The sequence below is a fragment of the Spirosoma harenae genome (assembly GCF_054776975.1).
This window is the reverse complement of the sequence record NZ_BAAHBD010000014.1, coordinates 173,015-286,087: the sequence shown is the minus strand read 5'-3', so window position 1 is coordinate 286,087 and position 113,073 is coordinate 173,015. Positions and strand designations below refer to the sequence as shown.

Genomic DNA, 113,073 nt, shown 5'->3' with positions numbered 1-113,073 from the left:
GAGAGGGTGCTGCCCACTTCATCGTGGAGGTCGTGGGCGATCTGTTTGCGGAGTTGTTGAGCTTCTTCGAGTCGGCGCAGCTTGGCCCGGTTCAGCAGCCAGGCGCTGGCCACTGTGCCCAGTAGTAGTAATAGAACACTGCCAATAAGGAGGAGCCGGGTACGTTCGCTTTGCTGTTGATGAAGTTGGGTTTCTTGTTGGAGCAATCGGATCTGGGCTTCCTTCTTTTCCGCTTCGTATTTTGCAATCAATCGCTGCACTTCGCTGCTCGTGCGGATGGTTGTAGAGGAGTCAATCTGCTGATTTCGTTCGAGTTGAAATGCATAAGCCTGCTGGAAGTTTTTCATACCACCGTACAGATCTGCCAATCCCTGTGTATAGGTGGCTATCTGCTCTTTATCGTTTCGTTCGTTGGCCAATTGAAGTGCCTTCTTCAGATTTTCTTCTGCTGGTTTATACTCTTTTAGGGCTTCATAAATCTGTCCCAGATTAAAGTAGGCGGTTGCTATAGTCGCCTTGTTCTGCTGATTAACGCCAATTTTCAGTGACTGTCTGACATAAGGGATGCCTACTGCGGGATGTCCGGAAAGATTCAACGCTAAACCAATGTTTACCAGAACATCAGCCTGTAACAAGGCGAATTGGGTTTCTTTCGCATGTTTTAAGGCCAGTTTGTAGTACGTCAGCGATTGATCATATTGTTTCAGACCATCATAGCAAATGCCTATATTATTTTCTATGATAGCCATGCCGTTTGTATTTTTCTCAAGCTGATTCAAGGCTAACGCTTGTCGGTAATACGAGATGGCTTCCTTGAATTTTTTGAGTTCTTTCAGGGCACTACCAAGACCACCGTATGTAGCAGGAATGCGTGGTTGAATCTTATATGTCTCCTGAAGCTGTAGCGAATGCAGTTGCATAGAAACCACTTTCTCGTATTGTTGCAGCTTACTCAGGGCGGCCGCAACGTTCGAAATGGCTCCGCAAATGAACCGTGGAGGGAGTTTGTAATTTTCGGCGGTTGTGAGGGCCTTCTGAAAATAATCTGCTGCCAGCTGCGGTCGGTCAGTCAGGTAATAGATTGATCCTCGATTCGTATAGGCTTTAGCTAACCCCATCCCATACTGAAGTTGGCTGGCTAACCGCTCCGACACCTGAAGTACAGAATCGGCCTGAGCATAATCGGGATGAGTGCCGGAATGAAGTTCCCGCCCCAGGACATTCAATGCCCGGACGTAATTTGTGTCGCGGGCAGTATGTGTTTTTATATATACTTTAACAGAATCGAGCGAATTCGGTACCTGAGCATCAGCTATTTGTGTAGTTACTATAAATAAACCAATACTAAACAGAAGTAGATAAGAGCGATTCGTCATATGAGTGGGTAGCCTGTAAGAATATAAAGATCAATGAATTACCCTTCAATTGATAATTGTTTTAGGAAACGGTTAATGAACGCCCTATTCTTATTATTGACCAACACACACTGCCTTATCCTTAACGATCTAATTCTATTGCAGTTAGAACAAATGAATACATTACTGTATGAGGTGAAATTAAAATGCCATTAAATAGTAATCTGAGAAGTAGTCTTTCGTGTTTAAACAAAGGTCTTAAGTAATAGTACGTATGTATATAGCTTGATTTATGCGAAATAAAATTCTTCACTATTTATTTCCAACCCTTTGTATATTGTCTATTATCCTGTTGATTATCAGCGTGAAGTTTATTTACGATTTCGCCTATCTATACGCACTTGTAGCTTTTTCTCTATCGATTATTTCGACAATCCTGGCCGTATTCGCCACCTGGCTTGCTGCCAAATAAGTGTTAACATATTTGAGTTTCATCTTCAACAGCTATTTTCAGACTATATATTGCCGTAGCCCACTACCAGAACAATGTCAAACTTAAGCGGGCGAAAAATGGAGTTCCGGGCGTAAAGTGAATTTCATTGACCGACATGGCTTCGCCCTGTAGACGGCTTTCCGTCGCAAACTGAGTTTCTTTCCAGCGTGTATTGAACAGATTCTGAACCGATAGGCCAACTGTATAAGCTCGCTTGGCATAATTGGCCTGCATGTCGGTTACGAAATAGCCATTGGCTACAATCGAATTATCTTCATTCGCTGGTCGGTTGGCTATGTATCGATATCGAATTGAGCCATTCAGGCCATAGTTTGTTTGTAACGACAGGCCACCCGTTGAGGTAAATGTAGGGGCAAGCGGTAAGTAATTTTGTCCGGCTTCGGCATCAATTGCGCGTGGTTTCGCTGTGTTCAAATCCAGATCGGCATATAATGATTTGGTAAGTTGATAGCGTACTGATAAATCGATTCCTTGTCGGCGAGATCGTCCGCTGGGTTCAACCACACCTTCGTCGCCCACATAAACAAATTCCTGCTGGAGCCACAAATACCAGGCGGCTGCATTAATAAGCAGTTTTGGGAAGGGTTTGAAAATTACGCCAAGATCAGATCCATATGCGGCTGGAAGGATCTGGCGGCCATCCTGAGCCGTAACAACCCGAACGTCGTTGGAATGGAAACCTTTGCCTGTATTCAGATAGAGTTGCACACGTGGATTAGCAGTATAATACAGGTTCAGTTTTGGCGATACAATTGCCTGCGTTACGCGCTTGGTACTGATTGGCGTTGCCAATAAATCTTCGTACTGACTGCGAAAATAATCGACCCGTATACCTGCATTCACCGTAAAGCGAGCCGATAACTGAATTAGTTCGTCGGCATAAGCAGCGGCATTGATCTCATTGATATTCCCAAATTTGAGTTGATTCAGTGTCTCAACCCGGTTTTTTGTGTGCGACAGCTCGGTATGATGCGTAATATCCTGACGATACTGGGTCCCTACTGTAGTTGTCCAGGTTGTTTTGCCGATGGTATGTTGCGTAGAATAACTACCGTTGTAGCCAACTAGATTTCGGTGCTCTTTCTGCCGAATCTGATCGCCATTGATAGAATCTTCCTTGAAAAACGTGAAGTTTGAATACAGTTCGAAATTGTAGTTACTGTAAAAAAACTGGTTCTTGATAACGTGGTTGCGGGGAGTTACCGTGACCAATTGGAGGTTGGCATTTGTCCGGCTGGTTTCACCCCCCTCGGTCGGGTCGATTGATCCAAAGAACCCCGTTAACCCTGATTCAACGGCCCGGTCAGGAATCTGGCCCGAATGATTCCATTTGCTCCAGAACGTCGATCCGGTGAGTATCAGATTGGTGTTGGGGGCAATATGTTCGTGGTATTTTCCCATGACATTAACCCGCTTGAAATTCTGAGGATTATCGAAATAGGAATTGGTGTAAGAATATTCCGAAGCCAGGTACGCGGATTGGTTTTTATTACGTGCGGTCTGGCTTAATAAATTCAACCCAGCTACAGCTCGATAGGTATCAAATTGCCCCGCTTCCAGTTTCACGAAATTCTTGTCCAGCGCCGTTTTGGTTCGGAAATCAACCCAGCCAGCGGTGGTCAGATTGCCTTTCTCGGCGTTATAAGTCCCTTTTTTGAAATCAACACTTTCTACTAATTCAGGAATAACAAAATGCAGATCGGCATATCCTTGTCCGTGTGCGTGCGAGACCATATTGACCGGCATACCATCAACCGTCAGGCGGATATCGGTGCCGTGGTCGAGATCGAAACCGCGTAGAAAAATCTGTTCGGCTTTTCCACCTCCGGCATGTTGACCAATGAACAGTCCCGGCACCATTCGCAGAATTTCCTGGGAGTTTGTGATAGGACGTAACTTAATATCTAGACTACTGATCAACTGCTGATCGTGCGCCCGTTGAGATGACACCACCACTTCGCTCAGTTCGACGGAGGTAGTCGTCAGAATCGTTTTGACGAAGGTTGTACGATCATCCTGAACGACAACGTCAATGACCACCGATTTGAAACCAACGTGCGATAACTCAACCTTGTATGGAGCTGGAACCAAACCATCAAAGCGATATTGCCCTAACTCATTTGTCAAAGCTGCCTTCCCCAGGCCAGTCAATTGAACCGTAACATTCCGTAAAGGGAGATTTGTTGTTTGATCATACACGGTACCGTACAGATTTCCCAAATGCGCATGGACCTGAACGCTTATCAGTACGAAAAGTATCGATAAGATGTGTTTCATTTTGAAATCGAAAGGAAAGTCAAAACATAAAGAAAGGCTCAACGTTAGCTGAGCCTTTCTTTATGGTATAAAATTGAAGCTATTTGAACAGGTTCATTATCTATTTCTATTGACCGATCATTTCAGCGTCGGCTAAAATGTAGTTCAGCTCGTAGATATTGTCGGCATTGAGTTTGAGCGTTCCCCGGAATGTCCGACGCTCATCCGTTTTAAATTTCTTGTCAGACTTTTTGAACTTCAGCGATACGACTGATTCAGGACCGGCACCTCCGCAGAAGAAGCAAGCGCTGTATGGGAAAGCTGATAGCACATAGATATTCGATTCGAGGTCAACGGGTAATACGTAGCCAGTTAAATCAACCACTTTGCCGTTTAGTTTCTGGATACTTTGGCCAAATGTTGGATAAAGCATATAAACGGATTCCTCAGCGTACCATTTTTTCTTAAACGTAACATCGCGCAGGATTTCCCATGATAGCTTTACTGGCTCGGCAGATACACTAGGAGCGACTTTTGACGTCGGCCGCTCAACGGGCAAAACCGCGGGACGAAAAGCCGAAGCGACGAGCGATACGCATAAGAAAGCAATTACGATACGGTTCATGGCGATGAAAGACTTTAACGATAGAAAATATTGGTAAAACTACGAAAAGATTATATCTAATGATAGCCTAAATGACGCAAAAACAAGGTTATTCGCCTTTTTAACGTTAAACAGCGAGTTTGATAAAAACATTCACTTCTTCCAACCATGGACTGTGTCCTCACAGTCAGCGCTGCCGGATGGCTAACGTTCGCTGACCACAATGGGCTGTGAGGGCACAGCCCTAGGACAACAGACAAAAAATACCTATCCTTTCATTTTATCCCATAATCGGCGCATTGGCTCAATCCATTCGGGGGTATCTAATCGGGATGGATCTCGAATAGCTTCTACTACTTGTTGCGCCGTAAGCCGTCGTTCAGGCGAAACGATTAGTAGTTTTTTGATTAGTCGTTCGCTGGCGCGGGACAGATTAGGTTGTAGTTTAAGGGGAGAGAGGTAATCCGCTTTCTGAATCAGGCGACCAATTTCCGATTCCGTACTTCCACCAAACGGCGAATAGCCTGTCAGCATTTCATAAAATAAAACGCCCAGTGCCCAGCAGTCGGAAGCGGCACTACTTTCACCCGCAAATTGCTCGGGTGCCATAGATGACACCGTTCCAACCAGATGTCCCTGGCGCGTTAGGCGGGGAGCATTCGTTTGGCGGGCCAGGCCAAAATCAAGTAGTTTGGGGTTGCCTTCACGGGTTAACTTAATATTTCCAGCTTTTAAGTCCCGGTGTACAATGTTTCGTTGGTGCATGTAGGCTAACGCTTCCGCGATTTGTCCAATCAATTTCCAGGCTTTTTCTTCAGAGAGAGAGCCATTTTTGCGAATAACCTGCTGAATAGTTGGTCCTTCTAAATACTCCATCACCAGACAAGGCAGATTCTTCTCCACGAAAAAATCATAGATTAAGGCAATGTTGGCATGTCGCAACGATGCCTGTAGAGCTGCTTCGTTGCGGAACCGTTCGGCCTGCTCTAACTGGCTCAATAATTTAATGGCTACCGTTCGTTGGGTTGAATCGTGAATGGCCTGATAAACTTCACCCATACCACCCGAACCCAGCCATTGCGTAAGCGTATATCCTCGAATCGTCTGATTCATACTAGTTTTGTGTTTGCGGTGTTGGTAAAGCGAAGATGGTTTTAGCCTAATACCGTTGCCGCTAATCGGCTGATGTTCAATGTTCGGGCATTTGAGTCGATAATGTCCCGATAGAGGCCACCTTCCTGATATAAGGATTCGTGCGTTCCCTGACCAATTACTTCGCCTTCCTGAAGCACGTAAATTTTATCGGCATCCATAATCTGGCTGATGTTGTGAGAAATGATCAATACCGTACGGTTTTGCTTGATGGCGTCCAGACTTTCTTTGATTTGCTCGGTCGTGATGGCATCCAGACTAGCAGTGGGTTCGTCGAGTAATAAAACGGGTGGATTTTTTAGAAATAATCGGGCAATGGCAATGCGCTGTTGCTGCCCACCCGACAGGGACCGCGCTTCAGTTTTATAGCCTTCTGGCAAACGAAGTACCTGTTCGTGAAGACAGGCTTTTCGAGCCGCTTCGATCACCTCTTCGTCAGTAGCTTCAAGTCGACCATAGCGGATGTTTTCTTCAATGGTTCCAGCGAAAATGTGGTTTTTCTGAAGCACCAACCCAACGTTTTCGCGTACAAAATCGCTCTTATAATCAGCCAATGGCTGGCCATCCAGTAATACACTTCCTTGCGTTGGATCGTAAAAACCAGCCAATAAATTAAGGGCTGAACTTTTTCCCGCTCCTGATAATCCCACCAGTGCCGTGACTTTGCCCGGCTCTACATCCAGCGTGACCTTGCTTAAGGCCTGTTTGCCATTCGGGTAGGTGAAATCCACATTGCGAAGCGAGAAATGCCCTTTCCAATCGGTTGTGGTCAACGAACCACGTTGTTGTAGATAGGCACTATTTTCGATCATATCGAAGAAACCTTCAGCGTAGACCAGCGCTTCGGTATATTCGTCGTAGATGCGGTGCAGGTGGCGAACGGGAGCAGATACGTTATTGAACAACATGATGTGAAGCAGAATAGCCCCAACACTCATTTGTCGATTGAGTACGAAGTAAATCGTTACGACAAACACCAGAACTATACCCATTTGCTCAGCCACGCTTTTCAGCCCATCGAACAGGTAATTGGTACGGTGGTGACGAATCTCATTTTCGCACAAACGGCGATTTATTTCCTGTTGACGGCCTTGCTCGTAATTTTCCCGGACGAACGATTTGACCACGAAAATGGACTCCAGCAACCCAAACAGCGAATTGGCTTTGTTCTCCCGTACTTCCTGAATATTCCGACGGATTTGTTTCTGGCGATTCGTCTGTTCGCGGCTAATGTAGGCGTATAGCGGCAGCACTAGCGTAGCGACGATACCAACTCCCCAGTTCTTATTATAAATCAGGACCAGCGCGAAAACCGCATTCGCCATCATCGGAATAATATCGACAAAGAGATTCTTGACGGTTTTGGTTAAATTCTCGATTCCTTTATCAATCCGTTTTTCGAGCTTACCCGTCTGATTTTGATTCAGCGCGAAGAACGATAAATGGTAGCTGACAATTCGGCGGATGGTGTAGTCGTACAAATCCGCAGCCATCCGAAACCGAATTCGATCACTCAGAAATTTCTGACCCAATTGAATGAGCAGGCTCAGTATTTCTTTGGTCAGTAAAATCGCTACCAAACTGCCTACCACCCAGGTTACTTCGCCTTTGTCAATCGGTCGTTTGAGCAATCCCTGAACGGTATTGACGGTGTACTCCATGACTAACGGCGTAACCTGTGCCAGCAAAGCTCCGATCATGGTCAATAGCAGGGCTAGTGCCAGACTGCCTCGGTACTTTTGGACAAACGGCCAGAGTTTTCGGATGAGTAGTAAGGTAGACATGAGCGGTCGATTAGTAGTAAAGGGAGCGGATTAAATCATTTGCCGAATGAATTCCTGCGTATTCATTTTGCCGTCGGTCTGATAATCGTAGAAGAGTTCCGTCATGGAGGCTATGATGTGTGGATCTTCGGTCAGGAAGGCCGTTAATTTCGTGGCCCGACCGCTTGCACTTGATCCGCTACCGAGGATACACACGCAAAGTCCACGGAAGATGCCTGGTTTGTTTTCGCGGGGAGCGCTGATGAACAGTTGCACAGGCAGAGTTTTATTTACTTTCGAAACCCGGATACCTAATTCCTGCATTTCCTGAATGGCATTGGAGTGATCCTTGTATAATTGATTTACCAGCAGTGATTTAGGGTCTGTATTATCCGTTGAAGACGGTACCAGGAATCGGTTGTGGTGTGGAGTATCTTCGCGCTGATTCAGAACCGAATTACTGCCTGGTCGGTACGTTTCGACCGATACGTGTTCGTTCACCACTTTGCCGAGGTATTTCAGGAATGCGTGGGTAGCGCCTTCGTTCTGATCGTTGAGCGTTACGAATTCGACGTGTGCGTCGCTCCCCATTTTCTGGAGATAAAGCGCAGCTCCTTTCAGCTTATTTTCGATGTCGGTACGGTCGCGCTGAAGGGCTTCGGCTTTGCGGGCGTAATCGAACTGGGTCGCATTTTTTAGTTCGTGCGGTTTCAGATTGGCGTGCTTGGCTACGTATTCCATTCGGAAAGGAGCGATGCCTTCAATACGAGCTGTATTTGATAATACCAGCAGATCGTTTCCCTGCGTTTGCGCCGATTCTACGACTTTGCCAATGCCTTCCAAAAGTTCGTCAGCGCCTTCCATCAGTTGCACTTTTTCGTTCACTTTGCCGCTCACATCCACCATCAGCGTATTGAGCGATTGCGTAGCCTGCACCAGCAGATTGGTTTGCGTTTTGATATGCTCCATTTCCTGCTGATTGAGTTTCTCTTTCTGGCGATTCGCTTTTTCGGTCGAAACCGTAACGAATAAACCAATGAAAATCCCGACGATACCCCCCAGCAGACCGGCAATATCCAGTTCACGAATGTAGCGGTCGATGCCTGGGCTAAAGTAAATGTTCTGATCAGACCAGACGCCGGTTTTAGGATCTATCTGGAAGTTTGACAGGTAATGAGCCGAATCGTTGAAGACGTAGAACCATTTGAAACCCAGCGAAATCAACAAGGCCACGAAGGGAATCATAAATAAGACGGTGAACAAAACCGGGTGGCGACGGATGATTTCGTAGAGTACGGTGAAGAAGCCTTCATCGTCAGTTTTATGGTCGGCGCTGGTGAGCGCGTGGGTAGCGGAGGTAGGCAGTGCTGTTTGCATAAGTAGTTGATTGTTAAAGCATGACAAAGGTCTTGGGTTATTTGCTGGTGTACCATCCACAAAGACCTACATTCGGTCTATAGGAAAACCTATAATTTGCGTCTGGCGAGTTGCAGCATAATGGGTTTACTTACCAGCGGCCATTGAAACGGGTAGTGCGTCTGGAGTGGTGAATACGTAATAGGAGATGAAGGCAAGAAGAATTGCGCTGAATGACATAGCAATCCAGGGTACGATCGTACCTAGAAAATCGCCACGTTCGCGAGCTGCATTTGGCTGAGCTGGATTGTACAACAAAGGATAGGAAGCTCCTACCTGTGGCGCTTTGGTAAACAGGCCGTGATACGAATAGTATTTGTACGTGATCCCATTCAGCACGTATTCTACAGTAAGTCTTCTTCTCAGTTTACCCCAAACGATTCGAACTCGACGGTCAATAATTTGCCCGGAAGTTTTGCTGGCTGTATTGAACCAATTACGCTCTCGCTGGTATGTTTTGGCGAGTAGAAAGACAGGTACTAAGACCATGATCAGCAGTACTAAAGGATGTTGCCATACATTCATCGTATAGCTGGCAAACAGCACAATTTGTAAAAAGCAGACGCCCATCAGTAGGGCTGTGTGTTTTAAAACATTCGTAGTAGACATGATTCGGTTTGTTTAGAAAATTGAGTTGTTTAAGAACATGACAAAGGTCAGGCTCCGTCGTTTCCCGAATTCTCTACAAACACCTACATTCTGCCTACAGGAAAACCTATAATTTGTCGTTATTCAGAAGATTCTTCGTTAAGACCTGGCGTGGAAGTGACGTAAAAGGGAGTTTGAAGGTCTGAAGAGCCAGGATTTATAGGCGGCAATTTGCATCCGAGAACTTTCTGCCGTAATCTTGCATTACTTAAACTGAATCTAAATAAGTTTAATAGTACCCACCTATGCAAAAACGAAGTGTTGCTGATTTGAAAATTGGTGAACGAGCCACAATTCAGTCATTTAGTAACCAGACAATGTCACTTAAGTTGCTGGAAATGGGGTGTTTACCAGGTTCTGAAGTTTGCTTATGCGGCAAAGCGCCCTTAGGGGATCCTATTTGTCTGGATGTATCAGGATACTGTCTGGCCCTGCGTAAATCAGAGGCTGCTACTATTTTTATTGACTAGTTTATGGATTATTGTCTGTAGTCATCAGATCGCAATAAGCCATAAACCACAAATTGTAAACAGTTGAGTTCCCCCGTAATCGCCCTTGTTGGCAATCCGAACGCTGGTAAATCGTCTCTGTTCAACCAACTGACAGGTCTGCGTCAGAAAACAGGCAACTTTCCCGGGGTTACAGTCGATAAAAAATCTGGAACTTGGCTTATTGACTCCCAAACAACAGCCACAGTTGTTGATCTTCCTGGCGTATATTCTATTTATCCGAAATCGCTGGACGAACAAATCGTTACGGATATTCTAGCCAATCCGGCTCACTCCGATTACCCAGATGTGGCTATTGTTGTGGTAGATGCATCTAATCTGCACCGGAATTTACTGCTCTTCACGCAAGTCGCTGATCTAAGTGTTCCTGTTATCCTGGCCCTGAATATGCTGGATGTGGCGCATCAGCAGGCTAAAGAGGTGAATGCCGTAAAGTTAGCGATGCTCTTAGGGGTACCGGTTGTCCGTATTAATGCCCGAACGGGAGAAGGGACAGATCAACTCAAGAAAGCGGTTCTGGCGCAAATCAATGAACCAACTTTGCCGGGTAAACTTTTTTTCGATCCCCTGGACGAGGCCGAGGGATTAATTACGGATACGAAGGCTCAATATGGTCTTGATAATAATTACCTGGCGCTACAATATATCATTCAGCATGATGGATTTACGTTTCTGAATCGAGAGCAACAGCTTGGTTTAGATGCTATTATCGATAAATATCAGTTTAGCGAACATACCTTTCAGGCAGCCGAAACGATCACACGCTATAAACGAATAGCCAGTGTTGTGGCTGAAACGACAACAAATAAGCGGCCAGTTGGTCAACCTACCTGGAGTCAGAAACTGGATAAGATTCTCCTGCATCCTATTTGGGGTTACGCAATTTTCGCCCTGGTTCTGCTGCTGATTTTTCAGGCCATTTTTGCCTGGGCTCAACCATTTATGGATAGTATCGATAATGGTGTTGCCTGGTTGAATGGTTGGCTGAAAGAACAGCTTCCCGCTGGTCCGCTTACCGATTTACTAACCGATGGCGTTTTGGCGGGTATTGGTGGTGTTTTAGTGTTCATTCCGCAGATTGCGTTTCTGTTCCTGCTAGTAGCTTTGCTCGAAGAATCGGGTTATATGTCGCGGGTGATGGTCATTATGGATCGGATTATGCGCAAATTCGGGCTGAATGGCCGTAGTGTCGTACCGCTGATTTCAGGCGTTGCCTGCGCCGTACCGGCCATTATGGCAGCGCGTAGCATCGGGACCCGCCGTGACCGATTAATTACGATTTTGGTAACACCACTGATGAGTTGTTCGGCCCGGTTACCGATCTATACAATTCTGATTGCGTTGGTTGTCCCAAACCAGCGTGTGCTGGGCGTTTTTAACGTACAGGGGTTAGCGTTGATGGGCTTATATTTGCTAGGTCTGGTGAGTGCACTACTAGCTGCTTATATACTAAAACTGGTTCTTAAGACAAAAGAACGTAGCTATTTCATTATGGAATTGCCAACGTTTAAACTCCCCCGTTGGAACCACGTCGGACTAACCGTTTGGGAAAGCGTTCGGGCGTTTGTTTGGGAAGCGGGTCGGGTTATTCTCGCGATTTCAATTGTGTTGTGGGTACTAGCCAGCTATGGTCCTGGCGATGCGATGGAGCAGGCAGAAACTCGGGCAAGGCAACAAAATTCAACAATGGCAGCGGATGAACTAGAAAATCACATTGCCTCTGAACGGCTTGAGGCCTCTTATGCGGGGCTATTTGGCCATTTTATCGAACCCGTAATTCGACCGCTCGGCTACGACTGGAAAATTGGTATTGCGCTACTCAGTTCCTTTGCTGCCCGCGAGGTATTTGTCGGCACTATGTCTACGATCTACAGCATCGGCAGCAGCGACGATGAAACAGGCGTTACCATTCGCGAGCGACTTCGCCAGGAACGTAATCCCAAAACGGGTGGACCCATGTACACACCTGCGTTAGCCTGGTCGCTGCTGATTTTCTATGTATTTGCGATGATGTGTATGAGCACATTAGCCGCTACACAACGCGAAACAAAAAGCTGGAAATGGCCTACTGTGCAATTAGTCTATATGATGAGCCTTGCATATGTAGCCGCCCTATTTACGTATCAGGTTATGAAATAACTATTTTGTCATGCTGCCGCAGGAAGCATCTTACAAACACCTTTTATACAAATAAGGACAATTTAAGATACTTCCTGCATCAGCATGGCCAATGCGCTCATTTTTACTAAGTCTTGAAACTTGAAATGCTTACCAAAGCACCCCTTTAGATACGAGCGGATAAATGTGGTAAAGGATATAGCCCAGTAGGGCAACCGTCAGGCTTCCTAAAGCAGTCGTTATATCAATGGCCGGTTTCGTTTTTCGGGCTGGTTGGTCAAATTGCCAGCTTCGCTGGGCGGTGGATTTCATTTGTTCGTCAGTATAAGTTGTTTACGGGGCAAAATTGGCTATTTGTTCAATGCCGCAATAGCGCAAAAACCCCGTAAATTTTCATTACGTATAACTACCTGATCTGACGTTGATCTAAAGTGCAAGCGGCTGAACGTGTAGTTTGAAATAAGACGGAGCAGGTTTAAAGAAGTAACCGCTCCGTATATACGTAACACAAGTCAATACGGGGTCAATCCCAGCGAAGGGCATCAACAATATCTGAAGCAGTCATGCCGATTTGTCCGCGTTGGTCAGCAACTCTGTCACCCGCTAATCCATGCATAAACACACCCAGTACAGCAGCTTCGACAGAATCGTAATCTTGAGCTAGTAAAGCCGTCACGACACCTGTCAGGACATCACCCGTACCACCCGTGCTTAGGCCAGGGTTGCCTGTAGAGTTGAAATGAACATCTCCATCCGGCGTAGCAATCGCTGAGTAAGCCCCTTTTAAGACGACAATGACCCGGTGCTTTTTTGCAAAATCCCGCAGAATATTTAGTTTTTCATAATCATCCTGCCAGGCTTTTGTTAGCCGTTGGAACTCTTTAGGATGAGGGGTTAAAATGCTATTGGCAGGAATAAGTTTCAGTAATTCAGTGTTTTCAGCAATCAGATTTAGCGCATCAGCGTCTATGACCATTGGCTTTTTCACCGATTTCAATACGCCTTTCAGCATATCCAGTGTTTCATGCGATTTCCCGATTCCCGGACCGACGCCAACGGTCGTGTAATCGGCTGGGCCGAGATCGCCTATTTCACTGATACCCCGATCCAGCGTTCCGGTTAATACATTGGTTCCTCCATCGGGTCGACACATGGCTTCGGGAACGGCAGTCTGTAAGATATTGTAGCCGCACTTAGGAGTCTGAACTGTAAGTAAACCAACTCCCGACCGCAAACAGGCTTTTGCTGCCAGAACCGCTGCGCCAATTTTTCCGTAGCTGCCTACCAATAACAAGGCATGGCCAAACGAGCCTTTATGCGAATAGCGTTTTCGCTTTCGAAGTAGTAAACGGGCGTCCTGCGGTTGCGTAAAATAGTAAGGCGTAGGAGCCAGATCAATAAATCGTTTGCGCAAACGAATATCGACAATATGCCAATCGCCCACATAGGGGCCATTGTTAGGGAGCATAAACGCCAGTTTTGGCAACTGAAACGTAACGGTATAATCAGGTTCGACGATCACATCGGTCGGATCATTGGGTTGATCCGTGTAAAGACCACTAGCAATATCGACCGAAATGACTGTGGCTGGCGACCGGTTGATGCTTTCAACTACACTCTTCACAATGCCTTCCGTTGGCCGAGTTAGTCCCGTTCCAAGAATTGCGTCGATAACGACCTCGTTGTGGCGAAGTGCCGGAATCGCCTGCGCTGACTCGATGTAATGTATGGTTTCGGTGAGCAGTTTGAGCCGCCGATGATTATGCATAAAATCATCCGACTCGCGCGGGGCGTAGCGGACAACATTGACTTCAATTGGATAATTGCGTTCTAAAAGCAGGCGAGCGATGGCTAATCCATCTCCTCCGTTGTTACCAAGTCCGCAGAATAATTTAGTAGGTGTTGTATCAGGAAACCGATTTACATACCAATCAACAAATGCCAGCGCAGCGCGCTCCATCAGATTTATTGGGGCAATGGGTTCATGTTCAATAGTAGATTGATCAAGAGCTCTAATTTGGTCAACATTCAGTATTTTCATAAGGTCGGTGTCAGTGTACTCCGCATATTCGCCGTAATTTTACAAAAGTATTTTCTTTCGTACGGAGAAAATTACTATCTTTGCGGCTCATTTCGCAAATACTTATCTGGCGATTATATACGGTCATGAGCGAGTTAATCAAATTAGTGGAGGCAGACAACGCGCAGCGTCGCACCGAGTTGCCCACATTCCGGGCGGGTGATACGGTAAACGTACACGTTAAAATCCGCGAAGGCAATAAAGAACGCATTCAGATATTTACCGGTACGGTAATTCAACGCCGTAACCCAAGCAGCGGTGGCGAAACATTCACCGTGCGCAAAGTATCGAACGGTGTGGGTGTTGAGCGGATTTTCCCACTGCTGTCGCCCAATATCGACAAAATTGAAGTTGTTCGTCTGGGTAAAGTTCGCCGGGCTCGGTTGTTCTATCTACGCGGCCGCCAAGGTAAGGCAGCACGTCTGAAAGAGCGCAAGCCAAAGGCAGTTGCAGCAGCTTAATTGCCTGTTCTGTTTTCTCCAAGAATCAAAAGCTGCCTGAAAGGGTGGCTTTTTTATTTTAGAATCGACTTTCATGAACTTCAACTTTTTTAAATACCAGGGTACCGGAAATGATTTTGTGCTGATTGACGACCGCGATCAGACGTTTCCAGCTTCAGATCAGGCATTGGTTGAACGCCTTTGCCACCGTCGGTTTGGCATTGGCGCTGATGGACTAATTCTACTTCAGAATGATCCGGAATACGATTTTCGGATGGTTTATTTCAACGCCGATGGGGCTGAAGGGAGTATGTGCGGTAATGGTGGCCGATGTATTGTCCGCTTTGCGCATGACCTGGGCCTGTTCGAGAGCGAAACTCGTTTTCGGGCCGTCGATGGCGAACATATTGCGGTTGTTTGCGAAGAAGATATATTCTTGAAAATGAGCGATGTATCCGATATTGAAAATCGTGAAGGTCTTACATTTCTGAATACGGGTTCACCGCACGTAGTTCGTTTTGAAGATGACCTGGAAATGCTTGAAGTCGTTGAAGAAGGTCGTTCTGTTCGATACGATACCCGCTTCCAACCCGGCGGTACGAATGCTAATTTTGCCCAGGTGATCGATGGGAATACGCTGTTTGTCAGAACCTACGAGCGGGGTGTCGAAGATGAAACCTACTCCTGCGGAACAGGAGTAACAGCTGTTGCTCTAGTGGCTCATCAGCAACTGGACATGGCTGATCCGGTATTTATTCGAACATTGGGTGGTAATCTTCGTGTGTCATTCAATCCGTTGGGCAATGGACAGTTTGATAATATTTATCTGATTGGGCCAGCCAAACGTGTTTTTTCTGGTATGATAACTGTTTAGGGTAATTAGCAGTTAACAAAACTGTACTACACTATTCATTATCATCGCACTGAATGATTCTTTATAAAAACAAAGGACTTCTTTCCTCAATCTGGCATTTTCATACGGGACCAACGGCTAAGGCTTTGGTACGTCGTTTGGTCGTTGTGTTTCTCTACGTAATGGTGGTTACGATTGGCGAAATGTACTACGTTGATTTACGCCTGAAAGATACACCGGCGCCATTTCTTGGGGCAATGGGTATTCTGTTGAGCTTATTATTACTTTTTCGGACCAATACCGCCTATGACCGATTTTATGAAGGTCGGCAGGCTTGGGGCGTATTAGTCAATAATTGCCGAAATCTGGCCATCTTTTTCAACGCTGTTTTACCGCAGGGCGATGAAGAGAGCCGACTTTTCTTTGCCAAAGCGATTTCTAATTTTCCATTTGCGCTTAAGAATCACCTGCGCGAAATGCCTGGAATGCACGAACTCGATGTAGTTGAAGAAGGTGAAAAGCGTGACCTGAGTAACTTTGATCACAAACCGGCGGGCGTATCCAATCAGCTTTGGGTAAAAACAGAAGCATTGTATCGGGAAGGTCAGATTTCAGAATCGCAGCATATCAACCTGAATCAGTATTTAACGTCATTGATGGATGTTTGTGGCATTTGTGAGCGGATCAAAAGTACGCCGATTCCATTCTCCTATATGCTGTTTATCAAGCTATTCATAATGCTCTATGTGATCCTACTGCCTTTTACGGTTGTGTCAGTTTATGGGTATATGACAATTCCGGCTGTAATGCTCACGTCGTATATACTAGTGGGTTTGGAAATGATTGGTGAAGAAATTGAAGAGCCTTTCGGACTAGAGCGTAATGACTTGCCTTTGAATCAATTAAGTCAATTAATACGGGTGAATGTGCACGATATTCTTCAGATAAACTTACCCCATGTCGAAAAACAGGCAGCCAAACCCGGCTTCACGATTGTAACGTAGGTAAGTGTGATGTATGCTATAAGATGTGTGAAGTAGAGAGACAATCAGTTCACACATCTTACTTACTCTACATCCTCAACAATGCCGCCGTGGAGGTGATAAATAGATTTGTCCTGAAATTCAGGTTGACGAAGAAAATCTTTAGCGGCTACTCGACTTCGAGCGCCATTTGTGCACAGAACAATCAGAGAATGGTAGGGGAGTAGCTCAGTTTTTCGGGCTCGAATATCAGGTAAAGGAATATTGATACCGCCAATATTAAACTCGTCAAACTCCCATTCGTCGCGTACATCAATAACAGCCGTATTAGGCTGCTGACGGAGCATTTCAAGTTCAGTTAAGTTGATGTCGGTGTACGTTTGCGTAGTCATACGCAGGTGTAACAATCAATGTCGGATGCCTGTTCAATCTATGTGAACAGATCTTATCGAGGTTTGATCTCCAGAATGTCAATCTCACCTACTTTGGGTTTATGGCCCCAGCCACATAATAATTCTACTTGTTGCCCTGTCTCAAGAAATCGGACTGTAACGGCTCGTTCAAGTGTATTTGTGGAAGAAGGAATATCACTCAGCGCTTTTCGGTAAATGGATAGCGTAGCGGCAGTTGGTTTATAGATGATTTGGTTGCCAGTTGAATCCGTTTTCGCCAGACGGACGTTGTCTTCGCATCCATCGGCAATTAGTTGACTATCCGAAATAAAGGCGGCCTCCACACGTCCGGGCCCGTTCATAGCTTCTTGCTTACAACTCAGCAATAAGATTAATAGGCAACAGAAAGCAGTTTTCATTGGGCTGTTGTTTACGGAAATTATACTTTTCAACGCTTACTAATTTCCAGAACCTTAATTTCTGTAACAGTAGGACTTACCCAGCCACAATGTATTACACTTCGGTTAGCCGTTTCCATAAAACGAATTTTAATGGGTATACGGACGGAATCTTTAGCGGCTAGGGCGCTTATGGCTCGTTCGACAAGGGGTAATGTCGCAGCTGTTGGTTTATACTGTGATCCTGTATTTGGTAACGTTCCCGAATCTAATTGAATATTTACTTCACAACCATCAGCGTAAATAGTACTATTATCAATGAAAGCCAGTGCAGTCCGCTCTGGACCTACAATAGTTTCATTGTTAGATTGGCAACTTAATAAGACAACAAGCAGTAAATAGCAAACAGCTCTCATGGCGACAACAATTTTGCTAAGATAGACCCTGAGTAGTCAGAAAGGGTTGTATAGTCTATCAATAGTATGAGAACTGTCAATCTGTCAGAGTTGAATAGGTTGGAACAGGATTTGAAGAGCGGGCAGATATACCATACTCAATATTTATAGCTAATCATACTTTATGGAAGCCGTACAAAACGAGAAAGGGCAGATTTCGATCCATACAGAGAATATCTTCCCAATTATCAAGAAATTCCTTTATTCCGACCACGAAATTTTCCTTCGCGAGCTTGTTTCGAATGCCGTCGATGCGACTCAGAAACTCCGTCAACTTTCGTCATTTGGCGAATTCGGTGGCGAATTAGGCGATCTGAAAGTTACTGTTTCGCTGGACGAAGAAGCCAAAACGATTACAGTCAGTGATAACGGAATCGGCATGACTGCCGATGAAGTGAAGAAATATATCAACCAGATTGCTTTTTCTGGCGCAACTGATTTCCTGGAAAAATACAAAGATAAGACCGATGATAAAGGCCAAATTATCGGTCATTTCGGGCTTGGTTTCTACTCGGCGTTCATGGTAGCTTCAACGGTTGAAATCGTTACGAAATCGTATCGTGATGGTGCTGAAGCCGTACGCTGGGTGTGCGATGGCTCGACTGAATTTGAATTGACTACTGCGGAGCGTGCCGAACGAGGTACTGACATCATTCTGCATATCGCTTCTGATTCGGAAGAATTTCTTAACAAAGGTCGCTTACAGGGTATTCTGGATAAATACGCCCGATTCCTGCCCGTGACAGTTGAGTTCGATGGAAAGGCCGTGAACAACACCGCGCCGATCTGGACCAAAGCTCCATCGGAATTGACGGATGAAGACTATAAAACGTTCTATCGCGAACTATACCCAATGAGCGAAGAACCGTTGTTCTGGATTCATTTGAATGTCGATTATCCATTCAATCTGACTGGGATTCTGTACTTTCCACGTATCAAAAACGAACTGCGTTTCCAGCGCGAAAAAATTCAACTCTATAGCCGTCAGGTATTTATAACCGATGAGGTAAAGGATGTTGTTCCTGACTTTTTGATGATGCTGCACGGCGTAATCGACTCGCCCGATATTCCGCTCAACGTATCACGGAGTTTCCTGCAAGCCGACGCGAATGTCAAGAAAATCAATGGCTATATCACCCGTAAAGTAGCCGATAAACTCAACGACCTGTTCAATGCCGATCGAAAAGCATTTGAAGAAAAATTCGATGATATCGGCTTGTTTATCAAGTATGGTATTCTGAGCGATGAGAAATTCTGGGATAAGGCGAAAAACTTTGTATTGCTCAAAAATACGGATGGCAAATACGCTACGCTGGATGAATACCGCGAGAAAATTCAGGCCAACCAGACCGATAAAAACGAAACGCTGGTAATTCTGTATACGACCGACTCGAAACAGCAACATGCATATATAGAATCGGCAACGCGCCGTGGGTACGATGTTCTGCTGATGGATAATATCATTGATGCACACTTCATTAATGCCCTGGAGCAGAAACTTGAAAAAGTACACTTCCAACGCGTTGATGCCGATACGCTTGATAAGATCATTGACAAAGGTCTGAATAACGAAAGCGTGCTGTCGGAAGATGATAAGACAAAACTGAAAGGAGTTTTCGAAGAGGTTCTGAACAACAAAATGCTCAATGTAAGCATTGAAGCTCAGCCAACAGATGAATTGCCTGTAACGATCACGTTGCCAGAGTTTATGCGTCGGATGAAAGATATGTCAGCGCTTTCGGGCGAGCAATCATTCTACGGAAATTTACCTGTGACGTACAATGTGGTCGTTAACGCCAACCACCCGCTAATCAGCAAAATCTTGGCTGAAACGGATGCCGATTCACAAAAATCGCTGGTGAAGCAGGTTTATGATCTGGCGCTCCTGTCGCAAAATATGCTTACTGGTGCCGACTTGACAGCCTTCGTTCGTCGGACGGTGGAGAAGTTATAAAAGCAGGTGATTATTTCAGGGTAAACGTTGAAGGTTGGCTAACGCAGCACTGCTGCGTTAGCCAACCTTCAACGTTTAATTCTTAATGCCGCCCATTATTGCTGCGTGGAATTTGGCTAATCGATCCACCCGCTTGCTTTTTGGGACGGCTAAACCAGATTTTTCGCTTAGCAATCAGTCGCCCAAGAACGAAAATCAGTACCACACCTATTACGACGATCGCAATTAATGGCAGAAAAATCGTGAATAATGATAGACCAAAAGAGGCAACGTTTTCGCCCGTTGCCACAACAGGGTTAGCGACTCCCCCGGTTGTAGCGGTCGAGCCAAGCCGTATTAAACTAGTGCCTGCCTGAATAATTCCTGCTGAACTTCCACCAAACATCAGCCCCAATCCCCATTTCAGGACAGGATCGTCGATCTGCAAAAATGATGTACTGAGCAGTGTTCCGGCAATAATCGAGACGGGTGTAGCTACCGCATCCAGTGCGTTATCGAGCCAGGGAATATAATAAGCACCTACTTCAACTATAGTTGCTATGGTTAACCCCAACAGGGCTGGCCATTGACCGAGCCAGGCAAAATCTGGGGAAATATTGATGATCCCAAACTTAGTTGCAAGACTGGCAATCAACAATGGCACAAATATCCGGAACCCACAACAGGCAGCCAGACCAACGCCAATGCAGGCACTCATGATCCATTGAAGAGTCATAATCCAGTTTACGTAAAAAACTGCGAATTAAAGTTCATGAGAAACGCTTCGTCGGTGGATCGGGTCAGAGCCGTGTACAGCCATCGTACAAACTCATCGTTCACCTGGCCATCCGGTAAAAAACCCTGATCGATAAACACCGCACTCCATTGCCCCCCCTGCGCTTTGTGACAGGTAAGGGCATAGGCAAATTTCACTTGTAACGCATTCAGGTACGGATCGCGCTTAATGGCTTCGGCCCGCTCTTTTTTACTCTTTATATAAAAGTAATCCTTCATCACGCTTTCATACAACGCTTTATATTGGTCAGATGTTAGCGAAGGGACTGGCGAATGAAGCGTATCGAGCATAATTTTCGCGTCGAAATCGGGCTGGTCTTCATAATCGACCAATCGTAGCGTCACGGTTGCGAACCGAAAACCATGCATTTCTTCCTTATTCCGAATTTTCTGGACTTCCACGAATTCGCCATTCGCTAAAAATCCTGCCGAGGAGTCTTCATCGAGAATCGTATAATTATTTCGGGCAATCATGAGCATATCACCCGCATCAAGTTCTTCTTCACACTGGTCGATCATGCGCCGAACAAACTGGTTGTATTGAACGGCCGTTTTGTTCGAACGACAGATAATTGCCGTGTTTTCGCGCCCGTACTTGTCATAGGCATACCGAATACCATCTTCCAGTTTGGTTAGGGGCATTTTGTATATATCACTGAAAGAACGGACATTTAATTGAATGTCAGGGATTTCTGTTGACGTTGCTGCTGGTTTGTCACTGAGGAGCGTCTCGAAACTAACCGTTTTGGGCTTAGATGATGGAGCATCGTTGAGGAGCAGTCGCAAGCCGGTTGCATTGTACAAAATGCCCGATTCTTCATCCTGACGCATCACTTCGGTCAATTCCTGCTCATAAACCGTCATATCGAACGAACTGGCCAGAAACCCACGATCCAGCGCCGGACTTAGCTCTTTACCGATGGGAGGGAGCTGAGCTGTATCGCCAACGAGCATCAATTTATTCCCCGGATTTTCAAAGACAAAGTCGATTAGATCAGTCAACAATCCTTTGCCACCAAAATCGGCTTCGTCGGAAATCATCGAGGCTTCATCGACAATAAACAGCGTGTCTTCGTGGTAATTTTTTTGCCGTTGAAAAGCCAGCGTTCCCGATCCCGGATCAGCTACCTGACGGTAAATTTTCCGGTGGATAGTCTGCGCTGGTTTCTTTGCATAATTAGTCATCACTTTGGCGGCCCGACCGGTTGGGGCCAGCAACACCGATTTATACCCGAATCGGGGAAGAACTTTGATGAGTGTACCGACGAGGGTTGTCTTACCTGTACCGGCATATCCACGCAGTAGAAAACAATCGCGATAGTGCTCGTAATCTTCGTGGGTTATAAAAGCTCCAATCTGTTTGAAAAATTGTAACTGGCCCGGAGTGGGCTTAAAAGGGAAACGTTTAGCCAGCAAATGAGCGGCTGTTTGGGTTTCGTTCATGCTTCTAAGTTACAAAAAAACAGCATGCTAAAAAAGGCAAAATGGGCTAACAAGCCGCAAAAGAACAGCAATTTTTTACTACTTTTTTAATCTTTCCATGGGCTTCCTTTGCTTCTGTAGCCTTTTTTATTATTTTCACACACCACTAAATCCTTCTGACTCAAATGAAAATACGTCAAATTCTTCAGGGTAAATCCATTAATGCCCTGTACTCCGTTTCGTCGGAGGATACTGTTCTGGATGCCCTCAGGCTCATGGCCGATAAGAATATCGGGGCCGTACTAGTTGTCGACAATGGAGAACTTTCAGGGATTTTCTCCGAACGGGACTATGCCCGTAAGATCGTTTTGAAAGACCGGCATTCCGATGATACACGGGTTGCTGATGTTATGACAAGCAAAGTAATTACGATTGAACCTGATCAATCGTTGGACGAATGCATGGTAATTATGTCGGATAAGCATATTCGACATTTGCCAGTGATGGATAAAGGAGAGTTGATTGGCATTATTTCGATTAATGACGTTGTAACAGCCATCATTCGGGATCAGAAAACCCGGATCGACTCACTCGAAAGCTATATTACTGGAACGTATTAAGGCGTGATAAGAGATGAACGATGAGTGATAAACAGTACCAGCGTCAGCTCACTCAGCGTTCATCTCTTATAATTCATCACTAAAACCCTACCTTTGCGTCCCCTACAAGTAGATCATCGCATGACGCAGAAATTAGAGTTGCCTGGTGTAGACTCGTCCCGCCAGGAGGTGCAGAAGTTATATGGAAATCGACTCCGGCTTCGGGTTTGTGGATTATACCGGGAAGGCGATCAGTTATTGATGGTACGGCATCGGGGAATTGGTCTGACCGATACGTTCTGGTGCCCGCCAGGTGGTGGTCCACAGTTTAACGAAACCGCTCCTGACGCACTGGTGCGGGAATTTATAGAAGAAACCGGACTGGTGGTGGAGATTGGTGATATGCTATTCGTGAATGAATTCATTCAGCCCCCGCTTCATGCCATGGAGTTGTTTTTTGAGGTTCGGGCTATTGGCGGTTCCCTTCGGTTAGGCATGGACCCTGAGATGAGCCCGGACGACCAGATTATTGAAGAAGTGCGATTGATGAGTTTCGAGGAAATCAAATGGTATCCTCCGAAAGAAGTTCATCAGTTATTTCAATATTGCCAGTCGATCGATGACGTATTCAAGCTTCATGGCTATTTGAAATAAGTAATATTTTTGCAGCCTGCCCATAAAAACATAACTATTATCGAGATAATATTTACTTTTAGTTTACTGAATCTGTGCAACTCACTGTGACCCTCGCACCAACTGTTACTATACGGGACGTCTCATTCGACCCTAGAAGTACGGACACGTCCGTGTTAAGTCTGGAAGTCGGGCGGGATCGATTTCAGATATTGGTACAGGATAACCGAGGTCGGGCTATTTATCTCGAGGATTTTATGTTTCCCTCGCTGCTAAATGAACGTACACTGGTGGAACTCCTTCCGGATATCTTTCGCGGTCACGTTGTCTTATCGGCGAAAACCTGGCAGGAAATCCGTATTGGCATCAATTCGTCTTCATTCACGTTGATTCCTAAAGAGTTGTATCGCAAAGAATATGCGGATAGTTATCTGACGCTTATGCGTGGCAGTGCATTACCAGTACAGGAGTCGGCTCAGTCTTATCTGCATGAGAGTGAAGGCTTTCTATCAGTTTTCAATCTGCAACATTCCTTGCTGGATTACTTTTCAGAAGTATATCCGCTTCAACCGATGACGTTTGTTCATCAGACGAGTGCCATTATAAGGGCTACAGCCGACCTGAATCGTCATGCGCTCACACCCAACAATGTTTACCTCTATTTTGAAAACGAGTTTGTTACGATCTTATACCGGAAAGATCAGCAAGTCCGCTATTGCAATCGATTCGGGTATAAAAACGTACAGGATTTAGCCTATTATGTATTTTATGTTCTTGACGAACAAGGGTTAGTGGCCGATGCCGTTAGTATTTCCCTGTTTGGGGAAATTACCCCATTTGCAGAATCTTACACAGAATTAAGCCGTTTCTTGCCTAAGCTGTCATTTGGTCAAATTCCTCCTGGCATGACATTGTCTGGTGAATTTGAGGATTTACCAGCCCACCGTTATTTAAGTTTATACGGACTAGGTTTAATAAGCGACTGATTGACCGACTGACTGATTGAATAGACAAAAAATTTATTCAATCAGTCAGTCGGTCAATCAGTCGCAATTCGCGAAAATATGAAGCGTATTGCACTCTTCCCCGGTTCGTTCGACCCGTTTACAAAGGGTCACGAAGACATCGTATTGCGTGGCCTTCGGTTATTTGATGAAGTAGTTATTGGCATCGGGCGCAATGCCCATAAGGAACGTTATTTTCCACTTGAGCAAATGACTCGCCTGATTGAGAGCGCTTTTGTGGATTATCCTACCGTTCGTGTCATTAGTTACGATGGCCTAACCGCGAATGTTGCTCGTGAACTCGGCGCGAAATTTCTGCTTCGTGGGTTGCGAAATACAACGGACTTTGAGTACGAAAATGGAATTTCGCAGGTGAACCGATACATATACGAAGACGTTGAAACGGTTTTCCTGATTACATCTCCTCATCTGGCTCCGATTAGCTCCAGCATTATCCGTGATCTACATCGATATGGGCAGCATGTCGATGAATTTTTACCCTATCGAATACAAGAAGGAAAGTTGGTATAGCCTGACCAGATTACACCTTTTCGCCTTTACCAGCTTCGTCGATTACGTACCGGATAGAGCTAAATGAATTCGTAAGGGCTAATTTCGTCTCACGCCAGTTCAGCCAGGCGAGTTTCTCAATATCTTCTTCGGCTTGAGGTGTCATCCGACTATCATCCAAAACGCCCATTCGGTACCATCGAGTACGTTTCAGAATACGATTTCCATTGAGTGTATACGTATGCCAGGTCGTGCAGATTCGCTCGCTGACCGATACCCGAACGCCCGTTTCTTCTTCGACTTCTCGGGCTGCTCCCTCTTTCGATGATTCGCCAAGGTCTAGTTTCCCTTTGGGCAAATCCCAAACCCCACGCCGGAACATCAGTAGCAGTTTATCGCCCTTAAACACAACGCCACCGGCCGCCTTGATAATTTTGAATGGTTTTTTTATAGCTTCTTCGCAAGCGTCTTTATCCAAACAACCTAATGTTACCGAAAGCATCTGGCTTGTATCAGCTTTTTGAAGCAGCGAGAGCAGTTTGCTAATTGTCGATGGCGTTGTGTTCAGAATGAGCAAATGACCATGCAGCGCTTCTTCTTTCAGTACTTCCAGACGAGCGTCAACAATTTCATCGTAATCCGTGAAGGTCGGCTTATTTGTCGACTCTGAACTAGTTAATTGAGCTGCGGCTTTGGGGCCAATGAGCCGGATTGGGTGGTCGTTTATAAAAACAATCATCAGAACAGTAGCGGTTCAAGTTGTAAAAGTAGCAAAACAGTTGATCTGTCGCATGGTTAAACCTGTTGCAAACCAGTTCAGTTTCTATATTTTTGCAATCAGACAACCTTATTCCTTTGTGGAACTCCTTATTATTTTGCTTTTGACGCTCCTGAACGGTGTGTTCTCGATGTCAGAAATTGCCTTAGTATCTTCCCGTAGGTCAAAATTAGAAGCCGCTGCCAAAAATGGTGATCGTCGGGCGCAAGTTGCGCTGGATTTATCGAATTCACCCAATCGCTTTTTATCGACTGTACAGATTGGGATTACCCTGATTGGTATTTTACTGGGTATTTTCTCTGGCGATAAACTGACAGATGATGTACAGGCTTTCGTCGCGCAAATAGATATTCTAAAACCTTACGCAAACTCGATTGCCGTCGTCTTGGTTCTTTTGTTGTTGACTTATCTTTCGCTGGTGTTTGGTGAATTGGTACCTAAACGCATTGGACTATCCAATCCGGAAGGTATTGCCAAAACGATGGCAGGGCCGATGATTTTATTGTCGAAAGTGACCTCGCCATTTATTGCACTGCTGACCGTTTCAAGCGATTTATTGCTTAAGGTGCTCAATATCAAACCCAACGAGAGTGCTGTAACGGAAGAGGAAATTAAAAGCCTGATTCAGGAAGGCACCTCTGGCGGAGCCATCGAAGAAATTGAGCAGGAGATTGTTCAGAACGTATTTCAGCTTGGCGACCGTAAGATTACTTCGCTGATGAGTAATCGGCAGGAAATCGTCTACCTCGATCTGGAAGATGATCTTGCTGAAAACAAGGCTAAAATTCTGGAATACAAACACTCCGTTTATCCGCTTTGTAATGGTGGTGTGGATGAGGTGGTTGGACTGATTTATTCTAAAGACTTTCTGGGAAAAGACCTCGATACCGAACTACTGCATCTGAATGATATAAAGCGGGATGCCTTATTTGTCCCTGAGAATAATCGGGCCTATCAGGTTCTTGAGCGATTTCGGGAACGACGTCAGTACGTAGGCATTATTGTTGATGAATATGGCGGAGTTTTGGGAATTATTACCCTCAACGATATTCTTGATGTATTGGTTGGCGACATCAATGACGACGTTAATGCAGATTATGAAATTAGGGAACGTGAAGATGGTAGCTTCCTGATTGATGCCCAATTACCGTTTGAGGATTTTCTGTCTTACTTCTCAATTAACATCAACGCCCAAACCAGACGGGAACTAACCGGCTTCGATACACTCGGCGGATTTGCGCTCCATATTCTGAAAGATATTCCAAAGACTGGTGAAACGTTTGTTTGGCACAAGTACCGGTTTGAAATTATGGACATGGATAAAAGTCGAATCGATAAAATTCTGGTCAGTAGACTAATTGAAGAATAAAAAATTAAATAGGTTTTTTTTCACGCCCGGTAAATAGCCGGGCGTTTTTGTTAGTGGTGGGTGAATATCCTTAAATTATAGGATACTAAATCATCAGGATTAGGGATTTTAAGGAGAGGTCATAAGCGTGACCTTTGTCATGTTCGCTTATCCACACCATCAACTTATCCGCCTACGCAGCAAGGTCGGAATGGCTCCGACTTTGCTGAATGTAGGTCAATAACTTTTGATTTATATCCTTATTCAATACAGAAATTAATAACCCATAGTGATCTGTAATTTATTGACTGATAGTTATTTATTTTTGAGATTGATTTATCTACTGCTGATACCGCACCATGCGTATTCTCGTTGCCGAAGACCATCGAATGATACTGGATAGCCTGACTATGCTCCTGTCGAGTATCGACGATATTGAAGTTGTATCGAAACATACCAATGGCCGACAGGTATTAACAACCTTGGAAATTGAACCGGACATAACCCTTGTTGTTTCGGATGTCCAAATGCCCGTGATGGGAGGTATCGAACTGACGCTTCAACTCCGTGAGCGTTTTCCTCATGTAAAAATTTGTTTATTGACCGTAGCCGATGAACCCGATGCCATCAAAGAAGCGATTCGTGCGGGCGCTGACGGCTACGTACTGAAAAGCGCTGAACGAACCGAACTGGAAACAGCGTTGAGGATGATCAGTCAGGGGAATAAATTTTACAGTGAGAAGGTATTGATGCAACTGGCCAATGAAACGGGTATCGAGCTAGTGCCCGATACCAATAAGCCGCAAAAGATAGCGATCACCCAGCGCGAACTGGATGTCCTGAAATTGATTGCTCAGGAATATTCGGGTACGCAAATAGCTGAAAAACTATTCATTAGCCCCACAACGGTAGAAACGCACCGCAAACATCTTATGCAGAAATTAGGCGTACAGACAACCATTGGGCTGGTGAAGTATGCCATTAAATATCAACTTGTTTAACTTAATTGTTCCACGTTTAAATCCCACTCAAAATAATGGCTGAATCGAATGAAGAGAAAGAATCAAAAGAAGTAAAATTTAGATATTACCTCCTGAAAGGGAAAGCAACCATTGCTCAGACACCTCAATTTACATTGGTTCTCCTTCACGATGATGAGGTTAATCCTCGACGGGAGACGTTGGCATTTAAGCCCCGGCTAAAGCGTGCTCCCAATCCGGGGCCAGGCCATATAATAGCAAATAAGAGTATAGAAATTTTGATATCGTTCGATAGGGCCTGGTTCGAAGACACTATGAAAAAGGGCTTTCTTTTTCCACATCCCCAAAAGAATGGATTCATAGTTGAGGAATTTGAAGATCTTGACCCACAAACTGAAGATAGAATGGCCGACATGAATCCAATCGAGCCAGTCTAATTAATCGGGGCTGCAGTTATCTTATGTATTCCACTCATTCCCATTGATATGAACCGTCTCAATGGGAATTTTTATATGTATCCGGGTTCCCTTATCGGTTGGTTGCTTACTATCGAATGTGCCGCCGAGAGAATCCAGTCTGGTCTGAATATTTTGCAGGCCGATGCCCCGTTTGCCCGTATTTTGCTCTAATCCAATTCCGTCGTCAGTGACGCGTAAATCAATGCCGGAATCAGTTCTGTGCAGGCTGACGAGTATAGTCGTAGCATTGGCATGCTTGATTGCATTGTTGACTAATTCGAACACAATGCTGTAAACATTAAATTCTATTTCGACGGGTACGCGCTTCTGAAACCCCGTTATAGCGAGCGATAACTCTAATGGCGAATTTTGGTTTAGTTGGTTGATTAATGTATTCAGCGTTGTTACCAATCCGTCTCGCTCTAGTTCAATGGGAAGGATATTATGTGAAATATTTCGTACTTCAGCATAGGCTTTTTGAATGAGCTGTTTTACATTTCGATAAACGGTCTGCTCTGGTTCTGAGAGATTCTGAGGATTGATGACCTGAATACTCATATTGACGGCACTAAGCAAACTGCTCAGGTTGTCGTGCAGTTCGAGTGCCACTCGCTTTCGTTCAACCGTTTGCCCTTTAAAATGAGCCGCTTTTATTGCCTCGTTTTTTCGAATCAATTCTTGGTTGGCCCTGACGAGTTCTTCTGTACGTTCGTTTACTCGTATTTCCAGCGTTTTATTGTTCTCGGCCAGTTGTTCTCTTACCATTTCGAGCAAGGTTCGCTGTTTGTCAATTTCCCGATTTTTGGTTTGTAGTTGACGGTTGTTCCAGAAAAGTAGACCGGCAATGAGCAAAATAGCAACTATGCCCCCAAAGAGTCCGTTTCGCGTTTGTGCCAATTGCTGGGATTGTAGTTGTTCCTTTTGTAAAGCGTTCGTGTTTTGATACTGAGCCTGTAGCATTTCGAGTCGTTGCTGGTTTGTTTCTTTTGACAAACTGTCTTTCAGCAGAACGTAGTTTTCGTAGGCTTTTAATGCACTTGCTGGATTACCGATTTGCTGATAAATTTTGTACAGCTTTTCGTAGGCTTCGGCAACGATTCTGGTATTTTTTGCCGATTGGGCTAATTCTTTAGCCTGGTTACAATACGCTATAGCCTGCTGCCAGTTTTTTTGTCGAATGTATATGTCGGCAGTATTAACTAAAATATTAACAGCCAGCTCTATACTCCCATTTTTGCGAGCGATCACAAGTGCTTTTTTGTGATAATCAATAGCTTTAGTCAAATCACTTAACTCTTTGTAGACTAAGCCGATGGCATGTAATCCATGTGATTCGTACCAGGGATTGTAGGGCTTTATTCGACTCAGGTCGTACATTGACTGACTGACTTTCAGAGAATTCTCTAGTTCTCCCTGTTCGCGATAAATTACGCCCTGTGCGTTCAGGAGTGCTAATCGTTCACGATAAGACTCAGTAAATGAGGTTTTGTCCAGAATTGCTAATCCCTGCTGACAAAGTCTCATAGCCTTCTCATTATTGTGAAGACTCAAATATGCCTGAGCTAATTGCCCATATGATGCTGCCATTTGGACGTACTGGTTCAGCTTTTGGGCCATTGACAGAGCTTTATAAAGAAATTTCAGAGCCTTATAATTATCTCCTTTTATTTGATATAAAAGCCCAGTATAGAAGTAAGCATAGACGAGATGATTTTCTAGTTTTTTCTCAATACATAGTTTGGTAATCAGCTTATTGTAATAAAAGGCAGAATCAACGTTCCGGTCTGCATAAGCTCTCATTACAGCCTTTATCGTGTTGAACGTGAGCGTATCCTTCGTATATCCATTCGGTTGGCTATCTAATCTTCCTAATTCCCGTTTCAGGCTGTCGATGCGGGGCGTTGAAGCTAATCCTACTTGTACGAATAAGCATAAAAGAGGTAGCAGTTTTTTCATGGAAGAGGGGTTTGGGCAAACTTACACAGTATGCTCTTATTTTCAAGCTACCTATGTTAGATAATAGATTGACTGTAAGATCTTTAAGAAATGCAATGTATGATTGGAAACCAAAACCTCAAGATTACATACTAAGAAGTACTTCAAGCTGAAAAAGAAAAATAGTATGTATATAAGCAGGCATTTTATACCAAATTAAACAGCCAGACCATTTTGTAGGTTATAGGTGAGAATCAAACTCATCGACAACCATGCGACATTTCATGCTCAATCCTAGTGAGTTGACCGGTGGCAGTTCGAGCCAGGTACCTTCGGTTATGGACAACGATCCGAATGCTGATGAGGAAGTTATCGATCAAAATGCTGGCGAGGATTATCCGAAGCCTGTTGATTCAGATCAGAAGGAGTCCGCGAAAATTGCTCCCGATAATCTGGCTGATTCTATTGCCTATGCACTTGACGGGAGTGGTCCTGGCCCAGCGAAGGCGACACCCAATGTATCTGGTCACGATGTGATTATAGAGGGTAGTTCGGGCACTGGCCCCGAAGAAGAGGAAGCGCTGTTCAAAAAATAGCCTACGAATTAGTTCGATAGGTTATTGTTACTATCAATATGACTTCCGATTTCGTTGGTGTAGACGCGGTATTTTGTACGGTCAATAGATTGATAAACAATTGATAGCAGAAAACTGACTAATTCTGCCTAAGGCGAATCATAGCCCATAATATCCTCCAAAGTTTTGGTTTTATTGAGTACCGATTGATAGCCCTTATACTAAATGGGCTTACCATCCATAACCTCATACACCAGATAATCTGGTATTTTCCTTTTCCGTTTTGGAGTCGTTTTGGGTACAATAGCCGTAGGCATACCTAATCAGAATTTAGGCAAATATGCAAAAACCTATAAATTGGCTACACCATTTCTTTATATTGCATTCGATATAAATTGGCGTAGAAACCTTCGTGCTGAAGCAATTCTTCGTGAGTGCCCTGTTCAGCAATCCGGCCTTTATCAACGACAATAATATTATTCGCTTTCTGAATAGTTGAAAGACGGTGAGCAATAACAATGGCCGTACGCCCTTTCATCAACTTACCAATTGCGTCCTGAATCATTTCTTCAGTTTCGGTATCAACCGATGAGGTAGCTTCGTCAAGGACAATAATTTTAGGGTCTTGTACCATCGCGCGCACGAACGATATTAATTGACGCTGCCCAACGGAAAGCGTTGATCCTCGTTCCATAACATTGTACTGGTATCCGCCAGGGAGTCGTTCAATGAAGTCATGAACCCCCACCAATTTAGCGGCTTCCACGATTTTTTCGTGGCTTATCGTCTTGTCGCCCAGCGTAATGTTGTTCTCGATTGTGTCTGAGAAGAGGAAAACATCCTGTAGAACAACCCCAATGTTCCGGCGTAGGTGGCCAAGTTCATACTGATGAATATCAACACCATCGACGGTTATTTCGCCTTTGTTGATGTCGTAGAAACGGCTCAATAGATTGATAATGGATGATTTGCCAGCACCCGTAGCACCGACAAACGCTACCGTTTCACCAGCCTTTACCTGAAATGAAATGTCGCGCAATACCCAATCTTCATTGTTATAGGCAAACCATACATTTTTAAACTCAACATCCCCCCGAATCGTAGCTGGCGCATAGGTGCCATTATTGGCTGTAAATTCGTCGCTATCCAACAGTTTCAGGATTCGGTCAGTGCTGACGATACCCATCTGAAGTGTGTTGAATCGGTCAGCCAGCATTCGGATGGGGCGGAAGAATAGGTTGATGAACATGACAAACGCTGTGACTGTCCCAAACGTAACATCCGAATGAATGATCTGCGTAGCACCATACCAAACTACTAAACCGACCGCAACGGCTGAAATGATATCAGCTACAGGATAATAGATAGAGTAATACAGAATAGAGCGAATATTTGCATTCCGATGATCGGCATTAATGGCACGAAATTTTTCAGCTTCAATTTTCTCACTACCAAAAATCTGGACAATGTTCATGCCCGTGATATGCTCCTGCACAAACGAGTTCAGATTGGCAACAGCCGTTCGTACTTCATTGAATGACTTTTTAATCTTCTCCTTGAAAATGTATGTGCTAATCAGCATGAACGGAATGGACGATAAGCTGATTGCTGCAAGCCGCCAGTCGGTGTAAAACATTACGCCAATAATCAAGACCAGTTGCAAAATATCACCAGCGATCGCTGCCATCCCTTCACTGAACACGTCAGCAAGTGTTTCTACGTCTGAGATTGAGCGTGTAACTAATCGACCAATGGGGGTGTTATCGAAGAACTTTAGCCGTAAGTGTAGAATTTTTCGATAAAGCTGCGTCCGAATGTCGCGGATTACGTATTGACCCAGCCAACCTGATAAATACGTATTTGAGAACTGAACCATGGCTTGTATCACCAAAACACCAATCATAACAATCAGCATCTGGTTCAGTCGGTGGTAATTGCCCACCGAAATAATGTTGTCAATGGTATACCGAATCAATAAAGGTGTTAGCGGAGCCAGACAGGCCGCCAGCAGAATAATACCAATAAGCAGATAAAAACGCGTTTGATACGGTTTGACAAACGTATAGAGCCGTCGGAGGATCACCCAGTCGAAAATCCTGCCGCTTTTCTGTTCTTCGTTCACGGGAAAATGGAAATGGCGAGTTCTAACAGGTAACAGCGTTTTACGGCCGAACGTTTCCCAAGATAACCTCTTGAAAGTCGGAAACAGTAAAATCAAGGCAAATGAGCTTTTTTAAAGTGTATACATATAGACGAACTCTTCTCATGAATCGCCGACAATTTGTCCAGAACACAGCCGTAGCTGGACTCGCCACGCAGATATTGCCGTTTCCAATTTTTGGCCGAAATGCGCCCAATGAAAAAGTTAATATTGGCCTGATCGGTGTTCAGTCGAGGGGGAGTTGGCTGGCCGGTATTTTTTCAAAACTTCCCGGTGCCGAAGTCGCTTATATCTGCGATGTGGAAGATGGAGCCATTGGAAATGGTCTGAAAGCCGTTGAAAAAGCAGGTCAAAAACGGAAGCCCACTGTTTTTAAAGACCTACGTAAACTACTGGAACAAAAAGATTTGGATGCCGTAGCCATTGCTACCCCCGATCACTGGCACGCTCCGGCAGGTATTTTGGCTTGCTCCGCAGGAAAGCATGTGTACGTCGAAAAACCGTGCGGACATAATCCGCAGGAAGGCGAGTGGTTGCTGGAAGCCGCCCGAAATCATAATCGAATTGTTCAGATGGGTAGCCAGCGCCGGTCGTGGCCGACGCTCCAGCAAGCTGCTCAGGACATTCGAGACGGTGCGATCGGTAAACCTTATTTTGCCCGAGCCTGGTATTATAACAATAGGAAGCCCATTGGTAAAGGAAAATCGATTGCTGTTCCATCTACGCTTGATTGGGATTTATGGCAAGGACCAGCCCCGCGCAAAGGGTATCAGGACAATGTCGTTCCCTACAATTGGCACTGGTTCTGGAATTGGGGTACGGGCGAAGCCTGCAACAACGGCACACACGAAATCGATTGTTGCCGCTGGTTGCTGGGCGTTGATTTTCCAACGAAGGTCACCTCATCAGGAGGTCGGTATGCCTATCCGGGTGACGATTGGCAAACGCCTGATACGCAGATAGCTACATTTGAGTTTGGTGATAAAGCAACGATTACCTGGGAAGGATTAAGTTGTCAGGGATTTGGCCCTGAAAAAAGTGGCCGTGGCTTTACGATTTACGGTGATAAAGGCGTTTTGTCTGCTCCAGAAAGTGGCACCGATTATCAGATTCGAGATTTGGGTGGCAAAGTGATTAAAGACATCAAAGGCGATGCGCCAACGAGTGCTTCGTCTACGAATGCTGTAAGTCCGGGCGGGGAGCAACTGGATGCTTACCATTTGACCAACTTCCTCGAAAGTGTTCGGGGAACAGCCAAACCCAACGCTGATATTGCTCATGGGCATAAATCAGTTTTACTCTGTCATTTAGCGAATATTTCACAGCGAACAGGGAGCATGATTCATACCGACCCAACTAACGGCCATATCCTGCACGATAAAGAAGCCATGAAATTATGGGGACGGGAATATGAAAAAGGCTGGAAACCAGTTGTATAGAGAATAGTTGAGTTTGGTCATCAATAGTTATAGGCCGTCAAGGAGTAATCGTGGTAACCTTTTTACTATTCATATAATATTGACCTGATTTAATTGGCTACCTGAATGAAACGACGCGCATTTGCCAAATTAGCTGCAACCTTACCCGTTGGCATTGGAACGGCAAACGTTAATTTGATAAATACAGAAACAGACTTTAGTTCGGCCCCTGCTCTCGGCGACCGGACTTACTGGCTTCAAACGTTAGTGAAAATTGCTGACCCAGTTTTGAGTGCTTTAGCTCAGAATAAACTAAAGGCTACTATGCCGGTTGAAGCGGCACCGGGGCAGGAGGAAGGCCGGAAGGTTGTGTCGCATCTGGAAGCGCTTGGGCGAACAATGGCAGGCGTAAGCCCCTGGCTGGAATTACCCGTTGATGAGTCGCCGGAAGGAAAACAACGACAACGCTATCTAACACTTGCCAAACAGGCAATTGCGAATGGAGTTAATCCTCAGTCGGCTGACTATCTGAATTTTACCAAAGGTGGGCAGCCATTAGTTGATGCGGCCTTTCTGGCGCACGGTTTGATACGTTCGCCCAACGTATGGAAATCGTTATCGGCAGATGAGCAGGCTAATGTAGTGAAAGCGTTTCTGGCGAGTCGAGTAATTAAGCCTGGCTATAATAACTGGTTATTATTCAGCGCGATGGTCGAAGCTGCGTTGCTGAAGTACACGGGGTCGGGTGATGAATTGAGGATGGATTATGCCATCCGGCAACATCAGGCTTGGTATAAAGGCGATGGGGCGTATGGTGATGGGCCCGATTTTCACTGGGATTATTACAATAGCTATGTCATTCAACCCATGTTGTTGGATGTTGTCAAGACGTTGATCGATGCCGGAAAAGCGGATAAAAATCTGTACGAATCCTTACTGGCTCGTGCACAACGATATGCCCTGATCCAGGAGCGGTTGATTGGGCCCGATGGATCATTTGCCGCTTTTGGTCGGTCGTTGGCCTATCGGTGTGGAGCGTTTCAGTTGCTGGCTCAGATTGCTTTACAGAAGAATTTACCGGAGGAATTGTCGCCTGGTCAAGCGCGGTCGGCGCTGACAGCAGTGATTCATCGGACGATGGACGCGCCTGGTACATTCGATGGCAAAGGCTGGCTACAAATTGGCTTGTGCGGGCATCAACCGGCTATTGGCGAAACCTATATTTCAACGGGGAGCTTATATCTGTGCTCGGTCGCTTTTCTGCCGCTCGGTTTACCGGCCTCTGATCCATTCTGGTCGTCTCCCGCTACAGATTGGACCGCGAAAAAAATATGGTCAGGACAGGATAGTAAAACCGATCATGCTATAAAGGGATAAGAGAAACGGCGAATTTATTTATTCTCATTCCTCTTTCGTCGGAATGAGAATAAATAAATCAATTTCAAGTGTTACGAAACCGTTCCGCCATTCCATACCGATACGCCCGGTGTAATAAGCGATAATTTACCATCGCGGTCTTCGGCCATCAGAATCATTCCTTGTGATTCCAGTCCCATCATTTTTCGAGGAGCCAGATTAGCCAGGAACGTCACCTGTTTACCAATGACTTCTTCCGGAGAAAAGTGTTTAGCAATACCGCTCAGAATCTGCCGTCCGCCTAAGCCATCGTCCACTTTTAATTTGAGGAGTTTATCACTTTTCGGAACGCGCTCAGCTTCGGTAATCGTACCGATACGGATATCCATTTTGGCAAAATCATCGTAGGTAATCTCAGGCCGAATGTCAGGGACGGCTTTCGTTTCTAATTCATTCATTCGTTTGGCATTCAGTAGTTTTTGAATCTGTTTGGCTATCTCCTCATCCTCAATTTTAGCAAAAAGTAAATCGGCTGGCCCAGCGGGAGCTTGCCCTAACGCATGGCCTTCGATCAGCAGATCGGCTCGCCCAGCATTCACCCAGGTAAATTGCTCGGAGATACCTAGTTGGGCGCGTATCTTTTCAGCCGTAAAAGGCAAAAAAGGTTCGCAGACGATGCTCAGATTTGCCGTGATCTGTAAGGCAATATTTAAGATTGTATGCGCTCGTTGCGGGTCCGTTTTGATGGCTTTCCAGGGCTCGGTTTCGGCCAGATATTTATTGCCTAAACGCGCCAGATCCATCAGATAACCTAAGGCCTCGCGGAAACGATACGTAGCAATCGACTGCCCGATACGATCTGGAAACAACGCCAGCTCATCAAGCACTTGTTTATCGTAATCGGTCAATTCGCTCAAAGCAGGTACGCGTCCATCGGCCATTTTGTGCGTCAGGACAACGGCTCGGTTGACGAAATTGCCCAAAATACCGACCAGTTCAGAGTTGTTCCGTGCCTGAAAATCTTTCCAGGTAAATTCGCTGTCTTTGGTTTCGGGTGCATTGGCTGCCAGAACATACCGCAAAACATCCTGCTTGCCGGGCAATTCGTCCAGATACTCGTGCAGCCAGACCGCCCAGTTGCGCGACGTACTGATTTTGTCGCCTTCGAGATTCATAAACTCATTGGCGGGTACGTTGTCGGCCAGGATATAGCTTCCCTCGGCCATCAGCATCGCCGGGAAAATGATGCAGTGAAAAACGATATTATCCTTGCCAATAAAATGCACGAGTTTGGTGCCTTGGTCGCGCCAGTAAAGCGCCCAATCTCGCCCCTGTTGTTCGGCCCATTCTTTGGTCATGGAAATGTAGCCAATCGGAGCATCGAACCAAACGTATAGCACTTTCCCGTCTGCATCGGGCAGTGGTACTTTAATACCCCAGTCAAGGTCGCGCGTCATGGCACGCGGACGCAATCCTTCTTTCAACCACCCCTGACATTGCCCGAATACATTTGTTTTCCATTCCGTATGGCTATTGACGTATTCTTCAATCTTAGGCTGCATGCGGTCCAGCGGAAGAAACCAGTTTTTGGTTGAGCGAGTCACGGGTTTTGAGCCAGACAGCATCGAGTGTGGCTCAATCAATTCCGTAGGGCTGAGCGCGGTACCACAACGTTCGCATTGATCGCCATACGCATTTGGATTTCCACAAACCGGGCAGGTACCAACAATATAGCGGTCGGCCAGAAATTGCCCGGCTACTTCGTCGTAATACTGCTCAGTTACCTCTTCATCAAAATCGCCATTTTCGTAAAGTTTTGTGAAAAACTCCTGCGAGGTTTCATGGTGAATCTGATTGGACGTACGCGAATAAATATCGAACGAGATGCCAAAGTCTTCAAACGCCTTTTTAATCTGGACGTAGTATTTGTCTACGACTTCTTTGGGCGTAGTTCCTTCTTTCCGAGCTTTGATAGTAATAGGCACGCCATGTTCATCGGTGCCACTGATAAAAGCGACGTCTTTACCCGTTGAGCGAAGGTAGCGTACATAAATATCGGCGGGCAGGTAGCAGCCAGCAATATGTCCGATGTGGATAGGGCCATTGGCATAAATCAGAGCCGCCGTAACGGTATAGCGTTGTGGGTTTTCTAGCATCAGTGAGTCGATAGTCAATAGTCATCAGTCAATGGTGTCGATAGACTATCGATGACGACTAATTTTCGCAAAATTAGCAATTCAGGCCCGAACGTTGTTATGTTTACACAAAGAGTAAAGACAGGCCTACATGGAGAACAACACGCCGAATACGAATAATTTCCTCAACTGGGTCGAAATCAAAAACTTCAAGTGACCTCATCATTACCTAAATACGTTTTTATTACTGGCGCGACCGGATTCATTGGCTCGCACATTACCCGACGCTATCTGGCCGATGGCTATTCGGTTTCGGTAATGTATCGGCCAACGAGTGGATATGGTATGCTGGCGGATGTAGCTGAACAGATAACCTGGCACGAAGGTGATGTTTTGGATATTCCGTCGCTCGAAGCCGCTATCCGGCCTGATATTGACGTAATTCATGCGGCTGCTATTGTTTCGTTTGTGCCGAAGGATCGGGATCGGATGGAACACATCAACGTAGAGGGAACGGCCAACGTAGTCAATGTTTGCCTGAAAGCGGGTGTTCGTAAATTGGGTTATGTAAGCTCAGTGGCTGCGATAGGACGGCCAGTTATGCATACAGGAAAAGATAATGAACCCATTATAATTGACGAGCAACAGAAATGGGAAGATTCGCCGAATAATTCGGTATATGCCAAAACTAAGTATCGGGCTGAACTAGAAGTCTGGCGAGGAGTGGCCGAGGGACTAAATGCTGTTATGGTGAATCCATCTGTTGTGCTTGGTACTGGTGACTGGAACCGAAGTAGCTTACAACTTATTAAATATGCCTACGACGAGAAACCGTTTTATCCGGCAGGGCTGATAAACTACGTCGATGTGCTTGACGTGACCGATGTGCTTGTTAAACTGATGCAGTCGACAGTTACGGCAGAGCGATACATTTTAAATGCAGGCACCATTCCGTACCGTTCATTGTTAGAACAAGTAGCAGGTGTATTGAACAAGCGTCCGCCAACGATGCGAGTGCCTCCGGCATTAACGCGTCTGCTCTGGCCATTAGAAGCCGTGCGGGCAAGGTTAACCGGAAAAGCTCCGCTAATTACGCGGGAAACGGCTCGGTCGGCGAGTTCGCTTTATCAGTATGACGGGCAGAAAATTGAGCAAACACTTCGTTTTCAGTACCGACCGCTAAGCGAGACATTGAAGCGTGTGGCAAACGCTTTTTCTACGCCTTAAACGAGCCTATAAATTTTCGATTAAGGGTTGCAGTTTCGCTTTTTTGGATTTATATTTCACTGCCAAAGGATAAATCGCGCCACTGGTCGCGGTCCCCATCCGATGATTTGCGAGGTACGATTAATGGTGTACTTTTTATATACATTACAGGTCGAAACTCGTAGATCGTACTTCGTAAAATATCTATACATGGAGCAAGAGTTCGAAGAACGAGAAGGCGATATTAAAGAATCAATCCGGCGTTTCGAGCAGATGCTGGACCAGCAACAAAGCCAGTTTTTCGACCTGGATGTCTACGAACAAATGGTTGAGCACTACCTCAACCAGGGTGATTTAGACAAGGCATTTAAAGCCGCCGAATCCGGTCTGGAAAATTTCCCTTACGCGCTGGAGTTAATGCTCGATAAAGCCCAGATTCTGGCTAATTTTCAACGATTCGACGAATCGCTGGAGTTACTGGAACGGGCTTCGTTGTTTAATCCGGGTGACCTCGATGTGCCATTTATGCAAGGCTCTGTCCTGAATATGGCTGGTCGCTATGAGGAATCCATTCAGGTACTGGAAGAATTGCTCGACCGGGCTGAAGATAAGGATGATATCCTGTTTCAGTTGGGTCAGAGTTACCAGAACTGGGGGAAATACGACGAAGCCATTACCCAGTACAAAAAGTCTATCGCCCTGAACATTAACAACGAAAATGCCCTCTATGAGCTGGCGTTTTGTTTAGACGTAACGGGTGAGCTGGAGAACAGTCTGACCTATTACCAACAACTGATCGATTCTGATCCGTATTCATACAATGCCTGGTACAATATGGGCATTGCCTACAGCAAATTAGCGCGCTATGCCGAAGCCGCTGAGGCCTATGATTACGCGGTCATTATCAAGGAAGATTTCGCGTCGGCCCATTTCAACCTAGGGAATACCTACATGAATTTAGGGCTATTCGAAAAGGCAGAGCATTGTTATCGCGAAACGCTGAAATACGAAGAAGCAACCGCTGATACGTATTGCCATTTGGGTGCTAGTCTGGAAAAGCAGGACCGATTACCCGAAGCGATCAAGGAATACCGCGAAGCACTGAAGCTAGACCCTATGTGGGACGAAGCGTGGTATGGAATCGGGGTATGTTTGAGCGAATCCGGCAAGTGGTACGAAGCGTTGCCATTCCTTCAAAAGGCGGTCAAACTGAACGATCAGAACGGCGAATACTACATTGCTGTTGCCGAAACCGAATACAAAGTCGGGAACGTTATTTCGAGTGTGGAAGCGTTTGAAAAAGCGGCCGAAGTCGATGCCGAAAACCCGGATGTGTATTTAACCTGGTCGCTGGTACCGTTCGATCAGGGCGATTTTCTACGAGCTAATGACATTATTCAGATGGGCATCAACGATATGCCCGACGAAGCGGATTTATATTATCGGTCAGCCGTTTATCTGATTCATGCTGGTCATTACCGCGAAGCCCTCATTCAGCTGGAAGCCGCACTCTCGCTCGATTATGATGCGCATGTTCAGTTATTTGAATTCTTTCCTGAATTAGAGAAACAGAAAGCTTTGTATAAGATCATTCAGCAGTACAAGAAAGAATAAAATGCTGAGAATCTTAACTATAAACTAAAAAGTCGCTCTTCTGAGCGACTTTTTAGTTTTAGGGAACTGGATCTAGTTGGGCGAGTCGTTTTATGATCTCCGTTTTACTCAAAAAGACGTCTGGATTAGGCCACTTATTTTGAATACAAACCTCGTAAAACCATTTGTTGGCTTCTTCTAAGTTTCGTAACCGTTTTAGTTTTCCATTGTCACTCCAGGTGAAAAGCACGTCACCTATTTTGCCTTTATCTTCGTTGATAGCGTAAACACGGTCATATAACCCCACTTTACCAACGGTCAGTCGGCGGAATAATCGATTGCTTACACGTAAAAAAACTGTGGAATCAGTTCGGGGTAAAACCGAAGTATCCGCACCTGTGAGAGTCAGTCGTTCAAACCGGTAAAAAGGAACATTTTTGCCTGGTGAATGACCATTTTCGTAGAAATTAAATCCAGAGTTTCGATTGTACATAAATCGTCCGGCCAACAGCGATCCGTCGTCTAATTGAGCAATGCCATCGTGCAATTGATACGTCACCGGAGCAACGTAAGGTTGCTGACTCGGAATAATGATTGGGTAGCTGCGATACACTGTACGGGGTGTTTGCCCATAGGCAGTAAAGATCAACAAAAGCAGAAAGCTAGTAAGAGTGCAGGATTTCATATGTGTGCAGATTCGTTGATTATAAGTAAACGTGATCTATGATTGCCTGAATATGCGTTAATATAAATTTAACGGAATATTCTAGGATTTAGTTTGTAAAATCAATTTGGATTGGTGAAAAATAGGGGCGATTTAGCCCCGAAGCTCTTACTATTTTTATACTTGTTAATACGCTAATTATCAACAAAATGAACCAAAGGCTGAGTGTGATTACCCTGGGCGCAGACGATTTAACAGCTATGAAAGCGTTTTATTCGGAAAAACTGGGCTGGAAAATTGAGGCAGAAAATAAAGACATTGTTTTTTATAAGCTGAATGGTTTTCTGTTTAGTCTCTACAGTCGAACCAGTCTTGCTACAGGTGCTGGGTTGTCTGCTTCGGGAAATGGGTTTCGCTCGCTCACACTATCGTGTAATGTGGAAACGAAACGAGAAGTTAATGCACTATTTGACGAGCTTAAAAAAAAGGATATCAAGATGTTGACAGAACCGCAGGATACGCCATTTGGTGGGTACTTCTTTTACTTTGCTGATGTGGAAGACAATGTTCTTGAAGTGGCTTATAATCCGTATATTCCGTTGGATGAAAATGGAAATGCCATCACCCATAAGAGCATAGATCATCTGTAAGAATCTGAACTGGCCCGAAATTTGATTTGCTCTCGAGGACGACCCTCGAGAGAATGATAACCTGTGTATTTCTAACTACATCATTTGGCTTTGTGGGTATATCAACTAATAGCGAATCGATATGGCCCATGTTAAGCAAGTATGTATAATTGTCTGTGCAACAATAATTTCTACCATCTGCCAGGCACAGATCGGGGTTAAACAAGCCGCAACTAAACAACCATCTGCTGAACCGACACCGATTACCAATCAATTGACTGGTCAGCGAATGACGATCAGCGAGTATAGCGAATTTACAAAAGCAGATCCGTTTGCCTATCACCTGGTGCCTGAATATGACGAATATGGGCAACCCGTTTCATACGTGATGCGACAGTCTACCCCCGAAGAACACCAGAAACACCGTTTTCGGGATCGGGATCCGGCCAAACAGCCAAAAGGAGGGCAGGATATTCCGCCGTTTGCCATGACCGACGCAACGGGTAAAACTTACAAATCAGCCGAACTGCTAGGGAATGTGGTGGTGCTGAGTTTCTGGGTAAGTTTGGATAAATCGGTATGGGACGCTACGCAGGAAACGGCTTTCGCTGAAGCGTTACGGCCTTATCAGTCAAAAACAGGGCCGATAGTACTGGGTGTGTTTAACAGCGAATTACCGAAAGGGGCAGATGCACCCAACCTGAAAACCCTGCCTTTTAAAGCTATTCCGAATGCGTATGGCTTTCACAATAAATACCATATCACAACCATTCCAACCATTTTTGTGATCGATAAAACCGGCAAAGTTGTAGCAAATCTACAAGGTCCGGGAAGCATCGATAAGCTGAAACAGGTATTAGCAACCGTACTTTAACAACTCACCCACAATTGACGCACGACCGGCAAGATTACGCATAAATGAACGGAATGGTATGTGAATAGGTTAGTCAACATATTGATGGCAATAGTTGACCTTTTTATCCAACATGAACAAGCCGACTCACGGCCTATTTCGACCTATTTTTTGTTGGCGCTTCCAGTTGATGAGCCTTTTGTGGGCAGTAGTTTTACCAATAAGCACCTGGGCACAAACTGACTCTGTTAGCCAGATTGTTACGTCTCCGCATAGTGTGGCCCATCTCGATACCTCAGCAGATATCTGGGATGTGTATTATCAGTTTATCAACAAAAAAGGCCACCGATCTGCCGAAGGACAACAACCCGGTTTTCATCCCTCCTTTTTTCCTGAACTGGCTTATGCCCTGCAAACTGGCTTTGCTGTTGGGCTAAATGCGAATCTGTCGTTTACGAGCGCTGATCCGAAGCAGAACGTTTCGGTTATTTATTCGACTCCCCAATACACACAGTATCAGCAGGTTATCATTCCCGTCGAAGCTAATATCTGGACGAAAGGAAATAAGTATAACATTCTGACCGACTGGCGTTATTACAATTATTCAGCCGATAATTTTGGCCTGGGCGATGACTCTCGCCCGGATATTGATGATCGGTTGCTTTACTCATACGTGCGGCTGTATCAATCTGTTCTGCGACAGGTAGCACCTAATTTTTCGGTTGGTGTTGGATATTCGCTGGATTATCACTGGCGTATTCGTGAGGAGAATAATACCCCCCAACTAAATGATGATTTTCAGCGTTACGGAGCGACGACTAAATCAGTCTCTTCCGGGCCGACATTTACATTGCAATACACCAATCGGCGAAACCCCAACAATCCGCAAAACGGTTTCTTCGGAAGCATTATGTTTCGGCCAAATATGAAATGGTTAGGCAGCGATACTAATTGGCAATCAGTAATAGCTGATTTTCGAAAGTACGTGCCTTTGTCGCATAATTCACGGCATATTCTGACCTTTTGGAATGTAAACTGGTTAAGTTTTGGCGATCAGGCTCCCTATCTGGATTTGCCTAGTACAGGCTGGGATACCCACGCAAATCTGGGCCGTGGTTATACCCAGGGACGATTTCGAGGCAGAAATCTAGTCTATCTGGAAACAGAATATCGGGCTGTACTGCTGAATAATGGCTTATTGGGCGGAGTCGTTTTTGCGAATATGCAGACCTATAGTGATTACCCCAATACCGCACACTTTGGTAAACTCTTACCGGGTTATGGTGTAGGGTTACGCATAAAAGTGAATAAGCATTCGAACTTGAATTTCGCTCTTGATTACGGCTTCGGTATTGGTGGATCGCAGGGTGTTTTTTTGAATCTGGGCGAAGTTTTTTAAGCTCCTCCATTCTGTTTCAACTGCACCAATTTTTGTTTTAGATCGAAGGTTTGGGCGGCAAACACCATTAGAATCTGCTGGTCATCAAACACCTGTTTTACAGCAATCATAGCTTCGCTGAGTGCGTAAGCAGCGTTCGTTGTCGATGGATTGATCCAGAACCAAAGCACGAACTGAACATTGGCATCGGCAAAATTTCGATAATGAAATTCAACAGGACGACTGGGTAAAATAAACGGAAGACTGGCGACGGCTTTCTGCGCCAACTGTTTGGCATTGGCCATATCATCCAGATACGATATGCCGCCCGCCAGTTCAATACGTCGCAGACCCGTGCGGGAAAAATTGGTAATTGGTTTTTGAAAAACATCCTTGCTCGGAATTTCGACGGTTTGCCCCTCGCCATTGTCGATCACAATGGAACGTAACTTAATATCCAGCACATTGCCTGTATAGCCATTGGTTTCGACACGATCGCCCACCTGAATTGGACGGGCAAATGCAATCATGGCTCCTGAAATAAAGTTTGTGGTCAAGTCCTGAAAGGCAAAACCGATCGCCAGCGCAATGACACCCGCTCCCGCCAGGAGGGAGGTTACCGTCTTATCTAACCCTAGCACGCCCAACGCGACAAATAAGCCAATGCACATAACGAATACACGCATGACCGCACCTGTTAGGTTGATCAGCGAAATATTGTTGCTAACCCGATCCAACCCTTTGACCACCCATCGACTAATCCAGCGTGATAGAAGAGCGAAAAAAAGTAGTAACAGAATGGCAACCGCTAGTCGGGGCATGTAACGAATAGCGGTGCGAAGCCAGGTAACTAATTCAGCATAGATTAGCCCAGCAGCCTGCGGAAAATTCATGGTGTAAGTAAATAATGGTTCCAGGAGAACGACGTAAATAAAGATTGTGTTCTGGTAGAATTAACGAGTTCAGGAATGAAATTGGTGCAGAAGCTGAGCGACTATCATTCGGAAGGTTTTTACTACGCTTCGTGGCCTGATTTCACTCTTTCGCGCATTTACGCTACAAAATCCCGTACCTTTGCAGCAAATACAACGCTGATAACTGATGACACCAAACGCTGCCATTTACCTGGATAATGCCGCTACTACCCGCCTGGATCCTGAAGTTTTAGAGGTTATGTTACCGTTGATGACCGAGCAGTTCGGAAACCCATCGTCTATTCACAGCCACGGACGAATGGTTCGTACCGCTATTGAGAAAGCACGCAAAACCGTTGCGTCGTTACTAAATACCTCTCCCGCCGAAATTTTCTTTACATCGGGTGGTACCGAAGCGGATAATACCGCCATTCGGAGCAGTATCGAGACGTATGGCCTGACACATGCGATTACATCACCATTGGAACACCATGCCGTTTTACACACGCTTCAGCATCTGGCCGAACAGGGAACCATTCAGCTAAGTCTGGTAAATATAGATACGAAAGGACAGATTGACCTGGCTCATTTGGAGGAGTTATTGCAGACAAATAACCGTTCGCTGGTATCGCTTATGCACGGGAATAATGAAATTGCTAATCTGCTGGATCTGAATCGGGTAGGCGAATTGTGTCGGCAATACGATGCGATTTTTCATTCCGATACCGTACAGACGATGGGTCATTTTCGACACGATTTGCAGCAACTACCAGTTGATTTCATTGTAGGTGCCGGACACAAATTTCATGGTCCCAAAGGTGTAGGGTTTCTGTATGTTAACGCCGATCGCGTCAAGATTCATCCGTTTGTCTATGGAGGAGCGCAGGAGCGGAATATGCGCGGAGGTACCGAGAACGTATACGGTATCGTTGGATTAGCTAAAGCGCTGGAAATCGCTTACCGGGACATGAATACGCATCGGCAACACATTACATCGTTGAAACAACGGATGATTGATCGACTCCTCGATAAAATGCCTGACGTGCGTTTCAACGGGAATTCAGCCGATGTTGATACTAGTTTATATACGGTGCTGAACGTCAGTCTGCCAGCATCCGACATTAGCGATATGCTTCTGTTTAGCCTGGATATTGCCCGGATTTCAGCATCGGGAGGTTCGGCCTGTTCAAGTGGCTCAAACGTAGGTTCACACGTATTAGCGGCCTTACCCGGACTGGATTCGGAGCGAGGATACGTCCGATTCTCATTCGGAAAATACAATACAGCCGAAGAAATTGACTTCGCTGTGGATACGCTGGTCGGATTGTATCAGAAAGAGTTGGTCAAATAGAAGCTGTATTCAGATCGAAATGACAAACTGGCGTGTAAAAAATCACTGCACGCTGGCTCGCCGAAGCCGGTCATTTATAGCCCAGCCAAGTCCTTGATTCGGTAATGATTCGGCGTAAATGATGTCGAGCGGAAGCGAGTCAAGGGCTCTTAGATGTGCGAACAGATTTTTGGCCGCTTCGTTCATGTCGCCTGTAGGGGAGAGGACTCGTTGATTTTCAGGAAGGATTCCTCCGAAAGGCTCGCGAAAAACCAATGCACCCGCTCGCTCGCTCGGTTGCGGACTTTCACCAAACGGGAGAAGAATCAATGGTTTGCGGGGAGCGTAATGGCTGCTCAACATACCCGGTGCTTTTGGATTGGAAGTCGAGTGCGTTCGTGCAGAAACCGGGCCGATAACCTGCTCTACTTGGTCAAGTGCTAAGCCGCCTAACCGGTAGACAGTTGCCTTATTATTCTCAAAGCCAACAATAGTCGATTCTAAACCAACACCCGCCGGACCACCATCCAGAATATAGGGGACTTGATCTCCCAATTGATCGGCTACGTGCTGCGCGGTTGTAGGACTAATATAGCCAAACGGATTCGCACTCGGAGCCGCTAACGGAAAATCGAGGGAGCGCAGCAGATCGAGTGTAAGCGGATGGTTTGGGATACGCACGGCAACATTCGGTAAACCCGACGTGACAAGGTCCGGAATCAGGGCTTGCTTGGGTAAAAGTAAGGTTAATGGACCAGGCCAGAACGTTTGGGCCAGTTGACGAGCGGCTTCCGGGAGGTCAGTAACGAATCGATCAAGCTTATCGAGCGAATCCGTATGGACGATGAGCGGGTCGAAGGAGGGTCGGTTTTTAACCCGAAAAATAGTCAGAACAGCGTCAGGGTTGAGGGCGTTACCAGCTAATCCATAAACTGTTTCTGTTGGAATACCTACTACATTTCCCGCTTCCAGAAATGCCTTTGCTGCCTGCCTGTCCGTGCCGATTTGTGCCATGATTTCGTGGCGCAAAGATAAGGGTTTTGGGCAAAGGGGTAAGGGCATGGGGAATCTTCTGTTGTCCCTTTGCTCTTACCCCTTTGCCTACTAGTGATGATGTCCTCCGGGGCCGTGGACGTGCCCGTGCGCTAGTTCCTCGGAACTGGCTTCGCGAACATCCATCACTTCGACGTCGAAGAATAGATTTTGATCAGCCAGCGGATGATTGGCGTCAACCGTAATGGTTTCGGGGCCAACGTTGGTTACGGTAATAACCTGACCATCATTCGTTTGAAACTGCATACCTACTTCAACATTCTGACCACCAAATGCCTGGCGCGGCACTTCTTCAACCAGTTTAGGATCGCGTTTGCCGTAGCCTTTTTCAGGGGCTACATCAATTTGGAAATGATCACCTTTGGTATGACCTTCCAATCCTTCTTCCATTCCCGGAATCAGATTCTGAGCGCCGTGTAAATAATATAATGGGTCGCGGCCCTGGCTGGAATCCAGAATATTGCCCTTTTCATCGCGTAGGGTATAATGGATAGCAGCTACTTTGTCTTTTGTAATATTCATGATTGATTGTTCTATCACCCTACCGATTCTGGCGGGGCTTCCATTCTATTACAAGAAGCAAGGGTGTAAAGTTTAACTGTTCAACCAAAAGGTTTTTGACGATTGAGAAAAGTTAAAAAAAAATTAGGTCAAATGTCCGATTTATAAGCAGCCGTTCGTCTAAGTGACGAAAACAAATTAATCACTCCTAAAACAATCAAATCTCATGGACAAATTCATGCTTGTCTTTCATTCACCATACACTCAGGAAACCGCTTTCATGGAAATGTCGCCCGAAGTGATTCAGGCCGAAATTCAAAAGTGGAATGTTTGGATTGGCGGTATTGCAGCACAGGGAAAACTGCTTGGAACGGATGCGCTGGCTCCTGTTGGCAAAGTCATGACGAAAGGTGGGCAGGTTATTACGGATGGGCCGTTTACGGAGGGAAAAGAAATTGTAGGCGGTTATTTGCTGCTGACAGCTAACCATTTAGACGAAGCCGTCGAGCTAGCGAAAGGCTGCCCTATGTTCGATTCGGATGGTACAGTCGAGGTTCGGCCAATCATCAATTTTGAGCAGGTGGGGTAGGCCGTTAATAGATTATTAATCAGGCTTGTTGTTAGGGTTGATGGCTGCATTTTGCCGTGGAATTCGGTAACTTCGAAAGCCATCAATCCTGATAATGAGCATGACATAATTAATCAATCAATCAACGTATTTCTGCAATACTTCAGTTTTCTGTTCAGGAAAGATAAACGAGTGTCTTTCTGCCAGTATATCAGATTGTCCACGGGAAATCTGCCACCCTAATCGCATTGCTGCCGTGATGCATGACTCTGCCAATTCCAATCAATTAGTCGAACATTTATTCCGCCATGAAGCTGGTCGGATAGCTTCTGTATTGACCTGTATGCTCGGTTTCGACCAGATTGATTGGGCTGAAGATATCGTGCAGGATACCATGATTCAGGCCTTACAAAGCTGGCGGTTTCAAGGCATTCCCGACAATCCGCGAGCGTGGCTATATCGAGTGGCGAAAAACAAAGCTTTGGACGGACTTCGGCGCGACAGTCGATTTCGGCAGATAAGCTCAGAGGTTGAGTATTTGCACCAACAGGAAACACTCGAAACAATGGATAATGGTTATTTTTTCGATGAGGAAATTACCGACAGTCAGCTACGAATGCTGTTTGCGATTTGCCATCCGGTAATCAGTGCCGAGTCGCAGATGGCAATGTGTCTCAAGCTGTTGTGTGGATTGAGCGTTCGGGAAATAGCCAGCTCGTTTCTGACCACTGATGAAACCATTACGAAGCGGATTTACCGTGCGAAGGAGAAAATTCGTCAAGAAGGTATTCGGCTGGAAGTCCCGACGGGTGCTCAGTTAACTTCCCGAATCGACAGTGTACTGAAAAGTATTTATCTTCTGTTTAATGAAGGCTATAATTCATCACATCCCGATCAATTGATCCGTCAGGATTTGTGCGAGGAAGCCATGCGATTGTGTATGCTACTAGCCCAAACTCCACGTACTCAACATCCAGCAGTCGATGCGTTACTGGCGTTGATGAGTTTTCAGGCGGCTCGGTTCGACGCACGTACCGATACAAACGGAGCAATTATTTTGTTAGCGGAACAGGATCGTAGTCGATGGAGCCAGGAACTCATTCAGCAGGGACACATATATCTGAACCGTTCGGCGGAAGGTACAACGCCAAGTGAATATCATCTGGAAGCGGGGATTGCGATGTTACATTGTATGGCGCCTTCGTACGAAGCAACCGACTGGTCAACTGTGTTGCTGTATTATAATGTGTTGTTTACCCTAAAGCCGTCGCCGGTAGTAGCCCTGCATCGGGCTGTTGCCCTGGCAAAAGTAGAAGGTCCAGTAAAGGCGTTAACGGAAGTTGCCAATCTGTCGGGGCTCGATACAATGCATTACTATCATGCCATTCTTGGAGATCTGTACGAGCAAAACAACCAGTTTGATCCTGCGCAGCAACATTATCAGCGAGCTAGTCAACTGACAACCTCTTTAACCGAAAAAGCTTTACTGGAGCGGAAAATAAATCGTCTAGCGGGTGAAGACAAGATGCCACTGTAGGTTGGTTTTTACTTTTTATGCAAAATTTTTGTCCTGCTGACGAAGGAAGCATCTTAAGGTATCCTTACTCTCGGATTGAGAAGCTTTAAGATGCTTCCTTCGTCAGCAGGACAAAAAACGCTTAGAAATGAAATAGTCCTCAACTTCCAGAAGTTGAGGACTATTTCCAATGATCATACAAAATGTATCCTTAGACGGCTGGTGCAACACTATTGATGATCTCTTCCCAATGGGCGCGATCTTTTTTCTTTAATTTCATTTCAAGGCTAAGCGCTTCATTTCGAGTCGGAAACTGTTGTGTAAACTTTACCTCCCAGGGTTTTCCGTTTGCTGTGGCTGGATTGGTTTTGGCATTATGCTGCCACATGGTAATCTTAAGGTCTTTGGTCTGACCGATGAAATATTGATCGATCGTTGGGCTGTATATGATATAAACCGTATGCATGCGATTAGGGGACTATTGTCAAATCTACGCAATTGATCACATAAAACAAACATTACACTTATAGAGAACAAGGTTGGTTTACGATAAGGAAAAAATTAAGTCGTGGTTTGGCTGTATTAATTTTTTCCTCATCTTTGCACCCACAAAAATGGGGGATTAGCTCAGTTGGCTAGAGCGCTTGCATGGCATGCAAGAGGTCATCGGTTCGAATCCGATATTCTCCACAGGGTTACATTATTCTAATATGAAAGGCCGTTTCCGCGCAGGAAACGGCCTTTTTTGTTTAATTATTACAAGAGATAAAATCTTTGGAAAATGAAGATTTTATGGACAACCCATATAATGATCGACTTCCTAAAACCACTTTTCTGTAAAACAGCTGGTAGTAAAAAAATCTTTGAAAATGTGGGCGTTGCTCAATCTAATTTCAAGATTGTAGCCACCCGTGTTCGGGAAGGTAAACGTCCTGAAAACTATATGCTCGATGATCCAGATAAACTACCTTTACTGGTCGAGAAATGGAGGTTCGAACCGGGAGATAAAGTAGGCAGATGTGGGTACGATTATCAAATCCTTTTTACGAATGGAGAAGTGTTCATTCCAATTTCAGTTTGCTTTGTCTGTAATGCCTTGGTTATCAATGGTACAGATAATTACAGAACCTCAAAAGGTCAAATAATGGCATTACTAAGGGAGGATTTTACACTGATGTAAACAGAGTGTTCCAGCTTTCCGGAATATTTGCTATGGCTTCTCTATTAGAGATACGGACAGCTTCCAGATTGGTCAGTTTTTTCAAACTATCAGGTAAATGTGTCAACTGCGGATTTTCATTCAGGCACAGTTCTTTGAGTTTTGTCAGATTTCCCAAACTTTCCGGCAAGGTGCGCAACGACGGGTTTTCGCTGATAGTCAGAAACGTTAGATTGGCTAATGCTCCCACCGAATCCGGCAGTTGCTCAAAATCCGATTCATGAAATGCCAATTCCTCTAGTCCCGACAGGTGGCCTATTGCCGACGGGATTTTGTCAAAATAAGCTCTGTGGAAAAGCAGAGTTTTGAGTTGTTGCAAGTCAACTAATTCGTCTGGAAGTTGCAACGGAATTTGGGGGTCAATGCCGGGCCAAAGGGTCAACTTCTCGATTTGGGTACAAAGGCCAATTTCTTTGGGAATCGGATTTACACTCAACTCGAGTTCCTTCAAATTGGGCATTTGCGCAAGTACAGATACTATTTGCGAATAATCTCGTTCCTCAGGACTATCGAAATATATTGTCTTCACCTGAGTCATTCCGGCCATTTCTTCCGGTACGTGGGTGAAGCGGCAATTGGAAAAATCAAGTAGTTGTAGCCTGGAAAGTTGGTAAAATTTTGACGGCAGTTGCCAACTTTTCGCTCGAATAGTTAATTCCTCTAGATTGGCTAAATCAGCAAACGATTCTGGCAATATCACATCAGATTCACTCATGAGCCGCAATTCGGTTAGATTTTTTAGTTGCCCGATGCTCTCTGGTAGTATTTGTGGGGAGATGAAGCCTGTCAAATTCAATGACTTCAGAGCACTAAGCTGGCCAATATTTTCTGGTACCGCCTGTTCAGTTGTGAAGGTCAATTCCTTGATCGCTGGCAGTTTGGCCAAAACCTCGCACACGGCATGGGAATCCAATTTAGGATTTCGCGCCAGTTTCGCCGTTTCCAGCGAAGTCATCTCCTGAACATAATCGGGGAGCGTCTTGAGATTTTTTCCTTCCAGATTCAGGTATTTTACTTTGCTATACTCTGGAGTTGGCGGTGCATTCTTCCGAATGCTCGTTTTTTTTATGATGAGTTGATCGCCAAAAATGATAGACAAACGCGCTGAAAGTTGGGTGAACTCATCCTCCGAAATAGCAAGCGCAACGACAAAATCCGAGATCCCCAGGTGTTTTGCGGCTTCTGGTAACAAATGAATCTGTAATTGCTGCCCGGAAAGTTGAATCGTTTTAACCGCATTGGTATATGCATTGGACTGGTCATTCCATTCCAGATAGTGGTCAGACGTACCAGGGAAATTCGACACCAAAAGAGCTAATTCTTTTTCTTCGTGGCCGAAAAAAACGGTTTCTACTCCGTTCTCGCTCCAATAGTCTATACTGTCTGCTTTAAACTTCATGGAATAGCTCGTTGATTTCTAGTGGAGCAAAGGTTCGCTCATTTATTCAGCTACACCAGCCGGAATGTATAACGAGCCGGTTTGACGGTATCTCTGGTATTTATTGGCAATTGCCTTACGACTCAGATCGGCAGGTTGACCCGTAATTTTTTCAGCTTCGACTGGTTTTGGTGCTGAAACCAAATGCGGCTGATTATCTTGGAAGATGAACGTTCGGTTATCATGGCGGCAGATTGCGGGTGTTGCATCGCTGCTCGTATCCATCCTAGTCAACCTGCCATTATTGCGATTAACGACGCGATCGCGGTTGGCGTTTTTGCCAGGTGCGCCCGATATGGAACCAGGACTGGCGCTAAGTCGCTTACTATTCCATTTTGCGTTTACTTTTTTCGTTATCGAACTAAATCGGTACGTACTAACAACTAAATCGTACCCTTTCCGAACAGGTTTAGTCGGTTGGTACGGAGTTAATTTTCTGCTATTCATGCTGCTAAACGGAGCATTTGCCGGACTCATACTACTGTGGTTTCCCGAACGCCCTGTTCTGGTGGTTCTCACCACGTATTTTCGTGGTTTTTTTGTCTGGATAACGGCTCTGCTGATTGGCAATTTTTTGAAAGTGCTTCAGGAAAATCGGATGATCCAGGCTGAAAATGAGCAATTGAAACGAGAGAGTTTACAGGCCCAACTTGATACGCTCAGAGCGCAGTTGAATCCGCATTTCCTGTTCAATTCTCTCAACGCGCTGAGCGCACTCATTCGCGAGGGAGGGCCTAAAAGTGGGCAATACCTGACCCGACTCTCGCAGGTGTTGCGGTATTCCCTGCAAGTTCAGCAACAGACATTGGTGCCGTTTGCCGAAGAAATGAAGTTTATGTCGGACTATTCATATTTATTAACCATTCGATTCGGGGAGAACTTACGTATTGACAATCAGTTGCCTACAAATGCTCCCTGGCAGATTCCGCCCATGTCGCTACAGTTGTTAATTGAAAATGCGGTCAAGCACAATGTTGTTTCAAAAACTCGGCCCTTAACGATCTATCTGGCTGTAGATGCTGCGAACGAATTTATAACCGTGAGTAATATTCATCAGCCGAAAGCTGAACCCGTCGATGGCCTGGGGAATGGATTACCAAATTTGGACAGCCGGTTCCGTTTGCTGACCGGTAAGTCGATTCAGATTAGGCAATCGGATGGCGTGTTCAGTGTTCATTTGCCAATTATTCCCATGCTAGTGGACCAATCGAAAACTACAAACGGAATCTCGTAAAATCATACTAGCCAATGCGTGTGCTGATTATTGAAGACGAGCAAGTAGCCGCCAGCCATATTACGGCGTTGCTTCAGGAAATCGAACCATCCATTGCCCTATTGGGCGTAATCGACAGTGTTGAGGATGGGCTGGCGCAATGGCCGAATCTTCCCAAACCAGACCTGATTTTTTCAGATATTCAACTGGCAGATGGATTGTCTTTTTCCCTGCTGGAACGAGTGGCTGTACCTTGCCCTATTGTTTTTACGACGGCCTACGATGAGTATGCGATTCGGGCGTTTAAACTGAATAGCATCGACTATCTGCTAAAACCCATCGATCGTGAATCGCTCGAAGCGAGTTTGTCTAAATTTCGTTCCTTAAATCGACCCGCTACCGACGAACTGATGCAGCAGATGCAAACGCTGTTGAGTCGACATGCTTTTCAATCGCAGACATACAGGCAAACGTTTCTGGTCCAGTTTCGGGATAAATTGATACCGATCAAAGTAACGGATATCGCTTATTTTTCGATTGACGGTGGCGTTGTAGCCGCCACTTTATTCGCTCAATCTACTGACCGCCGAACGCTGGATTATGGCATCAGCTACCCTATTGATCTGACGATGGAAGAATTGGACGCGCAACTTGATCCGCACCAGTTCTTTCGGGCAAATCGTCAGTTTATTGTCGCCCGCAACGGCATTCAGGAAGCCGAACTCTATTTCAATGGTCGATTACAACTTAAGCTGCAGCCAACCGCCAATGGTCCGGTATTGATCAGTAAAGATAGGGTTACGCTATTCAAGAAATGGATGGAAGCGTTTTGATAGTTCACGGTAACCAATGGCGATTTAACGGGCGAATCTGTCGTCTTCACATTGGTTTTTCAGCAATCGCTATTCTGGATAGCTAGGTTTGTTTCATCAATATTTTTTCTCAATTGTATGAATATAGGCGCTGTTTTGATTGGCTTCGTTTTACTAACGGGTCGATGTGGGGATCTGTTGGCATCAGGCTCGATACAGACTACTCTTGAATCCGATATTCGGGGAACGCTGGAGCATGGTGGCATTACACGAAGTTATTTAATGCATTTGCCTGCTAACTATAGCTCACAATCGAAAGCGCTGCCGCTGGTTATTGCACTGCATGGGGGAGGGGGAAGCGGACAACAATTTGCCACTCAGTCGAAATGGAGCGAAAAAGCTGATCAGGAAGGCTTTATTGTGGTCTATCCTGACGGTGTGCAAAACCCAGGCGTATTGCGATTACGAACCTGGAACGCAGGTGCCTGTTGTGGGCAAGCCGCTTCGACACAACATATCGATGATGTCGGTTTTATTAGACAACTAATTGATAACCTGGTCAAAACGTACCCAATCGACGCGAAGAAAGTATATGCAACTGGCCATTCAAACGGTGCGATGCTCTGCTACCGATTGGCGTGTGAATTGTCGGAAAAACTGACTGCCGTAGCCGCCAATGCCGGAACCATGCAAGTACAATCGCCCTGCAACCCGAAGCGACTCATTCCTATTCTGCACGTCCATTCTACACGGGATAACAACGTGCCATACACAGGTGGAATTGGTTCAAGGAGCCTGAACGGACAGTGGAATGCGCCCGTTGACAGCACCTTATTGGTTTTTGCTAAACTAGCCCAATGTAAATCAGCAAAACCGACGGTTAAACAGGAGGATAAATACACGTTTTCCCAATGGGATTTCTGTAACGAAAACGTAGTCATTCAATACTATTTAACTTCAGACGGTGGCCACTCCTGGCCGGGTGGGAATAAAGGCGCCCGGCGAATTGGTGATCCGCCTTCGGAAGCGTTCGTCAACAATGATATCATTTGGAATTTCTTTAAAAAGTCGATTCGTCCCTGACGAATGTGCGAACATTGAATCAATAATTAAACCTGTATTACTATGAAAACCAACTTCTTGAAATTCACTCTAAGCATTTGTCTGATAGTCATCTCGATTGCCGCAATGGCGCAGCGCGACCAACTCGGAACGCCGGAAGAACGGGCAACCCGCCAGACAGCACGTTTGAAAGAAGTCCTGAAACTATCCCCAGAACAGGAAACGTCCGTAGCCGAAATCAATCTTAAGTATGCCAAGCAGGCTCAACCGCTGATTGAAACGGGCGGACGGAATCTGCGTACGCTTCGGGATGCCAAATCCATTGCGAAGAATAAGGACAGGGAGATGAAAGAAGTGCTGAATAAAGACCAGTATAAGCAATACCAGACGATCAAGGAAGAAATGAGGACCGCTCTGAGAGAACACCGTAAACAATGATTTTCTATAAATATCTGACCCTGAAGGGATATACCTAATTGTATAATTAATCGTTTTTTGTCATTCTGAACGTAGTGAAGAATCCCAAAGTCTTCACTACGTTCAGAATGACAAAAAAACATCTAATCTTCCCGACCTTCTTTCCGGTTCGCGTCGGCCATCCGGACGATTTTAGGGGTGAATTTCGCCAGTACGGATACCAGATTACGCTGTGCACCGATAACCGTTTCGATGTTTTTGTAGACCATCGGTGCTTCGTCCAGGTCACCACCAATCAGCTGGATGTCTGCTTCCTGTAAGGCCTTATTCAATTGCGATTTAGTAATGTTGTTGAACGCCTGCGTCCGCGACATTAATCGACCAGCACCGTGCGAGGCAGAATTAATCGAATCAGCAAAACCGCGTCCGCGCACCACAAACCCCGGATTGGTCATCGATCCCGGAATAATTCCCAATACATCAGCTCCGGCTGGCGTAGCGCCTTTGCGGTGAACCATGACATCACGACCATCCGCCAATTTTTCTTTCCAGGCAAAGTTGTGGTGATTTTCGATCATCCGTAGCGGTTTTTCCCCCAACGCTTTTGCCAATTTGTTATGAATTTCGTGGTGATTGGCCGACGCATATTCTCCCGCCAGATTCATCGCAATCCAGTATTCCTGACCTTCTTCCGTAGTCAAATCGAGCCAGGCCAGGTGAGCGGCTTGTTTGGGAAGCTTCGTTTTCTGCATCGCCAGTTTGGAGTAATAATTGGCCACGTTTCCCCCAAAACCGCGCGAACCCGAATGCGAAAGCAAAGACAGATACTCGCCAGGAGGCAAGTTCAACTGGGTGTCATATTCGTACACCTCCACGATTCCCCATTCGACAAAATGATTGCCGGTTCCGGAGCTTCCTAGCTGGCGATAGGCTTTATCCTTAAGATCACGAATAATTTTAGTGGCCTGCCATTCTGGTAAATCCATCACTGATTCGTCGAACTTATCACGGGTTTCACCTCCCATTCCGAACTTGGTTTTCTCGACCAGCGATTTTTTTAGCAAATGTGGTTCGCGCTTTAAAAAGGCGGGTGGCAAATCGAACACGGACAAACACATCCGGCAGGCAATATCGACCCCAACGGCAAACGGAATAATCGTATTCGCTTCCGTTGCCAGAACTCCGCCAATCGGTAATCCGTAACCCTGGTGAGCATCAGGCATCAAAGCCCCGGCTACTGAAATAGGTAGGCTCGCGGCCGTTTCCATTTGCTTCAGTGCCCCTTCCTCAATATGCTCACGGCCAAAAATAGCATAGGGTAATACATCGGTTCGTAGCTCGAAGCTGTTCGCAACCTGATTACCCGTTGCGTCCAGTACGTAAGGAGCGGGCTCGGCCGGCAAATAAGAAGCTCCGGTTTCGCTAAGCGGAACGGCAATTCCTTGTTTGTTCAGGTCGTAAATCGACCGCGCCAGATTCGTGACTTTGTTTTTAGAATAGGCAAATTTCTTCGGGTTCTGGAGCATCTGCGCCAACAAACCCATCGCCTTTTCTTTCGGATAATCAGCCCGTTGAACTAAGCCGTTCGCTACCCGCAGGAAAGAAATATGTAATGACTCCGGGATAGCTCCCAGCGTCAAAATATCGTCAAGTGAAATAAGGGTTTCCATAAAAGTAAAATGTTTCCGTTATGACAAAGGTTCGTAGCTTCTGCGCAAGGTTTTTGCGTAGTTGGAAAAATTTTCACATTTTTCACAAAGAACAATCGTAAATCGTACTTCACTGTGCCTGCTAATCGGAATGCTTTGGTGCGCTACAAAACGCTGGATGCCTGTTTGCGTAATCGACAACGAAAATGGACGCTAGATGACCTGATCGAAAAAGTATCGGAAGCCTTGTATGAATACGAAGGCATTGATAAAGGTATCAGCCGACGTACGGTTCAGGCTGATCTTCAGCTTATGCGTAGTGATAAGTTAGGCTATTTTGCTCCTATCCTTGTTGTCGATAAAAAGTATTATACGTACGAAGATCCAACATACAGCATTACGAACATTCCGCTTTCGGATGGCGACCTGTCGCGCATGAACGAAGCGGTGGAAGTGCTAAAACAGTTTAAGGGTTTTTCGCATTTTACAGCGCTGAACGAAGTAGTGCAGAAGTTAGAAGACTATGTGTACTCAACGGCACAAAAATCGATTCCGGTGATTGATTTTGAGAAGAATGAAAACCTGAAAGGGCTCCATTTACTGGATGAACTTTATCAGGCTATCGTTCAAAAACAGCCGCTCAACATTCTGTACCAATCGTTTTCTGCACGACAACCGCAAACGTTTCTTTTTCATGTATGGTGGCTGAAGGAATTTAAAAATCGCTGGTTTGCCGTAGGAATTTGCGAAGGGAAAGAGCAAATTCTGAACCTCGCTCTGGATCGGATGATAAAGCTTACGCCCGCCACTGACCTCGACTATACGCCCAGTCGCACTGATCCAGATACGTATTATCGTGATGTGATTGGGGTGTCGGTTGGGGAAACGATGCGAGTTGTCAAAGTGAAATTGTTCGTGAATGGACATCACGCTCCTTATGTGGAAACCAAACCCTTACATCATTCGCAGCAGGTTCTGGAACGTACTTCGGACGGAATTATCATTCAACTGCGTGTACAACACAATTTTGAGCTGGAACGTGAAATTCTGGGCTTTGCTGATGGCATGGTCGTGCTCGAACCCGAACGGCTTCGACGCGTGATTCAGAAACGATTGCAGGAAGGGTTGGGGGCGTACCAAAGCATAGAAAATGAATCTTTTATTCAACCAGATCGTGAATAACAACTAATTGATTTTGTCATCCAGACAAAAAAGGGTAGGGGTGTTACACCAGAATACCGTTCACTACTTTACCTTCGACGTCTGTAAGCCGGAAGCGACGCCCTTGAAATTCAAACGTTAATTTCTCGTGGTCGATACCCATCAGATGGAGGAGAGTAGCCTGAAAATCATGAACATGCACCGGATTTTGGGCAATGTTGTAGCCAAATTCATCCGTTTCGCCGTATGTAATTCCCGGTTTTACACCACCACCTGCCATCCAGATCGTAAAGCAGCGCGGATGATGGTCCCGCCCGTAATTATCCTTCGTTAGCTTGCCCTGCGAATAATTTGTTCGACCAAATTCACCACCCCAAATGACAATCGTATCATCCAACAATCCGCGTTGTTTTAAGTCTTGTACAAGGGCCGCCGAAGGTTGATCAGTCGCCTTGCATTGTCGACTAAGCCCCTTCGGTAGATCGCCATGCTGGTCCCAACCCTGATGATAGAGTTGGACAAACTTCACGTCGCGCTCTACTAATCGTCGCGCCATCAGGCAATTAGCGGCAAACGTGCCTGGATTACGTGCTTCCGGGCCGTATAGATCAAATACCCAGTCAGGCTCGTTGGATAGGTCGTTTACTTCGGGAACGGACGTTTGCATGCGGAATGCCATTTCATATTGGGCAATATGGTTGGCTACCTCCGGATCACCGTAAATTTCTTCCTGAACCTGATTGAGATCTTTCAGCGCATCGAGCATATACCGACGATCTGACGTGGTATAACCATTGGGGTTATTGAGATAAAGAACCGGATCGGCGCCCGAGCGGAATTGTACGCCCTGATGTTTGGAGGGCAGAAATCCGTTACCCCACAATCGGGCGTAAAGGGGCTGATCCTGCGGGGCATCTTTTGAGACGAGAACGATAAATGCGGGCAGATTTTCATTGGCAGCCCCCAATCCATAGCTGATCCAGGAACCAATGCTGGGCCGCCCCGCGAGTTGATTCCCTGTCTGGAAAAACGTCAGCGCCGGATCGTGGTTAATCTGCTCGGTGAACATGGATTTCACAAAGCACAGATCGTCAGCAACTTTGCTAGTGTGCGGCATTAATTCACTGACCCAGGCACCACTCTTTCCATATTGAGCAAACTGATACGGTGATTTTACCAGTGGCAACGATGATTGTTGGGCGCTCATGCCTGTTAACCGCTGCCCTTTCCGAACCGACTCTGGTAAATCCTTTCCATGCATTTTTTCCAGGAACGGTTTATAATCGAATAGTTCTAATTGAGAAGGCCCACCACTCTGACACAAATACACAATTCGTTTGGCTTTGGGAGGCCGGTGCGGCACCAATGGGGTAGTGGTTGGGGCCGGGGTGGAAAAGAGATTTTTCGGCAACAAGGCTCCTAAAGCCAGGGAGCCCAGGCCAATTGATGTTTTGGCCAGGAACGACCGCCGATTAAATGTATCAGCCAGAGTTTGTGTCAGTTTCTCGTTCATTGGTTTGTCGACTTTCCAAGGCCTGTGTCCTCACAGACCTTTCTTTGGATGGACTGTATTAGCTGACGCATAACTGGTCTGTGAGGACACAGACCTTGGAATTGTTTCAATGCTCAATGTTTGGTCACGAACGCTTCTGAGTTCATGACGGTGCTGGCAACGACGGCACCGGCAGCTAGTGCCGCCTTATCTGTCGTATTTTTTAACGCATAGTCACCCGCCTGTAACCAACCCTGCATTTTGGTTGGTTTTTTCGTAAACTGCTGATATTCCTGGTTGTATAATCGAGTCAAAATGGTCAATTCCTTCTGCGTTGGTTTGCGGCTAGCTAGCAATCGAAATAGGTTCGTCAACCCATCTGGTAAGGATTGGTGTTGGAGTGACGACCGTTCCGCAACCACTTTCGCGGCCTCGACAAACTGCGGATCGTTGAGCAAAACCAGCGCTTGAAGTGGTGTACTTGTTTTTTGACGCTGTACGACGCAATAGCTACGCGAAGGCGCATCAAATGTGTTCATCGAAGGAGGTGGATTCGTTCGACGCCAGAACGTATACAAACTTCGACGGTATAAACTCTCTCCTTTATCCTGCTCGTAAACGGCATTGTTTACGGCCCATAAACCATCTGGCTGGTATGGCTTTACACTTGGCCCACCAATTTTTTTTGACAGCAACCCACTAGCCGCCAGCGCATTGTCGCGAATCATTTCAGCCGTTAACCGTGACAATGGACCGCGAGACAACCAGGTATTTTCGGGGTCTTGCTGAATACTTACATTCGTTGCTCGGGAAGATTGCCGATACGTAGCTGACATAACAATCAGTTTCTGCATAGCTTTTATATTCCATCCCGATTCCCGGAACGTAATCGCCAACCAATCCAGAAGTTCGGGATGGGTAGGTAATCCACCCTGATTACCGAAATTATTAGACGATTTTTGGAGGCCCATTCCGAAGTAGGTTTGCCAGTAGCGATTGACGACGACGCGGGCCGTTAGCGGATTGTCGGGATGGAGAAGCCATTGGGCAAGTCCTAGTCGATTACGGGGGAATTCGGGTGAGAAAGGTAGTATGCTGGCCGGAACGTTGGGCTGAACACGCTCGCTATGGGCATCGTAGACACCGCGCTTGAGCAAAAAAGTAGGGCGCGGTTTTTTCATTTCCTCCATCACCATAATCTCCGGAATCGTATCCGCAGCCCGATTGCGTTCCGTTCGCAATTTTTCCAATGCTTCCAATTGGTGTCGATACGGAACTGATGTTGTAGCCAGGTAATACTGATACAGCGATTTCGAATCAGTAACAGGTATTGATGTTGGCGTATTATTTCCATCCGTCTGCGCCAGCAAAGCTACTTCTGGAGCGGTGAGTTCGCGGTTGTAAACGACCAATTCATCGACTAATCCATTTTTGATACCAGTTCCACGCATGTCGGCACCGACCTGTAAACCAGGCTGATCTTTACCTAGATGTCGGCCTTTAGGGAAAATAATATCCTTGTAAAGATTGTCTTTTTCGGTGATCATGGCTGCTTCCCGGCCATCGATGTAGAGCTTCAGTCCACTCGCTTTGCTCGACCCGTCGTAGGTCATGGTCAACTGAACCCATTTTTGTTTTGGTAGCGGCTGCTGACTGATCCTGACTATGTTGTTATAAGGCCAGGTGTGAGCCATCAGGAGTTCGGCTTTACCATCGCGAATGTTCAGGAAATAGCCGCGGAAATTGTAGAGAATATCGCCCTGTCCTTTATGCAGAATGACTCCTTTGTTGAGGTCTTTGGGGATATTGATCCAAACACCAATGGAGAATGGCTGCGCCCGATGAAAAATCCCCGCTTTACCCAGGCTAAGAATATCATCGCCGTTGGAGCGAAACGCCTGCCCGAACTTTCCGACTGTTACTATGGGATCGACAACTGTGCCTTTATCGTTGGCTGAGACCTCACTGATGAATTTCCCGTCTACTAATTTATCGAATGTAAAACGTGCTTGGAGACCTTTTTTAGGGTCGAACGTAGCTGTGTTTCCGACTTTGGTTCGCCATTGGGAAAAGGGTTGATGTCCCGCCTTTATTATTTGGGCGATTGATTGATTCGCGTTTTTTATTTGCGTATCAAAAAAGGCCAGCAGACTATCTTCTTTCTGTGAAGTCAGGAGCATGGTTGGCACAGGTGGCGCGTCATCCCACGAAATCTGACCCGCTTCATCAATGTTGTTGAAGAACGCAAACAGGCTGTAATAGTCCTTCTGCGAAATCGGGTCAAATTTATGGTCGTGGCAACGAGCGCACTCTACCGTAAGGCCTAACATGGCCGTACCCAGCGTGTTAGTCCGATCCGCGACGTATTCCACCCGAAATTCCTCATTGATGATTCCTCCCTCCATATTTTGGGAGTGATTCCGGTTGAAACCCGTAGCCAGCCGTTGGGTGCGGGTTGGATTAGGAAGCAAATCGCCTGCCAGCTGCCAGGTCAGAAATTGGCTAAACGGCTGGTTCTGGTTAAAGGATTCGATCACCCAATCGCGCCAGGGCCACATGGGCCGGTATCTGTCAACTGTGTATCCATGCGTATCAGCATAGCGAGCCAAATCCAGCCAATCAACCGCCATTTTTTCGCCGTAATGCGGTGATTTTAAGAGTCTGTTCACGACTTTTTCGTAGGCTTTAGGAGAATTGTCAGCCAGAAAGGCATCGATTTCGGCGAGAGTTGGTGGAAGACCCGTCAGGTCGAGTGATACGCGCCGGAGAAGCGTTTCTTTGTCGGCTTCGGGCGATGGTTTTAAACCCTTTTCTTCCAGTTTATGCAGTACGAAATAGTCAATTGAGTTCTTGGGCCATTGCGTATTGGCTACCTTCGGTAAAGCTGATTTCTGCGGTTTGATAAGCGCCCAGTGCGGTTTGTATTCCGCGCCCTGCTCAATCCACTTAATCAGAATCGCTTTCTCATAATCCGTCAGCACTCGATTCGAAGCTTTGGGTGGCATCATCTCCTGTTCGTCGGTGGTGATAATGCGATGATATACTTCGCTGTCGGCTAAATCGCCGGGAACAATGGCGTGTTTACCTTTTGCTTTTTTCAACGCAGCCAATGCACCTTCGCGGGTTGCTAACTCCAACCCCGCTTTCTGGCTGTTTTTGTCAGGGCCGTGGCAGAAAAAGCATTTATCGGAAAGTATAGGTTTGACGTGCAGATTATAGTCGATTGTTTCAGGAAGTTTATCTTCCAATTTGGCAATCGACGCGGGTTTCTCTACGTGCTGGCAGCTTTGAAGTAATACCAACCCAATGACGTAAATAAGGAAGAAAAATAGGGAATTGAAGGACCGGAACGACCTTTTTTCGCTTTTCTTTCGTCTATTCGCTATGCATGAAGTACTCCCCATAGTTTCAACCTTACCACGCCGATTTTACTATCTGAATGTAAAAGCTACTTTAGGCAGTTGTCTAATTAGGGTGTAAATCAGCTTTTCTCAAATCGAGTGAACCAACGTGTTTTTGTCAGCATAACAGAAATCTTACATCGGCGTGTGAATACGAGATTTCATGGTTCCCAAAGCTCGGTACAGAAAATTAGCAACGGTCTGTCGGTCAACTTTCATGAGCTGGGCGATGGTTTCATTTGAGTAGCCTTCGTAAAATTTAAGCACAATAGCTTCTTTCTGTCGGGCGGGGAGTTTGTCGATGAGCTGTTGCAATCGGTATTCGTTTTCCCAGACGACTTCGGAGCCGATCAGATCGGTTTCCCGAGTTCTTCCGTCGGTGAGTAGTGCCCCTTTAGATTCCCACTCATCTAGAATAACTTCCCGATTCGTTTCTTTTTTGATGAGCCGAAACAGATTATTTCGTAACGCTTTCATCAGGTAGACAGTCACATACGGCGTGTCAACTACATTTGCGCGACGGTGCCATAATTCCAGCATCAATTCCTGAAGGCAATCTTTAATCAATTCCCGATTTTTGGTGAAACGACTTGCTTCACTGTATAAAGCTCGGTAGCGCATTCGTACTAATTGCTCGAAAGCCTGCTCATCACCCGCTTTAAACCGTGTCCAGAGCTTTGCCAATTTTATTTCATCCAGCGTAGATAGCTTGTAAATAGCCATGTTAATTAATAAAGATGGGGAATAAAATAGGGGAATCGACACGCGAGGCAGGTAAGACTATAGCTGTACTTAATTTTGCCTGTTAGCGAAAAAGTACAAATTGTCTTACTTGCTATGGTTTATTCGCCAAAATTCCTATTCGTGGGTTTAAGACTGATTTTCTGTTTATTTTCTACTAATATATTTCCTTAGTACAAGTTAGCAAGATATTATACCACAGGAAATTGCCAATTTTTACGCAAACGATACCGGAAACGTTGCCGGAAACGTTTGCATTAATCGAACTATCCTTGAAAAGATTAAATTTTTATTCGTATAATTGAGTTGAGCCGTGGGCTCAAACTTTATCAATACTTTGTACGATCAACAAGCTATCTTATAAAAGTTATAATTGCCGTTTAGGCTGTAATCGATATGAAGAATACACCGGTTACGATTAAAGACATAGCGCGTTCGTTGAATGTTTCGATTTCTACTGTTTCGCGGGCACTGCGTGGTATGCCCGAAATTCATCCCGATACGCGAAACGCCGTGGTCAAACTGGCCGAAGAACTCGATTATCAGCCAAATCAACTGGCGAAAAATCTGGCGAAAAGCCGGACGAAAACTATTGGAGTGATTGTTCCAAACCTGAGTTATCATTATTTCTCTGCCATGCTCAACAGCATCGAAGAGGCTGCCTTGCAGGCTGGTTATAGCGTATTGGTATGTCAGACGAATGAATCATATCTGCGCGAAATCACGAATATTCAGAACCTATTACGGAGTCAGGTTGAAGGATTTATAATTTCCTTATCCCGCGATACGGATAATTACGAACATGTAGAACGGCTGGTCCGTAAGAATATTCCGCTTGTACTATTCGATCGATATGCCGAGAGTATCAATGTCTCGAAAGTGATTGTCGATAACCACGCTGCGGCCTTTAAAGCGACTGAACATCTCATTGAAAATGGGTGCCGACGAATTGGGTTTTTGGCTGGACCAACGCAACTGGTGTTAAGTAATCAGCGAATAGCAGGCTATCGGGCCGCTCTCACAAAGCACGGTCTTTCAGTTGGCGAGCAGTATATATTTCATTGCGATTACACACAGGAAAATGCGGTTATGCAAACATTGGCTATGATGAGCCTGCCACAACCGCCGGATGGTATTGTTGCTATTAGTGACCGAATGGCTTTTTCAGCCATGTATGCCATTAAGCAAAAAGGGATTCGGATTCCGGAAGATGTAGCTATCGTGAGCTTTAATAACGAGCCGGTTTCGGCTTATTTTTCGCCGTCGCTCACGAGCATCAGCCAACCCATTCAGGAGATGGGAGTCGAAACGGTACGATTGCTTTTGCGCGAATTAGATGCCAAAGAAGAACATGTACCGAAAGAGACTAAAGTGATGGAAACACAATTGATTGTGCGAGCATCATCGCTGCGTAGCTAGTTTACTAGTGGGGGCAGGTTTAAGTACCCGCCCCCACTAGTAAATTAATTAGCCACCCCTGCTTCGGCTAGCAGCACAAGCAGAATCCGCTCCATACCTAATACCCCTTTGTCGTTTAACCACCATTCGTTCAGGGCGTGAGCGTTACCGCCTGTACCACCGCTGCCGATAGTAATGGAAGGAATGCCTTTAGAAATCGGGCCGTTGGCGTTGGTTGAGCTGACGCTCAGTTTTGGGGTTGCCTGAAAGTATTTGGAAGCCGCCATCGCGCGTTGTACAATTGGTGTCGTTGATTCGGTACGACCTGATGGACGGTCGCCTACCAGTTTGACATCCACTGTTAGATCGGCCCCCCGGCGTTTCATCGCATTTTCTTCTTTGACGGCTTTCTGAACAGCGGCTTGTAGCAATGCATCGATACCTTTTAGTTTCTCTGGACTTTCGGAGCGCATATCCACCTCCATCCACGACTCGTACGGAATGGCATTCACCGATGTACCACCGCCAACCACACTAACGCTGTAGGTTGTTTTGACACCTTCTTTGGTAAATTTATCGGCTTCGGTTGTGAAATAATAGATCGCTTTACCCAATGCACCGTGTGGATTGACAATGCCAAACGCGCCGTATGAGTGTCCACCTGGCCCTTTGAAGGTAATCCGATACCGGTGAGAGCCTAACCCCCGGTGCGTAATGTTACTGATGTCATGCCCATCCACTACAATGTATGAGTCGATTTTAGGACCGCCGGGACGTAATAGGTATTTTACTCCGCGCAAATCACCAAGTCCTTCTTCGCCAACGGCTCCTACGAATAGTACATCGGCGTCAGTTTGGATATTGGCCTGTTTCATACCCTTTAAAACAGTCATTACCGCGGTAAGTCCACGCGTGTTATCGCCTACACCGGGTGCATACAGCGTATCACCTTTTTGCTTCACTTTGACGTCTGTTCCCGCTGGGAAAACCGTATCCAGATGCGCTTCAACAACAACCGTTTTTTTGCCGGAACGGCCTTTCTTTTTCGCCAGCACATTATTAACCTCGTCGATCCAGACGGAATCGGCACCAGCTTCTTTCATCAGCGCAGCAAAAGCTTTTGATCGTTCGGCTTCCTTGAATGGCGGTGAGGGAATTTCAGTAAGCGTGATCAGCGTTTTTTTTGTCTGTGGCTCCCAATCCGTAAACAGTTTGAAAGCAGATTGAACGGCGGGTTTCTTAGCGATAGCGCTGATTTCGGTCTCGTACTTCTTATCGATAGGGACGACTTTTTTTGATTCTTCGTCATCGGCTTCTTCCTGTGCAAACAGATATGGGGCTGATCCGCCTAGAAATACGGCGGTGAAAAAAGCGACTTTAACAAGTTGATTCATTGATAAGAAATAGATTAAGTTGATGAAATGAAAAATCAGGGAAACAGATAGTCGAGTAATGATCTATCTATTTCCCTGATTGTATCATGGTGATATGTGTTTTCGCTATTCGGTCACATGGTCGGAAGCTTGATGACCTGAATTGCCCAGGTTATACAACTGATTGAACAGGAGTTTAAACGTACCATGCGACTGCGCCCGGAAAGTGATTTCAGGGCCGAAGGCATAAAGTTTGCCCGAACCAACCGGTGCCATGAATGCCGCTACTCCATCCTGCAAATACGCCTGACCCCACGCCCAACCACTGCGCAGGGGCTTGTTGGTAGCAAACCAGGCCAATGGCGTTACTGTCCCTTTGGCAATGGCTTCTGGTGCTAACTTGAAAACCGGACTCGCATCGAAATACACATCCGTCTGGCTCGATAAGCCATACGTTGCTTGCTGAGTAGAGTCTACACTTACTTGCAGTACGCTACCCGGAATGTAATATTTCTCACCGGGAAGCGGTCGTTCCTGACCCGCGTTGGTCATTTCAGTCAGCGCATTTTTAACCGGCAATCCGAGGTGGTAGGCCAGATTGGTGCTCGATCCGATGGTGACCACGTTGCCGCCGGCTTCCAGGAAGGCTTTGAGTTGAGGAATCGACTTGGCTGCCGTGATCCGGCCTAATCTTGGGCGATATTCAGCAGGGGTGCTTTCCTCTTTTGGTTCACGGTCATTGAAAGCACTGAAGATATCGGCTTCCTGACCACGTAAGGCTGGAATCGCCCGGGTTACGAAGACAATTACATCGTACTTTTTCCGTAGATCACCCGCGTCAATATCTTGCGGATAAATGACTTTCATCGGGAAATGATACTGCTCCATCAGCCAACGCACCCAACCCGAAGGCATCGAACCGCCATAGGTATCCCACAGGGCAATCCGCATGGGCGACATTTTGATCATCGAGGTGGTAGGCCGTTTGGCGATTCCGGTGATTTCCAGCGAGAGGTCTTTGGCCGATTTATCCAGAATGGTTTTGGCTTTAGCCGATGCTGGTACGAAGAAAGTACCCGCTTCAGCGCCTGGCTTGCTGCCAGTGCCGTTAGGCAAACGATACACATCGATACCCGAAGCTAACAAATCGTTAACGGCGATAAAGGCGTTATTCGCTTTTGGACTTAGCAGATAGCCACCACCCGCAGCGCCAGCAATGTGTCCTTCCGGCGATTGAAGTTCACCGTATGGCAATTTCTTAAAGGGACCATCAAATCCTTCCAGAATACGGTCGAACTTAACATTCATCAGATAGGAAGGTGTCCAGCCAGCGGCATCATACGGGCGGATTGGAGGACCGCCTGGGTACCGGAAATCATTTGGGTGATCCTGTGGCTCGAACATATCCAATACGTGCGGACGGAACGATTGATCAGTTTTAACCACATACGAACCCGCTGGGTATTTTTTGTTCGCGACTGTAAAGTCTGACGTAGCGACCTGAACCTGAATACCAGTCCGGATGAGGGCGTTCATAAACTTAACGGCTGTTGCAAAATCAGGCTGGTTGGCCGTGATAATGTACCCTCGTGGATCGCGCAGAGCCGGATTGGTCATGATCGTATCGTAGTACTTAACGGGCATACCGCCACCGCGTGGAAGCAAACCAAATTCTGACAGCGCAGCCGCACTAGCAGCGGCCGAAGTAGACATTGGCTTTTTGGGTGCGCTCTGAAAAGCATGATTAATCGCTTCGATCTTTTTCGGAGAAAGGCCCCAGGTATCCGCACTGCCGCGCTCGATGGAGTTTTTACCCATCCGATAGATGTTGAACAATAATTGATCACGGTAACGAGCTGCATAATCCAGTACAGCGTAGTTCAGCGATACCGAGTAATCAATCGATTGCTGGAAGTGCCATTTCTGCGGCTTTACTGGCAGTGGAGTGTTCCCGTTTGGAATCAGACGATCCGGAACCAGCGGAATATCTTCAGGCGTTGGCCCACCGATGATTTCGGTCAACAGACCAATCATGTTGTGGAAGTGCGTTGTGGTGCGCAGACCACCGTTATACCAGGTCGAGAAAACCGATCCGCCCAGACGTGTGTAGCCAGGTTTGTTTTCGGTATTCATCCGGTTGATCATTGCAGCGCCTACGGCATCGATACCCGTAATCATTAGCGGATCGAATACGTAGTTGAATGGATCGCGGTAGGGAGGACCCGCCAACACCGAACCCGCCGGACCGCGTTGGTGGTGATTGTACATAATTTGCGGAATCCACTCGACAAAGAGTTGACGGCCAATATTTTGGGTTTCTTTCAGGTTCAGCATGAAGAAATCCCGGTTGTTATCGTGACCAGCGTATTTCTCATACAGCCGGGGCAGATTATCCAGCGAACGTTTCTCTGGCTTAGCCTCGCGCATATACCAGTTGGTCACCAACTCCTGACCATCGGGATTGGCGTGTGTGAGTAGGATAATATTGTTATCTAAGATCCGCATGGTTTCGGGGTCTTTTCGGCTCACCAGCTGCCAGATGGTTTCGATAAGCTGGTGCGTACCAACGACTTCCGTAGCGTGCAGTCCACCGTCGATCCAGACTACGGCTTTTCCTTCGTTGGCCATTGCACGAGCCTGTTCTTCGGAAAGGCCTTCGGCGCGGGCAAGTTTCGTCGAAATCTCTTTGTAGCGATCCAGTTTTTTAAGGTTTTCTGGCGACGATACGATCAGCATGAACTGATGGCGGCCTTCTTCGGTAAGACCTATATCGACTAGTTTAGTCCGGTCAGAACCTGCTGCCAATTTTTTTACGTATGCTTCCGTCTGGGTATACGTAGCCAGTTGGTAATCGTCGCCGATGTTGAACCCAAAATGTTCTTTGGGTGAGGGGAGTGCCTGCGCCAGCGCAGTACGAGCGCCAACTGCGAGCAGTGCAAAAACTAAGTAAAAGGAAATCCGCATTTGTTGAGGAATTGATTTGGAGTTTATACGAGTTAGTTTAGGGTATTCAATTCGAGAGATAGAAAAGAGCGGTATGAATATGAAGACGTATGAATCAAAGACGATTTAAATATACTTTATACTCTTGTATGGACTGCCAGGTGAAACGAATAAAATTTTAAATAAACCATAAATTGAAATAGAATCTTTCTTAGGTTCTATTTCAATTTATGGTTTATCCCACCTTTGATCGTTATTGGACAAATAGGTGAATTAGAATCTATCCCTCAGAATATCGGTTAGATACTATTACTAGCGTCGCTAACATAAGAAGGAATTCCAACTCGTTCGTAGAGTTTGGCTAGCCGGTGAGCGTGTTCGTCGTAAGCACTTTCGAATAAAGAGACGGCTCGTTCTGCCCCAACTACGTTCGCTGCTGACAAGACTTTGGGGGGATAACCTGCTTGTGTTAACAGGCCTGCTACTTCGGCTTTAATGCAATTAACGATGACTGCTCCGCCAACGGTCGAGCCGGGAGCTACGGGTGTATCTAATCCCGGTACTGTGACCATTGCATCACCTGTAGGTGCTCCTGTGTCCAGAACCAGATCGGCAAAATCGCTTAATTTCTTACCATCCTGTCGTTTGCTGGTACTTTTTTCAGCGTGTTGTTTCGTAATCAGTGCAACGACTTTAATACCCTGCTTTTGGAATAATTCAGCCATATCGATTGGAACAACGTTGCTGCCGCTGGATGAAATTATCAAAGCCGAATCCTGATTCGAAAGGTCATAATTCCGTAAAATACGGTCGGCCAAACCCGGTACGTTTTCCAGAAACATCGCCTGTCGCTGGCCATTTGCACCGACGACCAGATTATGAAAGGAAAGCGATAACTCGACAATAGGGTTGAAACCCGCAAACGATCCATACCGGGGCCACATTTCCTCGACCATAATCCGGCTATGGCCGCTACCAAACAGGTGAACCATCCGTCCGGCTAGTATACTTTGACTAAACCATTGAGCCGCCTGCTGAATAGCTTCGGTCTGTTGTTCTGCCACTTCCAGAATCGCTCTGGTTTTTTGTATGTATTGAGATGTTAGAGACATGCGTGTTAGGGGTTATGCTACTCGAAACAAGCTGCAGCGCCGATCGCTCCGGCCCAATCTTCAAAATGTGCTTTGCAAAGGGTTGTTTTCTTGCCACCCGGACGCCATTCGAACAAGTCCATAAAGGTTTGCAAGGGGGTAAATAAGGCTTCATTTGCCTGGGTAATACCACCCCCTAGCACCACAATTTCTGGAGAGAATAAATTGGCAATTGAAGCAATCCCCGAAGCTAACCGACGCACGGAAGTCAACCAGACGAGCGTTGCCAACGGTTCGCCCGCTGCGTAACCATCTACTAACTCTTGAGTCGTCTGATAGCGTCCATACGACCGGCGACTAACCGTTGCATTGCCAATAGCATCCTCTAAACTACCGGGCATGTTGGTGATGTCGAGTTGTTCGGCATCGCCCGCAACAGTTATGTGTCCAATGTGACCTGCCATCTGGAAAAAACCCTGGTACAGTTTCCCATCGACCAGAAGGCCACCGCCCACGCCAGTACCTAGTGTAATCATAGCCGCATTGGCGCTGTTTCGGGCTGCTCCGAAACGCGCTTCGGCCATCATCGCGGCATGGGCGTCGTTAAGCACCCAGACTCGTTCACCTAAAAAACTGGCCCAGTCGAAATGTTCCAAGCCTGGTAATCGACCCGGCATACAGACAATAGCCGTATTCTGTGCATTGGGCAGGCCTGGAGCCGCAAGTCCGACTCCCTGAATAGGCTCAGTTGCAGTCACTTTAAGTTCCTGAACAAGTTGGGCAATGACGGCTTTCCAACTGTTGGTTTCGCTGTCGTTGGTTGGGACAATTCGTTTTTGTAAGACCTCGCCGGTGAGCGTATTAATCAATACTCCCTTAATACGTGTTCCACCCAGATCAATACCAATTGATAGATTCATGGGAAGGGCGCTAATTAAGGAAGGGCAAAGGCTACATAACTATCACCTTTAGGTGCACCAAGTTTAGTACCTCCGCAGGCGAAAGCGATGTATTGCTTACCACCAACTTCATAGGTACTAGGTGTCGAAAAAGACGCGGCTGGAAGTTGGGTTTGCCAGAGAAGCTTACCTGTTTTTCGATTGTATACTCGCAAAAAAGCATCTTTGGTACCAGCCATGAAGAGTAAGCCACCGGCCGTAATAACGGGTCCACCATAACTTTCCGAACCCGTTGGTTCTTTGGTTTTCAACTCTGGATAATTTCCCAGAACTGTTGTCCAGACATAATCGCCAGTATTCAGGTTGATGGCATTCAGCGTACCCCAGGGTTGACGGATAGCCGGGTAGCCGTTTTTATCCAGAAACTTACTGTACCCAGAAATCTGATAAGACGCTTTCGGTTGAGTTTGCCCGGCTTTTTTGGGTTCGAGCGACCGATTCATACCGACTTCCTGCTTTTCCTCGCCAAATAAATAAGCCATTAAGGCCTGTTTTTGCTCATTCGATAGCCCCGTGAAAGCAGGCATCATGCCTTTCCCATGCGAAACAATATTGTCGACATAAGCTCGGTTTCGGCGTTTATTGATATCCACTAATGATGGATAACCGCTGGCAGGATTTCCTTTTCGCTCAGCACCGTGACAGGATGAACAAGTCGTGGTATAGACGCGCTGACCCGGGCTGAGTTGAGCCAATTGATCATTCGACATCTTTTTATTCAATGAAATCAGCCAGGCCATTTCATTGCTGTTGACGTACATTATGCCATCCGGATCGACGGCGGCACCACCATATTCAGCACCTCCATCCAGACCCGGATAAATAATCGTACCCTGTTTGCTGAGTGGCGTGAAAGCCCCTTCGTATCGACTTTTACGGAAACTTTCCAGCAACTCCTGCCGATTTTCGGCCAAGGGATTTATATCGGCCTCGGTAATCGTATGGCGGGCGTAGGGGGCTGGTTTTGTTGGAACGGGTTGAGTAGGCCACGCTTTTTCACCTTCGATATCAGAAGCGGGAACCGGCACTTCTTTGATGGGAAACAATGGTTTACCCGTTACTCGGTCGAATAAGAATATATAGCCCTGTTTGGTTGTCTGAGCAACCGCATCGACTCGTTTTCCGTTTTTAGTGACCGTTACTAAATTTGGCGGAGCGGGTGCATCGCGGTCGAGAATGTCGTGGTGGACGAACTGAAAATGCCAGATGCGTTTGCCCGTTTTGGCATCGAGAGCTAATAGACAATTGGCAAACAGGTTCTGGCCGTGTCGATTCGCCCCATAAAAATCAAAAGCCGCCGAACCTGTGGGTACATACACGATTCCTCGCTGGCGGTCGATGGACATGCCTGACCAGTTATTAGCGGCCCCTACGTCAGTATTTTTATACGTGTCTTTGGGCCAGGTTTCGTAGCCAAACTCACCGGGATACGGGATCGTATGGAATACCCACGCCAATTGGCCGGTTTTGATATTAAATGCCTGAATATGACCAAGCGCTGCATCGGCCCCTTCCGAAAGACGCATCGGCATGATAATCAGATCGCCATATACGGTACCGGGTGTATTGGAAATCACAAACTTGTCTTTTGCCGTTGGCCCTAATCCGGCTTTCAGACTAGCTCGACCCTGTTCACCAAACGACGTAACGGGTTTGCCAGTAGTTGCTTCCAGGGCATATAACCAGGAACCGTTCGTATAGAGAATTCGATGATCTGAACCACTTTCCCAGTAAACCACTCCGCGACTGGTGCTGGTAGAACGGGCGGCACCTTTCAATTGGGTTGTATCCTGCCGTTTCCAGATTTGTTCGCCCGTGGCCGCGTTGATCGCAAAAGGCTGAGCGATACTGCTCATGCCGTACAGAACGCCATTTTTAACAATGGGGTTGCACTGAATTTGCCCCGAATCTAAGGTGTGGTACTGCCAGACCATTTTAAGCTTACTCACATTAGTGGTGTCAATCTGTGTGAGCGTCGAATAATGGTTCCGGTCGGGGCCGCCTAAGTATTCGGGCCAGTCACTGGCGGTACCTGGTGGATCAATGGAAGTCGTGAATCTGGCGGCCATAAATAGCGTAACCGACAGAACAGCAAGGGAAAACAGAATCAGTTTCATAGGGTAGGAATAAATCACGGCGTAAATATACGGTCGTGTTCATCCACTCAGACAATCTTGAAAATAAATGCGGATGAGGTCATGTGTTTACCACCCTGAACCGCCGTAAACAGATACTTGGGTTTGCCATGTTGAAGTAGTAATTGGGGACGCTCCAGTCGACCATACTGGCTTACTTGTTTAGAGGCAGCTGACTCTTCGACGTATTCACTCAACGGGCCTGTAGCAACAGCAGGATCATTCCAGTGGATGCCATCATGTGATTCGAAGTATAAATCCCCTTCGCGATTATAAAATCCCATATCGTGGGCCAGCATATTGAAACGGCCGTGCTGCAACCAGACAAATGCATCTTCAAACTGGGCATTGGCACCTCGTTTCGAGAAGTCGATAATCGGTTTTTTACTATATCGCTTGTAAGGCCCCGTTATCGAATTGGAAACAGCCAGACCATATTGACTATATCCTCGATTATCGGCATCTAGCGATTTTCGGGATGCATAATAAAGCCAATATTGTCCGTTCGGGTGCTGAATAAACGCTGGATTTGTGGTACAGTGGTCGTCCCAGGCACCTGTAGGACCTGGTTCGAGGAGAGGAGCATCGAGTCGTTTCCAGGGCCCTTTTAGGGATTTGGCCGTAGCCAGTCCGATCCGTTTAGTATCCGTTTGTCCGTTGGAATTTCCCACATAAAATAAGCAGTATCGACCATCGACATAGTGAATATGCGGACTATGGCAGGTCGTAGCATCCCAGTGCCCTGATCCACGCGGAGCCAGTATCGTTTCTACATATTCAAAGGGAGATTCGGGCGTTTTCGCAACAGCGTGGGCTATTTCGGAGCCATTAAGCCATCCGTCCATTTTCTTGCCGGCAGGCCATCGGGAATAAAATAAATGCACTTTGCCATCAGGGCCGTAGATTGGACTATTGCCCCAGACGTACCAATCGGGCGATTCCAACGCACGTCCAATCGGTTTCAGATGCTTACGGAAGGGTAACCGATCATCGCCAAAAAGCGATTCGCCCAGCGAGTCAGCGAATAGATCGGTAATTGGCAGCAGCGTTAGTCCGGTAAGGAAGTTGCGTCGTGTCAGCATCGATTTTATGTGCGTTCGAAGTTTGAGATTTTCGTTTACCTTTTATAACGAACTAACCGGCGTCAGCATTATCGGGCCGAGCAGTCCAGATGGCATGGCGTCCCATTTGGTGGCATCAAAAGGGCGATAACGAATATCTACAATGTTGATGTCGTAGAACTTCTTCCAGCCTGGATTTTGTCGATCATAAAGGCGCATATAGTTGGCGGATAGATTCGTTACGTCAACTTCCAGTTTATTCCCACTCGCTTTCAGTTTAGTAGCAGGTATGGTTATACGAAACGGAATGCACCAGGCTGTGCCGACAGATTCACCATTCAATCGAACGTCAGCCACTTCCCGTACATCGCCCAGATCAAGCTGGTAAGATGTGGGTTTTGGGCCATCAGGCATGTCGAATGTGGTGGTATAACGAGCTGTACCCCAGTAATAACTCGCTGAATCCGATAAGGTTGTCCAGGAAGACAGATTAGGCAGCGTAGTCGAAGTTGCAAGGGCAGGACGGCCATTAAGAAATTGGAATTGCCAGGGATTTTGTAAGGCAATCGGCTTGTTATCCGGGTTTACTGCTTTTTGCAGGGACAGAGCATCGTCTGATGCGGGTTTTCCGGGGACAATATTAATAAAGCACGATTGACCTGGTTCGAGCTGTAAAAATGTTTCGGTTCGTGAAGTGGCTGCTTTGCGAATGGGCAATACGGTCGTTTGATTCGTCAATGGATCATAGCGACTTGTACGGCCTGTAGCTGAAAATACCACCCAATTCTGATGAAACTGATTGCTAAGATTGGTAATAAAATACTGTGTCGTATCGCCATGTTGCTTTCGGATAAATGATAGCCCTTGTGCTGCCCACGATTCCTCACGAATCCCGGATTGACTAAGCGTATTGAAAACGTTTGTACTGACAGTTACCGTTTTTAGTTGCTGGAGTTTTTTGCCAACCTGCTGCACCTCCGTCGACCGAGCCTGATGGCGATAAAAACCGGGTGCCTGTTGGGGTAATGCGGTATCGAAAATAAGTCGGGCGCCTTGTTGGGCGAGTCGTTCGAGTTGGCGCAGCGACGACTCAGGAATGTACTTCACAGATGGAACCAGAATCGTCTGGTAGGTGGCACCACCCGAACTGCGAACGCCTTGTTTGTTGACTGTCAGCGTTTTGAGTAAATCGTCAGAAACGTAGTCGAAGGAGTAGCCGTGCTGACTGAGTTGTTCACATAAGCGCCCAAAAGGTTGGGGGAGCAGCCAGCGCTCTACGTGGTGAACTTCTAATTGATGAATACCACCGGCTGATTTAGCAGGTGTGGTCCATAAATCATGAATCGGGAAATAAACCAATATATCATTGTCGGGTTTGCTGGCTTGTAAACGGGTTTGGCACTGTTCGATGTATCGATTTAGCAAGGGCAAATGGGGCCAGAAATGCGACGAAGGACCAAAATTGGTGGATGCATAAAAGTTCCAGCCCGGCCACGCTTCTGACGGTGGCGAGTAGGGGATACCATGAAAGAAAATGTGATTTATCCCAGCGGCCAACAACTCATCAACCTGTGGTTTTACCTGCGACAATGATACCTGAAAATGATTGGCCAGCCAGGTACACGTTTCCGAACTGACCAGCGGTTTACCCAACAGATTTGCTGCTGACGACGCAAATTTCATCGCCAGCGGATTAGGCGTCCCGAACCGATCCACTTCGTAATTGGCATCTACTCGCAATCCGGGAATTGGAAATCGGCTGGAACCGAACGATTCGGTTTCAGGAATATCAGCCTTCGCATAAAGATCAATCAAATTGCCAGGCGACCCATGCGCCTGATTACGAGATAGGTACCCAGCTTTGGTGGCCCAACTGCCCCAGGTTGTGGCAAAGCCATCGTGCAGCAGTTCGGATAGCGTTTGGTGATAATCCAGATGGACCAGGATACCGTTTTCGGACTGAGTCGTATCTAAAAAAGCAGCCAATTGTGTCGTCAGGTCGTATCCGCGACGCGCTTTGAATTCAGCTAGAAAGTTATCGGTCCAGTTGGCTCCATAGACTTCATACGAATCGTTGTAGATCGCTCTTGGGCGTTCGGGTAATCGGACTAAAGTAGAATCGAATCGGGTTAGGTATTGCCGGACGGCCTGTGGATTGAAATAGTCAACTACCAAACCCTGACCACCTGGTGCAGGACGTTTCACCTGCTGCTTAGTTGGAACAGTAATCAGTTTACCATCGTCAACTTTCCAGGCTTTGGCAGCTATGTCGTTCGACACGTTTGGCCCTCCGAAAGGCCAGCCTGTTCCAGTGGTCAAGTCCACACCCAATCCCAACCGTTTCCCTTCGCGAACCGTATGCGAAAAGACTGCTAACCACCGATCGCTTAGAAAGGGGATAAACTGCTTTTCATAGCCTTTCACGCCATAAATCGGAATGATGTGTACTCCTCCAAGCCCTGCTTTGGTAAATTTTTCCAAAAGTTGGGTTATGTCCGATTCATTGGCCGCATCGCCCATCCACCACCAGTACGTCCAGGGTTTAGCCGTTTGAGCGTTAATGGCTGGTTTCTGCTGGGCAAACGAAGGAGTTAGGGTTAGGAATAGCCCCGTTATTAGAATAGCGATAAACGATTTTTTCATGAAGGGTAAAACAAACTAAAGATGATAATAAACCTTCACTACGAAATTCTCTCCCTACTTGGGCGTGTTTTTTACGTCGAAGAGAACTCGTTGGCTACCAGAAAGGCCGTCGCGAGTCAGACCGTTGACTTCAACGACATAGGTGCCTGTTTGGTCGGAAGTGAAAAAATCAACCTGTGCTTTCCCCTGTGCATTAGTCTTCAATGTGGGGTTCCAGTACAACAACGTTCGGCCATCTGGTAGGCGGCTGGTTTGCGAATTGGCTGGTCGGTCGTAGCGGGGCGAGTAAAATTCCCGTTGTAGCTGAAGCCCTTCGTAGTCCAGTTTTAGAAGTCGGGCATCGAGCGGAAAACCTGCCAGATCACCTTTGTAGGTCATAAAGCTAACGACGCCACTGAATACCGCCGGACTCATGAAATAGAAGTTTGTGACGACATCCAACTGCTTTATTTTCAGAGGACTAAACTCAATTACTTTGTCCATATCAAACACGGGAACGCCGTCGATCAATACCAGAGGTGTGTTTTCAAATACGGACCTGTACGGTTCATTCAATACGTTGAAGACGAAATGCCCCTGTCGTTTACGAGGCATAACGCCTAACACATACTCCCGTAAAACCTCTTCCATACGCGGAAAACGTGTATACGCATCCAGCAAATAAGACTCACGTGGGCGGCCGTAGAAAGCCGCACTGTCGATTGGCGGATAGGTGTATCGGATGGTTTGGTCACCCCAAAACGTAGACTGCACTTGCATCGCTACACTTCGATTAAGCAACGCCCCGGTCTGTGATTCAGTAACTCGATATTCAGGCCATTTAACCGTTGAAGGGGCGTCAATAAACGGGCTATTGATTGTCAGTTTGGCAAGACTGTCATTGGGATGTGTTTGCGCAATCAGGCTTTTCGACCCATAAAAATCCTGCAATTCAAATTTAAGTTTACCGTCTGAATCACTCTGAGATACATTAAGCCGAATGGGTTTACCGGGACTTGACAAGTAGACCAATTTGCCTGGCATCGGTTGGCCCGTAGATGGATCTGTTAAACTTCCCTGAACAATTGGGCCATTGTATTCGGGAATATATTGGAAGGGAGGGCGTTGGGCGGGATTTAACACATCATTCCATTTGAATCGTCGCCAGCCGTGAGTGAGCATCAGATGATCGGTGGCTTGAGCGATTTCCGGTGTTTCCGATTGAGCGTAATAGGCTGGTGATTCAATGGTACCCTGCAAATCGGACGTCATCAGCAGGTAATTCTGTATGTTGTCCGAACCTGAAACACCCAATGAATCGACTCGATAAACAGCTACAGATAAAGCTGTCTGAAGGGTTTTATTGGCTGGAGCTTGTACTGATGCGTCTAAGGTCACTTTTGTACGGGACGCGTACTGAGCTTGATCGGATTTGAGACTTACTGATAATTGTTGCGTTGGGCGTTTGAAATACAATCGTTCACAAACGGGCTTCGGCGATGGATCCGTCAGATCGGCACTGAAGATAGTCAGGTGAGAAATTCCATCACCCAGAATTTTTTTATCGAGTAGGAAGGTCGTTTCGCGCTGAATAGATTTTGCTTCAACGGCCTTGATTTCCTGGCGGGTATGAGCAAACAGATATACCGTTGATGGCGTCTCGATGTTCGTGCTGACCGTCACTTTCAATTGATCCGTTGATGCCTCTTCCAGATGCATGACATACCCTTTTGACTGAATAGCGGGAAGTGGTCGAGTAAATTGCTTTCCCTTTGCATCTCGGACGACAACCCGGTAAGCGGCTTCTTTCGATGACGTTATGGTAAATGCGCCTAGCCCAAATTTGTGCGACGAAAATTGAGTGAGGGTATCATTCTGCCCTGATACTACCCAGCCGCGTATGGATTGCCCTTGCCCCGACGCGTTGGCGACCCGGAAGGCGATTTTACTGGATAAACCCTGTACCAGATTTCCGCCTTCTGGAAAAAACTGGATGTCGGGATCGACCGTTTCGGTGGGTTGCGACGAACCTAATGGTTTAAATGAATTGACGATTGAAATTGCCTTTTCGAAGAAATAGCCCGCATCGAAATTCTTCATCCAGTTCGTGTATGCCCGCATCATGTACGTGCCTGAATTGAGCGAAGCTGGTAGAAAAAGCGTACCGTTTCCACCATCGGCTGTCAGAGGAATTTTACCCTGTACAACCGACCGACCTTCTTTATCCAGCAGTTCTACATAAGCTACTTTGCTTAAATCGAGTGGTTTATGGAATGTTCCGTCGACATAATATACCTTGAGCCACATCGTCTCGCCAGTGAGGTAGAAAGTTTGGTCGGTATGAACGAAGAGCTTTTCCTGAAGTGTCTGACGGCGATATTTATCAAAAGACTGAACCAGTACAGTATTCGAATTAACCGTCTGTCCTAAACTTTGTAATTCATTCAGTAACAGCAAATTGCCTAACAAAATGAACGTATAGAATCGGCTTGCCGACCGTGTGGACAGATCTGATATAAACGTGGCCGACAAAAGTTGAAAAGGTTGTGGCATCCTTACTAGATGGTCGTTAAGTTGGATCTTACTCAGATAATTTGCTACCAGAAATCAGGTCGTTTCAGCACACCGCCCCGTAAACGGCAATCAATGCAATCCTCCGTTGTAGTCAGAAATTCACCATCAAACGGTGCAATAATACCGGGCTTATCGCGTAGTACATCGCCCCCTGGCAATGTGTCGACTCTGCAACTCCCTGTACCTGAATACGTATACCAGTTTGGTAACTGATATTTCGTAATGAAAATCCGCTTGGTTTGAGTTGTTCCAACGCGGAAGAACCCCATCACTAAATCACTGGGATTGGTTAGGGAGCGGATATTTCCGGTAATCTGTGAAGGCTGTGGATCGAAAATGGAGCCAATGTTCTGCGTTATTTTGGCTAACTGATCATAATAGTTGAAGCCATCCTGCGTGAGGGCAATTTGCCGCACCAGCATGCTATATCGAACTCCAAGTCGAATGGATGTGCCGGGAATGAACGTAAGTGGAAAATGACTGACAACATCCTGACTAAGTCGGGTTGTGGAGGTTGTCATGATACTCGTCGATGTTTCGCTGCCCCAGCATTGATACACAGGTACAGCACGATCAACAATTCGATTGTTTACTATTTCCTTCGTTGACGTATATGCCGAGTAATACTCCCATGTCGCATCGTAGTCCCAGCGATAATAATGTGTATTATTTTTCGGATCGTGCGTATTGACGCTGATCTGTACGCCATCATTTTCTACGCGCCAACTCACGCTGTCGATGGGTGGCGTGGAAACTAAGGGTACAAAATCCGAATAATAATCAAGGCCTTTGGCAGTCTTGATGTGCAATCGATAAGTATCATTGGAAACCGGAGTTACGCCCGTAAGTGAGTACGAACCCGGCGTTCCTTCTCGGAGCGTATACACCGATTTGCTCTGGCTTTCGATGGTGACCTGCGCTTTGGTTTCGGCAGTCGGCGCTTTCGGATCGGTCAAATTCTGGGTACGCGATAACTGGATGACTGTCGTTGTTCCGGGATCACTGTTGAAAAAACCACTCACGACCAGATAACTATCGGGTGAAGCAATTTCGGGTGGACGGTATGGATCAACGCAACTGGCGACCAGCAAAAGCAATACCCATCCGAGTAGTTGTTTAGAATAATTGCGGTTCATCTTAAAACCTGAAATTATAGGTAACGGATGGAATGGGTTGACCAAAAATGGACAACTGATAACCATTGATCCGGGTACCTTCCGTTTTGAAATAGACAGAATAGGGATTATGCCGCCCAAGCAAATTGTAAACGGCAATGGTCCAGGAGCTGTGCGCCAGCTTTTTAACCTTGTGATTTCCTTCGATATTCATCGCAAAATCCGTTCGGTAATAATCAGGAATTCGGTACTGATTCCGATCGGAATAAAGTAATCGGGGAACACCATCGAGAACGTATTTCGAGACAGGCAACGTGATCGGACGTCCCGTGCTGTAGGTGAAATTCAACGACAGGCTAAACCGGCGATTGATCTTGTAATTGCCGATCATCGTAATATCGTGCGGCTTATCGTAATTGCTTGGGTACCAGCTGCCTTTATTTATGATTTCGTTGCTATTGACATCCGACGTCCGTAAGAGTGTTCGGGCGTAGGTATAGCTGATCCAGCCATTTAGTTTGCCCGTCATTTTTTTCACCAGAAACTCAATACCATACGCTTCCCCTTCGGCATCGACTACATCGGTTTCGATATGGTGATTCAGAATCAGCGATGCGCCACTCCGAAAATCCAGCCGATTTTGCATGGTTTTGTAATACGCTTCCACCGACATTTCGATGGTATTGTTGCGGTTGTTTTTATACAAACCGATCGCGTATTGATCGCCTATCTGCGGTTTGATGTGCGAATCACTCAGCTTCCAGATGTCGGTTGGAGAAATGGCCGTCGTGTTCGACAGCATCTGAATGTATTGCCGGGTTCGGTTGAAACTCAATTTGAGCGATGCTGTTGATGACAGCCCGTAGCGCAACGCAATTCGATATTCGGGGCCGTGGTACGAGGTGATGGATTTGTTGTTACCATACGTCAACGTATCGATAATTGTATTTTGTGTTTTTGGAACACCCGGCGCGTACTGGTACACATCATGAGGCCCTAAATAATTGTAAAGCGAGTAACGAATTCCCCCACTGATCGACAGTTTTGGACTAATGTTGAACTGATCGCCAATGTAAATGGCACTTTCCAACCCCTGTTCATCGGGTACTACATCGGGTCTGATTAGTGATTCGGCACCGCGTGGCTGGAAATTGCCGGGCGAAAGTTTGTAGTAGGTGCTACTAATACCGAAATCAACCGTATGCTGGTTGCTGGGGAAAAAGTTAAAGTCGGCCTTAACCTGCGATTGATGAATACCAAAGTTTAGATCATAGGCATTTACCGGATTTTTATCGCTTGATACGGTGTAGTTATAGCCACTGTAAGTTCCCGTAAAAACGCTGTAGAGTTTGTTGTTGATAATGTGTTTCCACTTTAGCGTCGCCGTTTTATTCTGGTATTGATACGTCGTATCGCTATTGAGCCGGAATCTATCCTTACTTAAATAGCCTGTGAAATAGAACGTATTTCGCTCGTTCGCATCATGCGTAACATGAAGGTTAAGATCATAAAAAGAAGCCGTGCTGTTGTTGAAAGACGAATTTTTGAGTTGCTTCAGCAGCCAGTCAGAATAGGTCGAACGGATACCTGCAATGAACGACGTTTTGTCTTTAAAAATAGGTCCTTCTACCGTCAGACGGCCAGTTAGTAGCCCAATCCCTCCCGATCCAACAAACTTCTTTTTATTCCCATCACGCGTCTGCACGTCCAGTACCGATGCTAATCTACCCCCAAACCGCGACGGAATGGCGCTTTTGTAGAGTTCCGCACTTTTGATCATGTCGGGGTTGAACGCTGAGAAAAAACCGAACAGGTGGGCTGTATTATAGATCGTGGCGTCATTATACAGAATCAGGTTCTGATCGGTAGCACCCCCGCGTACATTGAGGCCGGTTGAACTTTCGCCGACCGTTTTTACCCCTGGTAACGTCTGAATAACACGCAGCAAATCAGCTTCTCCAAGGGCAGTAGGTACCTGTTTGATACTCTTAATATCGACTCGTTCCTGACCCATCTGAAGCCCGGAAATGTTTTTGTCCTTTTCGGCTTCAATCACAACTTCTTTTAGGGCGATTACATCGTCTTCCATCTCGATGTCAAATTTGCCATCTCCGTAAAGAATGATGCGTCGGCGAGTATCTTTCAGACCGATACTTCGCAGTTTCAGATCGTGCCGTCCTCGGGGGAGCGTAATCGAGTAATACCCAAACTGATCGCTGACCGTACCGAGACGAGGGTTTTCAATAAAAATAGCCGCGCCGACGATGGGTTCTCCTGAAGAAACATTGCGCACAAGACCGGCAATCGTTGCGCGACCGGGCCGGATTGGATTCGTCCGTTTGCCAATTTCATACAGCTTGCCTTCTGGTTCAGCCTGTTGTTTTCGCTGATTTTGAGTTAAGTAGGCATTCATCGTTGAATCGTTTCCAGGAGTGGCACCTCCCTGGAAAAAACCGATGGGTAAGTCGGTGCGAATCACTCGCCCAATGGTGATATAAACTCGCTGCTGCTGGTCGATAGCGTAATTATATTTTGTTCCATTGAACAACTGCTGAAGTACCGATCGTACGGGCTGATTGCTGACGCGCATATCAACAATGAGGCTATCGACATCCGTAGGATTGAAGAAGAATCGATACGGCGTTTGCGATTCAATTTGCTCTACAAACGATGCGAATTTTACGTTGGTAAACTCACCGCTGATTGGCTTATCGGCGATTGCCTGAGCGCAGACATCCAAACTCAAACAGGCCAATAGGTACAGGAAAAATGTAATTCGGTACAGGTTGGTCATAGTCAGTGCGTTAATTCCTCGTATCGTTGAGCTATGCGAGTAATAGCGTCCTCGCGCATTTCATTTTTGAATTTGAGTCGATTGGTTCGGATAAACTTTCGAATTTCTTTCGCTTTTTCTTTATCCGGAAACAGACTCAGGACCGATCCTTTGGTTTTAACCTGATGGTAAGCACCATCTTTCAAGATGTAAAAGCGATCCTGCAAAAGATAGTCCGCTTTATAACTGCCACTCGAAATGTCTTCGTGAATCGTTTTGATACGTCGTGCCAGCACCTTGATCGTGCCATCGTGCAGAAGCTGGTAAAAACCGGTAGGTACGCCTTGAGCACTATCGCCCAGGATTTGAACAAATCGGCTCTTGCCCATCGCGAACGAACTGATTTTATTGGTGTGAAGCCGTACACGATAGCCTCCCTCGGGTGGCTGAATAGACACCTCATCCCGAACAACATCATACAGCATCGGTACATCGTGATACTGGAAACCATTGTAATAAACAGTACCTTTCTGCAAACTGTCGACCAAATAATAGGGGTGAATTTTGATGCGGTGATCGTGGGTAATGTACTCGTTGCCTTCGTACACATGCTCATGTCTGTACATTGCTTTTTCGTACTGACGAATAGCCTGTACCTTGGCATTTTGTACGAACAAACTATCAGATTGAGTTGATTGGCTCCAGCTACGGAAGGATAGCGATAAGGCAAAAAATAGGATTATCGACGTTCGGTGCATGAAGTGGTCAAGTAGAGTTCGGTCAATCGACAAATTTAAAAAGGATTTGATAGATGTGATATACTACTTTATTCAGAATCTGTCTAACTATAGAAAGTAATTGATTTTGTCATGCTGACGAAGGAAGCATGACAAAATTCTTATAGAAGCAATACGCTATTAAGTTAGTAGCGTATTGTGGCTGAATTAGGAAGTTGGTTCCAGCAAATCCCACAGATTGCCGTATAAATCCTCAAAAACCGCGACCGTTCCGTACGTTTCTTCGACTGGCTCCCGTACAAAATGGATTCCTCTGGTTAGCATTTGGTTGTAATCGCGCCAAAAGTCGTCGGTAAATAAGAACAGAAACACCCGCCCACCTGTCTGATTACCAACCCGGCTTCGTTGGCTATCATCGGCAGCTTTGGCTAATAACAGACTACATTCGGTGGAACCCGGCGGAGCTACTATTACCCATCGTTTCGTATCGGTCAGAACGGTATCTTCCAGAAGAATGAAGTTAAGTTTCTGTGTATAAAATTGAATTGCCTCGTCGTAATCCGCTACGACTAAGGCCATATGGGCGATTCGCTGTTTCATGCGTAGGTAAAAATGAAACAATATAGCAACCGGACGCAGAGTTTCAATTAAGTTTGCAACCCCTACGCTAAACGTATTATTGAATTACTGAACCTGGCAACCTTATGCAACCTGACGTAGCATCGCCCGAGAGTACATTCGCCCAACTGGGCCTTTCTTTACCTCCTGCACCAACCCCGTTGGGAGTTTACAAACCGTATTTAATTGACGGTAAATACCTTTACGTTTCCGGTCATGGCCCCGTCCAGGACGATAAAAGTCTAATTATTGGCCGTATCGGTGAAGATATGGACATCGAAGAAGGCAAATTAGCCGCTCGGCAAGTAGGCTTGACCATCTTATCGACGATTAAGACGCATCTAGGCAGTCTCGACCGGGTGAAGCGGGTTATTAAAGTGCTGGGAATGGTCAATTGTACGTCTGATTTTGGCCGTCACCCCTATGTTATCAACGGATGTAGCGAGCTGTTTGCGGCTGTCTGGGGAACGGAAAATGGCATTGGCGTACGGTCGGCAGTAGGTATGGGCACCTTGCCCGATAATATTCCGGTGGAGATTGAAGCACTGTTTGAGCTAGTTTGATATATGGAAGCAACGGCTTGGTATTCAATCGATGATATTGCCCAATTGGATACGCCCGCGCTGGTTGTATATCCGGATCGGGTAAAAAAGAATGTCGACCGATTCGTCAGCATGATTAGCGATGTAAATCGGTTGCGTCCGCATATCAAAACGAATAAGTCACGCGAAGCGGCTCAATTGATGCTGGACGCGGGTATTCGCAAATTCAAATGCGCGACCATCGCTGAAGCTGAGATGCTGGCCATGATTGGCGCACCCGATGTGTTGCTGGCGTATCAGCCGAATACCACTAAAATTCATCGGCTGATTGAGCTGATCAAAACTTATCCGGAAACGAAATTTTCCTGTCTGGTCGATAATTCCACGACGGCCCAGGCTTTATCAGAACAAGCTGTTGCTGCTGATGTGGTGATATCGGTATTCATCGACCTGAACGTGGGTATGAATCGAACCGGTATTGCTCCCGGTGGAGCTGTTCTGACCCTGTATGTCGAACTGGATCAGCTTCCAGGCGTAGAACCCATCGGCCTTCATGCGTATGATGGGCAACTACGCAATCCGGACATAACGATTCGTACGAACGAATGTGATGCCGCTTTCTGGCCTGTACAATTGCTGAGCGAAACCCTAACGGCACGAGGCTATAAAAAGCCCGTGTTAGTGATGGGAGGAAGCCCATCTTTTCCGATTCATGCTAAACGACCCAGTGTCGAATGTAGTCCCGGTACATTTATATATTGGGATAAAGGCTATCAGACGATTCTACCAGAGCAGCCCTTCGAGCCTGCGGCTTTGGTCGTTACGCGAGTAATTTCCTTGCCTACATCCACAAAAATATGTGTTGATCTTGGGCACAAATCGGTAGCTGCTGAGGGGGAATTAAGTCAACGCGTAACCTTCCTGAATGCCCCCGATTTAAAAGCCGTCGGGCAAAGCGAAGAACATCTGGTACTGGAAGCAGGAGAGGGGCACCCCTATAAAGTGGGCGACGTATTTTACGGACTGCCCAATCACATTTGTCCTACAGTCGCCCTTTATGAACGGGCTTACACGATCGAAAACGGCGCATTAACCGGCGAATGGCGAACTATCGCCAGAGATCGAGTAATCGCAGTATAAATTTCAAAATCCCATGTTCACTATAGATGCCCACCTCGACCTGAGTATGAACGCGATGGAGTGGAATCGTGACCTCCGGCAATCGGTGGCTCGACTCCGCGAACGCGAAAAAGGAATGACCGATAAACCTGATCGCGGGAAAGGTACGGTTTCGTTACCAGCACTCCGGCAAGGGAATATTGGCTTGGTCGTTGCTACACAGATTGCCCGGTTTGTTGCCCCTGGAAATCCATTACCAGGTTGGCAATCGCCCGAGCAGGCCTGGGCACAGACGCAGGGGCAACAGATTTGGTATAAAACGATGGAAGAAGCGGGCGAAATGGTGCAAATCTGCGATCTGAACGGCCTTGAAAAACACCTGGCCCTTTGGACAGATGGAAGCCCGAATGACCAGAAACCTGTTGGCTATATTCTGAGCCTGGAAGGGGCTGATTCAATCGTAACGCCGGCTTATGTTGAGCGAGCTTATCAGTACGGACTTCGGGCTATTGGCCCAGCGCATTACGGCCCCGGTCGTTACGCACAGGGAACTGATGCAACCGGATTTATTGGGCTGGCTGGTCGCGAATTATTGCGCGAAATGCAACAATTGAATATTATTCTGGATGCCACGCACCTTTGCGACGATAGTTTCTGGGAAGCGCTAGACTATTTTTCTGGTCCGGTTTGGGCGAGCCATAACAATTGTCGGGCACTGGTCAATCATAATCGCCAGTTTAGCGACGAGCAGATTAAGGAACTTATTGCCCGTGACGCCGTGATTGGCGGAGCCTTAGATGCCTGGATGATGGTACCGGGCTGGGTTCGTGGCCAATCGACGCCCGAAGAAACAAACTGTACCCTCTCAGTAATGATCGATCATCTGGATCATATTTGCCAGATTGCAGGAAATGCAAACCACATCGGGATCGGCTCCGATCTGGACGGCGCTTTCGGAAAAGAACAATGCCCCTACGATCTGGAAACGATTGCCGATCTACAAAAAATACCAGATTTGTTGCGTCAGCGCGGCTATACCGAAGAAGATGTCGCTAATGTGATGCACGGTAACTGTCTGCGGTTTTTGCGTCGGGTTTGGGGGTAATATTCCCACTTTCTAGGTCTGTGTCCTCACAGACGCCTGTGCGTCAGCCAGCAATGCTCTCCGGTAGGGGGTCTGTGTCCTCACAGACCTAGGAAGTGGTACTTGTTCTTTTCAGCCATTATTGACTGTAATTCAATAAACTTTGGGCTAATAATCAAGTTGGCTGCTGCCCTTCAACGGCTAACATATACACCGTCATTGATTCGCCAACGGTGGCAATCCAATTATCATAATCAGCTATAGCTAGCAAACGCTGGTCCTCAGTGATGTAACCTGACTGAACCAACTGCGGGCCACGTAGTTCGGCTACTTCGGACCATAATCGGCTGGTTGTCGCAAAATCAGAATTGCCTTTTCGAGAGATTTCAACGAGAGATTCCACTTGTATTGTCTCAAAGCCAATACGCTGCATCATCGCGTCCAGATGATCGGCAATGGCGTTGTCGAAGCCTGCATCCTGGCGCCATTTTAGAAACGCATCATAAAATAACCGCATGGATGCGGGCGGATCGGGCACCCAGCTAATCTTTTCGTGATTGTAGTCAAGTATCGCCAGATTGCCGCCCGGTTTCAGCAATCGTTTCATGTTGATCAAAGCCGCTTCCGGTTGAGCCAGCCATTGCAGCGTTCGGGCGCAGGTAATTAAATCAAATCGTTGCGGAGTATCGAATGTGTACACATCACCTTGTTCAAAGGTAATTCCTGGCAAATCACCTACGTTCTGACGGGCTTGCACCATTAAACTTTCGCTTGGATCGATGCCTAACACCCAACCCGTTGGCCCCGCTTTTTCAGCAATACTGCGCGTAATCGCTCCTGATCCGCAGCCTACGTCGAGCACCCTTAAACCTGGCTTCAAATACTTGAGCAGATTCCGATTCGCGTTTTCTACAGTTCGGCGTTCCAGTACGGGATTGTACGCTTTGGGCATATCCGCCCGATCTGAAAGGGTTTGTTCTGGCATAATTTGTCGTTTCGTGTTCTTGTTGATTAATTAACGAGGTTAGAACCTGTTTGAATTTTTAGTCGAAAGTGGTTTTTGTCCTTCTGACCGGTCCGCCGGTGCGGCAGGAAGAATCTTATCGTATTATCACTCACAAATAAGGATATCTCCAGATTCTTCCTGCCGCACCGGCGGACCGGTCAGAAGGACAAAAACAAGCTAATCTTTTCCGAAAAGGAAAATGGTTCAAGTCCCAAGTTTAACCTGAAATTTGAACCATTAAACCTGAAACAGCAATCAGATCATTTTTTCGTCGAAAACTGGTAAACCGTCGTGGTTTTGTAGGTTTGGCCAGGTCGTAGAACCGTTGATGGGAACGAGGCTTGGTTAGGCGAATCAGGATAATGCTCGGTTTCGAGGCAGAGTGCGTACCGTTTTTTATACGCGAATCCTTCCCGACCCATTACGGTACCATCCAGAAAATTCCCAGTATAAAATTGTATAGCAGGTTCGGTTGTCCGCACTTCCATTACACGTCCGCTGGTCGGTTCGTAAACCGTAGCTGCTAGTTTAAGTGAATCGCCGGAGCCGTTCAACACCCAGCCATGATCATAACCCAGGCCGTATTTGATTTGAGCATCAGTCGAATCGTTGATGCGTTTACCAATAACTGTTGGCTGAGTAAAATCGAAAGGTGTACCGGCAACAGGTTGTAATTTACCTGTCGGAATTAGGGTTTTATCGACTGGGATAAAGCGATCTGCATTGAGCGTCAGAACGTGATCGAGAACATCACGTTTCGCTCCGCCGGTTAGGTTAAAATACGTATGGTTTGTCAGGTTCACAACTGTGGGTTTATCCGTTGTGGCCTGGTAATCAATTTTTAAGGAATTGTCTTTCTGCAACGTGTACGTCACTTCAACCGAAAGATTGCCCGGATAACCTTCTTCGCCATCTTTTGACGTGTAGGCCAGTTTTAGCGCGGGTTCTTCGCCATCGACAGGCGTAGCTGTCCAGAGTACTTTATCGAACCCGACCGTACCGCCGTGCAGGTGATTGCCCATGTTGTTGGTAACCAGCGAATAAGTCTTTCCATCAAGCGTAAACTTCCCTTTCGCAATTCGGTTCCCGTACCGACCGACCAAGGCGCCAAAATAGGGCGTACCTTTCACGTAGCCTGACAGTGAATCTGCACCTAGTGTAACATCTTCGAATTTACCATCCTTGTCAGGAGCCGTTAAACTGACAATAATCCCTCCATAGTTGGTAATCTTGGCGGTCATACCGGCTGCATTGTGAAGCGTATAAAGGTCCGCTGTTTTTCCATCAGGCAGTTGGCCGTATGTCGTTTTGTCAATGCCGGGCTTTTGCGTTTCAGCCTCTTTTTCTTTTTTAGAGGTACAGGAATTCATAGTCACGAGGCTCGTAAGCAGAGCCAGAGATAGGAATTGATTTAGAAATTTCATGAATAACTAGATGTTTGACTTGGCAATTTCGGAAATTAATAAAGGGATATTGCGCTGTTTAATACTATAAAGCACAACTAACCAGGAATTATCCCTTTAGCATCCCTGACCGTAGTAGGCATCTTTTCCATGTTTCCGCTCATAATGCTTCAGCCGAAGCGTGTCTTTGATGCGGGGCGTATTCGGATTGATCTGCAACGTCAGATACGCCATGCGAGCCACTTCTTCGAGTACAGCTGAATTATATACCGCTTTTTCGGCCGTTTTTCCCCAGGTAAATGGACCGTGATTCTGGAGCAATACCATTTCCATTTCGGTGTATGACAGTCCTTTCTGGGCAAAGGCATCGAAAATCTGGTTGCCCGTTTCATACTCATAATCGCCTTGAATCATGGCGTCGGTCAGGGCGGGTGCGCAGGGGATATCCTGATGCGTATGATCGGCGTGGGTAGTTCCGAAAATAGGAATGTCCATTCCCGCTTGTGCCCAGGCGACTGAATACGTGCTATGCGTATGAGAGATACCGCCGATATTCTCCCACATTTTATATAGCAAGGCGTGTGTTTTCGTATCAGACGACGGACGCATTGTTCCTTCTACCACATTGGCATCGTAGTCACAAATTACAATATCGTAAGGCGTTAGCTGGTCGTAAGGAACACCACTTGGTTTGATCGCAAACACACCCCGCTCGCGATCTACGGCGCTCACATTCCCAAACGTAAACAACACCAGTCCCAACTTTGGGAGCTGCATGTTGGCTTCATAGCATTCTTCTTTTAAAGTCGTATACATGGCTTGAATGATTGATTTGTTGAATGATTGAGTGATTGACTTGTTGAATCAGAATAGCTAACGAAACCTGATTCAACAAGTCAATCACTCAATCATTCAACAATCTTTACCTATAGGCAGCTTCGCTCCAGCGTAACTCGTTCTTGAGTTGACGAAGAGTTGTGTTTCGGTCGATGACGACTAATTCGACACCGAAAATATCCGCGAAATCTTCGATGTGATCGGTTGTCAGGTTCTGGCTGTAGACTGTGTGGTGCGCTCCTCCGGCCAGAATCCAGGCAGCACAGCCGGTTTGCATATCGGGCAAAGGTTTCCAGATGGCGCGCGCTACGGGTAGTTTGGGTAGTGCTTCAGGAACCTCTACAGCTTCGACTTCATTGACTAGCAATCGGAACCGATTCCCCATATCGATCAGCGACACATTGATTGCTGGACCAGCGGGTGCATTGAACACCAGTCGAACCGGATCTGCTTTACCTCCAATTCCCAACGGATGAATCTCGCAAGATGGTTTTCCAGCCGCAATCGATGGGCAAATTTCGAGCATGTGCGAACCTAGCACAAGCGGATTCTCCGGATTGAAATGGTATGTATAGTCTTCCATGAACGAATTGCCACCAGGCAATCCGGCCGCCATTACTTTCATCGTACGTACCATCGCCGAGGTTTTCCAGTCACCTTCGCCCCCAAACCCATAGCCGTCGGCCATAAGCCGTTGCGAGGCAATGCCAGGCAGCTGAGTCATGCCATGCAGATCTTCGAACGTATCCGTGTAGGCCGAAAAATTACCGTCTTTCAGAAACGCACGCAGACCAATCTCAATTTTGGCAGCATCACGCAACGAACTGTGTTGAGCACCTCCTTTAAGGAGCGAATTCATTAATGTATAGCTATCGGCATACTCCGTCACTAATTGATCAATTTCGGCATCCGTTACCTGATTGATTACGGCCACCAGATCGCCAATTCCGTGCGTGTTCACCGACATTCCGAACGTCATTTCGGCGGCTACTTTATCGCCATCCGTTACCGCGACCTGGCGCATGTTATCGCCAAAGCGCACTACTTTCATGGTTTTCAGTCCGTAGGCCGCTACTGCCACGCGTGTCCAGGAGGCAATCTTATCAATAACATCCTGTTCCTGCCAGAAACCAACCACGACTTTTCGATTCAGCCGCATCCGCGACATGATGAAGCCAAACTCCCGGTCGCCGTGAGCCGACTGGTTGAGGTTCATGAAATCCATGTCGATTTCGCCCCAGGGAATATCACGGTTGAACTGCGTATGCAGATGGAGCATTGGTTTTTTCAGAACATTAAGCCCACGAATCCACATTTTAGCGGGTGAAAACGTATGCATCCAGGTAATGATACCCACGCAATTGGGCGCTACATTCGCTTCCTGACAAATGGCGTAAATTTCGTCGGGCGTTTTCACGACAGGTTTGAAAACGACCCGTACCGGAATTTGCCGTGCTTCGTTGAATGAGTCGGCAATAATTTTCGAGTGGGAATCAACTTGTTTGAGCGTTTCTTCCCCGTATAAATGTTGACTGCCCGTAATGAACCAAACTTCGTATTGTTTTAAATCAAGCATGTTTTTTGTGTCTTTTTTGCCAAGCTGAGGAAGGATGCATCTTAAGTTTTCCTAGCTTACTAATCAGGATAATTTAAGATGCTAAATCATTGGTTTTCAATATATGCTCCCAGCTTCAAATACTTCTGATAAAGCTTTTCATAAATGGCTACCGTTTCTGGGCGGGGATGGTATTCGGCATCGAAACCTGATCCCATTGCTTGTTGAGCGGCTTCCATTGTTGGATGAATGCCAGCGGCAACGGAAGCACACATAGCTGCCCCCAACGCGCAGGCCTGATCGGCGCTGGCGACCTGGATGGGCTTATTTAATACATCGGCAAGGGTTTGCATCACAAATGGTGATTTCTTGGCCACACCGCCAATGCCAATCACTTTCTTGATGGGAACGCCTTCTTCAATAAACCGGTCCACAATACTCCGGGAGCCAAATGCTGTGGCTTCAACAAGCGCCTTGAAAATCGTAGCGGCATTTGTACCGAGGTTAAGCCCAGCAATGGCTGCTTTGAGCGTGTGATTTGCGTCGGGTGTACGGCGTCCGTTGATCCAGTCGAGGGCGATAACATCGTTTTCAGTAACCGGTAGCTGCGATGCCTGAGTGGATAAATGCGGAATTAATTGACTGGCCAATTTATCCGCTGCCTCACTACCAAGTAGCTCTCGTACAGGGCCAGTAATTAATCGGGCAAACCACGCATATACATCACCAAACGCCGACTGACCCGCTTCAAGCCCAAGCATGCCTGGTGCAACTGAGCCATCTACCTGACCACAAATACCCCGAATGAGCCGATGGCCAATTTCATCATTAGGTGCCATGAGAATATCGCAGGTGGAGGTTCCGATAATTCGAACAAACGCATATGGTTCAATTTCAGCACCGATGGCACCCATATGTGCATCGAAAGCTCCCACACCAATTACTACATAAGTCGAAAGACCCAGTTTTTCCGCCCATTCTGGCGAAAGATTTCCCATTGACTGATCGGCCGTATAGGTATCCGTAAAAAGCCGATCTCGAAGGCCGCTCAACAAAGGATCTAATTTAGTTAGAAATTCATCGGATGGTAACCCGTTGAACTCGCTGTGCCAGAGTGCTTTGTGGCCTGCTGCACAACGTGATCGACGGAGTGTCAGCGGATTAGTATTTCCCGCCAGAACGGCCGATACCCAGTCGCAATGTTCGATCCATGAAAAAGCACGCTCACGAACCGCTTCATCGACACGGAGCGTACGTAGTATTTTTGCCCAGTACCACTCGGACGAATAAATTCCACCAACGTATTTGGTGTAATCCACATCCCAATGGTGAGCCAGCGTATTGATCTCTTCAGCTTCTTTATTAGCCGTATGATCTTTCCAGAGAATAAACATCCCATTGGGATTCTCCGCAAAATCAGGCCGTAGAGCCAGCGGTAATCCCGTTTCATCAACCGCACAAGGTGTTGATCCAGTTGTATCAATCGAAATGCCCGCCACTTGCTGCCGTACTCCATCTGGCGACTGAGCAAGGGCACCCTGAATGGCCGCTTCCAGCCCTTCGAGGTAATCGAGTGGATGTTGCCGAAACTGTGATGTGGCTGGATTGCAGTAGAGGCCCTGTTTCCAGCGAGCATATTCATGAACGTGCGTTCCGACGGCTTCGCCCGTGTGTGCATTTACAACTAACGCTCTGACCGAATCGGTACCAAAATCAACGCCAATAACGTATTGATGATTCATACTAAAATGTACCTGAGTAGGAATAAACGATTATCGATTTTTTAATCGTGTATATGTGACACAATATTACTGTGTCATTGTGTTATTTCCATGAAAAATAGAAATTATTTTTCCGGTTCGAAAAATCAGGCCAGGGTCAACTCTGGGAAGAAACTGACGTAATCGGTGAGGTATTTCTGATACTTCTCGGCGTTCAACTGAAATAGCTGCCCTTTTTTAGTGGCAGAGTTAGCATCTTTCTCACCCGTCGCGATCAGCAAATCGGTAGAAAGGATTTTTCGGCTGAAATTCCGGCGATCGAGTTGACGGTTATAAATGGCTTCGTATACCTTCTGGAGTTGCGGAATCGTGAATTTATCAGGCAATAATTCGAAGCCTATTGCATGAAGAGCGGCTTTGTAGCGTAACTGATGCAGTGCCTGTTCGACCATTTTATCATGATCGAAAATAAGCTTCGGCTTTTCGCTCAGACCAATCCAGGCGGCATTGTGCGCTCGAATTGCCTGAATATCCTGATCCTGAATATTGACCAGCGCATAATAGACAACTGAAATCGTTCGTTCCACAGGATCACGATTGACAGCGCCAAAGGTCTGAAGTTGTTCGAGATAATTATTCGTCAGCCCGGTAAGCGTGAAGAGAATGCGGTTGGCGGCTACTTCTAGATCTTCATTTTCATTCAGGAATCCACCCATCAGTGACCAGTTGCCTTGCTCTGGTTCAAAATTTCGCTTGATCAGTAGCAATTTAATCTCTTCACCATCGAAGCCGAAGATGATACAATCCAGCGCAACCAGAATTCGATTTGGGTGGGTATAGTGAATCATTGAAGCCTATTTTTTGACTAAACTACGTCAAAATTAATTACACCGCCGGATTACAGGTCCCACAATTCGGTTGGTGGTTGGTTGTCATGATGGATCACGTTGCTATCGGACTATAGTATTGAGATAGACTTCAACATTGGTGTACTGGTCATCTAGCTTAAACTGACTCGCATCGGCAGGATTCTTCAGATCTAATCCATGCGACGTTTCCCAATCATCAGGCATTCCATCTGCGTCAGAATCGGTAAGCGGGGAGAGCTGTTTCAAGGTTGGCCAGCCACCGACATCCGTTTGCGAGTCGATGATTCCCTTGTGCTCACGGCCAAATTGAGCGGTTCCATTTCTAACGTCGTTTACAATTCTACCATCAACAGCATCGCGTCGATAGCTGGCTCCGGCTGTTGCAAGTACTTGCTCATAACTCTGTTGAGCAGTTTGATCGGCAATGCTTTCGACCAGAAAAGGTTCAGTGACGAGGGCTGAATCAGGACGATCGCACTGAATACCGCCCGCCAGGTTGTTCTTACTAACCAATTCATCACCAGCCACGATATTGCCCGAAACGTAGAATTTTCCGTATGGCTTCGATGGATTAATGATCCGGCTACGAAGCTTTTCGGGCGTCACTGGACCCGATTTGTAATAATTATTGACCAGATTATGGTTGCCCTGTTCGCCACCGTAAGCACTGTTGATTTCCCAATTGTAAATGACATTATTTCGAAAGTCAACGATTTCGCGCGAGGGTTGCTTGTGGTACCGAGCACCGCAGAAACGGGGAGTTCGGCTATGCTGATGGGCAATGAGGTTATGGTGAAACGACGCGCCTAAGCCTCCCCAGATACCACCATATCCGTGAGCCCCTTTTTCGTGGACTGATTTATTTAAGCTCTCACCGATGATGCACCATTGCATCGTGAAATTTTCATTGTCATAAAACGATGCGCATTCGTCGGTGGCCCAGCTCATCGAACAATGATCAATGATGATTTTCTTTTGCCGAAGCCCCGTAATGGCATCGTCCTGCTGGTTGGCTTCGTCGCCGAGCCGAAAGCGCATATATCGAATAATCACATTGTTTGCTTCAATGCTAAGATTGTAATTCTTTAGGCAGATACCATCTCCCGGTGCCGATTGGCCCGCAATGGTCAGATTACCTTGCCGAATGAGAATTTTCGATTTGAGGGCAATCGTACCAGATACCGCAAAAACAACGATGCGCGGACCTCGTGTTTCAATTGCTTCCCGAAAACTCCCCGGCCCAGCATCGTCCAGATTTCGGACAATGATTACCTTGCCGCCCCGCCCGCCCGTTGTGTAGCGACCAAACCCTTCGGCACCCGGAAAGGCGAGAGGTTTGGAAAATGCTGACTGACCGTATGTTATCATCGATACAGACGAGCAAAGCAGTAAACCAAATGTTGTTTGCACCCAGCCAATTCTTAGCTGTTGAATGAGATTAGTTATGAAATGAAGCAATTCCATGCGTTGATTCTGAGAACAGAAGGGTTAAAGAAAAAGCCGGGTTGCCCCGGCTTTACTGCTTTACGAAAACATTCGAGAAGCGCACCTGGTATTACGACAGACTGGCTTCGACCGTAATTTTGGTATTAAACAGTTTGGAAATCGGGCAATTAGCTTCCGCATCATCGACCAGCGACTGGAACTTCTCAGCCTCAATGCCGGGCACACTAGCTTTAACAACCAGATGCGATTCAGTAATGCTACCGCTGGAAGGATCGAGCGTGATGGTGCATTGCGTATCAATCGAGTCGGCAGTAAAACCGGCTTCCTGAAGGTTAAATGCTAATTTCATCGAAAAGCAACCCGCATGCGCGGCAGCTACCAACTCCTCCGGATTTGTACCGACGCCATCTGCAAAACGTGTATTGAAAGAATACTGAGTTTTGTCGAGTACAGTACTTGCGGTCGTTACAGATCCTTTACCGTCTTTGCCTGAACCTTCCCAATGGGCAGAAGCATTCCGTTTGATTGCCATACAAAATAAATGTTAAGTGGTTATGAAAGGTGAGCTAGTCAATGCTCATTTAGTAAGACAAAAATAGGACAGCTTTGTTTGTTACCCACTTATCATGCAAGAGAGTTAACAGAGTCTTAATCTATAATTCTGATTTGCCTGATTAGCATCTGACAATTTTGTGGAACTTTTACTATAGGCAATGTAACTAACTACGTAGCCAATTTTCTTAAATTTGCTTAAACGATTAACTAATTGCATTGCTTATGCAACTATACTAATTAAATTGGCATCTTTATTGGCATAGTGATTATCGCAAGTATTGGAGATTATAAAAGAAGACTACAGAAATTTACGCAATAGATAGCGTCGGTGGCCAGTAAGAATACGCTGGCATCGAAAGGAAAATGAACCGGCCAATCCCTCCCCCAAGTGGGAGAGAGACGCCGTAGTTCAGATTAGGTTGGTTTGAAAAGCATAGCAGATATTCTGCTATGCTTTTTTGTTAAAGATTGCAACCGTTCCCATATACTGATGTATCAACATAAATTATTTAGTTAAGCTGATTAAATCTGTCCACAAGCGTACAGAAACTGTCCGTTTTTGGACAATGGCATCCCCTCATTTTTCGATCGAATAGGCTTTTTCTTGCTAAAAAACATCTTTTTTTACTTTGGCCGGGCATTTGATATACCGAAATAGATGAAATGATCGATCATCCCAATAGTTCAATAAATTACCTATGCGACGCAGCGATTTAGGTGAGTTTGAAGAAGTGGTATTGCTGGCCGTAGCCGCTTTATCGCCCAAAGCGTATTCAGTAATGATTGCTGAAGAGCTTGAGCACGAAACGGGTAATGCCGTCAGTACGGGAGCTGTACATGCGGCTCTACAACGACTGGAACAAAAAGGCTACCTACGTTCAGAAATGGGCGAGGCAACCGCTGAGCGTGGTGGCCGCCGGAAACGGCTATTTACGGTAACGGCGCTAGGCGGTCGTGTTCTGAGTGATGTACGGTCCGTTCGAAACCGACTCTGGGATCGCATTATTCCTAATATTCGACTGGAGTGGAGTTAATCTTAACGATAAGTGATAAGCGATGAGTTGGCTGACGCACTCTGTTTATTACTCATCACTTATCGTTCATCACTTATCACTTATCACTATGCCACCACCTCGCCTGGCTGATTACCTGCTGAATTGGTTCTGTGCTCCTCACTTGCGTGAGGAAGTGCTGGGTGATTTGCATGAACGATATGCTATACGAGTCGCGCGAGTAGGGGAGAGGAAAGCCCGACGACGCTATTGGCTCGAGCTACTAGCCTATTTGCGGCCTTCGATAATCAGACGACAACCTGAAAAATACCCGAATCCAACCAATACAACGATGTTACGGACTTATTTCAAAATCGCGTTTCGGAACCTGACCCGCCAAAAAGCGTATTCGATTATCAATATTGGGGGATTGGCTGTCGGGATGGCGGTGGCGATGCTGATCGGCTTGTGGATTTATGATGAATTGTCGTTCGATAAATACCATAAAAACTACGATCGGATTGCGCAGGTGATGCAAACCCAAACCATTAATGGGAATACATCCACGTTTGCCGCTATTCCTATCCCACTAGCAACAGAACTACGAACGAAGTATGGTGATCATTTCAAACACGTAGTACTATCGTCCTGGGCAGAAGGACACTTACTGTCGTTTGGTGATAAAAAATCATGGCGGGTTGGGAATTATATTGAGCCAGAAGCGCCCGATATGTTTTCTCTGAAGATGTTGAAAGGCACGAAATCAGGTTTGCAGGAACCCTTTTCCATCATGATTTCCGAATCGGTAGCCAAGTCGTTTTTTGGTACTGCCGACCCTTTAGGAAAACTGCTAAAGATTGATAATCAGACCGCTGTGAAAGTCACGGGTGTGTACGAAGATTTGCCGTATAATACTCGATTCAGTAATCTGGAATACATGGTTCCGTGGCAGGTAAATGTGGCCATTCGGGACTGGGTGAAAAACTCACAGCAAAAATGGGATAATAACTCGTTTCAAATCTATGTTCAGCTGGCTGACAAAGCGGATTTAGATCAGGTTTCGGCAACTATAAAGGATGCTAAACTGGCTAGTGCGGGGAAAGAACAAGCCAAATTCAAACCCGAAATTTTCCTGCAACCAATGCGCAATTGGCATCTGTATTCAGAATTTAAAAATGGTGTAAACGTTGGTGGTCAAATTCAATTCGTCTGGCTTTTCGGAATTATTGGCGTGTTTGTCTTGCTCCTGGCCTGCATCAATTTCATGAATTTGAGTACGGCGCGTTCCGAAAAACGCGCCAAAGAAGTAGGGATTCGGAAGGCCATTGGTTCGGTTCGTACGCAGTTGATTAGTCAGTTTTTAAGCGAATCCATGCTGGTCGTTTTTATTGCGTTTGGGCTGGCCTTATTGCTGGTGCAACTAATTCTGCCTTTCTTCAACGAGGTGGCAGCCAAGCAGATGACGATTCTTTGGTCGACGCCGGTTTTCTGGCTGTTAGGTATCGGCTTCACGTTACTGACCGGCCTAATTGCGGGTAGCTATCCCGCTCTGTACTTATCCGCTTTTCAACCAGTGAAAGTATTGAAAGGTACTTTTCGGGTTGGTCGATTTGCCTCGTTACCCCGGCAGGTATTGGTCGTCGTTCAGTTTACCGTTTCTGTTACGCTGATTATCGGGACAATCATTGTGTTTCGGCAGATTCAGTTTGCCAAAAATCGTCCGATTGGCTATAGTCGAAGTGGGTTACTTTATGTGCAGACAACCACTCCTGATATTCACAACCATTTTGATGCGTTCCGAGACGAGTTGATTCAATCTGGGGCTGTTTCGGAAATAGCGGAATCGGAAAGTCCGTTGACGGGCATCTGGACAGTGAATGGTGGGTTCGATTGGGATGGGAAAGACCCGAATCAACAGCCCGATTTTGCTGTCATCGGCGTAACCCACGACTTCGGGAAAACCATTGGCTGGCAGTTTAAAGAAGGTCGCGATTTTTCGAAAAAATTCAGCACCGACTCTGCCGCGATGGTCATTAACGAAGCGGCAGCCAAGTTTATGGGATTGAAAGATCCGGTTGGGAAAACCATTCGCGAAGGCAATTTGCGCTATAAAATAATCGGCGTCATTAAGGATATGGTGATGGAATCGCCGTATGAACCCGCTCGTCAGACGCTATTTTACATCAGTAATTTCCCCAGTAACTTTATTAATTTCCGGCTAAACCCCGATATGAGTGCCAGTGAGGCCGTAAGTAAAGTTGGTACGGTTTTCCAGAAGTACAATCCGACCGCACTCTTCGACTACAAATTCGCCGACGCAGAATACACCAAGAAATTTGCCACTGAAGAACGAATCGGTACGCTGGCTTCCTTCTTTGCCGTTCTCGCTATTTTCATCAGTTGCCTGGGCCTGTTTGGATTAGCTTCCTATGTAGCAGAGCAGCGTACTAAGGAAATCGGCGTCCGTAAAGTGCTGGGCGCATCGGTCCTGAATCTGTGGGGTTTATTGTCGAAAGACTTTATCCAATTAGTCATCATTTCCTTTTGTCTGGCAAGTCCTGTCGCTTATTATTTCCTGGGTAACTGGCTCCAGAATTATCAATATCGTACCGAGTTATCCTGGTGGATTTTTGCCGCCACTGGCGCAGGTGCCTTGCTCATTACATTACTGACTGTGAGTTTTCAAAGTATAAAAGCTGCGTTGGTTAACCCCGTAAAATCACTTCGTTCAGAGTGATGAGCGATGAGTGATGAGCGATGAATGGTCAAAACTCTGCTATGCTTTTTTCAACTCACTTATCACTCATCACTTATCATTCATCGCTATGACCCCCCGCCTGGCTGATCGTCTGCTGAACTGGTTCTGCGCTCCGCATTTGCGGGAAGAGGTGCTGGGTGATTTGCAGGAACGCTACGGCTTGCGGGTCCGGCAAATCGGAGAAAGGAAGGCCCGACGACGCTATTGGCTGGATGTACTGACGTATATGAGACCTGAATTTATTCGACGTAAACCGCAAGAATACCCCAATCCAAGCACTACTGATATGATACGTAATTATTTGAAAATCGCCTGGCGGAATTTGATGCTGAATAAAGCATTTACCGTCATCAATATTCTGGGGTTGGCCATTGGGCTGACAAGCTTTATGTTCATTGCGGTATTTGTATACAACGAATTGAGCTACGACAAATACTCGACCAAGGCCAACAACCTATATCGCGTGCAGCTTTCCGTGGTTGGCAATGGCAATGTGGAAGTTTATCCTAACGTCGATGTGGCTGTTGGTGAGGGTATTCAACGAGCGTTTCCCGAAGTAAAAGCATCGACACGATTTGGGCTTGCCACCGACTATATTCAATACCAGGAAAAGCAGTTCAAAGAAACTCACCTTGCTTTTGCAGATTCCAATTTCCTGCAATTGTTTTCTATTCCGCTCATCAAGGGCAATGCGGCAACGGCACTGGTAGCACCCAATAGTATCGTTCTTTCGAAAGAATTTGCCACAAAATATTTTGGCGACGAAGACCCAATTGGAAAATCTTTGATGGTTGGTACGCAACGCGAATCATTTACCATAACGGGCCTTATCGATAAAGTACCGGACAATTCGCACTTCCATGCAGATGCGTTTATGAGTTTATCGACGCGGCATATCACGAATCCAACCTGGAGTAACCTTGGCTTTTATACCTATCTGGAACTAGCTGATAAAGCCGATCCGAAAAAGCTGGAAGCGAAATTCCCACAACTCGTTGCCAAACACGTAGTGCCCGAAGTACAACGGGATATGGGGATTAGTTTGGCCGAAGCGCAGAAGTCGGTTGAGACATTTCGTTTCTTTTTAAAACCGCTTACGGACATCCATTTGTATTCGGATACCAAATACGAAATGGAGCCCAATGGCGATATTCAATACGTCTATATTTTCTCTGCATTAGCGTTTTTCATCCTGTTATTAGCCTGTATTAACTTCACTAATTTATCGACGGCGCAGGCAGCAAAACGTTCCAGAGAAGTTGGTATTCGGAAGGTGATGGGATCGGTTAAAAATCAATTGGTTTTCCAGTTTCTGACTGAATCGGTATTACTGACTTTTTTTGCAATGGTCTGCGCTTATGGATTGATAATCCTGTTGTTACCCTATTTTAATCAGGTTGCTAACAAAACGATCAGCTTCTCCTTCTTTCTGAACGTTCAGACAATACTTGCATTATTTCTGATTAGTCTTTTATCCGGAATAATTGCCGGCCTTTACCCCGCTTTTTTCCTGTCGTCATTCAGTATTATTAAAACCTTAAAAGGCTCCTTTTTCGGTAAAGGCTCACAGAAAAAATCATTACATAGCGGGCTGATTGTATTCCAGTTTTCCATTTCGACTATCCTGCTGATTGCTACGATTGTTGTCTATAAGCAACTGGATTACATGCAGAATAAAAAACTGGGCTATGAAAAAGACCAGGTGATTGCGCTGCCCGATACCCGGTTGCTAGCTGATCGACAACTGGCCTTTAAGGATCAGCTTTCACAGGATTCGCATGTGATATCGGCGAGTCTGTCAAGGTATGTACCGGGTGGCGTTATGATGGATGGAACGCAGATTTATCCGAAAAACGAAAAATCAAACGGCACTGAAATTCACACCAACATCTACCACGTTGACTATAATTACCTACAAACGCTAGGCATTCAAATCATACAGGGCCGGAATTTTTCAAGAGACTTTCCGACGGATTCGATTTCTGGCGTACTCATCAACGAATCGGCGGTTCGTGAACTGGGTTGGAAAGGAGTTAATCCAATCGGTAGATCCGTCGTGCGATCGGGGAATCATGAGTTCAAAGTCATTGGTGTAGTGAAGGATTTCAACTACACATCGGTGAAACAGAAAGTGGCCCCGCTCATGCTAATGATGGGCAGAAATGCTGGGGGTATCGTTGTTAAAATTAAACCGACGGATGTGGCTGGTTTTCTGGATAATCTGAAGCAGCAATGGGCGGCTTTCAATCCGGGCGGTCCGCTGGAATTCCATTTTCTGGATGATCAATTCGCAACGTTTTATGCCAGTGAGCAGCGTACGCAGCAGCTCTTTTCTGTGTTTGCCATACTCGCCATCATAATCGCCAGCCTTGGTCTGTTTGCGCTGTCGGCTTTCGTGATCGAGCAACGGACCAAAGAGATTGGTATACGTAAAGTGATGGGTGCTTCGGTACCAGGTATCGTGCAGTTACTAGCCAAAGACTTTGTTCGGTTGGTGCTGATTTCCGTGGTTATTGCCGCGCCAATTGCCTGGTATGCCATGCATAAATGGTTGCAGGATTTCGCCTACCGCATCGATGTCGAATGGTGGATGATCGCTCTTTCTGGATTACTGGCGCTCTCCATTGCCTTGCTGACGGTCAGTTTCCGCAGCATCAGAGCCGCGTTGGTGAATCCGGTTCACTCACTTCGTTCAGAGTGATGAACGATGAGTGATGAGCGATGAATGGTCAATATTCTGCTATGCTTTTTTCAACTCACTTATCACTCATCACTTATCATTCATCGCTATGACCCCCCGCCTGGCTGATCGTCTGCTGAACTGGTTCTGCGCTCCGCATTTGCGGGAAGAGGTGCTGGGTGATTTGCAGGAACGCTACGGTTTGCGGGTCCGGCAAATCGGGGAGAGGAAGGCCCGACGACGCTATTGGCTGGACGTACTGGCGTATATGAGACCTGAATTTATTCGACGTAAACCCGAGGAATACCCCAATCCAACAAATACTCTTATGCTACGAAATCATTTTAAAATTGCTTTTCGAAACCTGATTGGAGGGAAAAGTTATTCGGCCATTAACATTATCGGACTGGCAATTGGTATGGCTGGAGCCGCGCTTATTCTGGTCTGGCTTCAGAATGAAGTTAGCTTCGACAAGTTCCATGTGCATAAAGACCAGCTTCATCAGGTTTACGGGCTTACGAGCAATACAGATGGTGCCGCATTTGCGATTCCAGTAACCTCACAACCATTGGGACCTTCCTTAAAAGAAAACTATCCGGAAGTTGAAGCAGTAACGCGTGTTAAAGACATCGACAAATTTCTGCTACGGGTTGGTGATAAACGCTTTACAGGAATTGAAGGTGCTTTCGCTGATCCGCCGTTTCTGACTATGTTTAGTTTTCCACTGGTAGAAGGTGCTCAACAGAATCAGCTTGCCAATAGTTCATCCATTGTTATTACCGAAAAGCTGGCGAAGAAACTGTTTGGCGATGAAGACGCACTGAACAAAACGATTCGGCTGGATTCGGTCGATAATTTCGTTGTGACGGGTATTTTGAAAGACTTGCCGCCTAATACCCGGTTTTCTTTCGAGTATCTACTGCCCTGGGATTACCTGAAAAAACTGGGCACTGGCTGGAGCAATGAAAGCTGGCTCAGTAACAATACTGCAACGTTTATACGGCTTAAACCAGCTGCTAACAGCGCAGCATTCAGTGAAAAAATTAAAGATATAACCCGTGTTCATGCAGGCCGAAACGACGTCTGGACGCACTTTATTTATCCGCTGAGTCAATGGCATTTATACGGCAGTTTTGAGAACGGAAAACCAATTGGCGGACGTATTGAAACGGTTCGCGTATTTGGCATAATTGCCGCCTTTATCCTGCTGATTGCCTGCATTAATTTCATGAATCTGAGTACGGCCCGAAGTGAAAAACGAGCGAAGGAAATCGGGATTCGAAAAGTGGCTGGCGCGGGCCGTGGGTTACTAATTGGTCAATTTATTATCGAAGCCTTTCTAACGACTTGCCTATCGGGAGCCATTGCGCTGCTGATTGTTCAACTTTCGCTTCCTGCTTTTAATACGCTGATTGGTACGCAGCTTTTGATTCCCTATTACAACGTTCAATTCTGGCTGGTTGCCTTCGGATTTATTTTGTTTACCAGCCTTTTAGCGGGGAGTTATCCAGCCTTTTATTTATCGTCTTTTCAGCCCCTTGGCATTTTTACGAAACGATTCCGGCAAACGCAGCTTGGCGTATCGCCCCGAAAAATACTGGTTGTGTTACAATTCACGTTCGCGATTATTCTGGTCATTGCTACGATTATTGTCCGCGATCAGATCATCTATGCGCAGGAACGCGATAAAGGTTACGCGAACAATGACCTGATTCACGTAAACTTTGTCGGCGATATTGAGAAGAATTACCAACCCATAAAACAGGCGCTCCTGAATGAAGGTGTAGCCACATCCGTCACGAAAACGTTGACCAGTATGACCAGCGAAGGCTGGCATACGTGGGGACTTCGCTGGCCGGGAGAAGCGCCCAAAGACACTAATACAACCATTACCTTATTCAGTTCTGATGCCGATCTGATTAAAACAGCGGGGTTGAAATTGATCGAAGGACGGGATATTGATATAAATAAGTATCCGGCAGATAGCTTTTCGGTTGTTCTGAACGAAACGGCTGTCAAAACGATGGGCTTTAAACATCCGATTGGACAAATAATCAGCAATCGGGATGAGAAAATAAGCTGGCAGGTGGTTGGTGTTGTCAAAGATTACGTAGTGGGTTCACCTTACGACAAAGTTCCTCCGATTGTTATTCAGGGTCCTGGTTCATGGTTCAATACGATGCACATCAAATTCAACCCATCCCGTGCTACTGCCGACAATCTGGCCATGGCTGAAGAAGTTTTCAAAAAATACAACCCTGCCTACCCATTCGATTTTCAGTTTGTCGATCAGGAGTACGCGAAAAAATTCGATAACGAGCAACGGACCAAGACATTAGCGGGTCTTTTTGCTGCCTTAGCTGTGTTCATTTCGTGTATGGGCCTTTTTGGTTTAACCTCGTTTACGGTTGAGCAGGCTAGAAAGGAAATTGGCATTCGGAAAGTGTTGGGCGCTACAGTCGGCCAGATCGTTGCGTTACTCTCGAAAGACTTTCTCAAACTTGTGCTAACTGCCTTTTTCATTGCCATTCCGATAACCTGGTACGCTATGAATCAGTGGCTTCAATCGTATACATATCGCATCGGCATTTCCTGGTGGGTATTTGCAATAGCCGGTTTTCTGGCCGTATTCATTGCCTTATTGACGGTAAGTTTCCATACGATAAAAGCCGCGTTTGTTAACCCCGTGAAATCGTTGCGATCGGAATGAAATTAGTGATGAGTGATGAACGATGAATTATTTAAATTCTCTCATCGCCAACTCACTCATCGCTTATCGTTCATCACTCATCACTATGAAATACCCACCCCGCCTGGCTGATCGACTGCTGAACTGGTTCTGCGCCCCTCATCTACGAGAGGAGGTGCTGGGCGATTTGCATGAACGATTCGCCTTACGAGTTCGGCAAGTGGGAGAGACCCGCGCTCGACGACGTTATTGGCTGGATGTAGCAGCGTATGTACGACCTGAATTTATCAACCGAAAACCATCTGAATTTCCAAACCCTACCAATGCTGCCATGATACGTAACTATCTAAAAATCACATTCCGAACCCTGAGTCGGAACAAACTGTACACCACGCTGAACGTGGCCGGTCTGACGTTTGGCGTTACCTGCTTTTTGCTCATTGGCCTCTATATATTCGATGAGTTAACGTTCGATCAGCAGCATAGCCTGTCGAGTCGAATTTACCGGGCGATTCAGCACAAAAAGAGTTCGACGGAAGATCTTACGATTGCTGCATCGAGCTACAAGGTATCGGAAGAATCGCGGAAGAGTATTGGGGAAATCGAAAATACAACGCGCATTGTCCGAACCGGGCGCGCCAATCTGACAAATCCCGAAAACAAAAATACATTTCAGGAAACCGTGACATATGCGAATAGTGGGCTAATGGAAATGTTTGATTTCGAGACCGTTGATGGCAGCAGTAAGTTGGCACTGAAAGAACCTAATTCGATTGTTATTGTCGAAGAGTTTGCCCAGCGACTATTTAATGCAACTCAAGTGGCTGGCAAAACCCTCCGTCTGGAGTTTATGGATAAACCGTTGACGATAACGGCTGTTCTGAAAAACCATCCCCGCAATTCAAGCTTTGATTTCAACGCAATCATTTCAGAAGCAACGATTGCTCACGACGATGATTTTGCCGAATGGACATCCAGATGGACTTCCCAAAATTTCATGACCTTTTTTTTATTGAAAGAAAAGGTTAATCCAGATGTAACGGCTCAGAAAATCAGTCAGTTACTGAATGCGAATGCGAAACTAGATGTGGGTACGTCAATGAGCTACAGCCTGCAACCGTTGGCCGACATGCATTTGTATTCCGAAAACATTGTAGACGGGGCTCGCAACTCGAATGTAGCCGAGATGGGCAAAGGAGTTTTGCTGTATATCAAAGTGTTTGCAGTCGTTGCGCTTTTTGTATTGCTGATTGCCTGCATCAACTACATGAATCTGACGACGGCCAGAGCGTCGAATCGGTCGAAAGAAATTGGTGTACGGAAAGCTAACGGCGCATTTCAGAGCCATCTTGTCAAGCAATTTTTAACCGAATCAATGGTCGTCACAACGATCTCGTTCCTATTAGCCATTGTTGTCGTTAATTTATTCCTGCCGTTGTTCAATGAATTTACGGGTAAAGAACTGTCTCTCGGTTTCAGTACGGATTATCGACTCTGGCTTTATACATTACTGGCACTCTTAGTTGTTGGTTTATTGTCAGGTAGTTATCCTTCGTTTTTACTGTCGAGATTCAGTCTGCTATCTCTACTGAAAAATCTTAAACTTCAGAATAAAGGCGATCTGTCGCTGCGGAAAGGGCTGGTTGTATTTCAGTTTACCATTTCGGTGGTAATGATTATTGCGACCATTGTGCTGTTTCAGCAGATTCGATTCGCCAACAATAAAGACCTGGGTTTCAATAAAGAACTATTGCTGGTTGTCGACATCAATTCGGCGAAAATCAGAAGTGGGGCGGAAACCATTAAAACGGAGTTTAGCAAGATTCCGACTGTGAAAAACGTATCGACCACATCGAGAGTACCTGGCGAGTGGAAGGCCATTCCGACTGTTCATATACGACCAGAAGGAGCTTCGGAAGAGCATAAAGTATCGTATCTGCTGGGCGTTGATGAAAACTTTGCCAAGACGTTCGAAGTGCAGGTACTGAAAGGTCGCAACTTCACGAACGCGAGCGATTCAGCGTCTATTATTCTCAATGAAACAGCTGCCAAACTCTTGAATATTACAAATGTATCTGGACAACTCGTTGAAATTCCTGAACGCGCCATGGGCGGAAGTTATAGTCCACTTCCCAACAATCAGACGTTTCATGCGCGGGTTATTGGCATTGTCAAAGATTTTCATTTTCAGTCGTTACGGGAAAAAATAGGACCGATGGTGCTGGCCTACCAGAACAATCCAGTCCACAACATCGACTATTTTACCTCACGCGTAGAGGGCAAGGATATACCAGCAACGTTGGCGAAAATGAACGACGTATTGGTTAAAATTGATCCGACGCATTTGCTCGAATATCATTTTCTTGATGAACAGTTAGCCCGTTTTTACCTCGAAGATCGACGTCGCGAAACTCTGTTAATCTGGGTAGCGTTGGCTACTATTTTCATTGCCTGTATGGGACTCTTCGGATTAGCTACGTACGCAGCCGAGCAGCGTGTCAAGGAGATTGGCGTTCGGAAAGTGTTGGGAGCCAGTATTTTCAATTTGACGGCCTTACTCTCCAAAGATTTTCTAAAGTTGGTACTCATTGCCAATGGGATTGCTTTTCCGTTAGCCTGGTGGGCCACGAATCAATGGTTGAGCGAATTTGCCTACCATATTGACATTGAATGGTGGTTTTTCGTCGTGGCAGGTCTACTGGCTCTTGCTATCGCATTGGCTACCGTTAGCTATCAGGCTATCAAAGCGGCCTTGGTGAATCCGGTGAAATCCTTACGATCGGAATGAAAAGAAGTGATGAGTGATGAACGATGAATAGCGATTTGCCAAAATGCACCATTCAGCTTCTAACTCACTCATCACTTATCGTTCATCATTCATCACTTATTATGCAACCGCCCCGTCTCGCTGATCGGCTTTTAAATTGGTTCTGCGCCCCTCATCTACGGGAGGAGGTGCTGGGCGATTTGCATGAACGCTACGGCTTGCGCGTCCGGCAAATCGGGGAGAGGAAGGCCCGAAGGCGATACTGGCTGGACGTACTGGCGTATATGAGACCTGAATTTATTCGACGTAAACCTGAGGAATATCCCAATCCAACAAATACTCTTATGCTACGGAATTACATAAAAATCGCGTTTCGGAATCTGGCCAAGCATACGGCTTATTCCTTTATCAATATCGGTGGGCTGGCGGTTGGGATGGCCGTGGCGATGCTGATCGGGCTCTGGATTTTTGATGAATTTTCGTTCAATACATACCATGAGCATTACAGCCGAATTGCTCAGGTACAGAGCTTTGAATATGGAGAACATGGAGTTGGTACGAACAATTCTATACAATATCCATTAGCTACGGAACTGAAAACCAATTACAGATCCCATTTTAAGCATCTTGTCATGTCCTCGTGGAATGTCGATAACGTATTATCGGCGGGCGAGAATAAGGTATCCCGAAAAGGGTTATTTATGGAAGCCGAGGCACCTGACATGCTGACTTTAAAGATGGTCTATGGTTCGCGAGCGGGTCTGACCGATCTCCATTCTATCCTGCTTTCCGAATCAACGGCTCTCGCGTTGTTTGGCACGATCGATCCCATCAACAAGACATTGAAAATCAATAATAAATTTGATGTAAAGGTGACGGGTGTATACGAGGATTTGCCGTTGAATACGCAATTCAAAGACGTTAAGTTTTTGGCACCGTTTGATTTATGGGTGTCTGATAATCCGTGGATTAAAGAGAAAGCCATGACGGATTGGCAAAACCATTTTCTGAAAGTATACGCCGAAATAGCTCCGGATACCGATTTCGAAACCGTCTCAGCGGCTATCAAAAATGCCGAGATGAAGAATCTGACTAATTTCCCAGAGCAAGCTAAGCTTCGCCCAGAAGTATTCCTGCTACCCATGCGCGATTGGCATTTGCACAATTACAAACGTGGAGTAATTGACAATAGTCCAATGCAGTTACTTTACCTGATTGGCACGATTGGCGCTTTTGTGTTGCTGCTGGCCTGTATCAATTTTATGAATTTAAGCACCGCTCGCAGCGAGAAAAGGGCCAAAGAAGTTGCCGTTCGGAAAGCGGTGGGTTCAATACGTCGTCAGTTGGTGAATCAATTTTTTAGTGAGTCCTACCTTGTTGTTATACTGGCTTTTGCGTTGGCTCTGGTACTGGCAATCCTTGCTTTGCCGTGGTTCAATGAGGTAGCTGCCAAGCAAATAGCCATTCCCTGGATGAATCTTTGGTTTTGGCTGGCCTGTACCGGATTCATCAGTCTAACCGGTCTGCTGGCGGGTAGCTATCCGGCCTTGTATCTATCTTCCTTTCAGCCCGTAAAAGTACTGAAAGGCACCTTTCGGGTTGGTCGATTTGCGTCAGTACCTCGCAAAGTGTTAGTTGTCATTCAGTTCACAGTTTCCGTCACGCTGATTATCGGAACCATTATGGTTTATCGGCAAATACAATTTGCGAAAAATCGGCCAGTCGGTTATACGCGAGATGGGTTGTTGCTGGTCGCCATGAAATCCGGTGATTTTTATGGAAAGCACGATTTGATCCGAAGTGAACTTCAGCGGACTGGGATGGTGTCGGAAATGGCGGAGTCGATGGGGAGAGTTACGGAAGTTTGGTCGGGCAATGACGGGTTTACCTGGAAAGGCAAAGATCCTGCCTTTAAGGATAGTTTTGGTACGTTGGTTGTCAGTCCTGAATTTGGCAAAACGGTTGGCTGGCAATTTGTGAAAGGGCGCGACTTCTCCCGCGAATTCATATCTGATTCATCTGGAATGGTCATTAACGAAGCCGCTGCCAGGTACATGGGGTTAAAGAATCCGATCGGTGAAGCCGTTACCTGGCAATTTCGGGAACGTCCGCTGATGCATTATAAAATTCTGGGCGTCATCAAAAACATGGTCATGGAATCGCCCTACGACCCGATTACCCCTACCATTTTTATGATTCGTGCACATGGTGGTACGAATTACATCAATATAAAAATTAATCCAACTGTCAGTGCCAGCGAGGCTCTTCCCAAAATCGAAGCCGTTTTCAAAAAACTTATTCCATCCGCTCCTTTCGAATACCAATTCGCCGATCAGGAGTACGCACTGAAATTTGCCGCCGAAGAACGTATCGGGAAACTGGCTGGTTTCTTTGCCATTCTGGCCATTTTCATTAGCTGCCTGGGCCTGTTTGGGCTAGCTTCCTACGTAGCGGAACAACGCACGAAAGAGATTGGGGTACGTAAAGTGCTGGGCGCTTCAGTACTGAACCTGTGGAGTCTGCTCTCGAAAGAGTTTGTTTTATTGGTAGTGATTGCTTTTGCTATTTCTACGCCCATCGCCTGGTATTCTCTTGACAACTGGCTCCAGAAATACAACTACCGAACCGAGCTGTCCTGGTGGATTTTTGCGGCCTCGGGCATTGGCGCGTTACTTATTACATTGCTGACAGTCAGTTTTCAAAGTATCAAAGCAGCCTTGGTGAATCCGGTGAAATCGTTGCGATCGGAATAGCAGAGGGCATAGGCTGTAACTAATTTTTTGACTCCATGCCCAACGCCATATGCCCTCTGCCCTCTGCCTCTTAATACACCACTAGCTCGGGTCTGTCAGATTTTAATTTTTG

The 113,073-nt window shown here is 46.2% G+C and carries 91 protein-coding genes and 1 tRNA gene (1 of these 92 running past the window's edge); 42 read left to right on the top strand and 50 right to left on the bottom strand.

Annotated elements, in window-relative coordinates; translation table 11 throughout:
• Window positions 1-1,376, bottom strand: a 1,376-nt coding sequence (locus ACYVE4_RS20755) for a tetratricopeptide repeat protein (RefSeq protein WP_461042141.1), incomplete at its 3' end; no start/stop codon positions are given.
• A gap of 271 nt (window positions 1,377-1,647) precedes the next feature.
• On the opposite strand from ACYVE4_RS20755, the gene ACYVE4_RS20750 reads away from it, so the two are divergent.
• The gene (locus ACYVE4_RS20750; protein ID WP_461042140.1) at window positions 1,648-1,827 is read left to right on the top strand and encodes a hypothetical protein; all 180 of its coding nucleotides are present in this window, start codon (window positions 1,648-1,650) and stop codon (window positions 1,825-1,827) included.
• A 63-nt stretch (window positions 1,828-1,890) separates the two neighbouring features.
• Here ACYVE4_RS20750 and ACYVE4_RS20745 read toward each other — a convergent pair whose 3' ends face one another.
• The 6 genes from ACYVE4_RS20745 to ACYVE4_RS20720 form a co-directional block, all read right to left on the bottom strand.
• Complete coding sequence (locus tag ACYVE4_RS20745; RefSeq protein ID WP_461042138.1) at window positions 1,891-4,146, bottom strand: TonB-dependent receptor; 2,256 nt, start codon at window positions 4,144-4,146, stop codon at window positions 1,891-1,893.
• Window positions 4,147-4,252: 106 nt separating this feature from the next.
• Window positions 4,253-4,750 carry a DUF3299 domain-containing protein gene (locus ACYVE4_RS20740; protein WP_461042137.1) on the bottom strand — a complete coding sequence of 166 codons (498 nt, stop codon included), beginning with the start codon at window positions 4,748-4,750 and terminating at the stop codon, window positions 4,253-4,255.
• 246 nt (window positions 4,751-4,996) lie between these two features.
• Window positions 4,997-5,842 carry a serine/threonine protein kinase gene (locus ACYVE4_RS20735; protein WP_461042136.1) on the bottom strand — a complete coding sequence of 282 codons (846 nt, stop codon included), beginning with the start codon at window positions 5,840-5,842 and terminating at the stop codon, window positions 4,997-4,999.
• A 41-nt stretch (window positions 5,843-5,883) separates the two neighbouring features.
• A complete protein-coding gene (locus ACYVE4_RS20730) occupies window positions 5,884-7,665 on the bottom strand; it encodes an ABC transporter ATP-binding protein (RefSeq protein WP_461042135.1) in 1,782 nt (593 codons plus the stop codon).
• A 30-nt stretch (window positions 7,666-7,695) separates the two neighbouring features.
• Window positions 7,696-9,021, bottom strand: coding sequence for a hypothetical protein (locus tag ACYVE4_RS20725; protein ID WP_461042134.1), 1,326 nt, complete (start codon window positions 9,019-9,021; stop codon window positions 7,696-7,698).
• Window positions 9,022-9,147: 126 nt separating this feature from the next.
• Window positions 9,148-9,669 (bottom strand): DUF3592 domain-containing protein, encoded by a 522-nt coding sequence (locus ACYVE4_RS20720; RefSeq protein ID WP_461042133.1) that lies wholly within the window; start codon window positions 9,667-9,669, stop codon window positions 9,148-9,150.
• Window positions 9,670-9,953: 284 nt separating this feature from the next.
• Here ACYVE4_RS20720 and ACYVE4_RS20715 point away from each other — a divergent pair, with 284 nt between their 5' ends.
• Both ACYVE4_RS20715 and feoB read left to right on the top strand, forming a co-directional pair.
• A complete protein-coding gene (locus ACYVE4_RS20715; RefSeq protein ID WP_461042132.1) occupies window positions 9,954-10,178 on the top strand; it encodes a FeoA family protein in 225 nt (74 codons plus the stop codon).
• A 63-nt stretch (window positions 10,179-10,241) separates the two neighbouring features.
• Complete coding sequence (gene feoB / locus ACYVE4_RS20710; RefSeq protein ID WP_461042131.1) at window positions 10,242-12,356, top strand: ferrous iron transport protein B; 2,115 nt, start codon at window positions 10,242-10,244, stop codon at window positions 12,354-12,356.
• Window positions 12,357-12,485: 129 nt separating this feature from the next.
• Here the strand turns inward: feoB and ACYVE4_RS20705 are convergent, their stop codons facing one another.
• Both ACYVE4_RS20705 and ACYVE4_RS20700 read right to left on the bottom strand, forming a co-directional pair.
• Window positions 12,486-12,647: a hypothetical protein gene (locus ACYVE4_RS20705; protein WP_461042130.1), complete on the bottom strand. Its 162-nt coding sequence runs from the start codon at window positions 12,645-12,647 to the stop codon at window positions 12,486-12,488.
• Window positions 12,648-12,858: 211 nt separating this feature from the next.
• Complete coding sequence (locus ACYVE4_RS20700) at window positions 12,859-14,376, bottom strand: NAD(P)H-hydrate dehydratase (protein WP_461042129.1); 1,518 nt, start codon at window positions 14,374-14,376, stop codon at window positions 12,859-12,861.
• Between the two features lie 125 nt (window positions 14,377-14,501).
• On the opposite strand from ACYVE4_RS20700, the gene rplS reads away from it, so the two are divergent.
• From rplS to ACYVE4_RS20685, 3 genes are all read left to right on the top strand, one after another.
• On the top strand, window positions 14,502-14,876 hold the full coding sequence (rplS, locus tag ACYVE4_RS20695) for a 50S ribosomal protein L19 (protein ID WP_461042128.1): 375 nt from the start codon (window positions 14,502-14,504) through the stop codon (window positions 14,874-14,876).
• A 73-nt stretch (window positions 14,877-14,949) separates the two neighbouring features.
• The gene (gene dapF, locus ACYVE4_RS20690) at window positions 14,950-15,729 is read left to right on the top strand and encodes a diaminopimelate epimerase (RefSeq protein ID WP_461042127.1); all 780 of its coding nucleotides are present in this window, start codon (window positions 14,950-14,952) and stop codon (window positions 15,727-15,729) included.
• 53 nt (window positions 15,730-15,782) lie between these two features.
• Complete coding sequence (locus ACYVE4_RS20685; RefSeq protein WP_461042126.1) at window positions 15,783-16,712, top strand: bestrophin family protein; 930 nt, start codon at window positions 15,783-15,785, stop codon at window positions 16,710-16,712.
• Between the two features lie 62 nt (window positions 16,713-16,774).
• On the opposite strand, the gene ACYVE4_RS20680 is transcribed toward ACYVE4_RS20685, so the two are convergent.
• From ACYVE4_RS20680 to ACYVE4_RS20670, 3 genes are all read right to left on the bottom strand, one after another.
• On the bottom strand, window positions 16,775-17,083 hold the full coding sequence (locus ACYVE4_RS20680) for a rhodanese-like domain-containing protein (RefSeq protein ID WP_461042125.1): 309 nt from the start codon (window positions 17,081-17,083) through the stop codon (window positions 16,775-16,777).
• A gap of 53 nt (window positions 17,084-17,136) precedes the next feature.
• Window positions 17,137-17,445 (bottom strand): hypothetical protein, encoded by a 309-nt coding sequence (locus ACYVE4_RS20675; protein ID WP_461042124.1) that lies wholly within the window; start codon window positions 17,443-17,445, stop codon window positions 17,137-17,139.
• Between the two features lie 86 nt (window positions 17,446-17,531).
• Window positions 17,532-17,897, bottom strand: a complete 366-nt coding sequence (locus ACYVE4_RS20670; protein WP_461042123.1) for a hypothetical protein — start codon at window positions 17,895-17,897, stop codon at window positions 17,532-17,534.
• A 163-nt stretch (window positions 17,898-18,060) separates the two neighbouring features.
• Between ACYVE4_RS20670 and htpG the strand changes: the two genes are divergently transcribed.
• Entirely contained in the window at window positions 18,061-19,890 is a 1,830-nt protein-coding gene (gene htpG, locus ACYVE4_RS20665; RefSeq protein ID WP_461042122.1) for a molecular chaperone HtpG, read from the top strand.
• An 82-nt stretch (window positions 19,891-19,972) separates the two neighbouring features.
• On the opposite strand, the gene ACYVE4_RS20660 is transcribed toward htpG, so the two are convergent.
• Together ACYVE4_RS20660 and ACYVE4_RS20655 are read right to left on the bottom strand one after the other, a co-directional pair.
• The gene (locus tag ACYVE4_RS20660) at window positions 19,973-20,605 is read right to left on the bottom strand and encodes a DUF4126 domain-containing protein (RefSeq protein ID WP_461042121.1); all 633 of its coding nucleotides are present in this window, start codon (window positions 20,603-20,605) and stop codon (window positions 19,973-19,975) included.
• Window positions 20,606-20,613: 8 nt separating this feature from the next.
• Entirely contained in the window at window positions 20,614-22,107 is a 1,494-nt protein-coding gene (locus ACYVE4_RS20655; RefSeq protein ID WP_461042120.1) for an ATP-dependent DNA helicase, read from the bottom strand.
• Between the two features lie 164 nt (window positions 22,108-22,271).
• On the opposite strand from ACYVE4_RS20655, the gene ACYVE4_RS20650 reads away from it, so the two are divergent.
• The 4 genes from ACYVE4_RS20650 to coaD all read left to right on the top strand — a co-directional run bounded on the left by ACYVE4_RS20650 (window position 22,272) and on the right by coaD (window position 24,853).
• Window positions 22,272-22,706: a CBS domain-containing protein gene (locus ACYVE4_RS20650; RefSeq protein WP_461042119.1), complete on the top strand. Its 435-nt coding sequence runs from the start codon at window positions 22,272-22,274 to the stop codon at window positions 22,704-22,706.
• Between the two features lie 120 nt (window positions 22,707-22,826).
• Window positions 22,827-23,339, top strand: a complete 513-nt coding sequence (locus ACYVE4_RS20645) for an NUDIX domain-containing protein (protein ID WP_461042118.1) — start codon at window positions 22,827-22,829, stop codon at window positions 23,337-23,339.
• Window positions 23,340-23,413: 74 nt separating this feature from the next.
• The gene (locus tag ACYVE4_RS20640) at window positions 23,414-24,304 is read left to right on the top strand and encodes a DUF3822 family protein (RefSeq protein ID WP_461042117.1); all 891 of its coding nucleotides are present in this window, start codon (window positions 23,414-23,416) and stop codon (window positions 24,302-24,304) included.
• 78 nt (window positions 24,305-24,382) lie between these two features.
• Window positions 24,383-24,853, top strand: a complete 471-nt coding sequence (gene coaD / locus ACYVE4_RS20635; RefSeq protein ID WP_461042116.1) for a pantetheine-phosphate adenylyltransferase — start codon at window positions 24,383-24,385, stop codon at window positions 24,851-24,853.
• Window positions 24,854-24,863: 10 nt separating this feature from the next.
• Here the strand turns inward: coaD and ACYVE4_RS20630 are convergent, their stop codons facing one another.
• Entirely contained in the window at window positions 24,864-25,571 is a 708-nt protein-coding gene (locus ACYVE4_RS20630) for an NUDIX hydrolase (RefSeq protein ID WP_461042115.1), read from the bottom strand.
• Between the two features lie 118 nt (window positions 25,572-25,689).
• Here ACYVE4_RS20630 and ACYVE4_RS20625 point away from each other — a divergent pair, with 118 nt between their 5' ends.
• The 3 genes from ACYVE4_RS20625 to ACYVE4_RS20615 all read left to right on the top strand — a co-directional run bounded on the left by ACYVE4_RS20625 (window position 25,690) and on the right by ACYVE4_RS20615 (window position 28,375).
• Window positions 25,690-26,979, top strand: a complete 1,290-nt coding sequence (locus ACYVE4_RS20625; RefSeq protein WP_461042114.1) for a hemolysin family protein — start codon at window positions 25,690-25,692, stop codon at window positions 26,977-26,979.
• A gap of 338 nt (window positions 26,980-27,317) precedes the next feature.
• Window positions 27,318-27,959: a response regulator transcription factor gene (locus ACYVE4_RS20620; RefSeq protein WP_461042113.1), complete on the top strand. Its 642-nt coding sequence runs from the start codon at window positions 27,318-27,320 to the stop codon at window positions 27,957-27,959.
• 35 nt (window positions 27,960-27,994) lie between these two features.
• Window positions 27,995-28,375, top strand: a complete 381-nt coding sequence (locus ACYVE4_RS20615) for a hypothetical protein (protein WP_461042112.1) — start codon at window positions 27,995-27,997, stop codon at window positions 28,373-28,375.
• A 21-nt stretch (window positions 28,376-28,396) separates the two neighbouring features.
• Here the strand turns inward: ACYVE4_RS20615 and ACYVE4_RS20610 are convergent, their stop codons facing one another.
• Window positions 28,397-30,352, bottom strand: coding sequence for a tetratricopeptide repeat-containing sensor histidine kinase (locus tag ACYVE4_RS20610; RefSeq protein WP_461042111.1), 1,956 nt, complete (start codon window positions 30,350-30,352; stop codon window positions 28,397-28,399).
• Window positions 30,353-30,603: 251 nt separating this feature from the next.
• On the opposite strand from ACYVE4_RS20610, the gene ACYVE4_RS20605 reads away from it, so the two are divergent.
• Window positions 30,604-30,927: a hypothetical protein gene (locus tag ACYVE4_RS20605; RefSeq protein ID WP_461042110.1), complete on the top strand. Its 324-nt coding sequence runs from the start codon at window positions 30,604-30,606 to the stop codon at window positions 30,925-30,927.
• A 340-nt stretch (window positions 30,928-31,267) separates the two neighbouring features.
• Here ACYVE4_RS20605 and ACYVE4_RS20600 read toward each other — a convergent pair whose 3' ends face one another.
• Complete coding sequence (locus ACYVE4_RS20600) at window positions 31,268-33,028, bottom strand: ABC transporter ATP-binding protein (protein ID WP_461042109.1); 1,761 nt, start codon at window positions 33,026-33,028, stop codon at window positions 31,268-31,270.
• A gap of 143 nt (window positions 33,029-33,171) precedes the next feature.
• On the opposite strand from ACYVE4_RS20600, the gene ACYVE4_RS20595 reads away from it, so the two are divergent.
• Together ACYVE4_RS20595 and ACYVE4_RS20590 are read left to right on the top strand one after the other, a co-directional pair.
• Window positions 33,172-34,506 carry a Gfo/Idh/MocA family protein gene (locus ACYVE4_RS20595; RefSeq protein ID WP_461042108.1) on the top strand — a complete coding sequence of 445 codons (1,335 nt, stop codon included), beginning with the start codon at window positions 33,172-33,174 and terminating at the stop codon, window positions 34,504-34,506.
• Window positions 34,507-34,611: 105 nt separating this feature from the next.
• Entirely contained in the window at window positions 34,612-35,862 is a 1,251-nt protein-coding gene (locus ACYVE4_RS20590; protein ID WP_461042107.1) for a DUF2264 domain-containing protein, read from the top strand.
• A gap of 71 nt (window positions 35,863-35,933) precedes the next feature.
• On the opposite strand, the gene metG is transcribed toward ACYVE4_RS20590, so the two are convergent.
• The gene (metG, locus tag ACYVE4_RS20585) at window positions 35,934-37,997 is read right to left on the bottom strand and encodes a methionine--tRNA ligase (RefSeq protein WP_461042106.1); all 2,064 of its coding nucleotides are present in this window, start codon (window positions 37,995-37,997) and stop codon (window positions 35,934-35,936) included.
• Between the two features lie 192 nt (window positions 37,998-38,189).
• On the opposite strand from metG, the gene ACYVE4_RS20580 reads away from it, so the two are divergent.
• Together ACYVE4_RS20580 and ACYVE4_RS20575 are read left to right on the top strand one after the other, a co-directional pair.
• Window positions 38,190-39,203 carry an NAD-dependent epimerase/dehydratase family protein gene (locus ACYVE4_RS20580; protein WP_461042105.1) on the top strand — a complete coding sequence of 338 codons (1,014 nt, stop codon included), beginning with the start codon at window positions 38,190-38,192 and terminating at the stop codon, window positions 39,201-39,203.
• A gap of 189 nt (window positions 39,204-39,392) precedes the next feature.
• Complete coding sequence (locus ACYVE4_RS20575; RefSeq protein ID WP_461042104.1) at window positions 39,393-40,796, top strand: tetratricopeptide repeat protein; 1,404 nt, start codon at window positions 39,393-39,395, stop codon at window positions 40,794-40,796.
• 58 nt (window positions 40,797-40,854) lie between these two features.
• On the opposite strand, the gene ACYVE4_RS20570 is transcribed toward ACYVE4_RS20575, so the two are convergent.
• Window positions 40,855-41,460 (bottom strand): hypothetical protein, encoded by a 606-nt coding sequence (locus ACYVE4_RS20570; protein WP_461042103.1) that lies wholly within the window; start codon window positions 41,458-41,460, stop codon window positions 40,855-40,857.
• 188 nt (window positions 41,461-41,648) lie between these two features.
• Here ACYVE4_RS20570 and ACYVE4_RS20565 point away from each other — a divergent pair, with 188 nt between their 5' ends.
• The 3 genes from ACYVE4_RS20565 to ACYVE4_RS20555 all read left to right on the top strand — a co-directional run bounded on the left by ACYVE4_RS20565 (window position 41,649) and on the right by ACYVE4_RS20555 (window position 44,320).
• Complete coding sequence (locus tag ACYVE4_RS20565) at window positions 41,649-42,089, top strand: VOC family protein (protein ID WP_461042102.1); 441 nt, start codon at window positions 41,649-41,651, stop codon at window positions 42,087-42,089.
• Window positions 42,090-42,210: 121 nt separating this feature from the next.
• Window positions 42,211-42,942, top strand: coding sequence for a TlpA family protein disulfide reductase (locus tag ACYVE4_RS20560; protein WP_461042101.1), 732 nt, complete (start codon window positions 42,211-42,213; stop codon window positions 42,940-42,942).
• 112 nt (window positions 42,943-43,054) lie between these two features.
• Window positions 43,055-44,320, top strand: a complete 1,266-nt coding sequence (locus ACYVE4_RS20555) for a hypothetical protein (RefSeq protein ID WP_461042100.1) — start codon at window positions 43,055-43,057, stop codon at window positions 44,318-44,320.
• On the opposite strand, the gene ACYVE4_RS20550 is transcribed toward ACYVE4_RS20555, so the two are convergent.
• Complete coding sequence (locus tag ACYVE4_RS20550) at window positions 44,317-45,192, bottom strand: mechanosensitive ion channel family protein (protein WP_461042099.1); 876 nt, start codon at window positions 45,190-45,192, stop codon at window positions 44,317-44,319. The genes ACYVE4_RS20555 and ACYVE4_RS20550 overlap by 4 nt on opposite strands.
• Window positions 45,193-45,400: 208 nt before the next feature.
• On the opposite strand from ACYVE4_RS20550, the gene ACYVE4_RS20545 reads away from it, so the two are divergent.
• Window positions 45,401-46,564, top strand: coding sequence for a cysteine desulfurase family protein (locus ACYVE4_RS20545; RefSeq protein WP_461042098.1), 1,164 nt, complete (start codon window positions 45,401-45,403; stop codon window positions 46,562-46,564).
• A gap of 42 nt (window positions 46,565-46,606) precedes the next feature.
• On the opposite strand, the gene ACYVE4_RS20540 is transcribed toward ACYVE4_RS20545, so the two are convergent.
• A complete protein-coding gene (locus tag ACYVE4_RS20540; protein WP_461042097.1) occupies window positions 46,607-47,557 on the bottom strand; it encodes an L-threonylcarbamoyladenylate synthase in 951 nt (316 codons plus the stop codon).
• 90 nt (window positions 47,558-47,647) lie between these two features.
• Window positions 47,648-48,118, bottom strand: coding sequence for an FKBP-type peptidyl-prolyl cis-trans isomerase (locus ACYVE4_RS20535; protein ID WP_461042096.1), 471 nt, complete (start codon window positions 48,116-48,118; stop codon window positions 47,648-47,650).
• 205 nt (window positions 48,119-48,323) lie between these two features.
• On the opposite strand from ACYVE4_RS20535, the gene ACYVE4_RS20530 reads away from it, so the two are divergent.
• A complete protein-coding gene (locus ACYVE4_RS20530) occupies window positions 48,324-48,686 on the top strand; it encodes a YciI family protein (protein ID WP_461042095.1) in 363 nt (120 codons plus the stop codon).
• Between the two features lie 238 nt (window positions 48,687-48,924).
• Window positions 48,925-50,202, top strand: a complete 1,278-nt coding sequence (locus ACYVE4_RS20525) for an RNA polymerase sigma factor (RefSeq protein WP_461042094.1) — start codon at window positions 48,925-48,927, stop codon at window positions 50,200-50,202.
• Window positions 50,203-50,392: 190 nt separating this feature from the next.
• Here ACYVE4_RS20525 and ACYVE4_RS20520 read toward each other — a convergent pair whose 3' ends face one another.
• Complete coding sequence (locus ACYVE4_RS20520; protein WP_461042093.1) at window positions 50,393-50,647, bottom strand: GIY-YIG nuclease family protein; 255 nt, start codon at window positions 50,645-50,647, stop codon at window positions 50,393-50,395.
• Between the two features lie 150 nt (window positions 50,648-50,797).
• On the opposite strand from ACYVE4_RS20520, the gene ACYVE4_RS20515 reads away from it, so the two are divergent.
• A tRNA-Ala gene (locus ACYVE4_RS20515) sits at window positions 50,798-50,871 on the top strand.
• Between the two features lie 91 nt (window positions 50,872-50,962).
• Window positions 50,963-51,361, top strand: a complete 399-nt coding sequence (locus ACYVE4_RS20510) for a hypothetical protein (RefSeq protein ID WP_461042092.1) — start codon at window positions 50,963-50,965, stop codon at window positions 51,359-51,361.
• Here ACYVE4_RS20510 and ACYVE4_RS20505 read toward each other — a convergent pair.
• Together ACYVE4_RS20505 and ACYVE4_RS20500 are read right to left on the bottom strand one after the other, a co-directional pair.
• Window positions 51,348-52,799: a leucine-rich repeat domain-containing protein gene (locus tag ACYVE4_RS20505; RefSeq protein WP_461042091.1), complete on the bottom strand. Its 1,452-nt coding sequence runs from the start codon at window positions 52,797-52,799 to the stop codon at window positions 51,348-51,350. The genes ACYVE4_RS20510 and ACYVE4_RS20505 overlap by 14 nt on opposite strands.
• 42 nt (window positions 52,800-52,841) lie before the next feature.
• Window positions 52,842-53,285 carry a hypothetical protein gene (locus ACYVE4_RS20500; protein WP_461042090.1) on the bottom strand — a complete coding sequence of 148 codons (444 nt, stop codon included), beginning with the start codon at window positions 53,283-53,285 and terminating at the stop codon, window positions 52,842-52,844.
• Between ACYVE4_RS20500 and ACYVE4_RS20495 the strand changes: the two genes are divergently transcribed.
• The 4 genes from ACYVE4_RS20495 to ACYVE4_RS20480 all read left to right on the top strand — a co-directional run bounded on the left by ACYVE4_RS20495 (window position 53,284) and on the right by ACYVE4_RS20480 (window position 56,363).
• Window positions 53,284-54,072, top strand: coding sequence for a sensor histidine kinase (locus tag ACYVE4_RS20495; RefSeq protein WP_461042089.1), 789 nt, complete (start codon window positions 53,284-53,286; stop codon window positions 54,070-54,072). The two genes, ACYVE4_RS20500 and ACYVE4_RS20495, sit on opposite strands and share 2 nt — an antisense overlap.
• A gap of 14 nt (window positions 54,073-54,086) precedes the next feature.
• Window positions 54,087-54,884 (top strand): LytR/AlgR family response regulator transcription factor, encoded by a 798-nt coding sequence (locus ACYVE4_RS20490; RefSeq protein ID WP_461042088.1) that lies wholly within the window; start codon window positions 54,087-54,089, stop codon window positions 54,882-54,884.
• Between the two features lie 117 nt (window positions 54,885-55,001).
• Entirely contained in the window at window positions 55,002-55,946 is a 945-nt protein-coding gene (locus ACYVE4_RS20485; RefSeq protein ID WP_461042087.1) for an extracellular catalytic domain type 1 short-chain-length polyhydroxyalkanoate depolymerase, read from the top strand.
• Between the two features lie 42 nt (window positions 55,947-55,988).
• Window positions 55,989-56,363: a hypothetical protein gene (locus ACYVE4_RS20480; protein WP_461042086.1), complete on the top strand. Its 375-nt coding sequence runs from the start codon at window positions 55,989-55,991 to the stop codon at window positions 56,361-56,363.
• 122 nt (window positions 56,364-56,485) lie between these two features.
• On the opposite strand, the gene ACYVE4_RS20475 is transcribed toward ACYVE4_RS20480, so the two are convergent.
• Window positions 56,486-58,012, bottom strand: a complete 1,527-nt coding sequence (locus tag ACYVE4_RS20475) for an RtcB family protein (protein WP_461042085.1) — start codon at window positions 58,010-58,012, stop codon at window positions 56,486-56,488.
• A gap of 114 nt (window positions 58,013-58,126) precedes the next feature.
• On the opposite strand from ACYVE4_RS20475, the gene ACYVE4_RS20470 reads away from it, so the two are divergent.
• Window positions 58,127-59,173 carry a helix-turn-helix transcriptional regulator gene (locus ACYVE4_RS20470; protein WP_461042084.1) on the top strand — a complete coding sequence of 349 codons (1,047 nt, stop codon included), beginning with the start codon at window positions 58,127-58,129 and terminating at the stop codon, window positions 59,171-59,173.
• 43 nt (window positions 59,174-59,216) lie between these two features.
• Here ACYVE4_RS20470 and ACYVE4_RS20465 read toward each other — a convergent pair whose 3' ends face one another.
• From ACYVE4_RS20465 to ACYVE4_RS20455, 3 genes are all read right to left on the bottom strand, one after another.
• Window positions 59,217-60,665 (bottom strand): DUF1501 domain-containing protein, encoded by a 1,449-nt coding sequence (locus ACYVE4_RS20465; protein ID WP_461042082.1) that lies wholly within the window; start codon window positions 60,663-60,665, stop codon window positions 59,217-59,219.
• Window positions 60,666-60,778: 113 nt separating this feature from the next.
• Window positions 60,779-63,946, bottom strand: a complete 3,168-nt coding sequence (locus tag ACYVE4_RS20460) for a DUF1553 domain-containing protein (RefSeq protein WP_461042081.1) — start codon at window positions 63,944-63,946, stop codon at window positions 60,779-60,781.
• A gap of 234 nt (window positions 63,947-64,180) precedes the next feature.
• Complete coding sequence (locus tag ACYVE4_RS20455) at window positions 64,181-64,768, bottom strand: RNA polymerase sigma factor (protein WP_461042080.1); 588 nt, start codon at window positions 64,766-64,768, stop codon at window positions 64,181-64,183.
• 414 nt (window positions 64,769-65,182) lie between these two features.
• Here ACYVE4_RS20455 and ACYVE4_RS20450 point away from each other — a divergent pair, with 414 nt between their 5' ends.
• A complete protein-coding gene (locus ACYVE4_RS20450) occupies window positions 65,183-66,205 on the top strand; it encodes a LacI family DNA-binding transcriptional regulator (RefSeq protein WP_461042078.1) in 1,023 nt (340 codons plus the stop codon).
• Window positions 66,206-66,249: 44 nt separating this feature from the next.
• Here the strand turns inward: ACYVE4_RS20450 and ACYVE4_RS20445 are convergent, their stop codons facing one another.
• The 12 genes from ACYVE4_RS20445 to ACYVE4_RS20390 form a co-directional block, all read right to left on the bottom strand.
• Window positions 66,250-67,578 (bottom strand): M20/M25/M40 family metallo-hydrolase, encoded by a 1,329-nt coding sequence (locus tag ACYVE4_RS20445; protein WP_461042077.1) that lies wholly within the window; start codon window positions 67,576-67,578, stop codon window positions 66,250-66,252.
• 105 nt (window positions 67,579-67,683) lie between these two features.
• Window positions 67,684-70,521 (bottom strand): M14 family metallopeptidase, encoded by a 2,838-nt coding sequence (locus tag ACYVE4_RS20440; RefSeq protein WP_461042076.1) that lies wholly within the window; start codon window positions 70,519-70,521, stop codon window positions 67,684-67,686.
• A 278-nt stretch (window positions 70,522-70,799) separates the two neighbouring features.
• Entirely contained in the window at window positions 70,800-71,612 is an 813-nt protein-coding gene (locus ACYVE4_RS20435) for a sugar isomerase domain-containing protein (protein WP_461042075.1), read from the bottom strand.
• 17 nt (window positions 71,613-71,629) lie between these two features.
• Complete coding sequence (locus ACYVE4_RS20430) at window positions 71,630-72,511, bottom strand: ROK family protein (protein WP_461042074.1); 882 nt, start codon at window positions 72,509-72,511, stop codon at window positions 71,630-71,632.
• A 14-nt stretch (window positions 72,512-72,525) separates the two neighbouring features.
• On the bottom strand, window positions 72,526-74,667 hold the full coding sequence (locus tag ACYVE4_RS20425) for an outer membrane protein assembly factor BamB family protein (RefSeq protein ID WP_461042073.1): 2,142 nt from the start codon (window positions 74,665-74,667) through the stop codon (window positions 72,526-72,528).
• Between the two features lie 47 nt (window positions 74,668-74,714).
• Complete coding sequence (locus ACYVE4_RS20420; protein WP_461042072.1) at window positions 74,715-75,767, bottom strand: glycoside hydrolase family protein; 1,053 nt, start codon at window positions 75,765-75,767, stop codon at window positions 74,715-74,717.
• Window positions 75,768-75,809: 42 nt separating this feature from the next.
• Window positions 75,810-78,389 (bottom strand): glycosyl hydrolase, encoded by a 2,580-nt coding sequence (locus ACYVE4_RS20415; protein ID WP_461042071.1) that lies wholly within the window; start codon window positions 78,387-78,389, stop codon window positions 75,810-75,812.
• A gap of 54 nt (window positions 78,390-78,443) precedes the next feature.
• A complete protein-coding gene (locus ACYVE4_RS20410) occupies window positions 78,444-80,921 on the bottom strand; it encodes a hypothetical protein (RefSeq protein WP_461042070.1) in 2,478 nt (825 codons plus the stop codon).
• A 44-nt stretch (window positions 80,922-80,965) separates the two neighbouring features.
• Complete coding sequence (locus ACYVE4_RS20405) at window positions 80,966-82,078, bottom strand: DUF4249 domain-containing protein (RefSeq protein WP_461042068.1); 1,113 nt, start codon at window positions 82,076-82,078, stop codon at window positions 80,966-80,968.
• A gap of 1 nt (window position 82,079) precedes the next feature.
• Window positions 82,080-84,851, bottom strand: a complete 2,772-nt coding sequence (locus tag ACYVE4_RS20400; protein WP_461042067.1) for a carboxypeptidase-like regulatory domain-containing protein — start codon at window positions 84,849-84,851, stop codon at window positions 82,080-82,082.
• Between the two features lie 2 nt (window positions 84,852-84,853).
• Window positions 84,854-85,588: a hypothetical protein gene (locus ACYVE4_RS20395; RefSeq protein WP_461042066.1), complete on the bottom strand. Its 735-nt coding sequence runs from the start codon at window positions 85,586-85,588 to the stop codon at window positions 84,854-84,856.
• A 186-nt stretch (window positions 85,589-85,774) separates the two neighbouring features.
• Window positions 85,775-86,167: a VOC family protein gene (locus ACYVE4_RS20390; RefSeq protein ID WP_461042065.1), complete on the bottom strand. Its 393-nt coding sequence runs from the start codon at window positions 86,165-86,167 to the stop codon at window positions 85,775-85,777.
• A gap of 104 nt (window positions 86,168-86,271) precedes the next feature.
• On the opposite strand from ACYVE4_RS20390, the gene ACYVE4_RS20385 reads away from it, so the two are divergent.
• The 3 genes from ACYVE4_RS20385 to ACYVE4_RS20375 are packed head-to-tail and all read left to right on the top strand — an operon-like array spanning window position 86,272 to window position 88,951.
• Window positions 86,272-86,748 carry a RidA family protein gene (locus tag ACYVE4_RS20385; protein WP_461042064.1) on the top strand — a complete coding sequence of 159 codons (477 nt, stop codon included), beginning with the start codon at window positions 86,272-86,274 and terminating at the stop codon, window positions 86,746-86,748.
• A 3-nt stretch (window positions 86,749-86,751) separates the two neighbouring features.
• On the top strand, window positions 86,752-87,867 hold the full coding sequence (locus ACYVE4_RS20380; RefSeq protein WP_461042063.1) for a D-TA family PLP-dependent enzyme: 1,116 nt from the start codon (window positions 86,752-86,754) through the stop codon (window positions 87,865-87,867).
• A gap of 13 nt (window positions 87,868-87,880) precedes the next feature.
• On the top strand, window positions 87,881-88,951 hold the full coding sequence (locus ACYVE4_RS20375) for a dipeptidase (protein ID WP_461042062.1): 1,071 nt from the start codon (window positions 87,881-87,883) through the stop codon (window positions 88,949-88,951).
• 154 nt (window positions 88,952-89,105) lie between these two features.
• Here the strand turns inward: ACYVE4_RS20375 and ACYVE4_RS20370 are convergent, their stop codons facing one another.
• From ACYVE4_RS20370 to ACYVE4_RS20335, 8 genes are all read right to left on the bottom strand, one after another.
• The gene (locus tag ACYVE4_RS20370) at window positions 89,106-89,915 is read right to left on the bottom strand and encodes a methyltransferase domain-containing protein (protein WP_461042061.1); all 810 of its coding nucleotides are present in this window, start codon (window positions 89,913-89,915) and stop codon (window positions 89,106-89,108) included.
• Between the two features lie 281 nt (window positions 89,916-90,196).
• Window positions 90,197-91,360: an aldose epimerase family protein gene (locus tag ACYVE4_RS20365; RefSeq protein WP_461042060.1), complete on the bottom strand. Its 1,164-nt coding sequence runs from the start codon at window positions 91,358-91,360 to the stop codon at window positions 90,197-90,199.
• A 96-nt stretch (window positions 91,361-91,456) separates the two neighbouring features.
• On the bottom strand, window positions 91,457-92,155 hold the full coding sequence (locus tag ACYVE4_RS20360) for an L-ribulose-5-phosphate 4-epimerase (protein WP_461042059.1): 699 nt from the start codon (window positions 92,153-92,155) through the stop codon (window positions 91,457-91,459).
• A 106-nt stretch (window positions 92,156-92,261) separates the two neighbouring features.
• A complete protein-coding gene (araA, locus tag ACYVE4_RS20355) occupies window positions 92,262-93,752 on the bottom strand; it encodes an L-arabinose isomerase (RefSeq protein ID WP_461042058.1) in 1,491 nt (496 codons plus the stop codon).
• A gap of 86 nt (window positions 93,753-93,838) precedes the next feature.
• Entirely contained in the window at window positions 93,839-95,473 is a 1,635-nt protein-coding gene (locus ACYVE4_RS20350; RefSeq protein ID WP_461042057.1) for a ribulokinase, read from the bottom strand.
• A gap of 125 nt (window positions 95,474-95,598) precedes the next feature.
• Window positions 95,599-96,300 carry an NUDIX hydrolase gene (locus ACYVE4_RS20345; protein ID WP_461042056.1) on the bottom strand — a complete coding sequence of 234 codons (702 nt, stop codon included), beginning with the start codon at window positions 96,298-96,300 and terminating at the stop codon, window positions 95,599-95,601.
• Window positions 96,301-96,402: 102 nt separating this feature from the next.
• Entirely contained in the window at window positions 96,403-97,785 is a 1,383-nt protein-coding gene (locus tag ACYVE4_RS20340; RefSeq protein WP_461042055.1) for a pectate lyase family protein, read from the bottom strand.
• A 91-nt stretch (window positions 97,786-97,876) separates the two neighbouring features.
• Window positions 97,877-98,299 (bottom strand): OsmC family protein, encoded by a 423-nt coding sequence (locus ACYVE4_RS20335; protein ID WP_461042054.1) that lies wholly within the window; start codon window positions 98,297-98,299, stop codon window positions 97,877-97,879.
• A 721-nt stretch (window positions 98,300-99,020) separates the two neighbouring features.
• On the opposite strand from ACYVE4_RS20335, the gene ACYVE4_RS20330 reads away from it, so the two are divergent.
• The 6 genes from ACYVE4_RS20330 to ACYVE4_RS20305 all read left to right on the top strand — a co-directional run bounded on the left by ACYVE4_RS20330 (window position 99,021) and on the right by ACYVE4_RS20305 (window position 112,961).
• The gene (locus tag ACYVE4_RS20330) at window positions 99,021-99,356 is read left to right on the top strand and encodes a PadR family transcriptional regulator (protein WP_461042053.1); all 336 of its coding nucleotides are present in this window, start codon (window positions 99,021-99,023) and stop codon (window positions 99,354-99,356) included.
• An 88-nt stretch (window positions 99,357-99,444) separates the two neighbouring features.
• Complete coding sequence (locus ACYVE4_RS20325) at window positions 99,445-102,051, top strand: ABC transporter permease (protein ID WP_461042052.1); 2,607 nt, start codon at window positions 99,445-99,447, stop codon at window positions 102,049-102,051.
• An 88-nt stretch (window positions 102,052-102,139) separates the two neighbouring features.
• On the top strand, window positions 102,140-104,773 hold the full coding sequence (locus ACYVE4_RS20320; protein ID WP_461042051.1) for an ABC transporter permease: 2,634 nt from the start codon (window positions 102,140-102,142) through the stop codon (window positions 104,771-104,773).
• Window positions 104,774-104,861: 88 nt separating this feature from the next.
• The gene (locus ACYVE4_RS20315; RefSeq protein WP_461042050.1) at window positions 104,862-107,462 is read left to right on the top strand and encodes an ABC transporter permease; all 2,601 of its coding nucleotides are present in this window, start codon (window positions 104,862-104,864) and stop codon (window positions 107,460-107,462) included.
• A 22-nt stretch (window positions 107,463-107,484) separates the two neighbouring features.
• Entirely contained in the window at window positions 107,485-110,229 is a 2,745-nt protein-coding gene (locus ACYVE4_RS20310; RefSeq protein ID WP_461042049.1) for a permease prefix domain 2-containing transporter, read from the top strand.
• 101 nt (window positions 110,230-110,330) lie between these two features.
• A complete protein-coding gene (locus tag ACYVE4_RS20305; protein WP_461042048.1) occupies window positions 110,331-112,961 on the top strand; it encodes a permease prefix domain 2-containing transporter in 2,631 nt (876 codons plus the stop codon).
• 70 nt (window positions 112,962-113,031) lie between these two features.
• Here the strand turns inward: ACYVE4_RS20305 and ACYVE4_RS20300 are convergent, their stop codons facing one another.
• Window positions 113,032-113,073: the 3' portion of an alpha/beta fold hydrolase gene (locus ACYVE4_RS20300; RefSeq protein WP_461042047.1), read on the bottom strand. 1,404 nt of this gene lie beyond the right edge of the window; the window shows 42 of its 1,446 coding nt (coding positions 1,405-1,446); the start codon falls outside the window, past its right edge — the gene reads right to left on this strand; its stop codon occupies window positions 113,032-113,034.

What these genes read in the sequence shown, in the direction of transcription:
- ACYVE4_RS20375 (WP_461042062.1), top strand. Translation starts at nt 87,881, where the DNA reads ATGTTCACTATAGATGCCCACCTCGACCTGAGTATGAACGCGATGGAG.
- ACYVE4_RS20630 (WP_461042115.1), bottom strand. Translation starts at nt 25,571, where the DNA reads ATGATTGTTTTTATAAACGACCACCCAATCCGGCTCATTGGCCCCAAA.
- ACYVE4_RS20540 (WP_461042097.1), bottom strand. Translation starts at nt 47,557, where the DNA reads ATGGCACAAATCGGCACGGACAGGCAGGCAGCAAAGGCATTTCTGGAA.
- ACYVE4_RS20510 (WP_461042092.1), top strand. Translation starts at nt 50,963, where the DNA reads ATGAAGATTTTATGGACAACCCATATAATGATCGACTTCCTAAAACCA.
- ACYVE4_RS20650 (WP_461042119.1), top strand. Translation starts at nt 22,272, where the DNA reads ATGAAAATACGTCAAATTCTTCAGGGTAAATCCATTAATGCCCTGTAC.
- ACYVE4_RS20545 (WP_461042098.1), top strand. Translation starts at nt 45,401, where the DNA reads ATGACACCAAACGCTGCCATTTACCTGGATAATGCCGCTACTACCCGC.
- metG (WP_461042106.1), bottom strand. Translation starts at nt 37,997, where the DNA reads ATGCTAGAAAACCCACAACGCTATACCGTTACGGCGGCTCTGATTTAT.
- ACYVE4_RS20445 (WP_461042077.1), bottom strand. Translation starts at nt 67,578, where the DNA reads ATGAATCAACTTGTTAAAGTCGCTTTTTTCACCGCCGTATTTCTAGGC.
- ACYVE4_RS20475 (WP_461042085.1), bottom strand. Translation starts at nt 58,012, where the DNA reads ATGGAAACCCTTATTTCACTTGACGATATTTTGACGCTGGGAGCTATC.
- ACYVE4_RS20490 (WP_461042088.1), top strand. Translation starts at nt 54,087, where the DNA reads ATGCGTGTGCTGATTATTGAAGACGAGCAAGTAGCCGCCAGCCATATT.
- ACYVE4_RS20435 (WP_461042075.1), bottom strand. Translation starts at nt 71,612, where the DNA reads ATGTCTCTAACATCTCAATACATACAAAAAACCAGAGCGATTCTGGAA.
- ACYVE4_RS20725 (WP_461042134.1), bottom strand. Translation starts at nt 9,021, where the DNA reads ATGCAAACAGCACTGCCTACCTCCGCTACCCACGCGCTCACCAGCGCC.
- ACYVE4_RS20365 (WP_461042060.1), bottom strand. Translation starts at nt 91,360, where the DNA reads ATGAAATTTCTAAATCAATTCCTATCTCTGGCTCTGCTTACGAGCCTC.
- ACYVE4_RS20555 (WP_461042100.1), top strand. Translation starts at nt 43,055, where the DNA reads ATGAACAAGCCGACTCACGGCCTATTTCGACCTATTTTTTGTTGGCGC.
- ACYVE4_RS20345 (WP_461042056.1), bottom strand. Translation starts at nt 96,300, where the DNA reads ATGATTCACTATACCCACCCAAATCGAATTCTGGTTGCGCTGGATTGT.
- ACYVE4_RS20525 (WP_461042094.1), top strand. Translation starts at nt 48,925, where the DNA reads ATGCATGACTCTGCCAATTCCAATCAATTAGTCGAACATTTATTCCGC.
- ACYVE4_RS20675 (WP_461042124.1), bottom strand. Translation starts at nt 17,445, where the DNA reads ATGAACGGGCCCGGACGTGTGGAGGCCGCCTTTATTTCGGATAGTCAA.
- ACYVE4_RS20505 (WP_461042091.1), bottom strand. Translation starts at nt 52,799, where the DNA reads ATGAAGTTTAAAGCAGACAGTATAGACTATTGGAGCGAGAACGGAGTA.
- ACYVE4_RS20430 (WP_461042074.1), bottom strand. Translation starts at nt 72,511, where the DNA reads ATGAATCTATCAATTGGTATTGATCTGGGTGGAACACGTATTAAGGGA.
- ACYVE4_RS20680 (WP_461042125.1), bottom strand. Translation starts at nt 17,083, where the DNA reads ATGACTACGCAAACGTACACCGACATCAACTTAACTGAACTTGAAATG.
- ACYVE4_RS20340 (WP_461042055.1), bottom strand. Translation starts at nt 97,785, where the DNA reads ATGGAATTGCTTCATTTCATAACTAATCTCATTCAACAGCTAAGAATT.
- ACYVE4_RS20380 (WP_461042063.1), top strand. Translation starts at nt 86,752, where the DNA reads ATGGAAGCAACGGCTTGGTATTCAATCGATGATATTGCCCAATTGGAT.
- ACYVE4_RS20610 (WP_461042111.1), bottom strand. Translation starts at nt 30,352, where the DNA reads ATGAAAAAACTGCTACCTCTTTTATGCTTATTCGTACAAGTAGGATTA.
- ACYVE4_RS20310 (WP_461042049.1), top strand. Translation starts at nt 107,485, where the DNA reads ATGAATTATTTAAATTCTCTCATCGCCAACTCACTCATCGCTTATCGT.
- ACYVE4_RS20615 (WP_461042112.1), top strand. Translation starts at nt 27,995, where the DNA reads ATGGCTGAATCGAATGAAGAGAAAGAATCAAAAGAAGTAAAATTTAGA.
- ACYVE4_RS20370 (WP_461042061.1), bottom strand. Translation starts at nt 89,915, where the DNA reads ATGCCAGAACAAACCCTTTCAGATCGGGCGGATATGCCCAAAGCGTAC.
- ACYVE4_RS20590 (WP_461042107.1), top strand. Translation starts at nt 34,612, where the DNA reads ATGAAACGACGCGCATTTGCCAAATTAGCTGCAACCTTACCCGTTGGC.
- ACYVE4_RS20535 (WP_461042096.1), bottom strand. Translation starts at nt 48,118, where the DNA reads ATGAATATTACAAAAGACAAAGTAGCTGCTATCCATTATACCCTACGC.
- ACYVE4_RS20330 (WP_461042053.1), top strand. Translation starts at nt 99,021, where the DNA reads ATGCGACGCAGCGATTTAGGTGAGTTTGAAGAAGTGGTATTGCTGGCC.
- ACYVE4_RS20500 (WP_461042090.1), bottom strand. Translation starts at nt 53,285, where the DNA reads ATGAATAGCAGAAAATTAACTCCGTACCAACCGACTAAACCTGTTCGG.
- ACYVE4_RS20660 (WP_461042121.1), bottom strand. Translation starts at nt 20,605, where the DNA reads ATGACTCTTCAATGGATCATGAGTGCCTGCATTGGCGTTGGTCTGGCT.
- ACYVE4_RS20670 (WP_461042123.1), bottom strand. Translation starts at nt 17,897, where the DNA reads ATGAGAGCTGTTTGCTATTTACTGCTTGTTGTCTTATTAAGTTGCCAA.
- ACYVE4_RS20480 (WP_461042086.1), top strand. Translation starts at nt 55,989, where the DNA reads ATGAAAACCAACTTCTTGAAATTCACTCTAAGCATTTGTCTGATAGTC.
- ACYVE4_RS20440 (WP_461042076.1), bottom strand. Translation starts at nt 70,521, where the DNA reads ATGCGGATTTCCTTTTACTTAGTTTTTGCACTGCTCGCAGTTGGCGCT.
- ACYVE4_RS20705 (WP_461042130.1), bottom strand. Translation starts at nt 12,647, where the DNA reads ATGAAATCCACCGCCCAGCGAAGCTGGCAATTTGACCAACCAGCCCGA.
- ACYVE4_RS20570 (WP_461042103.1), bottom strand. Translation starts at nt 41,460, where the DNA reads ATGAAATCCTGCACTCTTACTAGCTTTCTGCTTTTGTTGATCTTTACT.
- ACYVE4_RS20405 (WP_461042068.1), bottom strand. Translation starts at nt 82,078, where the DNA reads ATGAACCGCAATTATTCTAAACAACTACTCGGATGGGTATTGCTTTTG.
- ACYVE4_RS20530 (WP_461042095.1), top strand. Translation starts at nt 48,324, where the DNA reads ATGGACAAATTCATGCTTGTCTTTCATTCACCATACACTCAGGAAACC.
- ACYVE4_RS20410 (WP_461042070.1), bottom strand. Translation starts at nt 80,921, where the DNA reads ATGCCACAACCTTTTCAACTTTTGTCGGCCACGTTTATATCAGATCTG.
- ACYVE4_RS20420 (WP_461042072.1), bottom strand. Translation starts at nt 75,767, where the DNA reads ATGCTGACACGACGCAACTTCCTTACCGGACTAACGCTGCTGCCAATT.
- ACYVE4_RS20450 (WP_461042078.1), top strand. Translation starts at nt 65,183, where the DNA reads ATGAAGAATACACCGGTTACGATTAAAGACATAGCGCGTTCGTTGAAT.
- araA (WP_461042058.1), bottom strand. Translation starts at nt 93,752, where the DNA reads ATGCTTGATTTAAAACAATACGAAGTTTGGTTCATTACGGGCAGTCAA.
- ACYVE4_RS20415 (WP_461042071.1), bottom strand. Translation starts at nt 78,389, where the DNA reads ATGAAAAAATCGTTTATCGCTATTCTAATAACGGGGCTATTCCTAACC.
- ACYVE4_RS20655 (WP_461042120.1), bottom strand. Translation starts at nt 22,107, where the DNA reads ATGAACGAAACCCAAACAGCCGCTCATTTGCTGGCTAAACGTTTCCCT.
- ACYVE4_RS20465 (WP_461042082.1), bottom strand. Translation starts at nt 60,665, where the DNA reads ATGAACGAGAAACTGACACAAACTCTGGCTGATACATTTAATCGGCGG.
- htpG (WP_461042122.1), top strand. Translation starts at nt 18,061, where the DNA reads ATGGAAGCCGTACAAAACGAGAAAGGGCAGATTTCGATCCATACAGAG.
- ACYVE4_RS20425 (WP_461042073.1), bottom strand. Translation starts at nt 74,667, where the DNA reads ATGAAACTGATTCTGTTTTCCCTTGCTGTTCTGTCGGTTACGCTATTT.
- ACYVE4_RS20740 (WP_461042137.1), bottom strand. Translation starts at nt 4,750, where the DNA reads ATGAACCGTATCGTAATTGCTTTCTTATGCGTATCGCTCGTCGCTTCG.
- ACYVE4_RS20715 (WP_461042132.1), top strand. Translation starts at nt 9,954, where the DNA reads ATGCAAAAACGAAGTGTTGCTGATTTGAAAATTGGTGAACGAGCCACA.
- dapF (WP_461042127.1), top strand. Translation starts at nt 14,950, where the DNA reads ATGAACTTCAACTTTTTTAAATACCAGGGTACCGGAAATGATTTTGTG.
- ACYVE4_RS20385 (WP_461042064.1), top strand. Translation starts at nt 86,272, where the DNA reads ATGCAACCTGACGTAGCATCGCCCGAGAGTACATTCGCCCAACTGGGC.
- ACYVE4_RS20735 (WP_461042136.1), bottom strand. Translation starts at nt 5,842, where the DNA reads ATGAATCAGACGATTCGAGGATATACGCTTACGCAATGGCTGGGTTCG.
- ACYVE4_RS20390 (WP_461042065.1), bottom strand. Translation starts at nt 86,167, where the DNA reads ATGAAACAGCGAATCGCCCATATGGCCTTAGTCGTAGCGGATTACGAC.
- ACYVE4_RS20730 (WP_461042135.1), bottom strand. Translation starts at nt 7,665, where the DNA reads ATGTCTACCTTACTACTCATCCGAAAACTCTGGCCGTTTGTCCAAAAG.
- ACYVE4_RS20400 (WP_461042067.1), bottom strand. Translation starts at nt 84,851, where the DNA reads ATGACCAACCTGTACCGAATTACATTTTTCCTGTACCTATTGGCCTGT.
- ACYVE4_RS20575 (WP_461042104.1), top strand. Translation starts at nt 39,393, where the DNA reads ATGGAGCAAGAGTTCGAAGAACGAGAAGGCGATATTAAAGAATCAATC.
- ACYVE4_RS20645 (WP_461042118.1), top strand. Translation starts at nt 22,827, where the DNA reads ATGACGCAGAAATTAGAGTTGCCTGGTGTAGACTCGTCCCGCCAGGAG.
- ACYVE4_RS20685 (WP_461042126.1), top strand. Translation starts at nt 15,783, where the DNA reads ATGATTCTTTATAAAAACAAAGGACTTCTTTCCTCAATCTGGCATTTT.
- ACYVE4_RS20325 (WP_461042052.1), top strand. Translation starts at nt 99,445, where the DNA reads ATGCCACCACCTCGCCTGGCTGATTACCTGCTGAATTGGTTCTGTGCT.
- ACYVE4_RS20485 (WP_461042087.1), top strand. Translation starts at nt 55,002, where the DNA reads ATGAATATAGGCGCTGTTTTGATTGGCTTCGTTTTACTAACGGGTCGA.
- ACYVE4_RS20395 (WP_461042066.1), bottom strand. Translation starts at nt 85,588, where the DNA reads ATGCACCGAACGTCGATAATCCTATTTTTTGCCTTATCGCTATCCTTC.
- ACYVE4_RS20320 (WP_461042051.1), top strand. Translation starts at nt 102,140, where the DNA reads ATGACCCCCCGCCTGGCTGATCGTCTGCTGAACTGGTTCTGCGCTCCG.
- ACYVE4_RS20550 (WP_461042099.1), bottom strand. Translation starts at nt 45,192, where the DNA reads ATGAATTTTCCGCAGGCTGCTGGGCTAATCTATGCTGAATTAGTTACC.
- ACYVE4_RS20750 (WP_461042140.1), top strand. Translation starts at nt 1,648, where the DNA reads ATGCGAAATAAAATTCTTCACTATTTATTTCCAACCCTTTGTATATTG.
- ACYVE4_RS20520 (WP_461042093.1), bottom strand. Translation starts at nt 50,647, where the DNA reads ATGCATACGGTTTATATCATATACAGCCCAACGATCGATCAATATTTC.
- ACYVE4_RS20560 (WP_461042101.1), top strand. Translation starts at nt 42,211, where the DNA reads ATGGCCCATGTTAAGCAAGTATGTATAATTGTCTGTGCAACAATAATT.
- coaD (WP_461042116.1), top strand. Translation starts at nt 24,383, where the DNA reads ATGAAGCGTATTGCACTCTTCCCCGGTTCGTTCGACCCGTTTACAAAG.
- ACYVE4_RS20335 (WP_461042054.1), bottom strand. Translation starts at nt 98,299, where the DNA reads ATGGCAATCAAACGGAATGCTTCTGCCCATTGGGAAGGTTCAGGCAAA.
- ACYVE4_RS20700 (WP_461042129.1), bottom strand. Translation starts at nt 14,376, where the DNA reads ATGAAAATACTGAATGTTGACCAAATTAGAGCTCTTGATCAATCTACT.
- ACYVE4_RS20305 (WP_461042048.1), top strand. Translation starts at nt 110,331, where the DNA reads ATGCAACCGCCCCGTCTCGCTGATCGGCTTTTAAATTGGTTCTGCGCC.
- rplS (WP_461042128.1), top strand. Translation starts at nt 14,502, where the DNA reads ATGAGCGAGTTAATCAAATTAGTGGAGGCAGACAACGCGCAGCGTCGC.
- ACYVE4_RS20495 (WP_461042089.1), top strand. Translation starts at nt 53,284, where the DNA reads ATGCTGCTAAACGGAGCATTTGCCGGACTCATACTACTGTGGTTTCCC.
- ACYVE4_RS20745 (WP_461042138.1), bottom strand. Translation starts at nt 4,146, where the DNA reads ATGAAACACATCTTATCGATACTTTTCGTACTGATAAGCGTTCAGGTC.
- ACYVE4_RS20605 (WP_461042110.1), top strand. Translation starts at nt 30,604, where the DNA reads ATGCGACATTTCATGCTCAATCCTAGTGAGTTGACCGGTGGCAGTTCG.
- ACYVE4_RS20455 (WP_461042080.1), bottom strand. Translation starts at nt 64,768, where the DNA reads ATGGCTATTTACAAGCTATCTACGCTGGATGAAATAAAATTGGCAAAG.
- ACYVE4_RS20315 (WP_461042050.1), top strand. Translation starts at nt 104,862, where the DNA reads ATGACCCCCCGCCTGGCTGATCGTCTGCTGAACTGGTTCTGCGCTCCG.
- ACYVE4_RS20595 (WP_461042108.1), top strand. Translation starts at nt 33,172, where the DNA reads ATGAATCGCCGACAATTTGTCCAGAACACAGCCGTAGCTGGACTCGCC.
- ACYVE4_RS20720 (WP_461042133.1), bottom strand. Translation starts at nt 9,669, where the DNA reads ATGTCTACTACGAATGTTTTAAAACACACAGCCCTACTGATGGGCGTC.
- ACYVE4_RS20360 (WP_461042059.1), bottom strand. Translation starts at nt 92,155, where the DNA reads ATGTATACGACTTTAAAAGAAGAATGCTATGAAGCCAACATGCAGCTC.
- ACYVE4_RS20350 (WP_461042057.1), bottom strand. Translation starts at nt 95,473, where the DNA reads ATGAATCATCAATACGTTATTGGCGTTGATTTTGGTACCGATTCGGTC.
- ACYVE4_RS20620 (WP_461042113.1), top strand. Translation starts at nt 27,318, where the DNA reads ATGCGTATTCTCGTTGCCGAAGACCATCGAATGATACTGGATAGCCTG.
- ACYVE4_RS20565 (WP_461042102.1), top strand. Translation starts at nt 41,649, where the DNA reads ATGAACCAAAGGCTGAGTGTGATTACCCTGGGCGCAGACGATTTAACA.